Below are 115,343 nucleotides of genomic sequence, written 5' to 3'. Positions count from 1 at the left end.
GTTGCGCGGGGTGAGCCGGCGCAACTCGTCGCCGGGTCGATGCAGCAGCACCGAACGCAGCGTCCCGACCTCGGATGTCACGGAAAACGGTCGCCCGTCGGGCCCACCATCGATTTCCATGATTCGACCGTAGTAGGCCACGCCCGGCTTGGCACGGAATTGGCTGGGCGGGTGCTGCACCGGCTCATGGAGGTCACCGGAGGCGATTCCGGACCGGACACCAAAAACCTCGACTATTGTTGAGGTATGCAGCACACGACCTGGCAGGCGAAGGAGCTCACTCCCGGACAACTGTCCGAACGCAGTGGAGTCGCGGTGTCGGCGCTGCATTTCTACGAACGCGAGGGCCTGATCACCAGCCGCCGCACGAGCGGCAACCAGCGCCGATATCCACGGGAGACGTTGCGGCGGGTCGCGTTCATCCGCATCTCACAGCGAGTCGGCATACCGCTCAGCGAGATTCGCGAGGCGCTGCACACCCTACCGGAGGGCCGCACCCCCAATCGCAAGGATTGGGAAAGACTGTCCACCATCTGGCGGCAGGATCTCGATCAACGCATCGAACAGCTGATCCGCCTGCGCGACAGCGTCAGCAGCTGCATCGGCTGCGGCTGCCTGTCCCTGGCCAGCTGCCGCATCGTCAACTTCCACGACCGCCTCGGCGACCAGGGCCCCGGCGCGCGCGTCCTGGACGTCGCGCTCAACGACCAGTGCGGCCCGTCCTGCGACAAACCCGGCGCCCAGCAAACAGGAACCTGAGCGACACCGCCCCCTCAACACTCGGTTCCGCCAATCCCGTTGAACACCAACAGCAATGTTCGCGGCCCGGCGAGGCTTCGGGGGCCGCGAACCTCCCGCAGCGGAGCGGAGGCCGAAGTTACCGCTCCGAGCTGTTGATCCGCTGGTAGATCCCGTAGAAACCGTCATTCGCCTTACGCATCACGATCTCGTACGGCAGCGCGAACTTCCGCGACCACCAGTACCCGAACCGCACGTCGAACGAGGTGTGCACCAGGAAGCTGTTGCGCTCGATACCGCGCAGGATGATCTCGGCGACCTGCTCGGGCGTCTTGGCGTGCCGCTGAAACTGCTTGATATAGCGTTGAATTCGCGGATCGTCCCGATCCACCCCGGCGATCTCCACGCTGCGCACCAGCGGGGTGTCCACCGCACCGGGCACCACCAGCCGCACCGCGATCCCGTGCCGCGCCAGATCGAAACGCAGCACCTCCGACAGCCCGCGCACCCCGAACTTCGAGGCGCTGTAGGCCGCATGCCACGGGAACGCCAGCAGCCCGGCCGCCGAGGACACGTTCACCAGCGCGCCACCGCGCCCGGCCCGCACCATCGGCGGCACGAAATTCTCGATGACGTGGATCGGCCCCATCAGGTTGACGTCCACCATCCGCCGCCAGTGCCGGTGTTCGAGGTTCTCCACCGTGCCCCACGCCGAGGTCCCGGCGATGTTCATCACCACGTCGAGACTGCCGTGCCGATCGTGCACCTCGTCGGCGAACGCGGTGACCGCGTCGAAATCGGTGAGGTCCAGATCCTGCGCGACCAGCACCTTGCCGCCGTCGTCGCCGATGACCCGCACGGTGTCGGCCAGCCCGTCGGCGTCGATATCGGTCAGCACCAGTTCCGCGCCCGCCCGTGCGGCGGCCAGCGCCGTCGCCCGGCCGATACCACTGGCCGCGCCGGTGATCAGGACCTTCTTACCGCTCACGGATTTCAGGCGATCGTGCACACCGTTCCTCGAATGCTCAATGCCGTCGCCGAATCGATCCGCTGATCGGCTTTCGACGCGCCGGACCCTTTGCCGTGCTTTCCAGGGAGCATACGGGGTGGACCTGTGCGCGGCCCGGATCCGGCTCCTATGCGCCGAGCACGTGCAGCATGCGGGACACCGCCGCGGGCCAGGTGAACTGCTCGGCCCGGCTGCGCGCGGCCCGCCGCCGATCCGCCGACGGCCGCGCCAGCACCTCGGTCACCGCGCGCGCGAAATCCGCCGGATCGTTGGCCGCGACCGCGCCGCATTCGGCGGTCACGATATCGGCCAGCGCCGAGGAGCGGCTGGCCACCACCGGCGTCCCGGCCGCCAGCGCCTCGAGCGCGGCCAGGCCGAAGGTTTCGTGCGGTCCCGGCGCGAGCGAGACGTCGGCGCTGGCCAGCAGGGTCGCCAGCCGGGTGCGTTCGGCGATGAATCCGGTGAAGTGCACCGCGGACCGCCCGTCCGGCAGCGGCGTCAGCCCGCGCGCGCGGCGTTCCAGCGATTCGCGACGCGGCCCGTCCCCGGCCACGATCAACCGCGCGTCCACCCCCTCGCGACGCAGCGCGCCGATCGCCTCGATACTGCGATCCACCCGCTTCTCCACCGACAGCCGCCCGCAGTGCACCAGCAGCGGATTACCCGCCGCGGCGAAACTGGCCCGCACCGAACCGTCGTGCCGATGCGGGGCGAACATCTCCAGATCCACGCCGAGCGGAACCAGCTCGACGTTCGGCGCATCGATCCGCTCGAACTCCTGACGTGCGAATTCGGTTGTGCAGACCACGATGTCGTAATCCTGCGCGGTGCGCCGGTTGGCCACGTCGGCGGCGCGCCGGGCCATCGGGCCGGGCAGCGCCTGGCCGAGCAGCCGGTCCAGTCGTTCGTGCGAGATCATCACCCCGGCCACGTCCCGCCGACGCGCCCAGCGGCCGAAACCGCGCAGCGTCAGCCGATCCGACACCTCGAGCACGTCGGGCCGGATACCGCTCAGCACATCGGCGACCTTGCGCGGATCGACCGCCCGGTAGCCGCGCGTCCACGGAATCTGCAAGGCGGGCAAGGTGATTCGCAGTACTCCGCCGGGCAGGAGCTGCTCGTCGCGACGCGGGCCCGGCACGATCAGCACGACCTCGTGCCCGGCGGCCGCATATCCCGAACCGAGATGATGCAGCGCCGTTCGTAGTCCCCCCGACCGCGGCCCGTAGAAGTTGGCCAGCTGAACGATGCGCACGGCCCGATCGTCCAGCGGCATTCGGCCCGGCGGGGCAACACCGCGTGAACACGGGTGGAAGTATCGTCAACCGGCTGGTGCGGCCGGTCGCGCGGCTAATGTTTGGCGGTCCGCGAGACCCGGGGCAGTTCCAGATCCAGGGGGATCCGCCCGGCGGCCAGATGCGTTTCGACGGCCTCGGGCGGCAGCGGGCGCGCGATCAGGAAGCCCTGCGCCCGATAACATCCCAGCCCGACCAGGGTGCGCGCGGCGACCGCGGTCTCCACTCCCTCGCCGACCACACCCAGCCCGAACGACCCGGCCAGCCCGACGATGGATTTCACGATCGCCAGATCATCGGTGCTGACCCCGAGCCGCTGCACGAATCCGCGATCGATCTTCACCGCGTCCACCGGCAGGGCCTTGAGGTGCGAGAGCGAACTGTAGCCGGTGCCGAAATCGTCGATCGCGATCTGCACGCCCATGCGCTTGAGCCCGCGCAGGGTGAGCTGGGTGCGGGCGAGGTCCTGCACCACGACGTGTTCGGTGATCTCCAGGCAGACCGAGCTGCCGTCGATTCCGTTGCTGCGCAGCGTGTCCTCGATCGATTCCACGAAATCCAGGCTGACCAGCTGTACCGGGGAGACGTTGATCCGGATGACGACGTTGGAGGCCAAACCCTGCTGACGCCACTGCGCGAACTGCGCACACGCGGTGCGGATCACCCAGCGCCCGAGTTCCCCGGCCAGATTCGTCGCCTCGGCCACCCCGACGAACGCACCCGGCGGTAGTAGTCCGCGGGTGGGATGCTGCCAGCGCACCAGCGCCTCGAGCGCCACGATCCGCCCGGTGCGCAGATCCACCTCGGGCTGATAGTGCAGCAGCAGCGAACCGTCCGAGACCGCGCTGCGCAGATTGAGTTCGACGTCGTCCTGGAGTTCGAACTGGGCGCGCATCGCGTCGGTGAACACCGCGACCCCGTTACCGCCGCCGGATTTCGCGGACAGCAGCGCGTGATCGGCCCGCCGCAACACGTCCGCGACCGTCGCCTCGCCGGGAATCCCCACGGCCACACCCACACTCGCGGCCCGGCTGACCGACTCCTCCCCGACGGTGACCCGCCGCGCGATGAGCTGCTGCAACCGGGTGCCCTCGAGTTCGGCCTCGACCGCCTCCATGGGTTTGGCCGGGACGATGACGAACTCGTCGCCACCCAGGCGCGCGATCATGTCGGCGGGATCCAGATGTTCGCGCAGTCGCGTGGACAGCGTGCGGATGAAATTATCGCCCGCGGTGTGTCCGAGGAAATCGTTGAGCGCCTTGAGCCGATCCAGATCCAGGAAGAACGCCGCGACCGGACCCGGATTACCGGGCTGCAACCGCTCCTCCATGTATTCCAGCAGCGCCCGCCGATTCGCCAACCCGGTCAGATCGTCGTGCATCGCGATGTAGCGCAGCCGCTCCTCGGCCTCCACCCGCGCCTGCAACTGCGCGAACAGCGACGCGATCGCCTTGAGCACATTGAGTTCGCGGGTACTCCACTCCCGATCACCCAATTTGATGAAACCCAGCAGCCCGATCGGCGTGCCACGCGAGAGCAGCGGCACCGCCGCCGAGGTCAGATCGGTGATGCCCGCGGTGCGGCGGGCGATATCTCGGTAGGGCGTGAACGCCTTGCCCGGCCGCACGATGAGCGGCTCGGTGGCGTGTTCGACGGCCTTGAACGCGGGGTCCGGATCGTCGAAGTAGACGATCCCGAGCGGGTCCGGATCGGGCACCGCCTGCCGCGGCGGCCACTCGGCGACGAGGATCGTGGCGCGACGCTCGCGATCGGTCCGTCGCAGATAACAGAAGTCCACGTCGAAATGCTCGATCAGGCTTGCGAGCACACGTTCCGTCGCCGCCACCAGGGTGGTGGCGTCGACACCCATCAACTCCGAGGCGACCTGTGTCACCAGTGAGTCGAGTGTCCGCCGAGGCACCTTGTCTCCGATCGCGTCAGCTGCGGGAATTCGTACCCGGCACCGGGAACCGCCTGCTGCGGACCGTAGTGCGGGCGGCATACCTCAGACGGAACACCAACGCCATGATCTCATGGACAGGCCCCTCCGGTAGGCCCAGGAATCTGTCCCGAATCCCCGCCAGTGTATCGGCGAACTCCGGGGAAATCCCTGCGAACACGGGGTGACGGGCCGCTACGACTGTCATGAATTCCTACTCCGTTGCTGCGCGATACCGCGCCCTACCCGAGACCCTCCCGACACCGACCGGATCACGACCGGCGCCCGGGGTTGGTCGCTAAGGCAGTATCCGTCATCGGACAGGAATTGACCAGACATCCGGCAAATCTTCCGAAACCTGGGCGCGAGGTTCGAAATCGTCCCTGGTCAAGACGATGACCTCGGCGATCGGACGGAACAGAAAGACTGGTTGGTTCCAAAATGGCTATCTGATAGCTATCCGCACTGGTTACACCAGGATCGAGATGTACAGCTCGACCTTCGGGCCCCGCCAGAGCTCGATCTCCTCGCGGTAGGCGCGGGTGATCTCGGCCGAGGCGGTCGCGTCGTCGACCTGCGCCCAGACATCCTCGACCGGATCGTGGTAGTCGCCGTTCGGCTCGAATCGGGCGTAGACGCCCTTGGGCACCCGGACCAGCACGTCCCCGGGCGGAATCGCGGGCACGGCCGGATAGTCGTAGGCGACCAGGACGTTGTAGTTCCCGGCCGGGTCCGGGACGTAGACGGTGTAGAGCGCGCGGTCCGCGGCGACGTCGCGATCACGCAACCGGTCGCGCAGGAATTCGATCAGCTCACCGTTGCTGACCTTGAAACTGGGCCGCACCCGCGGCACCACCAGGCCACCGTAGATCGCCTGGTCACGCAGTACGATCGTGTAGCTCATCGGGGATCTACCGCCAGATACAGATCGATCTTGTAGGCGTGCGGGTAACACTCCAGATCCCCGGTGTGGGTGCGTTTGATCTGCTTGTGTTCCTCGGCGTACGCGATCTGCGTCCATAAGTCGGTCATGACCTGCGGGAAGTTCCCCACCGAAGAGAATCTGGCGTACACCCCACGCGGCAGCCGCGCCACGATGTGCCCGCGAGTGACCTGATCGAACGAATCGCACTGGTACCCGACGATCTGCGTGTTGAATGTGCTCATATCCGCCGAATAATCGGTATAAGCGCAGGCCAGCGGCCCACCCAGCTCCTGATGCAGCACCGCCCCCCACGCCGCGTCGAGATCCCGGTCACGCAGTTCCCCGAGCGCGCGCCTGGGACTTCGCACGGGCAGCCCCGCAACCCACGTCTCGTCCCGCTCGACGATCTCAAACTGCATGGCAGACAACTCTTTCGAAGTATTCACGCAGGCAGCCCGCATGCGCAGCCGAACCCATCCGACCAGAGCCGTCATGCTATCAACCCGCCCTGCGAGAGATATATGACACGACCCCCACCTTCCGGTCGGGTTTGCCACACCCCACCCCCTCCCCGATCGCAAATTATCGGCAATTTCACCCCCATCCCACGATGTGAACCCCGCTTCCCGCCCCGGCCCCACGCCGCCTTGTCCCGCAAACCCCTCCCGACCAGCCGATTCGGAGTCTCCCCCACCCACCTGCTACAGTTCTCCAACGTTGGTTCGGAAACGTTCCACGGGGCTATAGCGCAGTTGGTAGCGCGTCTCGTTCGCATCGAGAAGGTCAGGGGTTCGATTCCCCTTAGCTCCACCTTAGGGCGCTTACTAGAACACGGTGCCGAATCAATGCCGTGTAGTAGGACGTCAACGCCACCGCTTCGTTGTGAAGTGGTGGCGTTTTTGGTTTGTGTGGGGTGGGGCGCCGGACACCGTCAGCGGGCCAGCTCTCGATTCGCCAGCACCTCCAGCACCCTGTAGTGCCGCAGGAGGGGCGCGGCGTCGTAGGCCATGATGTCGGCGATCCGGCCGCTCCACGTCGATGCCTCGCGGACGATCGCATCGACAGCATCGCGGTCGCCGACGGCCAACGCGATGGCCAGGTCGAGCGCGGGACTCGGCCCCGGCACGGCGCGGCGGAATTCGTCGAACTCCGGTAGGAGTTCGACCGCATCTGCCGGCGCGAATGCGGCGAGCACAATCAGCCAAGGGCGAATGTGTTCGGGCGAGGCTGCCCACGACAACAACACCCGCGGCACGACGCGGGCCATCGCGGCCGCGGACCGTTCGGCAGGGCCGTGCTCGCCGGGCAGTTCCAGGGCTCCGATGCCGACCAGGGCGCTGAGCAATGTCAGCCGATACGCCGGGGTGAAGTCCGGCGCGGCCGCGAGTTCGGCGAGGTACGGCACGGCGAGCGGGGTCGCGCTGTAGCAGGTGCCCTGGTGGATGATGGCGCTGTACAAACCCTCCTGCACCGTGTCGTCGAATCCCTCGTCGTCGGCGGCGAGATCGCGGAGAATGCCTGGTACCTCTTCCGCCGATCCGTAGGCGTGTTCCAGTGTGTCCCAGGGGATATCGTCGAGCCCGATCAACTCGACCGCCGCGAAGTTCGGCCCGTCCGCAGCGGACATATCGCCGAGTTCATGGGTTGTCCGCGGTTCCGGTGCGCGCTCGGGGAACTCCGCGAACGCTGCCAGCCTCGCGGTCGCCGCTTCGTCGCGATCACGATCGATAACGATCGTCCCGGTGGCGGTGACCAGTTCCGACCGCATCTCCGACAGACCCGAACGGTGCGCTGTGAGGCCGCTCACCGTAGCACCGAATCCGCGGGCCAGGGTATCGATGAACCGTCGTTCGATGCCAGTCCACCACTCACGGTCGTCGGAGGGATACGGCCCCTCGTCGAGGCCGATCACCCGGATGCCGCGGGAATCGTCCGTCATATCGAACGTGCCGACCTGGTGCGTCACCGGTTTCGGTCCGAGGGAAACCGTCGTGTAGCCACGCTCGGCCAGGATCCCGGCCACCTCGGCGGCGTCGGTTTCCGAGAGGAGATCCAGTCTGACCAAACGGATGTAGTCGGTATGGAACATGCGGCCGAAGCTACCGTGACTATCGCATGGATGCGATGGCACAGAGGGGTCGGAGTGATCGGCGTTCCGATCGGCCATGTCACTTGCTCCCGCGATGCCAAGCGTTCACCAGTCGGCGAACTGCGGTAGCGACTTGCTCGGGTCGCTCGGCGGGGACGATGTGCTCGGAGGCGGCATCCTCGTATTGCCCGCCGACCTGTTCGGCGTATCTGTGCTGGTATTCGCGTATGAGGTCGAGATTGCGGGCCTGGTAGCCGGCGGCACGGATCGCCGAGATGACGATGACGCCGGATTTCGGCGGTGCTGGTGGGCGGCGGCGGAATTCGGCGATCGCCCCCGCCACGGCCGCTATTTCATGCCGGGTTGTGGCGAGACCGACGGGAGTGAAGTCCTCGGCCAGCATGGTCGCGTAGCTGTCGACGGGGAACTTGCGCCCATAGGAGCGGGTCAGCATCCGCATGAGCGGTGGGAAGTGGCTCAGTGCCTGCTGCGCGGCGAGGATGCGGTCGGTCTTCTTCGCGGTCGGCGCCCAATTGTCGTAGTTCGGAGCGGCTTCCGGTGTCGGGTCGACGAGGACGAGCCCCGCTGGCGACAGCGTTTCGGCGGCGCGACGAGCGATCAGCCCACCCATGCTGTGGCCTACCAGGATCACCCGCTCCGTCGTGAGCGCCTGGACCAATGCCACCAGGGTCGCCGCCATGTCGTCGATGTTCTGCGGTTCCGCGGCGCTGGCACTGCGGCCGCGACCGGCCCTGTCGTAGGCGACGGTGTGCGCGATGTCCCCGAGTAACGGAACCACTCGATCCCAGAGCGTCCGCCCGGCGCCCGCACCGGATTCGAACACCACCCAGGTGTCCCCGGTGCCGGACTCTTCGAAGTAGATCTCGGTGCCGTTCACCATCATTCGACGCCCAGGAACATCCCGCATCGCGGTCACCTTCCTTCAATACCAATTTTGGTAAAGGTACCATATGTGGGATAGTTGCGGTATGGACCCGACCGAGTTGCTGCTCCACCCGGTGCGATTGCGCATCATCCACGCACTCTCCGGCGGCCGATTACGCACCGCGGGTGAATTGTGCGACCGCATGCCCGACGTGCCCCGGACCAGCGTCTACCGGCAGCTCGGCCTGCTCACCGAGGGAGGAATGCTCGAGATCGGCGACGAGCGACGCGTACGCGGCGCGGTGGAACGCTCCTACCGATTGCGACCCGACCGTCCGACCGTCTCCCCCGAGGCGAGTAGCGCGATGACCTCGCACGATCACCGCCAAGGGTTCGCGGCCGCCATGGCTGTGCTGATCGCCGAATTCAACGCCTACCTCGATCAAGCCGACGCCGACCCCGTCGCCGACGCAGTCGGCTACCGCCAAGCCACGCTCTGGCTCAGCCCCGAGGAACTCGACACCATGCTCACCGGCTTCCGCGACCTCATCGCACCCCTGGCCGCGAACCAGCCTGGTCCGGGCCGCAGACCGTACTTGATCAGCCCGATTCTTTTCCCAGGCGAGAAACCGGCATCGCCGAGCTGACAGCAGTCGGCGCGACGATTACGACGCCAAGTTGAAGACTTATGCGGTGGCGGGTATCCCCGAGTACTTGATCATCGACCCGAAGACGGGCTTGGTGTGGGTCCACAGCGAACCGGAGAACGACGCGTATACCGACGAGGTGACCTATCCGTTCGGTGTTCGATTCACCTTGCCGTCGAGTGCAATCGACGTTGATACGTCGAGCTGGCCCCGCGACTGAACAGCCTGCGCTTCCACGATCAACTGGGCCTTGAACCTCCCCCCGATACGTGGAACTCCCCGACACCGGCCACGTCCCGATGATCGATGCCCCAGCCGCGTGCGCGGCCGTCATCCGCACCACCGCCCACCCAGCCGACTGACCGAACACGGTCACGGCGACCGCGCCTCGGAGGCGACCCGGATCATTCCCGCGCCGGGGACAAGAGGTGGTCCAGGCACAGGTTCAGGGCGGCTTCCAGGTGGTCGGCGGAGCCGGTGGACAGGAGGACGCTGACGCCGCCCTGGACGGCGGTGACGATGGCTGCGGCGGTTCGGTCGGGGTCGAGGTGGGGGGCGGCTTCGCCGGCGGATTGTGTGGCCTCGATACCGGCGCGGACGCTGTCCTGCCATCGGCGGATGAGTTGGGTTGTAACCGCTTGTGCCGCAGGGCTGTAGCGGCCGACGTCGGCGATCAGGACGCCCAGCGGGCAGTGCAGGCCCCGGGTGCGGCAGTCCGTCACGATGACGTCGCGCCAGGCCTCCCAGGCGGCGCGTGAGGTGAGTTCGTTCAGGTAGGGCTGCTGGTCGTCGAAGACTCGTGCGGCTTCGAGTTCGGTGACGGCCAGCAGCAGTTGTTCGCGGCCCTCGGGGAAGTAGTGGAACATCTGGCTCTTGCCGGTACCGCTGCGGCGGCACACGTCGTCGAGGGTGGTGGCGAGGGTGCCGCGTTCCCGGATCTCGGCCGCGGCGGCCTCGACGATGCGGTGGCGGGTCGCGGTTCCCTTCGCGGTGGTCACGATCAGATTGTACTTGCTGGTACATTTTTCACGAAATACCTTGGGCCGCATGAGAGCAATCGTGATCGAGAAACCCGGCGGGCCCGAGGTACTGCGACTGCGCGAACGACCGACGCCGACGCCGGGTCCGGGTGAGATTCTGGTGGATGTCCGGGTGGCGGGCGTGAACTTCTTCGACACCGCGATCCGCAAGCAGGGCGCGGCCGAGATTCCGGGTGCCGAGGGTGTGGGCGTGGTGCGGGAAACGGGCGAGGGCGTGCACGAATTCGCGGTCGGTGATCGCGTCGGCTGGCTGACCATCAACACCCACGGCAGTTACGCCGAGCAGATGGTGCTGCCGGTGGGCAACGTGGTCGCGCTGCCCGACGCCATCGACGACGAGACGGTCGCTGCCCTGCTGCTACAGGGCCTGACCGCCCACCACTTCACCACCGTCTCGCACGCGGTCCAGCCCGGCGACATCGCCCTCGTGCACGCCGCGGCAGGGGGCGTCGGCATGCTGATCACCCGGTTCGTGAAGGCCCGCGGCGGCACCGTGATCGGCCTCGTCTCACGCCCCGAGAAGGTGGAACTCGCCACCGCCGCGGGCGCGGATCACGTCATCGTCTCCACCGGTGACGCCTTCGCCGAACCGGTGCACACACTGACCGACGGCGCGGGCGTCCACGTGGTGTTCGACGGCGCGGGCGCGACCACCTTCACCGCATCCCTGCACGCCCTGCGCACCCACGGCACCCTGGTCTTCTACGGTCCACTCATCGGCGACGTGCCGACCATCGCCATGAACGAGATCCCCCGCAGCACCCGCCTGACCTATGGCGTCACCGAGGACCACATCCGCACCACCGAGGAATTCAGAACCCACGCCGCCGAACTGTTCACCCGGGCCGCAGCGGGCGAGTTGGTCGTCCACATCGGCGGTCGCTACGCCCTGAGCGAAGCCTCCCGCGCCCACACTGACATCGAATCCCGCAGGACCACAGGGAAACTCCTCTTGATTCCATGAAAACCCTTGGGCTGATTCACTTTTCGAGAAACCTAACCATCGAAGCCGCAAGGTAACCCGAGAGCTGCGGTGCGCACCGCTAGCACACCGCAGCCCGATTCCGGGTCATACCAAGGGATTACATCCAACGAGAATTCGGTCGATAACTTCGAATCTCATGACCACACCAGCCCTGGTTCCAGAATCGTCTCCACGATCAGCCCGGTCCGGGGGCGACGGTGATTACGCCCGTCTGTTGCGCCGGGTCTCCGACGCGGGACTGATGACCCGGCGTCCCGTCTACTACGCGGTCCGGCTCGGGCTCGTCGGGATCGCGTTCGCGGGCAGCTGGGCGGCGTTCGTCCTGGTCGGTGACTCGTGGTGGACGCTCGTGGTCGCGGCGTTCATGGCCGTGGCGTGTGCTCAGGTCGCCCTGGTCATGCACGATGTCGCGCACCGCCAGGTCTTCCGGCTGCGGCGGCCGACGGAGATCGTGGGCCGAGTCGTCGGCAACGCCGGTATCGGCCTGGGGTACGGCTGGTGGCAGGACAAGCACACCAGACATCACGCCAACCCGAACCACGAGGAACTCGACCCCGATGTCACACCCGACTTTCTCGTCTGGTCACAGCGGCAGGCGCGGGCCAGCCACGGCGTGGCTCGTCTCATCGGGAGGGCGCAGGCGTTCCTGTTCTTCCCGCTGCTGATGCTGCTGGGCTTGAACCTCCATCTGTCCAGCGTTCGCGCGCTCGCAAGCCGATCGGTCAAACATCGCTGGTTGGAAGGCGCGTTGCTGTTCGGCCACTTCGCCGCCTATCTGGCCGCACTGTTCGCGGTACTGCCCGCCGACAAGGCGTTCGCGTTCCTCGCCGTCCACCAGGCGATCTTCGGCCTGTACATGGGGTGCATCTTCGCCCCGAACCACAAGGGTATGCCAACCCTGACCGGCGACGATCGCCCCGACTACCTGCGTCGACAGGTACTGACCTCCCGCGACGTGCGGGGCGGCGTCTTGACCGACCTCGCCCTCGGCGGACTCAACTATCAGATCGAGCACCACCTGTTCCCGAACATGCCGACGCCGAACCTGCGTCACGCCCAGGTGATCGTCCGCGACTACTGCGCCGAAATCGGCGTGCCCTACCACGAGACCGGGCTGATCTCCTCCTACCGCGAGACGCTGACGCACCTGCACCACGTCGGCGCACCCCTACGCACACAGCAGGACGCCGGATGAGAATCTGTTGCCGACCTCAGCCATCCGCAGGACCATTGCCCACTATTCGAGGTAATCCCGGAGCAACTGCGCGCGCGATGGGTGACGTAGTTTCGACATCGTCTTCGACTCGATCTGCCGGATCCGCTCACGGGTGACGCCGTAGACCTTCCCGATGTCGTCCAGCGTTCGAGGCTGCCCATCGCCCAGGCCGTAACGCAGGCGCATGACGCCGGCTTCGCGCTCGCTGAGCGTGCCGAGTACCGCCCGCAACTGCTCCTGCAGCAGGGTGAACGCTACCTTCTCGACGGCCACGACAGCCTCGGAGTCTTCGATGAAATCGCCGAACTGGGTCGTGCCCTCGTCACCGAGCGGCTGGTCCAACGAGATCGGTTCCCGCGCGATCCGCCGAACCTCGAGGACCTTCGCGGGTGCGATACCCAATTCGGTGGCAAGCTCGTCGGCTGTCGCCTCGCGGCCCAGCTGCTGCAGCAGTTCGCGCTCCAGCCGCGCAAGCTTGTTGATGATCTCCACCATGTGCACGGGGATTCGTATGGTGCGGGACTGGTCGGCCATGGCGCGAGAAATCGCCTGGCGGATCCACCACGTGGCATAGGTCGAGAACTTGAATCCTCGGCTGTAGTCGAACTTTTCGACCGCCCGCACCAGACCCAGATTGCCCTCCTGGATGAGGTCGAGGAAGGCCATGCCCAGCCCGCTGTACCGTTTGGCGATCGACACCACCAGTCGCAGGTTCGCCTCGAGCAGATGATCTTTGGCCGCGACACCGTCTCGTACGAGCCAGGTCAGGTCCCGGCGACGTGCGATCGTGAGACCCTCGCGTTCGGCCTGCAGTTTGTACACCGCATACAGACCGACTTCGATCCGGACCGCGAGATCGACCTCCTCGGCCGCGGAGAGCAGGGGAACTCGCCCGATCTGTTTCAGATACGCCCGTGTCGAATCCCCACCGGCGGTGAGCTCGGCTTCCTTACGCGCCCGACGCAGCGCCGGAGACTCCTGCTCATCCCAGATGTCGTCCGCGACGTCATCTTGCTCCGCCGAGGCGCCGGAGGAATCTCGGTCATCTGCTTCGCCTGCGGTCGTAGCCACATTCGCCTCTCCGAGTGATTCGGGTGGCATCGCGATTCGAGAAACAGGACCGCAGAGAGGCCTCGAGCGGCTCGGCAATCACCGGGACCGATGACCAGCGTACTGGTCCTCGCATCGACACCGGGTCGACCGCCGAATCCCGCTGGAGCCGCGGCCGGTCGCCGGGAAGCCACCCGCGCGTGCGAGTGGCCTTTCCATTCGTCGGCGGACCGATGTCACCAGGGCAGGACGCCGTCGCGATCGGTGACCGTGCCGGTGGGGGCGTCGGGGCCGAGGGTCGCGAGGCGGACGGCGGCGTCGGTGCCTTCCTCGACGGTGTGGCCGAGATGGCCGGTGAAGTCCGTGGCGGACTGGCCGGGGTCCACGGCGTTGAATCGGATGTCGGGGATGGTTCTGGCGTACTGCATGGTGAGCATCGTGACCGCGGTCTTGGAGGAACTGTAGGCGGCGAGGGGGTATTTCGACTCGACGCGGTCGGGGTCGTGGATGAGGGTGAACGAGCCCAGGCCGCTGGTGACGTTGATGACCGACGGTGTCGCGGCCGCGCGCAGCAGGGGGAGGAAGGCGCGGGTCACCCGGACGACGCCGAGCACGTTGGTCTCGTAGACGGTGCGGAACTGTTCGACCGAGGTGTCCTCCGGAGAGACCAGGTCACCGCGTATTCCGGCATTGTTGACCAGGACGTCCAGGTGGTCGAGCTCGGCGTGCAGGGTCTTCGCGGCGGTGGCGACGGACGTGTCGTCGGTGACGTCGAGTTGCACGAACGAGGCGCCGAGTGCGGCCGCGGCGGCGCGACCGCGTTCCGCGTCGCGGGCACCGATCCAGACGGTGTGCCCGGCGTCGATGAGCCGACGTGCCGTCTCGTATCCGAGACCTTTGTTGCCGCCGGTGATGAGTGTGTTGGTCAAGATTCTTCCTTCGAGAGCGCGGCGGGTGCTATCGGGCGGGCCGGAACGGGTGCAGCAGCCGGATACCGTCCTCGATCGAGCCGTCGATCAGTTCGAGCATCTGCGGGACGAGTTCGCGCATCCGGGGTGCGCCGAGGTGGGCGTCGAGGTGTTCGCGGCTCTCCCACCGTTCGTAGATGACGAAGGTGCCGGGGCGGCCCTCGACCCGATGCGCTTCGTAGTCGATGTTGCCCGCGTCGTTGCGGGACGGGGTCACGGCCGCGGTGATGAACGCCTCGAGGTCGGCCTCCCGGCCCGGCTTCGCCTCGGCCTCCCAGAGGACGGTCACGTATCCGTTGGTCATTGTGGGTTTCCTTTCGATCGGTGGTTCGAGATTGCCTCGCGGTCCGGCACCGCAACCAGAGACGAACAGTGCTACCCACGCCGCGGAATGTGGACGGCGGTTCATGGGAAAAGCAGTACGAGGCAGCGTCGGGCGATCCGGGTCATAGTGGTGGTGATGCCTTCTGAAGTTCATTCCCTCGGTGGTCTGCTCCGCATCTGGCGCGAGCGTCTCCTCCCGGCCGATGTCGGTCTGGCGTCGTCGGGCCTGCGTCGCACGAAAGGGCTGCGGCGCGAGGAACTCGCGCAATTGGCCGGGGTCAGCGTCGACTACGTGATGCGGCTCGAACAAGGGCGGTCGCGCACGCCGTCGGCGCAGGTCGTCGCGTCGCTCGCGCGGGCCCTGCAACTGGATCGCACGGAGACCGCGCTGCTGTACCGGGCCGCCGGGCTGACGGCGCCGAGTGCCGGGATCGTGTCGCAGCACATCCCGCCCGGGGTGCAGCGGATGATCACCCGGCTGTCCGATTTTCCGCTGGCGGCGTTCGCGGCGGACTGGACCCTGGTCACCTCGACTCAGCTGTGGCAGGCGCTGTTCCAGGCGCCGTCGGTGACGGATGATCCCGGGCAGAACCTCATCGTGCAGACGTTCGTCGACGGGACCGTGGCCCGCATCGCGACACCGCACGGCGGTACGGACGGCTTCGAGCGGGCGCTGGTGGCCGACCTGCGGCGTTCGGCCGCGGAACTCGGGGGCGACGGTCGGTTCCGGGCGTTCATCGCGGATGTGCGGGCGCGCAGTCCGCGCTTCGCGGAGCTGTGGGAGCAGGGGCATGCGGCCGCGCACCGCAGCACGGTCAAGACGATTCACCACCCGGTGGTCGGGGATGTGACGCTCGATTGCGATGTTCTGACGGTGCCGGATTCGGATATCAAGCTCGTGGTCTATACGACCACCAAGAGCGGGCCCGACGCCGAGAAACTCGAGTTCCTGCGGGTCGGTGCGATACGTGCCGAATTCGCCGGGGAGAGGTGAATCCCGAGCTCGGGCCGGGGGCGTTGCGGCGCAGAGTAATTCGCTTTCGGTCGCGAGCCGGCGGACCTATCGTTGGTGGATAGCCGCGAGGAGGATCGCGATGGTTCTGGTGAGGTTGCATCGTTTCATCTCCTGGCCCGAGCCCATCCTGGCGATGACGTGGTGGCGGGGGAACGTCGACCCGCCCCGGACGACATTCGAGATGTACGCGCTGGACAAGACCTCGTACCGGGATTTCTGGCTCGAGCACGAGTGGACCACCTTCAGCCCGGAGAAGTCGACCGCCCGCGATGCCGCGCGTATCGAAGTCCGGGCGACCGCCGACGAAATCGCCTCGTGGTCCCGAGCCCAGACGACCACCCAGGACGCGCTGCGCAATGCCGAGGTACAGCTCGCCCACGACCTCGGACTCCGGATCGTCGCGGGCGACCTGTACGGCCTGCGGCACGGATACGGCTGGCACGCGGCGGTGCGGAGATTCGGCGGCTCAGCGGTGCAGCAGGCGTTCGACGAGTTCCGCGAGCGGCTCCGCGACATCGACGAAACCTACCGTCCCGTCCGGGAACTGATCGCGACGCGCGTCCAGGAGGCGGGGGTTCGGGCTCGAGAAGAAGCGGCGCGAGAACGAGCAGCCGCGAAGCGAAAAGCCCAGCAGGACATCCTGTACCGAGCCCTGGCCGCGCGAACCCGCTGGAGCTACGAGATCGACGAACCCGATCACGTCGTCCACATCTTCCGCACGGACGACTCGACCACAACCATCCCCGAACTCACCCGAGCCCTCGAAAACCTCTCCACCACAGGCAATTACACACTCACCTGGAACGAACCCAACCGCACGGAATTCACCCGTGACACCGGCATAGACTTCGAAACCTGGTGGCGCACAGTAACACCGGACTCCTGGCCCAACTCCCGAGCCCTCCCGACCCCACCCCGCCCCACCCCCTCCGCCGGCAGCCACACCAGCTACGGAGTAGGCGGCCACACCGGCATCGGCGGCCACTTCGGCATCTGAATCCTGAGCGAAAACGGACCGCGACTCGGGAACCCGTACCCGATTGGCTCGCGCAGCGATTGATCCACACCGTGGGCATGGCTCCCACCGAGGTCGCGGCGCTCAGCCTCGAACAGGCCGTCGATCGCTGGGGCGAATACACCTCGCGGCCTACGGGCTGACTCGGTCGAGGGACTGGCGCTAGGTTGTGACCGCCGTCAGCGCCGATCCGAAACCCTCCACGGCGAGATAGGGATTCAGGTGCGGGTGGCGGCTGCCGACGGCCACATCCCGCCAGAATCGCTGGAGTTCGTTGCCGGTGTCGAAGCCGCTGGCGCCGTGCAGGTCCAGCATTCGCTCGACCGCGGACCGGGCGTCGCGTGCGGCGTCGGCGAGATCCATCCGGAACCGCGAGTCCGCGGCCGCGGTGGGGTCCGGCGAATCCGCCGCTCGCGCAATCGAGAACATCGTGTTCTCGGCGCGGCCGACCAGATGGGTCGCCTCGGCCAGCCAGTGCCGGGCGCCCGGCGACTCGCCCATGCGGGTGTACGAGGTCATGTGCGGTTTGCGGGGGGAATCGAACATCGCCTCGATGCGGTCGAGCGCGCCGCGGGCGGCCCCGACGACGGGTCCGAGCGTGGTCAGCGCGTACAGCAGCTGGTCCGCCGCGCCGAAGCCGGACATCGGCGCGACTCGCGCGGACGGCACCGGGACGTCCTCGGCGACCAGGGTGTGGCTGCCCGTGCCGCGCATCCCGGCCATCCGCCAGGTCGGTTCCACGACCAGGTCGTCCAGCGGCACGACGGCGAAGGAAAACGCGCCCTCGACCATCACCGCGACGCCGGCCCAGGCCGCGTCCCGGCATCCGGACACGTTCGGCCAGCGACCGTTCAGGCGGATGCCGCCGGACACCCGCTCGGCCTGCGCGCCGGGCATTCCGGAGCCGCAGAACAGCGCGTCCGGGTCGGCGAACGGATCGAACGCATCGGGCTCCGGAAAGCTCGCGGCGACAAGGTTCTTGGCGGTGACGCAGGTGCCCGCGACCCAGGCCGTCGCGGGACACGCCCGTCCCAGCTCGGCCAGATACCGGGTGATGGTCCGCACGTCGGACCAGTTGCCGCCGCGCTCGCGCGGGGTGCGCAGGGCGAGAATTCCGCTGCGGCGCAACGCATCCAGGCTCTCGGCGGCGGGACGCAGGTCCTGCTCGGTCTTGTCGGCGTGGGCGCGCAGCACGGCGGCCGCCTCGTGCACGGTGGCGTCATCGATCATGCGATCGAGCCAACCACCGACGCATACACCCGGAACATACGCGAAACGTCCCGGTTCATACGCGGTTGTGCCCGCTGGCCGATGCGGCCGGTCATTTATCATCGGTGGAGTGGATCTGCTCAGCGAACTGATACGGACCATGCGTGTCGGCAGCGCCAATTCTCGGGTGATCCGGCATTCCGGAGGCCGTGGACTGCGATTCGCCGGGTTCGCCGGGAGCGGATTCCACATCGTGCTGCGGGGCACGTGCTGGCTGATCACCGAACATCAGCAGCCGGTCGAACTGCACCCGGGCGACGTGGTACTCGCTCCCTCCGGCGCCGAGCACGGCCTGAGCAATCGCCCCTGCGCACTGCGGGAACTCTCCGTACTGATGCCGGTACAACCGTCGCCGGAACCCGCGGACTTCGAATTCCTCTGCGGCGCTTACCGACTCACCCACGGCAACGCCCCGCAGTATCTGCGGTCGCTTCCCGGCCTGCTCACCGTCTCACTCGATTACGAACGCCACCCGCAGCTCAACGCGCTGATCGAACTCCTCGAGGCCGACGTGTCCAGCGCGGTGCCGGGAGCCGGTGCGACGGTGCCCGCGCTACTGGATCTGATCCTGGTGCACGTACTGCGCCGATGGCACGAACTCAATGCCACCGAGCACGCCGCGCCCGCGGACACGGCGATCGCGGCCGCGGTGCAGCAGATCCACGCCGCCCCGCAACACCAATGGACCGTGGCACGACTCAGCGAGGCCGCCGGACTACCACGCACCTCGTTCACCAGGCGCTTCACCGAGGCACTCGGCCAGCCCCCGATGCGCTACGTCACCGGCCTGCGCCTCAACCGGGGCGCTCAACTACTCCGCGAGTCCGACGCCCCACTGGCCACGATCGCCCGCGAGGTCGGCTACGCCACCGAGTTCGCGTTCGCAGGCGCGTTCCGCCGCGAATACGGCATCTCCCCCGGCCGCTTCCGCCGTTCCGGCGCGGCACCGGTCCGAATCGGAGGCATGAGCGAGGACCGCGCCCACACCGCCGAATGACCGAGGCGCGCACAGCAATCAACTGTCGCGGCACTACGGCTTCCGATAACGCGGTAGGTTGACCTTTCATGTTTCGCTAAATAGCATGTTTCCCCTAATGGGAAACAAGAGATTTCGGGAAACACCGCTGATCGACGATGCTCTCGAGAGCGTCGCCATGCTACTTCCCGCCTCCTGGCACATCGACAAGCGCCAGAGCGCATTCGACGACCACCGTTTCGACGCAGTCGTCGAATTGACGGGTCCAACCGACGAGAAAGCCACGTTCGTCGTGGAGGCCAGGCAATCCATGCCGGTGCCGCTGCTGATTCCAGCTCTCCGTGAACTCGAGCGTACAAGCGGGATGCCGGTGCTGTTCGTGTCGGACTACATCGGGCCGCCCCTTCGCGATGCGCTGACCTCTGCGGAGTTCAGTTTCGCCGATGCCACCGGCTGGGTTCGAATGACTTCCACGTCCCCCTTGGTCCTCCTCACCGGACAGGGCGCTGCCCGCGCACCGCGCCCTCCACGGTCGAGCGCCGTCACCCGACTCAATGGACTCGCTGCGAGCCGGACCATCCGCGTACTTGCGACCGCGGATCTCCCTATAGGGATCCGCGACCTGGCCATTCTTGCCGATGTCTCGCCAGGCTCCGTCTCCAAACTCATGACCACCCTGACCGCGGAGGGCATCGTCGACCGCGACGGAACCGGCAGGGTTCTCGCCGTCAGTCGACGGGCACTGCTCAGGCGGTGGGTGCTCGATTATTCCTTCGCGAAGACGAACTCATCGGTCGGCTACTACATAGCGCCCAGAGGCTTGGAACGGACACTCCTCAGACTCGCTGAGGAGAAAAAAGTCGCGATCACGGGATCGGCCGCCGCGCGCCGGTTGTTGCCGGAAACGATGGTACCTGTGGTGCCGCTACGGCTGCTGGCGATCTACGCAACACAACCAACCGAGTTGGCCGACAACCTCAAGTTGATCGACGGCGATCCGACGACCACGAATGTCGTCATCGCACGACCGCAAGACCCCGAGTTGCTCGCTCCACCACATGATGACCATCTCACTACGGCACCGCTTCCGCTCGTGATCGCGGATCTGCTCACTCTTCCCGGTCGGTCAGACGCAGAAGCCGAACAGCTCATGGATGCACTTGCCGACAACAACGAAGCATGGAGGGAACGACCTTGAACAACCTGGCGCCAGAGTACGTCGCCGCACGGCGGGTACTGCTCGATGCGCTCGTGGCACTCGAAGACCATCTGGACAATCTCATACTCGTCGGTGCCCAGGCCATCTACTATCACGCCGGATCGGCCGATCTGAACGTGCCGCTCATGACGACGGACGCCGATCTGACTGTCGACACTCGAGGACTCGCCGACGCCCCGGAAATCGGCGGAGTAATGCGGGCTGCGGGTTTCACCCCCGGGCCGAATCCCGGGCACTGGGTGGCGGCAAGCAACGTCGCCGTCGACCTGATGGTGGTGCCGCATCAGGCAGGTACGGTCAAAGCCTCCGCCCGCGCCGCGCGAATCACTCCTCATGACAAGCTCACCGCCCGAATCGCCCGTGGGCTCGAACCCGCGTTGGTCGACAACGAAATCGTTTCCATCGCTGCGTTCGAGCCCGATGACTCCAGGAAGCACTGCCTCCGAGTGGCTGGACCGGCGGCACTGGTGACTGCGAAAGCTATCAAGGTCGGCGAGCGCCTGGGCCAAGTTGATCGTCAGCCCGACCGGCTCAAAGAAAAGGATGCGCTCGATATATTCCGACTTCTGCAGGCGATCGAAGTCTCCGACCTCGTCAACGGATTCGAGAAGCACAGGGAAGACGAGTATGCCGCAGCCGCAACCGCTGATGCACTCGACATCCTTCGAGCGCATGGGACGACGCCGAGTAAACAGCTCGCACAACTTGCCGCAGTAGCAGCTCAGGATGACCCGATCGTCGCCCCGGCCTTCGCAGCTCTGGTCGATGAATTGCTCGACGCGTTGCAGATGCGACCGACCATGCGCACTCCCGGATCAGCCTCGGCCGGGCGGTGATTCGCGACTGACGGAGTCCGTTGTTCAGCTGGTTTGGGTGCCGGACCAGCCGAAGCTGAAGCTGTGGCCCTTCGAGGTGCAGCTGACGGCGCCGCGGCCGCCGCCGGAGCAGGTCGCTCCCGCGTAGTTGATGGTGCTGCCGTAGCCGTCGCCCGCGGGGAGGGTGAGGCTGCCTGCTCGGCCGTGTTGGCCGAGGAGTCCGAAGGTGGGGTGGGCGGGTAGGAAGGGCAGGTCGATCGACAGGTCGGTGATCGGAATGACGTTGTACCACTTGGCCATACCCGCCGGGATGTCGCAACCGACGTCACCGTTGGACTGGATCGAGCAGTTCGCGCCGTCGACGCTGAAATAGGCGGTGGCGCCGACCAGATACGGCGTCACATCGACGCTGGGCGGCGCGGCATTCGCGCCGGCGGCACCGGCCAGCGAGAGCGCGAGCGCGGCGACGGCCACACCGACGAATCTGTGTGCTTTCATGGAATCTCCTGAGAATCAACCGGCAACCGCAACGCCGGTTCCACCGAAATTTCCTGTTGCACAAGCGATGTCGTCGGTCGGCTGCGGGACGTTACCGGGACCGACCACGCACAGACCGTTCCAGGTTCCGGCCTGAGCTGCCGGGCCGTAGTTCCGGGACGGGCGTGGCGTGGGTGACCACGCCCGTCACCGGCGATGTGTCAGGCGAAGCCGCGGAAGACGCCCTTGTCGCCTGCGTTCTCCGCGGCGGCGGCGTAGTCCTGGATGGTGATGTTGCCGTTGTCGACGTTGCCTACGGCCTCGCTCAGTTCGGCGGCGACGACGCGGACGGTGGCGCCGCGCTGGTCCTCGAAGAGGTCGAGGAACAGGACGGGGTATTCGGTGCTGGAGAGGGTTTCGCCGTCGACCAGCATCACGAACGTGTGGTCGGTTTCGGCCAGGCTCTCCAGCGCGAGCAGCCGGTCGGCGGTGAGGTCGCGGTTGGCGGGGTCGTCGAGGATCTCGACGTCCTCGTCGACGCTGGTGTCGAACGCTGCCATGGCCGCGGCGTCGATCGCCGAGCGGCAGGCCTCCCATGCCTGTTGGTCGGAGAAGTCCGTGCGAATCAGGACAGCCTTCACGGTCTCGGGCAGAACAAACACTGGTGCGGTACCTCTCGAATGATCGGGGACACAGGTTCCGGGCGTCCCAACCGTACTCGGTCGCACGGACGAAGCGTCCGATTCCGGCGTACCGCGCCCACCGTCGTGCCGGATCGTTTGTCGCCGCCCACACCCGCGCGGCGGGGAAATTATCGGCCCCAACAGAATTGTCCACCGGCCGCGATTCGGCAGGGTGAAGGCAGGTCCGAGGCGCGGAGTTCGGTCTACTCTTCGAAACGTGGCCGGTATCGCAGTGCATTGAGCCGCCCGGCGTACCGCCCACACCGCAGGGAACACTCGGGGGTCGCAGCCCGCGCAGTGACCGGTGCCGTTGTCCGGCACCCGGTTTCGGCGCGCATGGCGTCCGGGACGTCGCAGCGGTCGAGTCCTTCCGAAGCAGGACTCGACCGCCGCGGCACACAGGCATCCGATGCCCGCACGTCTCGTCGTGATCATTCGAAAACACAGCTGATCCCGCGCACGGTCCGTCGTGCGCCGACACCACACCCGCCGACACCGAGTGCGCGGGAAGGGGGCGGAATGTATTCGCAGGCATCGGAATACGGCGGTAGGTGGGTTCAGTACGCCGACGGCAGCTGGGCCGCGCTCGGTGACGACGGTGTGCCGGTGCCGCTGGACGAGCTCCCGGCCGCCGAGGCCGAACCGGCCGCTCTGCCGCTCAAAGCGGTGCAGGTGATCGATGTCGAACCGATCTCCGTGCACGACAGGGAGATTCGATAACGGCATGGGGCGACCGCGCGCGGCGTCGGCGCTACTCGTGGCTCGCTACTCACCGCTCGCTACTCACGGCTCACGGCTCACGGCTCACAGCTCACAGCTCACAGCTCACAGCTCACAGCTCGAGAATGCGCCTCGGCATCCCGACGCGGGTTCAATGTCGTAACTGCGGCCTACTAGCGATCCGGACGTACGCTTTCGGCGTCTTCGTCATGATCGAAGTGCACACCGTAGACGACCTCTTTCCCGGAGACCGTGACCCGACTCGTCACATGCTCTGGAGCACCGCGAACAATGCCGGTCTCCTGATGATCGGCTGCTACAACACCTTCCGCCGCGAATGCGACCTGAGCGTGGTCGGCTCGGACAGTGGTCAGGCCCTGCTCGCCGAACGCACCGTTGTGACCTGGGGAGAGCCGACTCGACCCGAGCGATACCGGGTCACGGATATTGCCTCGCTCCGGTAACTGGGAGGCCGCTACGATCTGGCCGACGGGGTCCAGCACGGATGCGGGAGGTGCGGGAATGGCGGATGCCCAGCACGAGTCGGGTGATCAGCCGGTATCGGAGGATTCCGAAACTCTTGCGTCGGAGGATTCCGAAGCTACTGTGCGACAAGGTGATTCCGAGGTTTCCTCCGAGAGCAACGAGGCGCGGTCGGCCGTCGTGGATTCGACGGGTAATCCGGTGGACATCGCTTGCGGCACACCGTTACAAACGAGAGATGATCCGCAAATATCCGCGCACCCGGCACCTGGAGGGGTCGCGCCTGCAACCGGGCGACCACGACCTGCGTGCCGAACCGTTCGCGCGGATCGCGGGCCGGTACCTGGTCGTGGAGGAGAAACTCGACGGCGCGAACGCGGCGATCAGCTTCGATTCCGAAGGCGCACTGCGACTTCAGAGCCGCGGGCACTATCTGACCGGCGGTCCGCGCGAGCGGCAGTTCGGACCGTTCAAGGCTTGGGCCACCGCGGTGCAACACGTGCTGCGCGCCCGGCTGGGCAGCCGCTACATCATGTACGGCGAATGGCTCTACGCCAAGCACACCGTGTTCTACGACGCACTGCCACACTACTTCTGCGAGTTCGACATCCTGGATCGGGAGACCGGAATCTTCCTGTCGACCGAACGTCGCCGGGAACTGCTCGACGGCACGCCCGTGGTCTCGGTGCCGGTCCTGCACACCGGTCCGCTCGATCGGCTCGCGGATCTCACGGCGTTGATCGGACCGTCCGGCTGCCGAACGCCCCACTGGCGCAACGCACTTGCGCACGCCGCGCAGGCCGCCGGTGTCGATCCGGACCGCGCGGCACGGGAGACCGATGCCGCGGACGAGATGGAGGGCCTGTACATCAAGGTCGAATCCGGCGCGGAAACCGTCGACCGTTTCAAATGGGTGCGGGCCGAATTCCTCACCACCATCCTGGATTCCGGCACGCACTGGCAGGACCGGCCCGTCATCGCGAACGGCCTGGCCGACCCGGAGGTGCTCTATGGACGCGTATGAGGAACTGTGCCCCGGACCGCCCGACTGGACGGTGCCGTGGGCGCGGATCCGCGCACGATTCGACTGGGTCCGCGCGATGACCGGGGTGCCGCAGGACGCGGTGCACCACGCCGAGGGCGATGTCGAGATCCACACCCGGATGGCCTGCGAGGCCATGGCCGAACTGCCCGAGTGGCGCGCCCGGCCCGCCGCAGAACGCGTCCGGCTGTTCACCGCCGTGCTGATGCACGATATCGCCAAACCCTATTGCACACAGACGGATTCGGACGGCCGAAGCACCGCGCACGGACATTCGCGACGCGGTGATCTGCTGGTCCGGCACGCGCTGTGGCGCCTGGGTGTGCCGATCACCGAACGCGAGCACATCGCCGCGCTGGTGCGGCATCATCAGATCCCGTTCTGGGCGCTGGAACGCCCCGATCTCCAGCAGATCGCCTTCCGCGTCGCCCTGCTGGCCCGCAACGACGATCTGGTCCTGCTCGCCACCGCCGATCTGCTCGGGCGGATCTGCCGCGACACCGCACAGATCCTCGACCACATCGCGCTGTACCGCGAATACTGCGCCGAACAGCAATGTCTGGACCGCCCAAGGGTTTTCGCCTCTGATCACGCGCGATTCCAGTATTTCCGCACCCCCGGCCGCGATCCGGACTACGCCGCCTACGACGACACCCGCCTGACCGTGACCGTCCTGTCCGGCCTGCCCGGCGCGGGTAAAGACCACTGGATCGCCGCCCACCGCCCCGATCTGCCGGTCGTCGGCCTGGACCGGATCCGCGCCGAACTCGGCATCGCGCCCACCGCCGACCAACAGCCGGTCGTCAGCCTGGCCCGCGACCGCGCCCGCGAATACCTGCGCGCCGGAACATCATTCGTCTGGAACGCCACCAACACCACCCGCCGCCTCCGGGCCCGCACCATCGATCTCGCCGCCGCCTATCACGCCCGGACGGAGATCATCTCGCTGGAAGCACCGGCTCCGATCCTGCACGCCCGCAACCGATCCCGCCCCTCGCCGGTCCCGGCGGCGGTCATCGATCGACTCGCATCACATTGGGAGACACCGGATCCCACCGAAGCGCACAGGGTGCAGTGGATCTCCACCGCACCCTGACCCGACTGCGACCTCGCCTCGGCCGGAACCGCACGTTCGGCGGGCGTCGTGATGCAAAGCGGCGAAAAAGACACCGATAGGTATTATTCTGCCACAGTGCATCGAAGTCATCGAATCGCCGCAGTAGTGATTCCGCCGCAGTCGACCTTCGAACTGGCATGTGTCGCGGAGGTATTCGGTATCGACCACCCCGGCGTGCCGAACAGGTACACGTTCGAGGTCTGCGCGGAGGAAACCGGGGCGCTGGCGACCAGGGCCGGATATCGGATGCTGGTGGAGCAGGGACTCGACACGTTGCGGACGGCCGATTCGATCTTCGTGACCGGATGGCCGGATCGGGACGAGCGCCCCTCGGCGGAACTCACCCGGGCACTGCGCGAGGCGCATCGGCGGGGTGCGCGGATCGTCGGAATCTGTTCCGGCACTTTCGCTCTCGCGGCAACCGGGTTATTGGACGGCCGGGAGGCCACCACGCACTGGCGGATGGCCGAGGAGTTGCGCGAGCGGTATCCGCGGGTGCGGGTGCGCCCACACGCGCTGTATGTGAACCACGGCGACGTCGCGACCAGCGCGGGCACCGGCGCGGCCATCGATCTTGCCCTGGAGCTGGTCCGATGCGATTTCGGCGCGGCCTACGCGGCCGATATCGCCCGGCACATGGTGTTACCGCCGCATCGCGAGGGCGGCCAGCGGCAGTACACCCGCACTCCCCCGCGCCGCCGCACCCCGCAACCCGATTCGCTCGCGCCCGCGCTGTCCTGGATCGAGAACAATCTGGACCGCCCGATCGCCGTGGACGATCTCGCTGCCCGCTGCGCGGTCTCACCCCGGACGTTGACCCGCATGTTCGATCGCCACCTGGGCACCACACCGGGAAAGTGGTTGTTGCGCAGAAGAATTCACCATGCCTGCGCGCTCCTCGAACGCACCGACGCAACCGTGGCGGCCATCGGCGCGGCGACCGGCTTCCCCGATCCCTCCAACTTCCGGCGCCGCTTCGCCGACGAGGTCGGCACCACCCCCAGCGACTACCGCCGCACCTTCGCCCAACCCTCCCCCGAGCCCCCGGGAACACCCGGCTGAGAAGCCGACAGCCTGCGACCGTGAACGCGTTCACCCACCGCCGGTACAAGAAACCGACCCCGCCGAATCACCCTGTGCGAGTGGAATTCCGACGAGGCGGCCTCCCCGTAGTGAACGCGTTCACACACCGCCGATACACGAAACCGCCCCGCCAGAATCACTCTGTGCGAGTGGAATTCCGACGAGGCGGCCTACCTGTAGTGAACGCGTTCGCACACCAGCGATACACGAAACCGCCCCGCCGGAATCACTCTGTGCGAGTGAAGTTCCGGCGAGGCGGCCTACCTGTATCGAACTAGCGCACCGGCAGCGGCACGTCGTCGTAACCCAGTTCCAGATCGTGGTGGATACGTTCACCCTCCACCCGGACACTGCTGGCCACCGACGGATAACCGCGCGTAACCACCGCGTACCGCCCCGCGGGCAGATCCGGAACCAGATAACGCCCGCTCTCGTCGGTGCGAGCGGTGGCGACCAGTTCGCCGCTCTCGTCCAACACCGTCACCTGAGCGTCGGGCACCACACGATCCCCGGCCTGCACCGCGCCGACCAGCACCGCCGCCGCATCCAACTCGACGTCGTGCCGCAGCGCACCACTCTCGGGCACCACGACCGTGCTCGCCGCGGGACGCATCCGCTCGGCCACCACGACCACGGTGTGCGCACCCGGCGTGACGCCGCAGCTGTACGCACCGTCCGCGCCGGTCACCACGGCCCCGACCACCTCACCGTGTGCGTTGGTCAGCGTGACGGTGGCGCCGCTCACCGGCACACCACCCGGATCGCGCACCACACCGGTCAGCTCACCCGACCCCGGCAACGTGACGGTCAGCCGATGCGGCCGCGCACCCACCGCGACACTCACCGCAACCGGCCGGTGCCCGTGCGCAGAGGTGATCAGCACATAGTTACCCGGCCCGGGCGCGGCGATCCGATAACCACCGTCCGCGTCACCGGTGACCCGCGAAACCTGTTGTCCGCGTGGATCGATCAACGTCAGAGCCGCACCGCCGACCGGCTGTCCACCGGCCCGCCGCACGTATCCGACAACCGCCGACCCGACACCGGCATCCAGATCCTGTTCCGAAATCGAAAGCACCACAGCCGAACCCGAGACCGGTACACCGTTGGACAGCGGAGCGACATCGACAACCTGTTGCGCCACCACGGTTTCCGCCTCGGCCTCCGCCGAATGCGCCAACTCCACCGACCCCAGCTCACGCGGCCGCCCGGACGGAATGAACACGCTCACCACCGCCGCGGCCGCGGAGACCGCACCGAGGAACCAGAACACGTTGGCATATCCCGAATCCGCCGGAAGTCCGTGCGCCGCATGCGCACCCGAGGTCAGGATGACCGAGGAGACGGCACTGCCGATGGCACCACCGACGGTCCGCACATTGGCGTTCATACCGGTCGCGGCGCCGGTCTGCGCGGGCGGTACGGCGGCCACGATGATGGCGGGCATCGAGGAGAACGCCATCCCGATGCCGATCCCCAGCAGCCCGGCGGCCAGGTAGATCTCCCAGCTCTGATCGTGTCCGATCGCGAGCAGGAAGAAGGCGGGCGCGGTGATGATGGCGCCGATCAGCACGATCGCCTTGGAGCCCAGTCGCGCGGCCAGCGGCCCGATGGCCAGACCGATCACGAACATCGCCACCGACAGCGGCAGCAGATACAGGCCCGAGGCGGTGATGCTCGCGCTGAGCCCGTATCCGGCAACGGATTTCGGCGTCTGCAACAGCTGCGGCAGGAACGTCATCATCGCGTACATGGCCGCACCGGTCAGCACCGCGACGATGTTGGTCGTCCAGACCGCCGGAATCCGCATCGTGGTCATATCGATGAGCGGTGTCTCCGAACGCATTTCGACCACGACCCAGGCGACCGCGCACACCACCGTCAGCGCGAACAGCCCCAGCGTGGTCACCGAGGTCCAGCCCCACGACGGTCCCTTGCTCACCGCGAGCAGCAGCGCGACCAACCACGCGGACAGCAGCACCGCTGCGCCCCAATTGATCCGGCCCGGACTGCGCACCGGCGATTCGGGCACGAACAGCACCGCGGCGATCGCGGCCACCGCCGTCATGATCATCGGGATCCAGAACAGCCAGTGGTAGTTCAGGTGATCGACGATCGGACCGGCCAGCACCAGCCCGAGTCCGGAGCCGACGGCGATCAGTGAGGAGGCGATACCCACCGCGCCGTTGAGCTTGTGGCCGGGAAATTCGTCGCGAATGATGCCGAATGCCAACGGAATCACGCCACCGCCGAGCCCCTGGATGACACGGGCGACGATCATCACGCTCACCGATTCGGTGAGTGCCGCGATGAGTGAACCGACCGTGAGGCCGATCAGGGTGACCAGCAGCATCCGCTCCTTGCCGACCTTGTCACCGATCCGGCCGAGGATCGGCGTGGCCACCGAGGCGGAGAGCAGATAGCCGGTCATCAACCAGGTCGCGGTGGCCTGCGTGGTGTGCAGAGCCGGAATCAACAGCGAGAACACCGGTACGACCATCGACTGGAGCATCGCGTACGCGGCGATTCCGAGCAGCAGCACCGCGAAGACGACGTTGTAGTGCGGGCGAGTCTTCACTAGCGCCATGAGATACGGGTTTCCTCCCCGGAGAGCGATAAACGGAGGAAATCTCCGTTTAGGTAACGGTAACAGAAACCGGGGCCACCTCTCCACATGAGAATTGTGATCTTGGACTCGGCCGCCGGGTATATCTCCCGGCAGCGAACCGTCACCTCGGCCCATCACTTCAAGCGTCTTGCGCGCCTGATCAATTCCCGATATGCGCGAAATTCCCATCCACCGGGATCGCCATCCGGACCATTCGGACACGAGACATCGATCGCCGCAGGGCACGCCCCCTATCGATGGACCGCCGGCGGATCCGTAATGATCTGCGCGCCTTCGAGTTCGACTAAGAGGTCGACATCGGCACAGCGGTGCTGGTTGAATGCCCGTGTCCGCTCGTCCGAGCGTACGTCGGCGGAGTGCTGCATACTGCGACCCGAGGTCGCGACCGCGCACCTCGACCGGGCAACCGAAGAACCTCCGGGGGTTGACACATGACAGACCTGCAATCGCTCGACCGCTCCGCCCGCCGCTCCCGGCGGACCACCGTGAAAACGGTGGGCGCGGCCGTGCTGGCGGCCTCACTGCTCGGCGCGTTCGCGACGGGCTGCACCTCGAACTCCTCCAGCACCTCCAGCACCGCCGCGGCGAGCAGCTCCCCGCCCTCGCCGCCGCCCAGCCAGCTCCCCGACGGCGCGCAGCTGATCTCCGAGTCCGCCAAGACCACGCAGACGCTGCACTCGGTTCACCTGGACATCAAGGTCAGCAACCTCCAGAACCTGCCCGTCGACACCATCTCCGCCGACGTCACCAACCAGCCCTCGGGCCAGGCGATCGGTGAGGCGAGCATCCGCCTCAAGGAGGGTGACCCGTTCACCAAGACCAAGTTCCTCGCGGTGGACAAGAAGATCTACGTCTCCAGCGACGGCACCAAGTACGTGCCGGTCGGCGACACCCAGAAGGTCTACGATCCGGGCGTCATCCTGGACAAGGAGAAGGGCATCGCCAACGTCATCGCGCACGTCAAGGGCGCGAAGGCGGTCAAGCGCGAGACCGTCAACGGCGTGAACACCGTGCAGGTCACCGGCACCATCGACCCCACCGTGATCGACCCGATCGTGCCGAAGATCGGCGACAAGGTCACCGGCACCCTGCCGATCACCCTGTGGATCACCGACACCACCCCGCCGAAGTCCGCGACCGACGCCACCACCCTGCCTTCGACGGCCGCCTCCCCCGGGACCGGCCCGAACCTGGTGCAGGCACAGGTGGACAAGGACAAGGGCAACGCCACGATCGACCTGTCCAACTGGGCCAAGCCCGTCACGGTCACCAAACCGGCCGGCTGATCCCACGAACACGGTAGTTCGGACCTGCGAGCCGGTCCGGGATCGCGTACCGGCGGCACTGTGCCGCCCGACGCTCCCCGGACCGGCTCGCGTATGGTTTCGCGCCGCTTAAGGGATTGTTCAGTCGAATACAAGGCGCCGCACGGAATCTGAACTCCAACGACGCACGAACGCGACGCCTGCCGGAGAACCTGATCGGCAGCACGGCCCGAACGGCCGATCAGACATGGAGGTAGAGAGATGACGACCGACCGCCCGGATGTGCAGGAGCGGGAGGAGTTCAGCCGACCTCCCATTCCCGACGGACCTCCGCCGGTCTCGAATGTCTGGATCTACAACGGGAAAGCCTACGATCTCAGCGATTGGATTTCCAAGCATCCCGGCGGAGAATTCTTCATCGGCCGGACGAAGAATCGCGACATCACGTCCATCATCGGCTCGTACCACCGCGAACCCGAGCGGATCGCGCGGATGCTCGAGCGGTACTCGCTGGACCGCCAGGCCCTGCCCGAGGACATCCACCCCAAGAACAACGCCCCGGACTTCCTGTTCACCGAGGGTTTCGACAGCTGGACGCACACCCCGAAGTACCGCTTCGACGACGAGAACGATCTGCTGCACAAGATCAAGGCGCGGCTGAAGGAACCGAAACTCGCCGCCCGCCTGAATCGTATGGACAAGCTGTTCAACATCGTCGCGGTGCTGCTGACGATCGCCTATTTCGCGGTCGAGGGTCTGCGCTTGTTCGAACGCAGCTGGATGCCGTTGCCGGTCTTCGTGATCGCGATGGTGCTGCTGCGCAGTTCGCTGGCCGGATTCGGGCACTACGGAATCCACCGGGCCCAGAAGGGGCTCAACAAATACTTCACCAATGCCTTCGATTTCAACTACGTGGCATTGTCCTTCGTGACCGCGGACGGCCATGCGCTGCTGCATCATCCACACACCCAGAGTGAAGTCGACATCAAGAAGAACGTCTTCACGATGATGATGCGCATTCCGCGGGTGTATCGGATCCCGGTGCACACCGTCCACAAATTCGGGCACACCATCACCGGGATGACCATTCGCCTGCTGGACGTGTGCCGCCTGACCCGCAAGGTCGGCATCAAGGACATGTACGGCACCTGGGGCGGCGCGCTGCCGCACTTCATCGGATCCTTCGCGGTGCGTTTCCTGCTGCTGGGCGAATTGATCGCCTTCGTCCTCGCGGGCGATTTCTGGGCCTGGGCACTGCAATTCGTGATCACGCTGTGGATCAGCACCTTCCTGGTCGTCGCGAGTCACGACTTCGAGGAGGAGGCGGGCGAACTGCCCGAGCCCGACACCGAGGACTGGGCGGTGAACCAGCTCGAGCAGGCGTACGACCTGAAGGTGGTCGGCAACCGCTACCTGGACTGCTTCCTATCCGCGGGTCTGAGCTCGCACCGCGTCCACCACGTACTGCCGTTCCAGCGCAGCGGTTTCGCCAATATCACCACCGAGGACGTGGTGCGCGAGGAGGCCGCGAAATTCGGCGTGGAATGGATTCCGGCGAAGAGTTTCTTCACCGACCGTTTCCCGAAACAGGTCCACACCTATCTGCTGGCGCCCTCGCGCGATGCGCAGGAACGCAATTGGGGTTTCGTCCGCGAACACGTCGCACCGGACGCACTCAAGACCTGCGCGGTCTACATGGTGCAGGGATTCACCGGAATCGGAACGGTGTAAACAGATTTCGCGATCACCGCGCCTCGATTCCGGCGCGAGGATGTTGTTTCGTTGTAGAAGGGGAGAATTCGTGAGTATCACATTCGATGCGGGGGGCGCTCGCCCGGCCGGAGCCATCCGGCCCGAGGTGACCGGTGAGCACGCACTCGCCGTATTGCCGCCCGCGCCACCGACCACGGTGGGCGTCATCGAATCCATCGCCACCGGCGCGCCCGCGCGGGTCATGGACCAGGCCGCCTCCGCCGAGCAGGTGGCGGCGCTGTTCGCCGATCCCGCCCAGCGCGCGCGCATTCCGCGGATCTACGCCAAGACGATGGTGCGCACCCGGCAGCTCGCGGTCGATCCGCTCGATCCCGAATTCCTGGAATTCAGCCGCAAGCCCGCGACCATTCGCGAGCGGATGAATCTGTTCTTCCGGCACGCGGTGCCGCTCGCGGTCGACGTCGCCGCCCGCGCGGTGGCGGGGATGGACGATCCGGCCGAGGAGATCGGGCAGCTGATCTTCGCCACCAGCACCGGATTCATCGCGCCCGGCGTGGACGTCGCGGTCGTCAAGCAGCTGGGGCTGTCGCCGACCGTGGGCCGGGTGATGGTGAACTTCATGGGCTGTGCCGCCGCGATGAACGCCGTGCGCACGGCCGTGGATTACGTGCGCGCGCATCCGGACAAGAAGTCGCTGGTCATCTGCCTCGAACTGAGTTCGGTCAACGCCGTGTTCGACGACGACATCAACGACGTGATCACACACAGCCTGTTCGGCGACGGCTGCGGCGCGGTCGTCATCGGCGCGGGCCAGGTGCAGCAGCCGCTCGCGCCCGGCCGGGTGGTGATCCGGGACAGCTTCAGCCATCTGCTCGACGACGCCGAGGACGGCATCGTGCTGGGCGTCAACCATCACGGCATCACCTGCGAACTGTCCGAACAGCTCCCCGAATACATCTACACCGGGGTCGATCCGGTCATCGGAAAGATCCTGGACCGCAACGGATTACGGAAATCCGACGTGGATCTGTGGGCCATCCACCCGGGCGGCCCCAAGATCATCTCCGAATCCGCGCGGTCGCTGGGCATCTCCGCCGAACAGGCCGCGCCCAGCTGGGAGGTGCTCGCCCGCTACGGAAATATGCTCAGCGTTTCGCTGATCTTCGTCCTGGAGGAGATGGTCCGCGCCGGATCATCGACCACGAAGCCGATATCGACCGGTGTCGCCTTCTCCTTCGCGCCCGGAGTCACCCTCGAGGGAATGATCTTCGACATCATCCGCCGCTAGTGCGCCCGGCCCCACCCGAGTCGAAAGACGCAGCATCATGCAACTCATCCGATTTCTGATCTCGATCTCCTGGATGCGGATCTCCGCGGTCATCGCCGCCGGGCTGATCTGCGGCGTGGCGAACACCTACCTGGTGACACTGATCCGGGGGGTCGTGTCACCACCACCGCATCCGCCGGTCACGGTCACCAGTTTCGTGCTGGCCGGGGCCGTCATCCTGGTCAGCGGCGTGGTGTCGCAACTGCTGCTGATCCGGCTGGCGCAGGACGCGATCTACCGGCTGCGCGCCGATCTGAGCACCGGAATCGTCTCCGCCCCACTGGAACACCTCGAACGGCTCGGCACGCACCGGCTGATGGCGACGTTGACCGAGGACGTGCGGTCGCTGTCCGAGGCGGTCACCGCGATTCCGAGCATCTGCGTGGACGTGGCGACCATCGTGGGCTGCTTCGTCTTCCTCGCGATCGTGTCCGGGCCCATCTTCGCGGTCACCGTCGCGGGCACGCTGCTCGGAATCGCCTGTGTGGAACTGGTTCTCAAGCGGGTGCGGGTGCTGTACCGGGCCGCGCGCGAGCACGAGGACGGACTGCTCGGCTCGTTCCAGGCCGTCACCCTCGGCATCAAGGAACTCAAACTGCACCGGGGCCGGCGCCGCGACTTCATGGACCGGCATCTGCTCGGCTCGGCCCGCGACGTGCGGGCGCGCAATGTCGAGGCGGGATCGAAATTCTCACTGGCACAGGGCTTCGGGCAGCTGTTGCAGTTGGGCACGATGGCGGTGATCCTGTTCGGGCTGGCCTCGGCGATGCACCTGTCGCTGAACGTGATGGTCGGCTACGTGCTGGTGACGACGTTCCTGGCGATGCCGATGCAGAACTTCATGCACCGCATCCCGGATCTGGTGCGCGGCGACGTCGCGCTGGCGAAGATCCGCACCATGAACCTGTCCATGGAGACGCTGCACAACGAGGACTCACTGCCGTACACCGAGCGGCCGCCCGCCGGACAGGTGCCGCTGGTGCTGACGAACGTCGGCTACAGCTACCGGACCGAGGCGCTGCCGCCGGTGCCGCCGATTCCGGGGTCACCGCCCCCGCCGGGGATGCCGCCGATGCCCGGTGGGCGGGGTCGCGCGGGCAAGCCCGGTGCGCATCCGGGACGGCCCGGCGAGATGCCCGGACGGCCCGCGGGCGCACCGCCGCCACCGCCGCCCGGGGCGCAGCCGCCCGGCGGCGCGCGTCCGGACGTCAACGGGCACAGGCGGCTCGAGCACGGCCGCCCGGACGACCGGCCGGTGCCGATGGCGCCGCCGCCGGGTGGTCCGATCGAGACCGCCGACGACTCCGGATTCGCGCTCGGCCCACTGGATCTGGTCTTCGAACCCGGTCAGATCAGCTTCGTCATCGGCGGTAACGGCAGCGGTAAATCGACGCTGGCCAAGCTGATCACGGGCCTGTACGTGCCGCGCACCGGATCGATCTCCCTCGGTGACGAGCGGATCGATCACGAGAACATCGAATGGTTCCGGCAGAACGCCTCGGCGGTGTTCACCGACTTCCACCTGTTCGAGGATTATCTGGGCTTCGATCGTCCGGGCATCGACGACGAGGTGCGCGGCTACCTCGAGGAGTTGCAGATCGCGCACAAGGTGACCGTCCAGGACGGGCGGCTGTCCACCATCGCGCTGTCCCAGGGCCAGCGCAAACGCCTCGCCCTGCTGACCGCGCTGCTCGAGGACCGCCAGATCTACGTCTTCGACGAGTGGGCCGCCGACCAGGAACCCCGCTTCCGCGAGGTCTTCTACACCGAGATCCTGGCCGGGCTCAAGCGACGCGGCAAGACCGTCATCGTGATCACCCACGACGACCGCTACTTCGATCACGCCGATCAGATCGTCAAGCTCGACTTCGGCAAGATCGTCGAGCCGACCGCGGCCGCCAGCGAGGCCGCGCTCCGCTGAACCATCTCGTCCTACGAATCACTGTGGCCCGCACCGATATTCGGTGCGGGCCACGGCGCTTTCCAGCACAGGCAGCCAGAACCCACACGGCCCGTGGCCGAATGAGCATGGGAGCCAGGAGATTTCGCCGCCCAATGGCTCGACATAGCCCGCGACGGCCGCTACCTACAACTCCGCACACGCGAACACCTCACCATGCGCCCAGCCACCCCCGCCGACCTGTCCACCTGCTTCGCGGCCTGGATAGAACGCGCCTTCCAACGCCTCCGCGAAGACGAACCCGAACACTCGTAGTCGGCGGTGCGACCGAACACATCGTTCAACTGGCCAAGAAATAGCGGAAGGAATGCTGATCAGGATCGATCGTAGTGATCACATCGCCAGGCTCTACATTATCTGAGATAGGCTCGGAAAAAGTGATCGAGAAGTGGTTCGGGGCGACTGGGGACGTGCGAATATGCATTCCCGTCATCGCCCCACGGTAAATCCGTCCATCGCGCTTGGTGAGTTCCACTTGCTGTCCGACCGTGAACTCTCCTTGGACAAATCCGGTAACAATGGGCAGCTTTTGGAAGCTCACCCTGAATACGTCGTCCACCTCGAATTTACTCAACCTATTCACTTTCCTCCGTTGGCGGCGGGAATGCGGTTCATCGTGGGGTCGCGGGTGACGAAGGCCCCCGTCGATATGGAGTCGCATTTCCGTTGGCACGGTGGGGTTTTCAGCGACGATCAGGTCATCGACACCGTCACTCCGAAACGCGGCGCCAACGACGACAACCCGGCGGGGGTTCGCGCGGAGCCGGTCTGGGATCGCCACCGGCATCCGGGGTCGTGACGGGCGGTCTGGTCGTACTCGGCGAAACGGTATGTCCGACAACCGGACACTCAACGCGCAAAGGTTGCGGGACCTCACGCACTGAACATTGAACAAACTCAGGTCATCTGGTGTGAAATCGCGCGACCCGAACTCGACCAGTGGATCTGATGAGCCCGGCCGCGGCGACGCTCTCATCCGGTGATGTGGAGGTCGCGGACGAGCTGTTCGCAAGGGGCCGACAGCGGGTCCCATTTGCCCTCGGGGTACTGGCAGCCGATGCTTGCCTCGACGCCCGAGTCGACGAGGATCTGCCAGCGCACGGTGGTGCCGTCGCCGGGGGACTCCTCGTAGGACAGGCCGGTGTGGTCGCCGAAGACGACATTGCGGCGCAGCGTGCTGACCTGACCGGATGGGCGGCGTTTGATCTGGGTATCCAGGTCGGTGGCGACGGCGTCCAGGTCGGCACCGGAGTTCAGACTCTTCTGGACCAGCATGATGCGTTGGCGCGTACCGTCGTTCGGCGACAGGTTGACCCGGTCAGCGGTCTGCGAGGCAATCTTCCAACCGGGCGGGACCAGGAACTGGATCCGGCCCAGGGTCTGCACCGTGGAACCGTCCGCGCCGGGCTTGGGCGGACCGGAGCCGGGCGGACCGGGCTCGGCGGCCGAAGTCGTTGGCGCGGCAGAGGTTACGGGTGTCGACGAGCCTGCGGCCGTGGTCTTCGGCGACGTACTCGAGCGGGTGAGCGCGATCGTCACGCCCACGCCGATGAGCAGCAGGACGACGACCGCGGCGGCCGCGATGAGCAGCCGATTCGGACCCTGCCGCGGCGGCTGGACGGCCAGCGCGTGCTCGTGCAGCGAATCGAATTCCATCGGCTGCGACTGCGCGGGCTGCGCGTTGGGCATCGGCATGCCCGGATGCGCGCCGCGGATCAGTTCGACGCCGGTGAGCGGACGCACGTCGACCGGGAATCCGCACTGTTCGGCCAGGGTCGCGGCGAGTGCGTCGAGCAACGCCCGATCCGTCACGCCGACGGCCAGCAGATACGTCGGCGGCTGCCCGGCGAGCAGCCGGGCGATCACACCCACCACACCGGGCAGGCCGTGGCCCTCCTCGACATCGGCCAGACCGATGGCCGGTTCGAACTCGCACCCCTCGATCCAGGTGTCCTGCCCGGACCGGCCGACCAGGGTGACCGTGGTGGACAGCGGATCGAGTTCGAGCACGGCGATCCGCTGCTGCTGGGCGGTACTGCTGCCCAGCGAGGCCGCGCGCCGGGCCAGCGGCTCGAACGTCACCTCCGAGACCAGCCGCCGGGCCGCGGCCTCCAACGCCGCCCGCCGTCGCCGCCCCCAGGCCGAGGGGCCGACGATGGTGAGCCGCTCGCACGGCGTGGGCAGTTGCAGATTGGTCAGCACCGCGCCGAACGTCACCGCCCAGGCGTCGATGATCGGCGGCAGCGTCGGCGGGAAGGCAATCCGGTCGGCCGAGGCCATCCGGACCATCGACACCGCCGGATACTGCGGCCGAAGCTGTTCCCCGACAACGAAACTCCGGCCGTCGCTGGCCGGAACGATCGAGGGCGGACCATCCCAGTGGGTCGACTCGCTGCGCGCCCACAACCGCGCGTCGGTCAGTACTACATCGACGTTCGACATCAGGTCAGCGGCATCCAGCCGGTCTGGATGAGTTCCTCGCTGTTGCGGGTGACGTAGGTACCGCGGCCGGGCGGCATCGCCGACGGGCGGGCCTTACCCCACAGCACACCCTCGTCCCGGCTGCCGTTCATGATCAGCGCGTTCGAGCCCAGATCCTTGATGCGGCCGATCACCGGTTCGTACATGGCGCGGCTGGCACCACCGGCACGTCGCGCGATGACCACGTGGAAGCCGAGATCGCGTGCGTGCGGCAGACTTTCGAGCAGCGCCTGCACCGGGTTGCCGCTGGAGCTGGCGACCAGGTCGTACTCGTCGACCAGGACGTACAGTTCCGGGCCGTCCCACCAGGAGCGGTCCCGCAGCTGCTGCGGGGTGACGTCCGGGCCCGGGGTCCGCTTGGCCACGTAACCGGCCAGATCGGCCATGTTCTGCGTGAATTGCGGTGCGGTGGAACCGTATCCGGCCAGGTACTGCTGCGGGATCAGACCCAGCATGCCGCGCCGGTAGTCGCCCATGATGATGCGCGCCTGGGTGGGCGTGTTGGAGGCGACGATGCCCTCCGCGATCGAACGCAACAGCGTGGTCTTACCGGATTCGTCACCGACGATGACCAGGTGCGGGCTGGCGGCGAAGTCGATGAACACCGGCGCCAGCTCGGATTCGTTGATACCGATGGGGAACCGCATGCACTTCTGCCCCGGATCGCCCATCCAGTTCCCGGCCAGTTGCAGCAGATCCGCGCGCTCCAGGCGCTCGGGCAGCATGCGCACCCGCGGGGCCGGACGACCCGGATTCATCTGCTGCACCGCCGCGACCGCCTGGGCCACACCGGTACTGATGGTGTCCGGATTCGAATCGCCGTCGATGCGCGGCAGCGCGGTGAGCATGTGCAGGGTTTCGGCGGTCATACCGCGACCGGGACGGCCCTTGGGGACCAGGGCGGCGAACTTGCGGCCCAGGTCGGAGTCCATCGGATCACCCAGGCGCAGTTCGATACGGGTACCGATCTGGTCCTTGAGCGCCGGGCGGGCCTCGGCCCATCGGTTCAGCGCGATGATCACGTGCACGCCGTACGACAGACCCTGCACGGCCAGGTTCATGATGCCCTGTTCGAGCGAGTCGAAATCCTGGCGGATGGTGCTGAAACCATCGATGACCAGGAAGACGTCACCGAACGGGTCCTCGTGCACACCGGTCGCGGCGGTGCTGCTGGCCGGATCCGAACCGCGCAGGCGACGGAATTCCGACATGGATTCCACGCCCAGCTGCCGGAACCGCGCCTCGCGCGCCCGCACGATGCTGTGCATCTCGGACAGGGTGCGCCGCACCTTGTCCTCGTCGAGGCGGGCGGACACCGCGCCGACGTGCGGCAGCCCCTCGAGGCTGGCGAGCGTACCGCCACCGAAGTCCAGGCAGTAGAACTGCACCTGTTCGGCGGTGTGGCTCAACGCCATCGACATGATCAGGGTGCGCAGCGCGGTCGACTTACCCGACTGCGGACCACCGACCACGGCCACGTTGCCACCGACGCCGGACAGATCGACCATCATCGGATCGCGACGCTGGTGGTACGGCCGGTCGACGATGCCGATCGGCACGCGCAGCGAGGCGATCTGCGGAACGTCGCCGGTCAGGATGGAACGCGGCAGCAGCTCGTCCATGGTCGAGGCCTCGTCCAGCGGCGGCAGCCAGATCTCGTGCGCGGGCCGGCCGTGGCCGGTGATGCGGGAGACCAGCATGCCGACGTTCGAGACCTCCTCGCCGTCCTCACCCTTGACGGACTCCTGGATGACCTCCGGCTCGGCCTCGACGGTGATGTGGTCGGCGGGGCGGAAATCCACGTGACCGGCGGTGAACGCGCGGGCGTTGATATCGATCTCGCCGCCGACGATGCCCGCCTGCGTCACCTGACGTTGCGAACCGCCGCCGACATACGGGCCCGAGACGTACGACGCCTGGAAACGCCGGATCTCGCCGTCGCCGGCCTTGAGATAACCGCCACCCGGGCTGGCGGGCAGGTTGTACGCGTCCGGAACACCCAGCACCTGCCGGGATTCGTTGGCGGAGAAGGTTTTCAGACCGATCCGGTAGGACAGGTGCGATTCCAGGCCCTTGAGCTTGCCCTCCTCCAGCCGCTGCGAGGCGAGCAGCAGGTGCACCTGGAGCGAACGGCCCAGACGACCGATCATCACGAACAGCTCCGCGAAGTCCGGATGCTGTTGCAGCAGTTCGGAGAACTCGTCGAGCACCACGAACAGCGCGGGCAGCGGATCCAGATCGGCGCCCGCGGCGCGCGCCTTCTCGTACTCGCCGACGTTGGCGAAGTTGCCCGCCGTGCGCAGCAGCTCCTGGCGGCGGGTCATCTCACCGGCGAGGGCGTCGTGCATACGGCCGACCAGGTCGGCCTCCTCCTCCAGGTTGGTGATGACGGCCGCGACGTGCGGCACACCGTCCAGACCCAGGAAGGTCGCACCACCCTTGAAGTCGACCAGGACCAGGTTCAGCTGATCCGGCGAGTGCAGGGCGAGCATCGAAAGTACAAGCGTGCGAAGGAATTCCGACTTACCCGAACCGGTCGCGCCGATGCACAGGCCGTGCGGGCCCATACCGTTCTCGGCGGCCTCCTTGATGTCCAGGAAGACCGGCAGCCCGTCCGCGCCGAGGCCGAACGGCACCCGCAGCCGCTCCCGGCCGTAGCGGGGCTTCCACTGGCTCTCCGGGCTGAACGTACCGATGTCGCCCAGGCCCAGCATCTGCGCCCAGGACGTGATGACCTCGGCGTTGTCGTCCGCGACGGTTTCCGCGCCGGTCTGCGCGACCACCCGGAACGGCGCGAGCCGCCGGGCGACCTGCTCGGCCTGCTTGGCACTGATCCGGTCGATCACCGCGAAGCGTTCCATGTTGCCGGTGGCGCCGCGGCCGACGCATTCGCCGTTCTCCACGACCATCTGGATGCCGCGCGAAACCGCAAGGCGCGGAGCGTAATTGCACAGGTCGATGATGGTGACGCCCTCGTAGCCGGATTCGCGCAGCGCGTCCTCCTCGGCTTCGAGCAGACCGCCGTCGACCACGACCACGATATGGGTCAGATTCCGGTCGGCGGGCTGATTGCGCGAGTACCGGGAACGGTTGTGCACCAGCGGATTCAGGCCCGCGGTCATCTCCCGGACCGACCCGTACACCATGCGCTCCGCGCCGACGCCGTCCTGCGACTCGGGATGCTGGGTGTGCGGGAGCCATTTGGTCCACTCCCACTCGCCGATCGTGTCCGCACCGGACACCACCGCGAGCAGCACCTGATCCGGCGCCTGGAACATGCACAGCTGCAACAACATCGCGCGCGTCATGTCCCGCGCCTGGACGCGGTCGCCGTTGAGCTGGATGGTGCCGAAGCCCTTGATCGCGATGGCCGTGGCCAGATCCGGAACCGTGGAGTGGGTGCGCACGAAACGGCGCAGCGAGACCGCGGCGATCGGCTCGAGCTCCTCGACCGGCCCGGTCTCCGGCGACACCAGCCGCGTGGCCAGGCGCTGACCGCCCAGGCCGATGCGGGCGTGGCAGAAGTCCTTGTCGCCCTGGCGGCGCTCCCACATCCGGCTGGTACCGGCGAGCATCCAGATCAGACCGGGCTCGGGGTGACTCCACTCCACGGCCGCACGCTGCTGTTTCGCGGTCTCGTCGACATCCTTGCGGACCTGGTCGAGGTAGCGCAGGTAGTCCTTGCGATCCTCGTTGGCCTCGGCCGCCTTCTGGCCCTTGCCGCCGCCCTGGGTGAACATCCCGACCATCGAGAAGACCATCATCATCGGGAACATCAGCGCGGTCGGATTCGAGCCTATGCCACCACCTTTGGTGAACATGACCGCCATCATGCCGACCATGCCGACCATCATCACGACCGGCATCAGCTTGCCCATCAGGCCGCCGGGTATGGACCGCGGGATCTCCGGGGGCGGCTGCAGCGTGACCTCACCGCCGGGCGTGCGTGGCACCTCTCGGCGCGTACGGCGCTGGAAACGGACTGTGCTCATCGACTGAAGCTCCCCCTTCGGCGGCTTGGTGCGGGCCTCAGTGTAGAGGTCACGGCCGACATGTCGTACAGTTCGGGCAGCATTCTGCACGGGTCAACCGCGCGATCGCAACTCGCGCGCTTGCGGAAACACCAGGTAGAGACGGAGTTGGGGGCAGCGTGACGCACGCGCGAATGAGCCACATCGAAGATGATTCGACCCGCGGGATCGTCCGCGCGCCGGATCTTGCCCGGGTCACGATTCTGGCCAAGCACACCCAGGTCGATATGGCGATCCCGGTGGATGTGCCGGTGGCACTGGTCATTCCCAGTGTCGTGGACATGGTCGCCCAGCACAGCCGGACGAACGATTTCGATCAGCGCGGCGAGCAGTTCCAGCCCGCCGAATGGGTGCTGGCCCGGATCGGGCAGCCGCCGTTCTCCAACTCGCTGAGCCTCGGTGAGCAGGGCGTTCGCGACGGCGAACTGCTGATGCTGGAGAGCGCGGACCACGTCGCGCCGATGCCGCTGTACGACGACATCATGTACAACGTCGCGATCGCCGACGGCGACAACTTCCGCACCTGGTCCCCCCGGATGGCGCGGATCTCCGCCTCCACCATCGCCGTACTGACCATGATCGTCGGCTGCGTCGGCCTGCTGGCCGCCCCGAATGCCATGCCCGGCTGGATATCCGGCGCGGTCGCTGCCCTGCTGACCATCCTGCTCGTCGTCGCCGGAACCGTGCTGAGCCGCATGTACGGCGATATCTCGACGGCGATCGTGATCGGCGGCTCCGCGCTGCCCACCGCGTTCGCCGCGGGCATGCTGCTGGTGCCGCTGCAACATCATCAGTACGGCTGGGCGAACGTCCTGCTCGGCTCCGTACTCTTCGGCGCGACAGCGGTATTGGCGTGGCGGGTCAGCGGCGTCGGGCTGGCGCTGTTCATCGGCGCGACCACGGTGTCGCTGTTCGCGGTCGTGGCCGCGCTGGTGGGTCTGCTTGCCGGACAACCGATTCGGGCCGTCGGGGCCGGTGCGGCGGTATTGGCCCTGGGCGGGCTGTCGCTGGCGCCGCGCGCCTCGATGCTGCTGGCCAAGCTGCCGCTGCCGCCGGTCCCCTCCCCCGGCACCCCGATCGATCCGACCGAGGACGATCCGGACGATCACCGCGCGCTGCCGACCATGGACGTGCTGCGCGAGAAGGCCGAGCGGGCCCGCATGTACCTGGGTGGCATGGTCGGCGCGACCACGCTGGTCACCGTGGTCGGTTCGCTGGCGGGCTGTGATCCCGGACACCACGGCGGCCCGTTCTGGGCCGGTATCGCGTTGGCGCTGGTCTCGGCGGTGGTGCTGCTGTTCCGCAGTCGCACCTACACCAATGCCGAACTCGCGGTGGTGCTGATCGGCGGCGGCGCGGCCATCCTGCTCGCGGTCATGCTCGGCGCGGCCTTCACCCAGTCCCAGCCGCTCGCGGTGTTCGGCGCGGCGATGATCCTGCTGATCGGCGCGCTGATCTGCGGTCTGATCATCCCCAACCAGACCGCGACCCCGCCCATGCGACGCGCGGTGGAACTGCTCGAATACGGTTTCGTCGCCGCGGTCCTGCCGCTCGCGTTCTGGGTGGCCGACCTGTACTCGATCATCCGCTCCCTCTCGCTCTGAGCCGCGCGATGAACCCGAAGACATTCGGACGCAACGCAATCCGCGTCGTCGCCGCAGCCGCAGTGCTGGGGTTGAGCGTATCGGTCGGGGCCGGAACGGCTTTCGGCGACAAGACACCGGCGGCGAACTCGAGTGCGTTGCCCGCCAACGACACCCCGCATCCGGAGAAGACCACCGAGGCGAAGCCGAACACCCCCTGCGCGAGCAGCCAGCCCGCCGGCGATGTGGCCACCGTGCCCACCCCGCAGCGGGTGCTGGGCCTGGAAAAGGCCTGGCAGTTCTCCACCGGCGCCGGGCAGACCGTCGCGGTCATCGATACCGGGGTGGCCCGCAATCCGCGACTGGCCAATCTCGCCCCCGGCGGCGACTACGTCAGCACCGGCGACGGCACCCAGGACTGCGATGGACACGGCACGGCCGTGGCCGGTCTCATCGCGGCCAGCCGGGTGGACGGGCAGGGTTTCGCGGGGGTCGCGCCCGGCGCGAAGATCATCGGAATCCGCCAGACCAGCAACTACTTCGAGGTCAAGGGCACCGGCACCGACGAGCAGAAGATCGCCGACAACTCGGTCGGCAACCTGAACACCCTCGCCTCGGCGATCCGGCACGCCGCGGATCTGGGCGCCACCGTGATCAACATCTCGGAGATCTTCTGTAGCAACAGCGTCCCGCCGGACAGCAATATCGGCGCGGCCGTGCAGTACGCGGCGGTGCAGAAGGATGTCGTGGTCGTGGTGGCCGCGGGTAACAACGACGCGTGCAAGAGCGTCAACCCGGTGCTGGATCCCACCGACCCCACCGGGGATCAGTGGAGCCGGATCATCCAGTACGTCTCGCCCGCGCGCTGGGACAAGTACGTGCTCTCGGTCGGCTCGATCGACCCGGCGACCGGATCGGCGTCCAAATTCACCGTGCCCGGCCCCTGGGTCGGCGTGGCCGCACCCGGTCAGGACATCACGTCGCTGGACCTGAACTACGCCGCGAACAGCAAATACATCACGACCGGGCTCACCCATCAGGGCAAGATGGGCTCGATCGAGGGGACGAGTTTCTCCTCCCCCTACGTGGCCGGTCTCGCGGCGCTGGTCCGCGCGAAGTTCCCGCGCCTGAGCGCCGCCGAGGTGATCAAGCGCATCGAGGCCACCGCGCACGCACCGGCCGGTGGCTGGGATCCGTACGTCGGGTACGGCGCGATCGATCCGGTCGCGGCGTTGACCGCCGACGTCCCCACCCAGCTGCCCCCCAAGCAGCCGTTCGCCGCGCAGAGCTGGCGGATGCCGGTGCCGCAACCGCCGAAGGCGCCCGACAACACCGCCCGCAACGTCGCGTTGATCGGCACGGCCGTGATCGCGGTGCTGCTGATCCTGGGCTATCTGGCGTCGTTCCCGATCCGCCGCCGCCTCGGCATGCACGACTGACGGTGCGCGCCAGCTGATCCGGCCGGAGTCTCGTCCGGCCGGACAACGCGCCATCGATCAAAGCCTTCCCCAAGTTCTTCCCATCGCGCCGCAAAATTCCGTTCGGAAGGGTAACCAACGCGGCGAAGTCGGGTCCCGTAGTGCTTTCTACGTTGCAGAATGCGCTACGGCGCGGTCGAGCGGACTGATCGCGCCGTGGACCGAGAACGAGGGCGAGGGATACACATGGCCACAGCCGTACCCAAGGCACCCAGACCGAAACTGACCGCGGATCAACGCAATTCGTTCATCGCCGCCCAACTCGGGTGGACGATGGACGCCTTCGACTATTTCCTCGTGGTGTTCGTCTACGCCGACATCGCGCACACCTATCACATGAGCAAGGCCGAGGTCGCGTTCCTGACCACGGCCACGCTGATCATGCGGCCGGTGGGCGCGCTGCTGTTCGGGATGTGGGCCGACCGCGTGGGACGCCGCATCCCGCTGATGGCCAATGTCTCGATGTATTCGGTGATCGGCTTCCTGTGCGCGTTCTCGCCCAACTTCACCGTGCTGGTGGTGCTGCGCATGCTCTACGGCATCGGGATGGGCGGTGAATGGGGGCTCGGCGCGGCGCTGGCCATGGAGAAGATCCCCACCGAACGTCGCGGCTTCTTCTCCGGGCTACTCCAGGAGGGGTATTCGTTCGGCTACCTGCTCGCGTCGCTGGCCTCGCTGGTCGTCATGAACTGGGCGGGGCTGTCGTGGCGCTGGCTGTTCGCGCTGTCGATCATCCCGGCGCTGATCATCCTGCTCATCCGGACCCGCACCGAGGAATCCGAGGCGTGGGAGCGCACCCAGGAGCGAATGAAGGTGACGCAGACCAGGATTCGCGACATCATCCGCAATCCGGTGATCGTGCGACGGTTCGTCTACCTGGTCCTGCTGATGACGGCGTTCAACTGGATGAGCCACGGCACCCAGGACGTCTACCCGACGTTCCTGTCCGCACCGCACGCCCAGGGTGGTGCGGCGATCAGCGCGGTCACCGCGAAATGGATTGCCGTGGTGTACAATATCGGCGCCATCGTGGGCGGTCTGGTGTTCGGTTCGCTGTCCGAGAGATACGGCCGCCGGTACACGATCATCTTCTGCGCGGTGCTGGGTCTGCCGATCGTGCCGCTGTTCGCCTATTCGACGACCGCGGCCATGCTGTGTCTGGGCTCGTTCCTCATGCAGTTGATGGTGCAGGGCGCGTGGGGTGTGATCCCGGCGCATCTGACCGAGATGTCACCGGATTCGATCCGCGGGTTCTATCCCGGGGTCACGTATCAGCTCGGTAATCTGCTCGCCTCGCTGAATCTGCCCATCCAGGAACGTCTGGCCCAGCATCACGGGTATCCGTTCGCGTTGGCGGTGACCATCGTTCCGGTGTTGATCGTGGTGGCGATTTTGACCGCGGTCGGCAAGGAAGCCAAGGGAATTCGGTTCGGTGTGGGTGAGAATCCGCACGATCCGCTACCTGCGACCACCTGAGGGACGCGGTAAACGCAAGAGCGCACGGTCGAAGGCGACCGTGCGCTCTCTGCGGGTTACTCGGAATCCGGTGCCCCGCAGACGATTTCGATCAGTTGGACGATGCCACCGCCGAGGTCGGGGAGACCAGCGTCTTGGCGGGCTGCGAATCCGGCGCCACGCCGTCGTGCGCGACCATGGCGTCCTGCCTGGACAGGCTCGGGCCGGTGGCCAGCAGGCCGGCGATCGGCCAGGGCGCGGGCTCGTACTTCGTCTTGGACGAATCCATGCCGAGCGCCTTCGCCGCGTCGTTGTCCTTGAGCCCGTAGCGCACACCGGTGTCGGAGATGAAGAACACCGAATCCTTGCGCTGGCTGTCGGGCTCGATTCCGGTGGTCTGCACCAGGATTCCGGTGCCCGGGGTGGTGTAGAACTGGTCGGCCTTGTCGGTGCTCGAACCGTCGGCCTGGGCCAGGCGGGTCGGCTTGGCCCCGTCGGGGATGGGCAGCGCGTGACCGGTGATCACGGACAACTCGGCGTGCTTACTGCCGTCAGTGCTGTTCGCGGAGCTCAACGGCTTCCACGACAGGCACTCCACCGGCCGGTCCTTCGAATCGACCACCGTGGGCGCGGTATCCGGATAGTCCTGCACCGGAAGGCTGTTCACGATATTGGTGCTGGAGTAGTCGGACGGCGACAACTCGTCCCGGCCCGAGGTGGAGGTCCAGTGCCGGATGATGTCGGCGGTCAGCGCCGAGATCTTCTGGATGCCGTTGTTCAGCGCGACGAAGTACTCGTTGCCCGTGGTGAGCTTCATGACGTCACCGTTGCGATGCCCGGACAGCGCCGAGGGCCCACCCGGATCGGTGATGTTCGGGACCGTGATCGCCGCCACCTCCGGAATGGCGTTCAGCAGTCCGTCGCTGATCGGACGCGGCGTGACGCCGGTGATCTGCAATGCGTCGGTGACCGGGCGGGAGTTCATGTTGATCCGCGCCCGCTTGTTGTCGTAGATGAGATAGGTCGAATCGTTGCCCTGCACCAGCAGCGCGCTGCCCTTGGGCAGACTCGACGCCTTGTCACCGAGCGTCACCCCGCCGGCGATGGCCGTGGTGGTCAACGTATCGCTGCCGTCGGTCTTCAACTCGTCGCAGACCGTCCACTGCCGGCCCTTGCCGCTGGAGTCGAAGGTCAGCAGCGAGGGCGCGCCCGGAATGCCGATCAGCGCGCCCATCGGCATGCTGGAGAGCTGAGATTCCTTGACACTGGCCGGACTCGACGCGTCACCCACCGCGAGCCGGGCCGAGGCCAGGTTCAGTGCGGGGTGCACGGTGCCGTCGATGACCGCGTAGATCTGGCCGGATTCCTTGCCCATCAGGATCTTGCTGTTGCCGATCGAACCCTGCGGTTTGAGCAGCGCCAGCACCGCGCAACCGGCGAGCGCGACGACGCCGAGGATGAGTCCGACGCTGTAGGCGCGCGACTGAGAGCGCATGGGGTCGTGCAACATTCGCACATCCCGACGCACCAGGGCGTGCTCCATGCGGCGTACGAGGAAGCGGTAACCGCTTACCTGCCACCGAGTAGTGGGTCTTGAAGGCATGATTCCTCCCCCGAACAGTGCTCGCGTTCGTGGAACACAGTACAGTTCACGGGGACTTCAGTTCAGCTCGGCCATCGAAACTGGCCGACACCGGGTACTTGGGGGATCACGATGGCCGAACCCAGCGGGACGAAAAGGCGTCCGCTTCTCGGACGGATCACGCTGACGAATCTGCTCGCCGCACAGTTGCTCGGCCTCGTGGTCGCCATGGCGGTGCTGGCCGTGCGGCGGCTGCCGGGCTGGTACGCGCTGGGCGCGGCGGTGGTGGCGGGTCTGTTGCTGCTGATCCCGTTCGGCAAGCGCACGATCGCCTCCTGGATCGCCACCATCTGGCGCTTCTCGACCAACCGGGGATACGAGATCGGTGACACGATCGACTTCCGCGGTCCGGACGGGCGTTCGCTCGGTCTGTTCTGGGAGGGCAGCCGGGTGGTCGCCGTGGTCGAGGTGCTGCCGCCGCGCGGCGGGCTGACCCGGATCGACCGCAGCACCGTGCACGCCTCGCACCTGCTGCCGATGCCGGAGCTGGCGCAGTGCCTGAATCAGCACGACATCCTGCTCAGCGGCATCGACATCATCAGCCACGGGCACCGCAGCCGCTCGGGCACCCCGGCCGGGCCGATCTACGAGACGCTGCTGGGCCCGCTGCCCGCGACCGCGCACCGCACGGTCTGGCTCGCCATCAGTTTCGACGCCGTGGCCTGCCCGGATGCCGCGGATCGACGTGGTGGCGGCAGCGAGGGCGCGTGCCGCGCGGTGACCGTCGCGACGCAGCGCATCGTGCGCGCGCTCGAGGACGCGGACTGCTATTCGCGCGTGCTGACCGCGCCGGAGATCCGGCAGGCGGTGTTGCAGATCAGCGCCGGAATCGACCCGCGCACGCTGACCCACCGCTGGCGGTACGCCGAGCTCGGCAACGGCGTGAACATCGGCGCCGCAGTCGATCCCAAGCGTTTGGGGTCGGATCTGCTGGCCCAGTTGTGGGTGCCGCCGTCGCGCGGCACCACGGTCGCGGTGCGGCTGCGGCCGGGTAGTTCGGCCGAGTCGGTCAACATCGGCGCGGCGTGGCGGCTGACCGCCCGCGAGATGCCCGAGAAGATCAAGCGCAGGCATATGGTCTCGATGAGCGGGCGGCATCGGCAGAATCTGTTGGCGCACTTCCCGATCGGGATTCCGGACGCCGACGACACGGTGCCGCTGGCGGAGTTCCCGATCGATGTGATCGACGCGCTGCACCTGCCCTCCTCCGGCTGCGGTCAGCTGATCGGCTCCGACTCCGAGGGTAACGGTGTCGCGATTCGCCTTGTCGGACAGGGTATTTCGACGGTGTACGTGGCCGGTGAGCTGTATCTGGCGCAGCAGTTGGTGTTCCGCGCGCTGGCGGTCGGCGAGCGCATCCTGATCCGCACCGATCGTCCGGGCGCGTGGGAGCAGCTGGTCGGCACCATCGGCAATCCGGAGCGGCTCACCATCGCGGTGGAGACGCACCAGAGCGACGCGGCGTTCACCGCGGCGGTCGTGGACGGCGTGCTCGCGCCCGCCCCGCACGCCGGTGTCACCACCATCTACGTCACGGGCGACCCGATGGGCTGGCCCGCCACCAAGCCCGACCTGCAGATCCACCAGCCCGGCGCGATCGGCAACCACGTGCTGCTGCGCACCGGCACCACCCAGGTCGACCTCAGCCTCGTCTCCATCCCCCGCGAGTCCACCTACATCGGCAACCCGCGCAGCCAGCAGCAACAGCAACGCCGGGCGATGTCCCGCTAGCTGTTTCAGCTCCGACCGCCAGTGGCTTCCGGCCGCTGGCGGCTTCGAGCTTCATCAGCACCCCGCAGTCGGCAACAACAGCAACGACGGACCATGTCCCGCTAGTTGTTCTTCAGCTCCGACCGCCAGTGGCTTCCGGCCGCTGGCGGCTTCGAGCTTCATCAGCACCCCGCAGTCGGCAACAACAGCAACGACGGACCATGTCCCGCTAGTTGTTCTTCAGCTCCGACCGCCAGTGGCTTCCGGCCGCTGGCGGCTTCGAGCTTCATCAGCACCCCGCAGTCGGCAACAACAGCAACGACGGACCATGTCCCGCTAGTTGTTCTTGAGCTCCGACCGCCAGTGGCTTCCGGCTACTGGCGGCTTCGAGCTTCGTCGGAAAGCATTCCCGGCAGCGAGAATTCAGCCCTGCGGGTCGGCGGCATCGGTCCTGCCGCCAGCGATTTCAGCCCTGTCGGGTGGGGCGGATGGTGATGTCGCCGATCTCCACGTCGTCGGGTTGTTCGATGGCGAAGGCGATGGCGCGGGCCACGGCGTCCGGGCTGATGCCCAGGGCGGCCATCGCCTGTTGGGCCGGGTCGTCGAGGTGGTCGAGGAGTTCGGTGCGCACGTAGCCGGGCGAGACCGAGGTCGTGCGCACGACGCCGTCGGTGGATTCCTGGCGCAGGGCTTCCAGGAGGGTGCGTACGGCGTTCTTGGTTCCCGCGTAGACCGCCTGGGTCGGGACGATCTTCAGTCCGGATGTGGAGACCGTGGTGACGAAGTGGCCGCGGCCCTGGCTGCGGAAAACCGGTAGGGCAGCGGCGATTCCGTGCAGCACACCGCGCACGTTGACGTCGATCATCGCGTCCCAGTCGTCCAGGTCCAGGGATTCCACCGGCGCGGTGCGGGCCACGCCCGCATTGCTCACCAGCACGTCCAGGCGGCCGAAACGCTCGACCGCCAGCGCGACCAGTGCCAACAGATCCGCACGTCGGGTGACGTCGACCGCGAGCAGCTCCGCGCGGCCGCCCGCTTCCCGGATGCTCGCCGCCAGGTCCTCGAGCCGATCGGTCCGCCGGGCGCCGAGGACGACGGCCGCCCCGCGCGCGGCCAGTTCGACGGCGGTCGCCGCGCCGATGCCGCTGCTGGCTCCGGTGATGGCGACGATCTTGCCGTCCAGTCCGCTCATCGGGATGCCTCCCGGTCCGCGATTCGTTCGATCATGATCATCAGTTTACCGGACGGACCCTCCGCTTACCGGTGGCAGCCACCATGCCCGCCTGCTCGGCTACTGCGCGTGCACGTCTCGAATCGAGTGCGCGGAAGCGGCAGCCAGGTCAGCCGGGTCAGCCGGGTCAGCCGGGTCAGCCGGGTCAGCCGGGTCAGCCGGGTCAGCCGGGTCAGCCGGGATAGGGGTCGGCGCTGCGGGCGGTGCGCAAATGCGTTGCCCACCAGGCGAGTTGGCGCAGCAGACGTTGGGCGGCGTCGACGGCCGCGCCGTCACGGGTTTCGCCGTCGGCGTCGAAGGCGCGCTTGGCCTGGTGGAAGCTGACCGATTCGCGGATCGAGACCATGTGCACCTCGGCGACCACCTGACGCAGCTGTTCGATGGCGCGCAGCCCGCCGGACAGGCCGCCGTAGCCGACGAAGGCGATGGGTTTGGCCCGCCACTCGTGTTTGGCGGTGTCCAGGGCGGTCTTGAGCGCGGCCGGGTAGCCGTGGTTGTATTCCGAGGTGATCACGACGAAAGCGTCTGCGGCGGAAAGGCGTTCGCGGTAGGCGGCGACCTCGGGCGTGTCGGCCAGATCCACCGGCAGCGGGGTCTGCAACAGATCGATGACGCCGATGTCGAACCGATCGTCGGCCCGCGCGGTGCGCAGGAACCAGTCGGCGACGACCGGCGCGAACCGCCCCGGCCGCACACTGGCGACGATCACCTCGAGCCGCAGCGGAGTTTCCATGTCAGCGAGCCTAACCGCCCGCGACATCCGGACCGGACACCATCCACACCCGCACCGCTACCGCCCGCCCCGGCGCACCCCCTCCGCAACGAGCCCGCCAACAGCGAGTCCACCGGCCGAGCGGATCCCGCCCCCGACCAGCAAAGCCGCAGCGATTTGAATAATCCACGGGCAGAGCCGATTCTGTACCGGGCGCAGTGGGGGCCGGAATCACAGCCCCGGCGTAGCGAAGCGGAGGCCGAGAACACCAGGAGGCCAAATGACGGATTGGCTGTTGATCGAGACTCTCGGGGCACCCGAGAGCTGGTCCCTGGTTGCCGTCGGTACCGCGCCCCGGCAGTGGAAGTCGTTGGCGCGCACCGTACCCGGTCCCGCCATGCCGATCATCGCGGCGGCGCGGGCGAGTGGTGAGCCGATCGAGCACCCGCTACCCCGATCCCGGCACACCTGGTCGCAGCAGCGGGTGCGGGCCGTTCCCGTCGTCGGGCCGGACGATCGGTTGTACGCGGTGCACGTTCTGGTGGGTGAGGGCGATACCGCGCCGACACCGGCCGCGCCGTATCTGTACACCAACGACGATCGGCGGCTCGAGGTCGCCTCCGCCGGACTCGGCCCGGATTTCGACCGCGGCCGCTCGGTGTGGACGGGCACCGAAACCTTCGAGCACGTGGAACGTTTCGACGATGCGCTGGACTGGGTCGCCACCATGGCCCGTGCGACGCCCGGCGCACGCTGGCTGGGCGAGATGACCATCCGCATCCCCGACGGCCTGCGCACCCTGCTGACCGCGGCCCGCTGCGACGACACCGACCCGCGCCGCTGGCGCGGCCTGCTGGTGGACATCACCGAAAGCGTTCCGCCGCAACCCAAGTCGGTCGAGGCCGCCACGGTCGACACCCTCATCACCGCCAATCCGGGACTGTATCTGGCGGTCGTGGACACCGAGCAGGTCCGCGTGCTGCGCTGGATCAGCGGACCGATCCCCGGCCTGCGGTGGTCCGCCGACATCGAGGAACGCACACTCCCGCACCCCGCCGATCTGGACCGGATTCGCGCTGCCCGCAACGATATTCGAGCGGGCAAACTCGAACAGAGCCTGCCCGGACTACGTCTGGCCGCCACCGACGGCGGCTGGCTGCGGGTCGACGCGGAGATCAGTCCGCTGCCGCACGGCGACCCCGACGACGGTCCGCCCCGTTTCGCGTTGGTCCGCTTCGAAATATCCTGAGGCCCAGGCAATCCCGGGAGTCAGGACCGCACCCCGGTCGCGGCGTACTCGGCCAATCCCTGCGCCGGAGCCACGGCGGCGGTGAAATCCACCGTGCGCCGGGCACGTTGCGGGTCGGCGACGATATGCCGCGCGTCGGTGATCCGATACTGGCCGCTCACAACGGGATTCGGACCGTCCAGGGCGCGGGACATGATGGATGCCATCTCCCACAACGTGATCGGATGCCCCGAGGCGATATTGAGCGGCACGAATCCGGACAGCGGCCGCTGCACGACCGCGGCCGTGGCGGCGGCGACATCCCGCACGTGCACGAAATCCCGCACCTGCCCGCCGTCCTCGAACACGTACGGCGAACGCCCGGCCACCAGTTCCGCCCGGAACCGCGCCGCGACACCGGAATGCGCACGCAGCGCGGCATTCTCGCGGACCGGATCGCCGTACACATGGTGATACCGCAGCACCGTCACCCCCGCACCGGTGGCCGCGCCCCACGCCATCGCGTAATTCTCCTGCGCCGCCTTACTCGCCGCATACCCCGTACGCGGCCGCAACGGCGCGTCCTCCCCGACCGGCTCCCAGGTCAGAATCTCCCCCGACCGCGGCGCACGATGATCGAACATCCCCCGATCCAGATCGGCCCGACGCCGCACCCCCGGAAAGAACGGCCCACTACGCAACCCCCGATACCGCCCCTCCCCATACACCGACACCGACGACGCCAACACCAGCCGCCGCACCCCCGCCCGCTCCATCGCCGCCAACAACACCGCGGTCCCGAAGTCGTTGTGCGCAGCGAACACCGGCCCCCGCTGCACATTCGGCCCACCCGGCCGGATGGCACCAATCCCACCCGTGCCCCGCTCTACCGCACCACTGCCACGCGCTGCACCCATCTCACCAGCGCCCGGCCCCGCGCCAACCGCACCGCCGCCGCGCCCCGAACGCATCTCGCCCGTGCCCGGCCCCGCATTCATCTCACCCGTCCCAGACGACGCACCTGTCGCACCGCGACCCCGCACCGCATTCATCCCACCCGTGCCAGGCATCGCACCCACCGCACCATTGCCCCGTACCGCTCTCATTCCACCTGTACCGGGCGACGCACCTGTCGCACCGCGACCCCGCACCGCATTCATCTCACCCGTACCCGGCAGCGCACCCGTCGCCCCGCGGCCGGGCACCGCCCCCATCGCGCCCGTTCGCGGCCCAGGACCAGCGTCACGCGGCGGCAGTCCGGGAGGCCCCTGCACTCCCATGGACGAGCCGTTCCCACCACCGGCCGAGGACCCGGGCGGGATCGCGGCGGCCAGGTGCACGACGACGTCGATGCCGCGCAGCAGCGGATCGAGGGCGTCCGGATCGCGGATGTCCGCGCGGATGATGCCGTCGGGGGGCACCGGGTCGGGGCCGTGCACGGATTCCAGTAGCGCGTCCAGCGCGACCACCTCGTGCTCGGCATCGGTGAGGGTGCTCAGTACGTGCCGGCCGATGAAACCCGCAGCGCCGGTCAGCAATACCCGCATATCGTCTCCGTCGGTCCGCGAATCCCCCGCCTGACGAACGGCGCGCCCGTCGCCCGAGCCGAAGCCTGCGACGGTGCACCCATGCGCATCAGGGTAGTTCGAACGGCAGGTTCACACCGGTATGAACACGGCACCGGGCACAGGTGTCGGTGCCCTCGACCGCGGCCACGGCCCGGCGCACGAGTCCCGCGAACGGCACCAGATTCTGCTCGAACGCGGCGAAAACGGCAGCGGCGCTGACACCTTCGCCCGCCTCCAGCCCGGCGTCCAGATCGGTCACCAGAGCGATTGCGGCGTAACACATTTCCAGTTCGCGGGCCAGCACGGCCTCCGGGAATCCGGTCATGTTCACCAGCTCCCAGCCCTGCGCGGCGAACCAGCGGCTCTCCGCGCGGGTGGAGAATCGCGGGCCCTGCACCACGACCATCGTCCCGGACGACTTCATCGGCAGTTCCGGCACCGCGGATCGTATTGCCGCACCGCGCAGTTCGTCGCAGTAGGGGTCGGCGAACGAGACGTGGATGCCGCCGTTGTCGAAGAACGTCTGCGGCCGCCCGGACGTGCGGTCGACCAGCTGATCGGGCACCGCGACCGTGCCCGGCCCCCAGTCCGCGCGCAGGCTGCCCACCGCGCAGGGCGCGAGGATCCGCCGCACCCCGATCGACCGCAGCGCCCACAGATTCGCCTGATAGGGCACGGTGTGCGGGGAGAATTCGTGTTTGCGGCCGTGCCGCGGCAGGAACGCCACCTGCCGCCCCTCGACCTGCCCGACGGTGATCGGCGCACTCGGCGCACCGTAGGGCGTGTCGATCTCGAGACGCACCGCGTCGTCGCCGAAGAAATCGTAGAAACCGCTACCGCCGATGATGGCCAGCGCGGGCCGGGGAACCGAACTCATGCGCCGATTCTCGCGCACCCCCGCGCACCGGGCCGAAACCGGGGCGCGACCACTCCCACCAGCCTGTACCCTGGTGGGGTATCACAGACGGCAGGCTCGACGGGCTGGGAGAAGAGGGCGATCCGGTGACCGAGGACGACACCACCACGGCGGAAACCGCGCCATGCCACGATCACGCCGCCCACGGCTACATCACCGCCAAGGACGACTACCTCAAACGTCTGCGCCGCATCGAGGGCCAGTCCCGCGGCCTGCAACGCATGGTCGAGGAAGAGCAGTACTGCATCGATATCCTCACCCAGGTCTCCGCCATGACCAAGGCCCTGCAAGCGGTCGCGATGGGCCTGCTCGAGGATCACATCAGCCACTGCGTCGTCGACGCGGCCGTCCGCGGCGGCCCCGAGGCCGAGGCGAAGATCAAGGAAGCCACCGACGCCATCGCCCGCCTCGTCCGCTCCTGAGCGCGTCGGGAATCCCACTCGCACAGCCCATCTCGTCGCGGACCCATTCCGCGGCTACACCGGCCGCAGCCCCGACACCCGATGGCATACGACCGAACCGGACGACACCCGCGGCCCGGCGAACGACAAGACCTGGCAACAGTCGATACCGCCCCGGACATCTCGCTCAGGTCGGCAGCGCACGCATACTCCCGAGTCACAAGGCAGATACCAGCCGCCGGATGACCGGACCACGTCGCGGCAACCGACGCCGACACGATCGTCCCCGAGCCGGGCGATATCGCCCGCCCTCGCATCCGCTGACCGGACCAGGTCGCGGCAACCGACGCCGACACGATCGTCCCCGAGTCGGGCGATGTCGCCCACCCTCGCATCCGCACTCGCCGACATTGCGACAGGTGCGGATGCGAGCGAGCGCGGATCAGCCGAGTACGGCGGCCAGGGTGCGCAGCGTGCCCATGTAGTCGCTGCCCAGCGGCTGGATCGCGACGGTGTCGGCACCGGCGGTGAGATGTTCGGTCAGACCCGTGGCGATCTGTTCGGCGGTGCCGTGCAGGGCCAGGGCATCGATCAGGGCGTCGCTGCCGGGGGCGGCGAGATCCTCGTCGCTGAAGCCGAGGCGGCGCAGGTTGGCGACGTAGTTGCGCAGGCCGAGGTAGAACTTCACCACGTCCCGGCCGGTCGGGCGCGCGGTGGCCGGATCGGTGTCCAGGACGATCTTGTGCTCGGCGACCAGCAGCGCGTCCGGGCCCAGGATCTCGCGGGCCTCGCGGGTGTGCTGCGGGACGGTCAGGTACGGGAGGGCTCCGGCGGTGCGGTCACCGGAGAGTTTCAGCACCCGCGGGCCGAGCGCGGCCAGGGCGATCTGCTGCTTGGGCACACCGGCCTTGTCCAGCACGTCGATGTACTCGACCAGGACGTCGTAGGGCTTGCGGTAGTCGTTGTCGTGCTCGGGATGCCCGATCCCGATGCCGAGGATGAAACGCCCCGGAAAACGCTTGTCGATGCGATGGAACGACTCCGCGACCTCCGCCGCGGGCGCACTCCACACGTTCACGATGCTGGTGCCGACGACGAGGTTCTCCGTCGCCTCCAGCAGCGACTCCACCACCGGCAGCTCGGCGGCGGGCGATCCACCCAGCCATATCGAGCCGTAGCCCAGCCCTTCCAACTCCTTCGCCTCGTCCGGAGTCACCGCCGCGTAGTAGCGCCACACCCCGAACCGGCCGAGTCCACGAATCGTCATATCGGTTGTGAACCCTGCCACCGCGGCAGCTATTCCGCCCGAACGAGATCCGCTCAGACCAACCCCGCCTCGAACTCCGGATGCACGTGGATCGGCAGCGGTTTCGCCGCGACGGGCAGAATCCGCAGCCGGGCCCGTGCGACCACCTCGGCGACCTCGTGCGGAATCGCGTCGTCCTCCTCGGGTTCCTCCCACTCCACGCCCGCATCCCGCGCACCGCGATCGTGCACCATGCGCGCGTCCAGCGCGGCCTGCACCTGCCAGCGGAATTCACCGGCGGTGACGGGCTCCTCGTCGGCGGGCTCCTGCTCGTCGGTCAAGCGCCGCGACTCGATCAGCCCCTCCCCGACGAACGGGGCCAGATCGTATGCGGCACCGCAGTTCTCGTCGTCCACGAAGATCAGGAAACCGTCCGTGCGGCCCGCCCGCGCGAAACTGCCGAACAGCGTCGCACCCGTCCCGTCGGTATCGGGCCAGCGCACGAATTCACCCGCGGTGAGCGGTTCGTCCAGCTCGGGCACCCAGGCGGGCGGGACGACACCCGCCGCGGCCAACCGATCGGCGGCCTCGCGGGCGACCGTGCGCACCGGCTCGGCGGTCAGCGACGTGACGCAGCGCAGGAATGCCAGCGCGCCCGGCGTCGCCAATTCCTCGGCCCGATCCGCGAACATCCGCACGAACGCCTCGAGGTAGTCCGCACTCTCCCCGTATCCGACCGCGAGCAGTCCGGCCGCCAGGTACTCCCCGTCCACCGGCTCGTCCACCTGCTCGAATTCCGTTATCCGCGTGACGACCTCGGCCATCATCTCCGCCACGCCGAGTTCGTCGTAGTCGATCTCCTCCACCCCGTCGACGCCCCCTGCCATCGCCTCTCCTCTCTCGTACTCCTCACGTTCGCGACCACGGCTCACCGGACTCATGGGCCCCGAGTCTGCCATCTCGACCCGACGACGCACGACCACCCCGCGACGTGAGTCGATCCGGATTCCGCCCCACCCCGGGCCCGGCGGCGGCATAGGCTTGCGGCGAACGGCGCACCACCGCGGTCGCCTCCGGAGGGCACCGAGAGTCCCCATGACAACGCTGATCTGGCTGATCGTCCCCTACCTGGCCTTCGCCTCCTTCGTGCTGGGCCACTGGTGGCGTTGGCGGCACGATCGGTTCCGCTCCGGCGTCATCACCAATCGCACCGATGTGTCGCGCACCGGACTGTGGTTGTTCCGTGCCGGGGTGCTGGTCGTGGTGCTGCCGCGCATCGCCCAGATCGTGCTCACCCGAACGCATTTCGGCTCCCCGCTCACCATCGCGCAGGTCGTGGTGGCCAGTGAGACCATCGCCGCGCCCATCGCGCTCACCGGTGCGGCGCTGCTGCTGATTCCGGCGATGGTGGACGGTTCGGCCCGTCCGGTCACCGTCGTCGACCGGATCACGCTGCCGGTGCTCGGGGCCGCGCTGCTGTCCGGGGTGCTGGTCATCTTCGATCCGAAATCCACTGGCTCCCGGGATATCGCGGCGCACACGCTGTTCACCTGGTTCCCCTCGCTGTTCAGCACGCATCCGGATCCGGCCGCGATGGCCGACGCGCCGCTGCTGCACCGCATTCGGGCCCTCACCGTCGTCGTGGCGATCGCGCTGTGGCCGTACACGCGGCTCGCGGGCCTGTTCTTCTGCCCGATCGAACGCACGGTCCGCAGGTTGGTCACCGCGCTGACATCGGTTGTCCGCCAAGCGGATTGACCGACGCGCGACGGCCGTTCGCCGCGAGTCGGACCGCCCGGCTATCGTTCATGGATTCGCCGCCGCGAATACGACGAGCAGATGTGACCGAGACGAGGAGCGATCTGGTGGACGCAACGGTGGATACGACCGGGCTGGTCGGATATCGCTATCGTGCCGACGACTACTACGAGGTCGGCCGGGAGAAGATCCGCGAATACGCCCGCGCCGTGCAGGATTTCCACCCGGCGCACTGGAGTGAGGACGCCGCGCGCGAACTCGACTACCGCGGGCTGATCGCGCCCACCACATTCCTGTCCGCGGCCGCGATGCTGGCCAACCGCAGGCTCTTCGACACCGTGATCACCGGCTACGACGTCTTCGTGCAGACCGATCAGGTCTTCGAGATGCACGCCCCGGTGCTCACCGGCGACCGGCTGGTCAGCGATGTCGAGGTGTCGTCGGTGCGCCGCATCGCGGGCAAGGATCTGATCACCATCACCAACACCTTCATCGATGCCGCCGGTGAGATCGTGCAGATCATGCACACCACCGTCGTCGGCATCACGAGGGAGGACCTCGCCACCGAGGTCGACATCACCGCCGCGGTCGAGCGCGTCATCATGAGCGGCCTGAACCCGCCCTCGCGCACCGGAACCACGGACCCGTCGAGCCTGGACCCCGAAGCCGCCGCACACCTGTCCCAGCTCACCCGCACCCGCGCCCCGCACACCGCGCCGCGTTTCGAGGACATCGCCGTCGGCACCGAACTCCCCCTCCGCGAGGCCCGCCTGACCCGCGGCGATCTGGTCAACTACGCCGGCGTCTCCGGCGACGCCAACCCCATCCACTGGCACGACAGCCTCGCCGCCCTCGCGGGCCTGCCCGACGTCATCGCCCACGGCATGCTCACCATGGGCCTGGGCGCGGGCTTCGTCACCGGCTGGCTCGGCGATCCGGGCGCGATCACCCGCTACAGCGTCCGCCTCTCCAACTACACCATCGTCGAACCCACCGCCCCCGGCGCCGTCGAATTCACCGGCCGCGTCAAATCCGTCGACCCCACCACCCGCTCCGCGGTGGTCGTCATAGTCGCGAAATCCGCGGGCCGCAAGATCTTCGGCCTCGCCACCGCCGAGGTCCGGCTCACCTAGCCGCCGCCGAGCGGGCGGCCATGCCCCGCTCTCGGCAGCAGACCGAGTCGCCCGTCGCCGCCCGCGCAAACCGACCCGAGCCTCATCCACACACTCGATCGGCAGCGCAGTCGAAACCATCACAGCGGTGTATTCCGTTGCGGCTCAGAAGTTTCGAATGAGTGCACGCGGGTGGTGTTGATCGCTGTCACTCGCCGCAGCAGCCGCCCGGGCTCGGGACCGTGCGCATTTCGCGGGTTTGGGCGTTGCGGGTGGCGAGGTCTTCGTCGGCCGGGTAGTCGACGGCGGTGAGGCTCAGGCCGTGGGCGGGGGCGACGGTGATCATGCTGGAGCGGTTGCGTTCGTCCAGGAGGGTGGGGAGCCATTCGGGGGTGCGGCGGCCTTCGCCTACCGACAGGGCCGCGCCGACGAGGCTGCGGACCATGGACCAGCAGAAGGCGTCGGCGGAGACGTGGGCGGTGAGCAGGTCGCCGTCCCGGGTCCAGTCGAAGCGCTGGAGTTCGCGGACCGTGGTCGCGCCCTCGCGGCGGCGGCAGAAGGCGGCGAAATCGTGCAGGCCCAACAGGTTTCGCGAGGCTTCGCGCATGACGTCCAGACGCACCGGGCGGCACGGGACCACGCTGCGGGCCTGGAGTGGCGACGCGCCGTAGGGGGCGGTGGTCAGGCGGTAGATGTAGTGCCGCCGGATCGCGGAGAAGCGCGCGTCGAAATCGGCGGGGGCGGGACGGATTCCGGTGACCCGCACGTCTTTCGGCAGGAAACGCGCCAGACGGTACAGCAACTTGTCGGCATCGAGTTCGGCCGTGGTGTCGAAGTGCGCGACCTGGCCCTCGGCATGCACACCGGCGTCGGTGCGGCCCGCGACGGTCAGCTGGATCGGCTCCCGCAGCACCTTGCTCAGCGACTCCTCCAGCACCCCCTGGACCGTGCGCAAACCGGGCTGACGTGCCCATCCGACGAAATCGGTGCCGTCGTAGGAGATATCCAGCCGTACCCGAATTGCAACGGTTCGCCCGGACGATTCGGACATGGTCACAGCGATCTCCTGGTTAACATGAGCGAAGCCCGCCGACCCGGAGGGGACGGCGGGCTCGCACATGGGTCCGACGCAGTATCAGGCGTCTTCTTTGGCAGCCTCTTCGGCAGCGGCCTCGGCCGGAGCCTCGGTCTCGGCAGCCTCGTCGGCCTTGGGGGCCTCCTCGGTCGCCTGCTGCGACGCGGCGACCCGACGGGCACGATCGGCCTCGTTGGTCACGGTCTTCTCCCGGACCAGCTCGATGATCGCCATCGGAGCGTTGTCACCCTTGCGGGGGACGGTCTTGATGATCCGGGTGTAACCACCCTCGCGACCCTCGAACGACGGTCCGATGTTCGCGAAGAGCTCGTGCAGGACATCCTTGTTGCGGATGACCTTGAGCACCTCACGGCGGTCGGCCAGCGTGCCGGCCTTGGCCTTGGTGACGAGCTTCTCGGCGTACGGGCGCAGCGCCTTGGCCTTGGCCTCGGTGGTCGTGATCCGACCGTGCTCGAAGAGCGCCGTGGCCAGATTGGCGAAGATCGCCTTCTGGTGCGACGCCGACCCGCCGAAGCGAGCACCCTTCTTGGGCTTGGGCATTGGTGTTCTCCTTTTGGGAAGGCTTCCGGGGCTGCGGCCCCGAAGACCTAGAGCTGTTCGGTTTCGGCGTAGTCCTGCTCGCCGTTGTCGGTGTCACTGAACGTGCCGCTGTCGCTCCAGGTACCCGTGGCGGCGTCGTAACCGACGACGCTGGAGGGATCGAAGGAGGCCGGGCTGTCCTTGAGCGACAGGCCCAGCGAATGCAGCTTCACCTTCACCTCGTCGATGGACTTCTGCCCGAAGTTGCGGATGTCCAGCAGATCCGACTCGGTGCGCGCGACCAGCTCACCCACGGTGTGCACACCCTCGCGCTTGAGGCAGTTGTACGACCGCACGGTCAGGTCCAGGTCCTCGATCGGCAGCGCGAACGAGGCGATGTGATCCGCCTCGGCCGGGCTGGGCCCGATCTCGATGCCCTCGGCCTCGACATTGAGCTCACGCGCCAGACCGAACAGCTCGACCAGGGTCTTACCGGCAGAGGCCAGCGCATCCCGCGGGGAGATCGAGTTCTTGGTCTCGACGTCCAGGATGAGCCGGTCGAAGTCGGTACGCTGCTCGACACGGGTCGCCTCGACCTTGTAGGTCACCTTCAGCACCGGAGAGTAGATCGAGTCGACCGGAATCCGGCCGATCTCCGCACCCGAGGCCTTGTTCTGCACGGCCGGGACGTAACCGCGACCGCGCTCGACCACGAGCTCGATCTCCAGCTTGCCCTTGTCGTTCAGGGTCGCGATGTGCATATCCGGGTTGTGCACGGTGACGCCCGCCGGGGGAACGATGTCACCGGCGATGACCGCGCCGGGACCCGACTTGCGCACGTACATGGTGACCGGCTCGTCCTCCTCGGACGACACGACCAGACCCTTGAGGTTCAGGATGATGTCGGTGACATCCTCCTTCACGCCCGGGACGGTGGTGAACTCGTGCAGCACGCCGTCGATGCGGATGCTGGTGACCGCGGCGCCCGGGATGCTCGAGAGCAGGGTGCGGCGCAGCGAGTTGCCGAGGGTGTAACCGAAGCCCGGCTCGAGCGGTTCGATGGTGAACTTCGAGCGGTTCTCGGCGATGACCTCTTCGGTCAGCGTCGGTCGCTGTGAAATCAGCATTGTTTTCCTCCTTCTGAACGCCCACTATTTGACGTTCACGACTGGAATATGTGGAACCGAAACCCCATCCCGGACAAGAACTCCGGTTTCGGCCTCCCTTGTCGAGAGGCCGAAACCCTTGTTCTCGAAGGGGTTCGGCGGCATGGCCCCCGAAATCCCTTCCGGGTGAAGCGGTTCCACCAGCGGCGAGTAACGCCTTCGTCTACTTCGAGTAGTACTCGACGATGAGCTGCTCGTTCAGCGGAACATCGATCTGCGCACGCTCGGGCAGCTGGTGCACCAGGATCCGCAGCCGGTTCGGCACGACCTGCAGCCAGCCGGCGTTCGGCCGGTCGCCGATGGTCTCGCGCGCCACCTGGAACGGCAGCGTCGGCAGCGACTTCTCCTTGACATCGATGATGTCGTACTGGCTGACCTGGAAGCTGGGCACATCGACCTTCGTGCCGTTCACCAGGAAGTGGCCGTGCGAGACGAGCTGACGGGCCTGACGACGGGTGCGGGCCAGACCGGCGCGGTACACGACGTTGTCCAGACGCGACTCCAGCAGGCGCAGCAGGTTGTCACCCGTCTTGCCCTTCTGGCGGTTCGCCTCTTCGTAGTACCGGCGGAACTGCTTCTCCATGACGCCGTAGGAGAAGCGAGCCTTCTGCTTCTCCTGCAACTGCATCAGGTACTCGGACTCCTTGATCCGCGCGCGGCCGTGCTGGCCGGGCGGGTAAGGACGACGCTCGAACGCCTGGTCGCCTCCGACGAGGTCGACGCGCAGACGACGCGACTTGCGGGTGATGGGGCCTGTATAACGAGCCATTTTTCGCTAAATCCTTTCCCGCTAGACGCGACGCCGCTTGGGCGGACGGCAGCCGTTGTGGGGCTGCGGGGTGACGTCGGAGATCGTGCCCACCTCGAGGCCCGCCGCCTGCAGCGAGCGGATCGCGGTCTCACGGCCCGAACCCGGGCCCTTGACGAACACGTCGACCTTCTTGACGCCGTTCTCCTGCGCCTTGCGGGCAGCGTTCTCGGCGGCGAGCTGCGCGGCGAACGGGGTCGACTTGCGCGAACCCTTGAAGCCGACGTGGCCCGAGGACGCCCACGAGATGACGTTGCCCTCGGGGTCGGTGATCGACACGATGGTGTTGTTGAACGTGGACTTGATGTGCGCGTGGCCGTGCGGGACGTTCTTCTTGTCCCTGCGCCGCGACTTCTGGGTCTTCTTGGGGCCGGAGGTCCGGCTCTTCGGAGGCATCTGTTGTTATCCCCTACTTCTTCTTGCCGGCGACGGTCTTCTTCGGACCCTTGCGCGTGCGCGCATTGGTCTTGGTCCGCTGGCCGTGCACCGGCAGGTGGCGGCGGTGGCGGATGCCCTGGTAGCAGCCGATCTCGATCTTGCGGCGGATGTCGGCCTGCACCTCACGGCGCAGGTCGCCCTCGACCTTGATCTGGTCCGACGCCTCGATGTAATCGCGCAACCGGGTGACGTCATCGTCGGTGAGGTCCTTCGAACGCAGGTCAGGGCTGATGCCCGTGCCTGCGAGGATCTCCTTGGAGCGGGTACGACCGATACCGAAAATGTAGGTCAGTGCGATCTCCATGCGCTTGTCGCGCGGGAGGTCGACGCCCATCAGACGTGCCATGTGGCATGTTCCTTCTGTTGCGGAGGTCTGCTCCCTGGCCGTCCCTCTCCTCTGTTGCGGATGTTCCGCAGGTATTCGAGGGCCCCGGCCTCCGTTCCGGGGGTGGTTCCGACATCCGCCCGCCTGGCCCCGAGGGGCTGTGCGGGCTCGCCGATGTCGTATGGCTCCGGGAGTTCTACATATGTGCCAATCCGAACCGCGTTCGGTGCTTGGCTGGTGGTGCGAACCGCCTGGGACTAGCCCTGACGCTGCTTGTGCCGCAGGTTGTCGCAGATCACCATGACCCGTCCGTTACGGCGGATCACCTTGCACTTCTCGCAGATCTTCTTGACGCTGGGGTTGACCTTCACGTCAAATCCAATCCGAGTCGGTGTTCACAGGCTGTGAACACAGATGTTCCCCGGCCAGGTGACCGGGGTGATTCCCCGAGGCTCGGGGCCTCGGGAGTCTTCGGGGTTCGAGGGGCCGCGGCCCGCTCGATCACTTGTAGCGGTAGACGATGCGACCGCGGGTCAGGTCGTACGGCGAAAGCTCCACGACCACACGATCCTCGGGGAGGATGCGGATGTAGTGCTGCCGCATCTTGCCGCTGATGTGGGCGAGAACCTTGTGGCCATTCTCCAGTTCGATCCGGAACATCGCGTTGGGCAGCGGCTCGATGACCCGGCCCTCGACCTCGATGGCCCCTTCCTTCTTCGCCATATCCTCCGCGATCCCTTTGCGCTGAAACCCTGGCTGGTCGCAGCTCGTCGGCGGATTTCTCCGCCGTCACCGTCTGTTCTGTGGCCGATGCTCGTGCACTTTCACCGGCCGGGTGCCATACTCACCGGACAGCGACATGCAAGCATGGACGGACCGGCGGATAGGTGCACCGCCGACCAAGCTTACCTGCGCGTAGTTCCGGGGGCCAAACCGGCCCGTTTCGCCGTGTGCGAACTCTCCGACCAGGCGTACGAACTTCTCAGGCCACCGGGCCGCGTCCGGTGCGCGGGCCCCAGACGCCGATCAGCGCGAACATGATCAGCAGCGCGGCGGTGATGATCGTGAAGACCGCGCCCGGCCCGCGGCTGTCCAGCAGCGGGAGCAGCAGGAACGGCAGGAACGCGGTGCTGAGTTTGGACAGCGAGTAGGTCATCCCCGAGGCGGTGCCGCGCACGCTGGTCGGGAACGATTCGGGCAGGTAGGTGTGGATCGCGTCGGAGAACACGTTGCTGGACAGGGTGAACAGCCCGCCCGAGATCAGGATCAGCGGCACGCTCACGGCGAATCCGAAGATCAGCCCGAAGATCGCCATCGCGGCGGTGGAGGCCAGCACCAGATATTTGCGTTCCATCCGCTCGATCAGCGGGATGGTCAGCAGCGAGCCGATCGGATAGCCCAGATAGGTGATCGCCAGGTAGCCCAGCGAGTTGACCACCGGAAATCCCTTGTGCTGCAACACCAGTACGGCCAGCGTGCCGAAGCCGTAGTAGCCGAAGACCTGCAGGATCATCGCCGCCGAGAACAGCAGGGTGCGGGTGCGCAGTGGGGCGGTGAGGATCTCGGCGAAGCGGACGCGTTCGACGGAGCGCTCCCGATGTTCGCGCCAGCGCGGGGATTCGGGCATGAACCGGCGCGCGAAGAACACCAGCGCCGCGCCCAGGCCGCCGATCACGAACAGCCAGCGCCAGCCGTCCAGGCCCAGCGGTTTCAACGGGACCAGCCAGCGCGCGAGGAAGCCGACCGTGGGGACGGCGCAGAAACCGATCGTGTAGGCGATGGCGATCATCCGGCCGCGCACCTGCGGCGGCATCACCTCCGACAGGTAGGTGTCCGAGAGGGTCATCTCCGCGCCGATGCCCAGACCGGCGAGCATGCGCGTCACCATCAGGAACCAGACGTTCGGGCTGAACGCGCCCAGCAGGGTGAATCCGGCGTAGAGGCCGATATTGATCATGAACATCCGGCGGCGGCCGAACACGTCGGACAACCGGCCCAGCACCAGCGCGCCGAGGAACTGGCCGACGAAGGCCGAGGCCAGGATGCCGCTGAGTTCGTACGTCGACAGGTGCAACTGCTGTTTGAAGACGCCGGTGATCGTCCCGGCCAGGAACAGTTCGTACAGATCGAAGAACAGTCCCATCCCGATTAGGGCGACGAGCCTGCGATGAATCGGCCGGATCGGCAGCTGGTCCAGGCGCGTGAGGTCCTGGTGATCGACCGGTGATGCCATCGCGCCCTGCTCTCGAATCCGGAAATTCCCGGCGAAAGCGCACGCCGAGCCCGGCCGAAGACTACACCGCGCACCGGTCCCGCACCCGGCTCGTGCGATGCGGCAGCGGATCACTCGCCATTGGTTCCGCTCGCGTAAACTGCGCACTATCCAGGTAATCGGCCGAGCAGATCCCAGGGGGACAACAGTGAGCGAGCGCAGCGACTACGTCGGCGACGCAGCGCACGCAGTCGTGGCGAGCACCTGCGAGGTGGCGCTGTGAGCAACAACGAACTCCCCATGCTGCCGCCATGGCTGTCCGAGAGCGAGGACACCCAGTCCGGCTACGAGGCCCCGGTCGAGAATCTGCCGCAGCGGGATCTGATCTCGGAGAAGTCCAAACGCCCCAGGTTCGGCCGCAAGGGCGACAACGCCGAGCCCGACAACGGTCTGAAGGGCCGTAAGAAGAAGCCCGGCAAGTCGAAACCCGATGCGCCCGAGCCCAAGCCGTGGGGCGAACCGCAGTCCGAGCCGCAGGCGTGGGGACGGCCGCAGGATCAGGCCGTCGACGTGCCGCCGAGCACGATGGCGATGCCCGCCACGCCGCGCGAGATGCCGCCGAGCCCGCAGCCGCCCGAGAGTCCGTCCTCGGGTGGATTCGGCCAGTCCGGCAACGGATTCGAGCATCGGCCCGAGGGTGGTCCGCAGCAGCTGGGGCAGGGTTTCCCGGGGCAGCAGCAGCCCGGCCCCGGCCCGATGCAGGCCGAATTCGTACAGCCGCAACAGAATCAGCCGCCGCAGCAGCAGATGCCGCCCGGACCGATGCCGCAGCAGCAGTTTCCGGCGCGGCAGTCCGGTTCGTTCCCGCAGGTGCCGCCGGCGCGGCCGGACGGGCCGCCCGCCGACCGGCCGCCGATTCCCGATGCGCCGCAAGGATATTCTCCGCAGTCCGGTGATTCCGATGGTATGACGGTGCGGGTCGATGGCCGGCCGGATCTGCCGCCGCCTCCGCAGCAGCCGCCGGGGCGGCCGCCGCTGCCCGACGCTCCCGGGCCGAACGAGGTTCCGCAGCCCGCTGCCGACGAGGGTGCGCCCGCGTGGGCGAGTGGGACGGAATCGGCCGCGCCGCAGGCGAGTTCGGAGCTACCGGTCTCGGAGGCGCCGCAGCGGCTGCCGGATTCCCCTGTCGCGCAACCGAATATGGCCATACCGCCGGGTCCCGACAGCGGGCGGCATCAGGCGTTCGACGCGCCCGCGCCCACCCACCCCGGGCCGGACGAGCAGTCGCAGCAGGCTCCGTATCCGCCTGCCGCGCAAGGGTATTCCGGGGATCGGCCACCCTCCGGCGGGTATCAGCAGGTGCCGCCGCCGGACGCGCAGCAGTTCAATGGGCAACCGCCGCAGCGCGAGCAGTATCAGGCACAGGGTCCGGCACAGGCCGATCCGCGGTTCGCGGGTCAGGGTCAGCCGCCGGTGCAGGGCAACCAGTGGCAGTCCCCGCCGCCGCAGCAGGGTGGTCAGGGTTATCCACAGCAGTACCAGCAGGGGCAGTATCAGCAGCCGCCGCAGCAGTATCAGCAGCAGCAGTTCCAGGGGCATCCCGGGCAGCAGTTCCAGGGTCCGCCCGGACAGCAGCCCTCGCTGGACAACGTTCCGGTGCGCAAGGCCAAGAAGGCGCCGGGCACCGGGTGGCGGCGCACCGTGCACCACATCTCCGGTGGTGCGATCAACCCCGGTATGTCGGCCGAGGAACGTCGTCTCCAGGAGTTGGTCGTCCGCATCCGGCAGCCGGTCCGCGGTGACTACCGGATCGCGGTGCTGTCGCTGAAGGGTGGCGTCGGCAAGACCACGACGACCATGGGTATCGGCTCGATCTTCTCCTCGATCCGCGGTGACCGCGTGATCGCGGTGGACGCCAATCCGGATTTCGGCACGCTGTCCCAGCGCGTGCAGTTGCAGACCCGTTCCACGGTGCGCGATCTGCTGCTGGACCCGTCGATCAACTCGTACTCCGACGTCCGGCGGCACACCTCCCAGGGCACCAGCCGACTGGAAGTGCTTGCCAGCGAACGTGATCCGGCCGCCTCGGAATCGTTCAGCGAGGACGAGTACCGCAAGGTCGCCCGCATCCTGCAACGCTTCTACAACATCATCCTCACCGACTGCGGTACCGGTCTGATGCATTCGGCGATGGCCGGTGTGCTGGAGTTGGCGCATTCGCTGGTGCTGATCTCCTCCTCGGCGATCGACGGCGCCCGCAGCGCCGCAGCCACCCTGGACTGGTTGTCCCTGCACGGCCACGACCACCTGGTCCGCAACGCCGTCGTGGTGATCAACCTGCCCCGCCCCGGCTCCCCCAACGTCGGTATCCAGCAACTGCGCGAATACTTCCTGTCCCGCTGCCGCGCCGTCCACATCATCCCCTACGACCCACACCTGTCCGAGGGCGCGGAGATCGAACTGGCCCGCCTCCACAAAACCACCAAGCGGGCCCTGGTCGAACTCGCCGCCACCGTCGCCGACGATTTCGCCACCGAACATCAGAGGTTCAGTTACTGATCGTTCGAAAGCGAAGGCCACCAACCGAATTCGCGCCCGTCTCCCCTGCGGAGACGGGCGCGAATCGTCGGCCCGTGCTACCTCGAGTCCGGGCGACGGTGGTGCCGGGGAGTCAGCGCCCGCGGTCCTGACGTAGTCGTTCGATCGCCTTTCGAATCCAGGTGTCGCGGTTCGCACCAGGGAGCAACCGCGCACCGACCGAGCTGTCGTTCCGGATGCTCGACAGGCGTTGCGCCCCGGTGCGTACCGAACCGCACCCGCACCGACCGAACTCGCGTTCCGGATGCTCGACAGGCGTTGCGATTCGGTGTGTACCGAACCGAAACACGCACCCGCACAGCGGTTCTCAGTACGGAGTGACCGATCGGATGGTGTCCTCGGGCTGGCGGGGGCGGCTGGGGATGACGGCGGGGAGCCAGGAGTCGGCTCGGCGTTCGAACAGGGCGGTGGAGGGGCCGGAGGCTTCGGGGCCCGCGAGGCGGGCGAGGCGGAAACCGGCGCGGCGGTAGTAGTCGTGCAGGTCGGTGTTGGTGGTCCAGGCGTCGAGGCGGACCCAGGTGCGGCGGCGGGCTCGGGCGAGGGTGGCGGCGTGGGCGAGCAGGTGGGAGCCGATGCGATTTCCGGCGAAACGCAGGTCGACGATCATGTAGTGGACGATCGCGGACTCGGCGGTTTCGCAGGGGGTCCACAGGCCCTCGTCGGCGCGGTCGTTCACGGTGATGGTGCCTGCGGGCTCGCCATCGACCTCGGCCATCCAGGTTTCGCCTCCGTGCACGGCACGATTCACCACCTTGGCAAATATCTCGATGGGCAGGCCCCTAGCCTGTGGTGTCCACTGATCGGACCCGCGCGCGGCAAGCCAGGCCGTTCGTTGGAGCCGCAGTCGGCAGATGGTGCCGATGTCGGCCAGCGCGGCCTTTCGGATGTGAACTGTCATGAGGAACCGGGTACCAGCGAGTTAACGAAGGAATGAGATTTGCCCGGCGGCTGCTGCGCGCCCAGGGTCTTACGGATGAGTTCGATCCCGGCGTCGTCGCCGAGTTCGTAGGCCAGACGGTTGCGCGCAGCGATGGAAAGATGCCTGGTCACGCGGGTGATCCGGTCGGCGCTGGCACCGATGCGCAGATGTTCCAGCAGCAGAGTGCCCGTTCCTACCCCCAGCACGGCTGCCTCCTCGGCGGTCGCGGGACGGGCCACGACGGTGTCACGATGCGCGGATTCACGATAGCCGCGCTCGGCGAGGCGGCGCGTGGTGCCTTCGGGGATGTCGTGCGGGGAGTCCACGCCGGTGTCCTCGGCGAGGTCGCGTGGATAGAAGCTGACCTCCCAAGACCACGGCTCGTTATCCAGGTACTCCACCACGGAACGCGCGACCACCCAGGAATCCTCGGGAACACCCAGCCACAATGCCACATCCCGACTGGCTGGTTCCATCCGAGCGGTGAAATGCTTGGCCGGTTCGCGACCGGCCGCCCGCGCGATCTCGGAGAAGATGTCCTGCGAGGACTTGGGCCGATCGGGCCGAAGCGAGCCGGTGACAACCGATTCCAGCACTTCCCGGCTGCGCACGATGGTGCCGCGCGAAGTCGCTGTGTAGAGCAGGTTTTCGGCGACCAGGACTTGAATCGCGTTGCGCGCGGTGGTGATCGAGACCTGCATCTGTTCGGCCAGCTCGTTGTGACTGGGGAGCCTATCGCCCGGCTGCCATCTGCCGTTGCGGATCTCCTCACGCAGGAGGTCGGCGATCCGCTGATATCTCGGACCGGCCGCCATCTCGCTCCTACGGGGTTGTTACTGCAAGGTAAAGCAGTTTACCCCGCCAGTTGATTGCGCGTGACCCTTGACACCCGGATTCAGAGGTTTATTGTAATGAACGTCCTGAACGGGTGCTGTACTGCGATGACGGCGAGGCAACGTGGCGGGTTCGGAGACATCTCAGACGGTGGTCGTGGCAGCTGTGCCCGACGCATCTCAGAGGGTGACCGGGGTCAAAACCTACGTGAGTGGCATCCTGCCGAGTTCGGACCTACTCCTACGCGCGTGCCGAGGCCATCGCGTGGTCGGCGATCCGCTGATGTGGTTCACCCGCGATCTCGCGGTGCTGCATGAGCGCAGGCTGATCGGGCGGGGCGGCTCGGAACCGACGCGCGATCCGGCCACCCTGACCGAGATCGAGCGTCGCCGAAGCGAATTGGTGATGGCGATCGACGACTGGGTCTCCCGGTCCATCCCCCAGCACCGGCTCGGCGCGACCCTGCACACCGAAACCATCGGCTCGGTCATCGACCGCATCGCCGAGGCCTCGGTCCGCGCCCACCACGCCCTGATGACCCTGGACGCCGGCGACGAGGTCCTGCACGGCGCCTGGCACCACCTCGCCGAACTGGCCGACGCCTACGACGATCTGGTGACCGACGTGCTCGCTGGGCGTCGGCGGCTGCCCGCCTGGTAACCCCGGCCCGCCGCCCACCCCCGATCACGCCAACTCCCGCCCCGGGCCTGGACTGACCGGAGCGGAGGAGCGAAGCGGGGGAGCGTAGGAGGGAAGGACCGGGGTTGATAGGGCCCCGGCCCGCCGGAGCGAAGCGGAGGCCGAAGTTACAGCGGTGGGAGGTTGGCGATCTGGACCATTTCCTGGCCGTGGGTGCGGGAGATGAGGATGCCGCGGCCGGGCGGGAGTTTGGAGGGGCGGACATCGCCGATGATCTTGCCCTCGTCGCGGGGGCCGCTCATGATCAGGGCCTGAACGGACATGTTCTTCATACCGCCGAGGACCGGGTCGAACAGGGCGCGGGACACACCACCGGTGCGGCGGGTGACGATCAGGTGCATGCCGATGTCGCGGGCCTGCGGCAGGTACTCCAGCAGCGGCATCAGCGGGTTGTTCGAGCCCTGCACCACCATGTCGTAGTCGTCCACCAGGATGTAGATCTCCGGGCCGCTCCACCAGCTGCGTTCGCGCAACTCCTTCGGGGTGATGTCGGAACCGGGGATGCGCTCGGCCATGAACGCGACGATGTCCTTGACCATCGAACTACAGGTCTGCGAGGAGGTCGAGTACCCGGCCAGCTGATCACCCTCGACGACGCCGAGCATGGTGCGGCGGTAGTCGATCATGATGATGCGGGCCTGTTCGGGCGTCGAACTCTCGATGATGCCCATCGCGATGTTGCGCAACAGCGTGGTCTTGCCGGACTCCACGTCGGCGAACGCCATAAGATGCGGTTCGGCGCCGAAATCCAGGACCAGCGGCTCCAATTCGTTCTCGCCGAGACCGACCACCAGGCGGGTCGAGCTCTGTTCGATACCGCGTTCGGCCGCCATCGTCAGCAGCTCGTCGCGGCCGAACTGCATCGGCAGCATGCGCACCTCGGGGGCGCGGCGCTGGCCCCACAGCTGTGCGAGGCCCTCGCGGGAGGCCGCGACGCCCTCGGACAGGTTGCCCGGCTCGGTCTGGGTGTCCAAGCGCGGCAACGCGATCAGCATGTGCAGCTGTTCGGCGGTCAGACCGCGACCGGGACGACCGACCGGCACCAGGGCCGCCGCCCGCCGGTTCATCTCCGAATCCGTCGGATCACCCAGCCGCAGTTCCAGGCGGGTACCGATCTGGTCCTTGACCACCGGGCGGATCTCGGCCCAGCGGGACGCACCCACCATCAGGTGGATGCCGAGCGAAAGGCCCTGTCCGGCAATGGCCTGGATCTGCGCCTCGATCGGTTCGAACTCCTCGCGGATGGTCGCCCACCCGTCGATCACCAGGAATACGTCACCGAACCGGTCCGCCGCCAGCGGATCCCCCTCCGGCATGGTGCCGTCGGTGTTGATCACCGAGAACTTGCGTCGCCGGAACTCGGCCATGGATTCGATGCCCAGTTCGCTGAACCGCTCCTCGCGCTGACGCATCAGCGAGGTCAACTCCGCGATGGTGCGCCGGACCCGGTCCACGTCGAGGCGACCGGCCACCGAACCGACGTGCGGCAACCCGACCAGACCGGCCATACTGCCGCCACCGAAGTCCAGGCAGTAGAACTGCACCTGTTCGGGGGTGTGCGTCGCGGCCGCGGACATGATGATGGTGCGCAGCGCGGTCGACTTACCCGACTGCGGACCGCCGACCACCGCGACATGTCCACGCGCGCCGGACAATTGGATGGTGAGCACGTCACGACGCTGCTCGTACGGCTTGTCGATGATGCCGATCGGCATCCACAGCTGACCGTGCCGGTTGGCGGGCGAACGCCAATCCGGATCGGGTAGCAGCATATCCACCGACGGGGACTCCTCCAGCGGCGGCAACCAGACCTCGTGCGCGGGGCGGCCGTGTCCGGTCAGCCGCTTGACCACCACGGTCAACAGCGAATCCGGGATGCCGTCCTCGACCGAGGGCGGTTCGGGCAGCTCCAGCGGATCGAAGGCGGGTTCGGGCTCCGGCGGCAGTTCGGGCATCTCCACGTGCGCGGCGGTGAAGACCGTGGGCGAACCGCCGATCGTGCGGCCGCCGATGACGACCGGACCCGACGTGGTCGGGGCGACGTACGGTCCGGAGACGTAGGTCGCGTTGAACCGCAACGGATCCGCGGCGTCGGTCTTGAGGTATCCCGCGCCGGGCACGCTCGGCAGGTGGTAGGCGTCGGTGATACCCAGCACGGCGCGGGATTCGTTGGCGGAGAAGGTGCGCAGACCGATGCGGTAGGACAGGTGCGAGTCCAGGCCGCGCAGCTTGTTCTCCTCGAGGCGCTGCGAGGCCAGCAGCAGGTGCACGTGCAGCGACCGGCCCAGGCGGCCGATCATCACGAACAGATCCGCGAAATCCGGCTTCTGCGAGAGCAGTTCGGAGAACTCGTCGACCACGACGAACAGCGCGGGCAGCGGATCCAGCGCCGCGCCCGCGGCACGGGCCTTCTCGTACTCGGTGACGTTGGCGAAGTTGCCCGAGGACCGCAGCAGCTCCTGGCGGCGGTTCATCTCACCGGCCAGGGCGTCCTTCATACGGTCGACCATGGACAGTTCGGCCTCGAGGTTGGTGATGACCGCCGCGACGTGCGGCAGCGGATCCAGACCCAGGAAGGTCGCGCCACCCTTGAAGTCGACCAGGATGAGGTTCAGCGCGTCCGGGGAGTGCGAGGTCACCATGGACAGCACCAGCGTGCGCAGGAACTCGGATTTACCCGAACCCGTTGCGCCGATGCACAATCCGTGCGGGCCCATGCCGTTCTCGGCGGATTCCTTGATGTCGAGTTCGACCGGGGTGCCGTCCGGGGTGACGCCGATCGGCACCCGCAGCCGCTCGCGCGGGGTGCGCGGACGCCACACCTTGGCCGGTTCGATCTGCGCGGCGTCCGGAATCTTCAGCAGCGCCATCAGACCCGGATCGGTGCGGGTCTCCTCCCCCAGGCTGACGATCTGCGCGGCGGTGGCGATCCGATAGCGGGCCAGGGCACGCGCGAAGGTCTCGGCCTGGGCGACGCTGACCTCGTCGACCGTGGCGAAGCGCTCCACCCCGGCGGCGCTGCGGGCGCTGACCGCGCCGTCGCCGACGACGAGTTGCAGACCGCGGCGCGCGGCCAGGCCGTTCTCGGGGGCGGTCAGGTCCAGTACGGTCACCGAGTCCAGACCGGATTCGCTGACCAGTCGTTCGGTGCCGTTGACGAAACCGTCGTCGATGACCACGAGCAGATGCGTACGGCCCTGTGTCGGTTGCGGATTGCGCATGAACCGGCCGCGCTCCATCAGCTCCGCGCCCAGCGCGGTCTCGAGTTCGCCGAGCGAGCCGTACATCATCCGGGCCGAGCCCATTCCGTCGCGATGGGTCGGATGTTGCAGGTGCGGAAGCCATTTCGCCCAGGACCACGCCTCGCCGTCGGGATCCGCGCAGACGATCGCGACCGCGACGTGATCCGGGCCGTGGAAGGCGGCGAACTCCATCAGCATGGCGCGCATGAACATTCGGGAGTCCTCGACGGGCCCCTCGATGTTCACCGCCGGGAACGCGCGCAGCGAGACCGCGGTGGGCAGCTGGTGCACGACCGAGTGGGTGCGCACGAAACGACGCAGCGCGACCGTCGCGACCGGTTCGAGATCCTCGAGCGGGCCGGTCTCCGGACGGGCGAGTTTGGTGGCCAGGCGGTGGCTGCCCACCCCGACGCGCACATGGCCGAAGTCGGGGTCGTTGGGGCGGCGCTCCCACATCCGGCGGCTGCCCACCAGCGATTCCAGATCCACCGGTTCGGGATGCGACCAGCGCAGCGAATCCAGCTGCCGGACACCGGTTTTGCGCACGTCCCGGCGGATCTGGTCCAGGTACCGGAAGTAGTCCTTGCGTTCCTCGTTGAGCTCACCGGCGGACTTGCCGCCACCACCGCCGCGGCCCATCATCATGCCGACCATCGACATCAGCATCATCATCGGGAACATCATCATCATGGGGTTGCTCAGCAGCGAGCGCCCCATCATCACGAACATGCCGAGCATGCCGACGACCGCGACGACCATGACCACCGGCATCAGCTTGGCGATCAGCGGACCGGGCACCGGACGGCTGACCTCGGGCGGCGGGCTCAGCGTCACCTCACCGCCGGGCGCGCGCGGCGGCGCGATCCGGGGACGGCGAACGAAACCTTCGGTAATCATGGGGCCTACCGATCGGGGTCGAGGGTATCGGCGCCGGGGCGGCGGCGCAGCGGAATCGCCAGCGCCAGACCGATTCCCAGGACGGACAGGCAGACGATCGAGCCGATCGTGGCGAAGGTGCGCGGCCGGGTGTCCGCGGGCGGCGGCGAGTAGGGCGTCGGAATCGCCCGGGGCACAGCGGCGCCCGCGGACACCGGCTCGTCCGGCAGCACCGCGGTGAGGGCGGCGACGGGGTCGATCATGCCGTAGCCGACCGAGTCGTCCCGGGTGGCGCCCGGATGATGGGCGGTGCGCTCGATCCGCTCGATCACCTGTCCGGCGGTGAGCTTCGGGAATCGCGAACGCACCAGTGCCGCAAGGCCGGAGACGTAGGGCGCGGCGAAACTGGTGCCCTCGATGTTCCGGACGCCGTCGGTGCCGGACACGGCGTTCACCAGGCCGTTGCCACCGGGTTTGCTGTCCAGCGAGACGATCTGGCGGCCCACCGCCGCGACACCGATCCACGGCCCCCGCAACGTCAGTTCCGACGGGATGCCGTTGGGATCCACCGAACCTACCGACAGCACGTATTTATCGAACCACGCCGGGCTCGGAATCGTCTGCACCTCATCCCAACCCGAGCCGCTGTTCTGCGTCTTGCACGGTCCGTCGGACTGCATGTTCCCGGCCGCGGCGACCACGACGACGTTGTGGTCGTACGCGTATTTCACCGCCGCGCCGAGCGCGCCGTCGGCGGTGTCGTAACCCGCTGCGGTGCAGGCCACCTCGGAGATGTTGATCACCGTGGCGCCCATGTCGGTCGCGCGCACCACCGCCGCGGACAACGTGAGCACATTGCCGTAGCCGGAGTCGGAGATCGTGCCCGGCTGTCCGTTGGACTGGCTGTTCTTGGCCGAGAACGCCAGGCTCAGCTGGCGGATGCTCAGGATCTGCGCCTGCGGTGCGACACCGGAGAATCCGTCACCGGTACTGGGCTGTCCGGCGATGATGCCCGCGACGATGGTGCCGTGGCCGTCGCAGTCGCTGGTGCCGTCGGAGTTCGAGACGTAGTCGCCGCCGGCCTGCAGATTCGGCAACCGCGGATGCCGGTTCACGCCGGTGTCGACGACCGCGACCTTCTGTCCCGCGCCCTGCGAGAACTGCCATGCCGCAGGCAGATTCAGCACCCGCTGCGCGATCGGGGCGTCGGCGGGCACGGCGCCGCTGAGCAGCGGGGTGGCGCAGACCTCGCGCTGCTGGGTCGGTTCGAGCGGTGCCGGGCGACCGCTCAGCGCCTGGGCCGCACCCAGCGCCCCGGGATTCACCGTGGGCGGCCGGACGGCGTTCGCGGGTCCGGGTACGGCGAAGATCGCCGCACCGAGAAACGTTGCCGCGCACATCATCCGAAGCACGCGGCGACCCCGGCCGACACCTTCCCCGCCCGACGGGCCCACACCGGTCATATGTCGCGGGCCATCGAGTACACGTCCATGATCCACAGCACCAGCGGGATCACCAGCACGATCAGCAGGTATTCGAACAGCTCGTTCATCCGGCGCATCACCGGGGTGATCTCGATGTGCGGGCCGATGACGCCGAAGCCGACCACGGCCGCCGCGAAGAACAGCAGCAGTCCGGCCGAGATCAACACCGCGCGCGAATCACCCAGGGCCGCACCGGCAGCCGTGCCGACGAAGATCACCCCGCCGCCCGCGATCAGCGAACCCGCCTGGGTCAGATCGGCGAAGGAACGGCCACGCAGGGCCAGGATGATCGAGGTCACCACCGCCAGCGCGATCCCCGGCCAGCTCAACGGGCCGAACGGATCCGCGGCCGCGATGGTGCCGACGACCGCCGCCAGCGTGCAGCCCGCCATGATGCCGGTCTGATATGCGTTGGCCGCCTTGGCCCGTCGGCCCAGACCGACCGCCGAGGGCAGCGCCGTGGCGCCGATCGCGCCGATCCCCTCGATGGTCGGACGCGGTTCGTGGTCGGCCGGATCGATCGCCGCGCCGGCCGTCGGCACGTGCGGCACGGGCAGCCGGGCCAGCACCGCGGACAGGCGGGGCACCGAGGAGATCACGATCAGCCCGCCGACCAGCAGGCCCGCGCCGATCCCGGCCAGCGCGACGTCCCAGATCATCCGGACCGCCGCGCCGATCCCGCCGAACAGCGCGACGGTGATCGCCATGGGGTACAACGTCATTCCGATACCGGTCGCGCGGTAGCCCACCGCGGCGGCCACCAGCAGCACCGAAAAGCCCAGCAGCAGATGGGGACTGCCCAGGCTGCCCGGTACGAAGAACACTCCGGCGGAGAACAGCAGCACCATCGAGGACAGCGACAGCCAGGTGCCCGCGAGCGGATCGCTGTAGCGCCGCACCGCAATCGCGGCCGCGACCATCGCCGCCACGCCGACTCCGGCCGCGATGAAACCCTCGGCCAGCGCGTTGACGTGCGCGCGTCCGGCGGCCAGCAGCAGCATCGCCACCACCGTGGTCAGCACCGACGCGACCAGGCCGGTCCAGCGCGCGGCCTGCGGCGACCACCCGCGGAAGGTGTCCGCGGTCAGCCGGGACACCGCGTCGATGACGTCGTCGAACAGCGCGGGAGTCTCTTTCGCGCCCACCGCGCGCAGCACCAGCAGATCGCCGTCGTGCACCTCGGCCTCGACCAGGGTCCGGCTCGGCGGGATCGGGTCGCGCCCCAGGCGCGCCAGGGTCCAGTGCTGGGTCACCATCGGGGCGTTGTCGTCCTCGCCGTCCCCGACGTCCGGATTGCGGGATTCGATGAGCGAGACCAGATCACCGATGAACGAGGCGACCGGGATCGCCGTGGGCAGACCCACGTCCAACTGGGTGTTTCCCCCGATGACCGAGACCCTGCAGAGCTCGGGTTCCGCGGCGGTGCGCCCGCCCGGCGATGGTGCCGTCATGAGGTCGCCGATCCCGCGACGACGGTAACCAACGGTGTTTCACACGACGATCTGTCAGCTGGCCGAACCACTTTCACCCCGTCAATTGCCTTCGCGTTGCGACCTTTGTGCAGCGAACCCTAATGTATCGGACAGTTGGGTAGTGCGCGATCGGTAGGCTGGTCAGGAGAGATACGGAATGGGCCTTCACAAAAGAAAATTCGGGGTTCGAGTGTTATGACCGGCAACCGCCAAGCTCAACGCGCCTTCGACGCCGGCGTCCTGTCGCTGGGTCTGACCATCGATGGCCAGGAGGCCACGCGCGATCTGGAGTACGCCAAGCTCGCGTTCCAACGTGCCACCGAGTGGGATCCCACCATGTGCGACGCCTGGCTGGGCCTGGCCGTCGCGGGTGAGATGACTCCCGAGGTCCTCACGCAATTGCAGAAGACCAGCGGCTCGACGCTCTACCGCGAGCAACGCCGCCTGGGGCTGCGCCCGCGTGAGCTGGCCGGACGCTTCGTCACCGGTCTGTACATCGACTACCCGCTGTCCAACTACGCCGAGATCTGGGTCGCCCAGGCCGCGCAGCTGATCTCGGACAAGAAGTACGACGAGGCCGAGCAGGTGCTCGACGAGCTCGCCGAGTTCCGTCGCGGCCAGGCGCACGCACCGGAAACCGAGCCGGACAACCGGATCAGTGCCTACGTGCGCGGCGTCATGCACTACAACACGCAGCGCTGGCCCGACGTGATGACCGTGCTGGCCGGTTCGGCCGAGTGGGACGATCCGTTCATGGCCGCGGGCGCGCACGTCATGGTCGGCTCGGCCTGCGCGCAGCTGGGCCTGTTCGGTGAGGCCATCCGCCGCATGGAGATGGCCGAGCACGGCCCGATTCCGGCCGCGCGCACCACCGCCATGTTCTGTCGCGGACTGTGCCTGCGCGAGAACGGAAACGAGGAGGAGGCCCAGCGCCTCTTCGAGAAGGTGTATTCGCAGGCGCCGGATTTCGCCGCGAACACCGAGGCGATGCGGGATCGCACCTACCGGATCACCATCACCTCCAAGGAGACCATCGCCGCCCGCACCGACCGCTGGGATTCGGACTCGGCGCCCTCGATGCAGGAGCAGCAGGAGGCGGATTTCCAGGATCGCGCGAAGAAGATCCTGGACGAGGCTCGCGCGGAGCTCAACCGTCAGATTGGTCTGGCCTCGGTGAAAACCCAGGTCGCGCGGTTGCAGTCGAGCGCACAGCTGGCCAAGATCCGCGCCGAGAAGGGCCTGTCGGCCAAATCGCGCGGCAATCACCTGGCGTTCACCGGTCCGCCCGGTACCGGTAAAACCACGATCGCGCGCGTGGTCGCCAAGATCTATTGCGGCCTCGGCATTCTGAAAACCGACAAGGTCGTCGAAGCGAAGCGAATGGATCTGGTCGGTGAACATTTGGGTAGCACCGCGATAAAAACCGATAAATTGATCGATAGCGCAATGGACGGTGTGCTTTTCATCGACGAGGCGTACACCCTGATCCAGAGCGGCTTGTCCGGCGGTGACGCCTTCGGTCGCGAGGCCGTGGACACCCTGCTGGCCCGCATGGAGAACGACCGCGATCGGCTCGTGGTCATCATCGCGGGATACGACGGTGAGATCAACCGCCTGCTGGCCGCCAACGACGGTCTGGCCTCGCGTTTCGCCAAGCGCCTGCAGTTCCCCTCGTACACCGCGGAGGAGCTGGGCCAGATCGGCGGGGTGATCGCCAAATCCCGTGACTCGGAACTGGCCGAGGGCGCCGTCGAACAGCTCGTCGCGGCCTGTGGGCGGCTGTACGCGATGGAGAGCACCGATCAGAGCGGGCAGCCGCGGCGCGGGGTCGACCTCGCCGGTAACGGTCGTTTCATCCGTAACGTCATCGAAGCGGCCGAGGAGGAGCGGGAATTCCGTCTCGCCAACGATGATTCGCTGGATCTGAGCGAGATCGACGAGTCGGTGCTGATGCGCATCGAGGCGGCGGACATGCAGGCCGCGCTCGCCACGATCCTGGCCTCGCTCGGCTTGGGCTGAGCGTCTGGACCGAATACCACTGCGGCCCTGCTGCTTTCGAATTCACTCGAAAGCAGCAGGGCCGCAGGCGTTTCCGCTGTGGGACGCGGTTCAGTGCGACGCGGTGGTGGTCTTCGAGTCGTCCGAGGTCGCCGCGGACGGGCCGGTGGGCACACTGTCGTAACTCACCAACGCCGACGTCCGCGACAGCGTCGGCCCCGGCACCAGCTGCCCCACGATCGCCCACGGCGCCAGATGCGGCGTCTTACCCAGGCCCAGCATCTCCGCGGTGGCCAGATCCGGTATGCCGTACCGGATTCCATCGTCGGTGATGTAGAACAGGCTGTCCCGGCGCAGGCTGCCCGAATCCATACCGGTGGTCTGCACGAACTCACCCGTCATCGGCTTCACGAACACCTGATCGACGTGGTCGCCGGTGCCCGAGGAGGTGGCCAGCTTCACCGGATGATCCGAATTCCCCAGCGGCAGTTTGGTACCCAGCACCAGCGAGACCCACGCTCGATCGGTCGGATTGCTCGACTCGGGCTGGTCGGTGGCCATGCCCGAACTCTTGTTCCAGCGCACGCAGGTCACCGGATCATCCTCGGCGCCGATGATTTTCGGCACCTGGGTGGGGAACTGCTCCAGCGGCAGGGTGTCCAGTACGGTGATGCCGTCGAGCACATCCGGCGGTACCGACTTGATCTCGCTCATGCCGTGCGAATCCGCGTTGCGGATCAGTTGCGCGACGAACGGGCCGATGCGCTGCACGCCCTTCTCCAGCACCACGTACAGATCCGAGGTACCGCTGCCGTCCGCCGAGGCCACCGAGATCACCCCGCCCACAGGCACATTCGACAACTTGCCCGGACCGGGATGCCCGGCGTCCGGGATGGTCGGCGGCGCCAGCGGCGGTACCGGGACCGCGACGTCGAGCAGGCCGGTGCCGGTCGCACGCGCCGGATGTACGACCAGGTTCAGCGTGCGGGCCATGACCGTGTTGGTCGGATCGATCTCCGCGCGTTTACCGTCGTAGATCAGATACGTCTTGTCGTCGTGACTCACCAGCACCGCCTCGTCCTGGCTCGCGGTCCGCGCTTGCGCGCCCAGTTCCGGCGGCCCGGCGATCACGGTCGTGGTGACCGCCGCGGCGCTGGCCACATTGCCGCTCGCGGTCAACGTGACCGACTCGCACAGCGACCAGTCGGAATGATCACCCTGCGAGGTCCCCGGCAACGCGTTCGGCGCCCCCGGAATCCCCAGCAGCGGACCGCGCGGATAGCTCGACAGCTTGGAATCCTTGACCGAGGTGGGTGTTTCGGCGGTACCGCTGATCAACCGGGCCGAGGCCAGATTCAGTGCGGGATGCAGGGTTTGGTTCCCGGACTTGTCCTTCACCATCACGAACAGCGCGGCGCTGTCCTTGCCGACGATGATCGACGCCTTGCCCACCGAACCCTGCGGATGGATGAACGACAGGATCACGCAACCGGCCACGCCCAGCATGCCCAGGATGCCGCCGATGATCAGCGAACGGGACTGCGACCGCATCGGATCGTGCAGCATGCGCACATCGCGCCGGACCATCGCGTGGTCCAGGCGGCGCAACAGGAAGCGATAGCCATTGACCTGTGCCCGAGTTGTCAGCTGTGCCGGCACTGGATCTCCCTCGAACGGTAGGGCATCGGTCGAACGCGCGAGGGTGACCGCCCACCGGTGGAAACTCCCCGCACGAAAAGACTAGGCGGTTACGCGGGCAGCACGCCACTCGCAGCCGGAACAGGTAACGTAATCCGCGAAACCGGCCATTCGGACCGTGCTTCCGGCCGTGCTGGCCGGACTCCACAGCAGCGGGCGCGAACAGATATGGAAAACGATGGTCGAAGAAGCGATCGTTTACACCGGACCCGAGGAGCAGGAATCCGAGTCATCGGAGGGTCGCTCGGGGCAGACCGGCGGCGGGGGGCGTACCGTCCGGCCGCCGATCGCGCTGCACGATCAGGACTTCTGGCTGTTCCGGGATCTCCCACTGCGCCATGTGGTTCCGGTGTTGCTGCTGGTCGCGATCGCGGTGTGGGTCGCGATCGCCTTCCACTTGCGGTGGTACGTGATCGTCCCGATCGGTGTCGTGGTGGCGCTGATCGGACTGGTCCCGCTGCGCCGCCGCCACCCGCGCTCGCTGGCCGGAATCATCGGCGGCGCGGTGTCGTTCCGCTGGAACCGGTGGCGGCACGATCCCGGCGCCGAACCGCCGGAAGCGTTCGACGTGCCGCTGCCCGAGGGCGGTAGCTACGGGGTGCGCTGGGAGGCCGACCGGCTGATCAGCATGCTGCGGATCGAACCGCCGCCGGACTCGATGACCTGGCTGCGTCCGGGTTCGCTCGGCTCGACCCAGGAACTGCCGCTGCGCGAAATCGCCGACTGCCTGGGACAATTCGACATCACGCTGGATTCCATCGACGTCATCAGCACCGGTGCGCGCACCGCGAGCAACGGCGCGGTGGCCTGGCTCTACGACCGCATCCTGGGCCCGCTGCCCGCGATCGCGCGCCGCACGGTGTGGCTGGTGCTGCGGTTCGATCCGCTGGCCAACGCCCAGGCGGTGGACAATCGCGGCGGCGGCGGGGCCGGTGCGCTGCGCGCGGCGATCATCGCCACCCGCCGGGTCGCCAACCGGCTGGCCGCGCGCGACATCACCGTCTCGGTGCTGACCGCGGGCGAGATCAACAGCGCGGTACGGCAACTCACGCACGGCATCACCCCGGACCAGTTCACCGAATCCCCGAACACGCTCGAATACGAGGGCCTGCACCTGACCAGTTACGCGATCGGGCGGGATCTGATCGCCTCCCCCGGTTTCGCGGATCTGTGGGCCGCACAGAGCCTTTCGACGACCATCACCGTGCGGCTGCGGCCGCAGGCGGTGCGCGCCGCGACGGACGAGATCCGGCCAGGTATCTCGCTGCACGCGCTGGTCCGGTTCGACACCCTCAGCGATCCGGCCGATCCGCCGGTGCCGGGGCTGCGGCGACTGCCCGGACAGCAGCTGCGCGCCTTCCTGGACAGCCTGCCCATCGCGGTGGCGCCCGGTGATACCCCGGAGGATTTTCGCGGCCCACTGGACGCGCTGGACGGGCTTGCGGTCCCCACCGCGGGCTGCGGTCAGCTGATCGGCGCGGATCTGAGCGGACAGGGCATCGCGGTGCCGCTGATCGGCGAGGGCACCAGGCATCTGGAGGTCATCGGCAAGCTCGATCTGGCCCAGCAGGTGGTGCTGCGGGCGATCGCGCTGGGCGCGCACACGGTGGTGCACACCGCGCGTCCGGACGCCTGGACCGCCATGGTCGCGAGTGTGGCCGCGCCGCACTCGCTTTCGCTGGCGCCGCGCTCGGCGGGCGCCAGTCACCATCTGGCCGCACCCCCGCGACAGCCCGGAAGTTCTTATCCCACAACGACCGTCGTCGTCTTCGACGGCATCGCCCCGACCGCGCTGCCGGGTGGGGCGACGATTCTGCACGTGCGCGAGGACGACGGTCCGGAGAGTCCGTTCGACGCCGATGTCACGTTGCTCCAGGATCCGGCGTCGCCGAACATGATCACCGTCCGCACCCCGACCGATTCGGCGACGGTGCACATGGTCACCACGCCGGACGAGATGCAGTACATCGGGGAATCACTCGCCACGCGCTGAGGCCGTAACGTTCCCGGGACACAACAGCATTCGGACATACAACAGCCGACCGAGCATTCCGCTCGGTCGGCTGTTGTGAAATCCGCGGGGACGGATCAGAAGCTGACGTCGAAACCCTGGCCGACGGCGGAGTCCGCTGCCAGCGCGCGGTGCAGCGCGTCCTCGACCGACTGCTGCAGCTGGTCGAGCACCTGCAGGTGGTTGTCGAATTCGTCGGCCCATTTGGTGTACGTGGCGTGGAAGCCCTGGTTCGCGTTGTCACCCTGCAGGGCCGAGTTGAAGGCCTTCGCCTGATCCTCCAGGTTCGAGCCCTCGCTGCGCAGCTGGGAACCCGAGTGGTTCAGATCGTCGTACAGGGTGTTCATCGTCGCGGGGTCGTAGAGAATGTCGCTCATCGCGTCCTCGTTTCTGTGGGAATGATTCGGTCAGGTTGGCCGGAATGTCCGTAGGACAGCGGCAATCAGCCCTGCTGGTCCATCGAGATCAGCTTGTTCTTGCCGTCCACGACGGCCTGCTGCAGCGACGCCAGATTCGCCTTCAGCGTCTCGGCCTCGGAGTGCCACGAGTCCGCGGCCTTCACGAACGAGGCGTTCGCGTCACCGTGCCAGCCGGCCTTCGCGGCATCCGCGGCATCCTCGATGCTCTGGATGTGGGTGCGAATAGCGTTGATGGAGGTGTCCATGTTGTTGGCCAGAGTATTGATCTGATCAAGACTAAGGCCAACTGCTCCTGCGCCTGCCATTTTATTGCCTTTCCCTCATGGTGCTGGATTGCTGGGTGGCGAATTGCTCGGAGATCCGAGGACAATCGCATTCAGAATAGACGACTTTCGTGGGGCTTTCAGAACTTATTGCCGCAGCCACCTTTCCCCGGGAAGCATCTCGATCAAGGCCGAAATCGCTTGTGCGATACGGTGGTCGGTGCCCGGTGTGACCGTCGACCATGCTTGTAGATCGGGCGCCGTCGCGGGAATGGCGATAATCCGGCCGCGGCCGGTGTCGTACATCGCGACGGCGCCCGACGTCCGGGTGGCTATACCGTCCTCGTGCGCATAGGCGACGATTTCGGCATAGGCGGAACAGGATTCGAAGGCCAGCCCGAGAATGGTGGCCTCCCGATCGGGTATACCCAGCGCGTAACAGGCATCGGCGTACTCGGTGGCGGTATTCGCCGCGCTGAGCCGCTCGCTCAGATCCTGTGACAGCACACTGAAATCGGGAATCTGCGCCGGCGCGCAGGCGCCCAGCGCGGTGAGCAGCGGCCGGGCCAACGACGCACCCGAACCGTCGGACCAGAAGGTCTCCAGCCGGAAATCGTCGCCGGAACGGATCGCGATGGCGTGGTCTTCTCCCCTGCGCGCCAAGCACACTCGCACCACGTCGGCGGGCGCGGGCGGCTCGCCGGGGTGGCTCGGGGCGACGCGGTAGATCCGCGCCACCAGTTCGCTCTCGGGCTGGGACAGCACGAACATCGCCTGTGCCAGTTCCGAACTCACCTCGCCGTAGGAGTCGAACACCCCGGCCTCGGTCAGCCCGGCGACCGCGCTCTCCTGCGCGTCCTGCCACGCGTCGTACGAATCATGGTGCGGCGCGACGGCGAGCACCAACGGCAGGGTCTGTACGCCGAGGCGTTCGGCCACCGCGAACAGGCCGTCGTTGGTGAGCGTCGTCATCAGGCCGCCCCGGGTCGGGCGGCGCCGGGCACGGTCCGCGTCGGCACGGGCTGCCCCGGCGCGGCCTGGGTCGGGACCGGCGGCTGCGCACCGGCCGCCGGACCGCCGAGAACCGCTGGCGCACTGACGATTCCGTTCTCGACGTCCATCGTGTCCGCACCCTCGACCGCGATACCGGCACGATGTTCCTCGTTGTGCAACGCCGCGGCCGCTGCCGCCGGTGCGACCGCCGCCGGAATACCGCTGGCGGGAATCGGACTGGCGGAACCGGTCGAGGACGCCGGCACCACCTCGGCCGTCTCGGCCTCGGTCGTCGACTGCACCATGCGCGGGGCGCGATAGGCGGTCTTGATCGGCGGCGTCGCGAGCGCGGCGAACGCCGCGGGGTCGAAGTTCGTCGGCAACACCGGAACACCCTCGGGCGCGGCCGGTTTCGGCGTCTGCGCGGCGGCCTGCTCGGATGCCAGCGCGGCGCCGGAGCTCATTTCCGGCGGATGCTCCTGCACCCACGGGGTGGCCAGCGGTTCGGTGGCCGCCTCGTAGACGCGCATCACCCGGGACGCGGTCGCCTTGGCCAGATCCGAATTGGTGTCGGTGATCGCCGCGATCGCCTGGATCGGCGCGCCGAGCGAGATGCCGATCTGCTGCAACATCTGCTGGGCTTCCAGGATCGCCTTGATGTCGATCATGTTCGGCATCGTCAGGCGGGCGAGCTCGTTGGCCGCGGCGTGCTGCTCGGCCTTGAGGGCATTGCCGGCCGCCGCCTGGGCGGCACCGGCCAGCCAGTCACGTAGCACCGAAACGCTGTCGTGCACACCGGTACTGGTCGCCGACTGCCACGCACCGCGCAGGCTCACCAGCACCGCCTCGAACTCGGCCGCCGCAGTCCCGAAGCTGGCGGCCAGGCGGGCCCACGCGGCACCGGCCTCGGCCATCGGAATCGGACCGGGGCCGGTGTCGAGATCGCGTGCGAGCCGGTCGGACTCGCGCGCCTCCCAGACGACCCCGGTGAAGCCGGGCTGCGGTGGTTCGATCATCTAGACCGACCGCGCCTGCTCGATTCCGGCGGCGTTCGCGCTCTCGACCCGGCCGAAGTGCGAGACCTGGGCGCGCAGCGAGGCGGCCAGCTTCTGCAATTCCAGAATGCTCGCCTCGGCGCTGGTCGTGAACGAACCCGCGACGTGGTTCATGGTGTCGGCCGCGCGCACCGAGACCTCGTCGGCGCCGGCCGCCGGAACGGTCAGCGCGAGCTTGTTGTCCTGCAGGTCCTGCTGCAGACGCAGGGCCACCGCGTCCAAGCGGCCCGCGGCGTCGGTCGCGGCCGCCGGGCTGAAGTACACTCCGCCGAAGTTGTTGTCTGTCATGACGATCCCTCCAGAATCAGTTGTCGCTGCACCATCACAACGTCAGTTCCTTGTCGGGCGGCGCTTCGACGCCTCGGTTGTAGGCGCCGACCACCGGCAGGGTCGCGCCCTCGACGGCGCCGATGACCTCGTCCCCGTTGGTGCCGGTGACCAGATTGCCGTTCGCGTCGGCCGCGCCCGCCGCGGCGGCGCCCTTGGCCGCTGCCGCCGCCGTGCCCGCACTGCTCATCGGCATCATTCCGGGGCTGGTGCTGGACAGCGGCGACGAGGTCGCCGACGCCGGTTGGACCATCGCACCGGCCGCGCTGGGACCGAAGGTGCTGCCGCCGGCCACCTGGGTGCCGATGTACGGGGTGAGCGGCGTCGCGGGCACCGCCGCGATTCCGGTGACTCCACCGCCACCGCCGCCGCCGACCGATGCGCCGCCCTTCGAATCCTTGGCATCCGCGGCCTTCTCGGACGCCGACAGGGCCTTGTCGGCCGGCACCCGCGCGGCCGCGGCCGTGGCGGACCCACCGGGGAACAGCGACTTGGCCGCCTCCCCCAGCTGACTCGCCGATTGCACTCCGGTGGTGAGCAATTGGCTCATCGGGGAGATCAGCTGCATGAGCTGTTGCATCTGGCTACTGGACGAGGACGCCGTCGAGGAGGCGGTCGTCGCGGCGGTATCGGCCGCGGTCGCCGCCTGGGTGCCCGCGTCGACACCCGTCGGCGCGGAGCTGACCTCGACCTTGGTACCGGCCTCGGTCATATTGGCGGAGTGGATGGTGAGTTCCACGCGCGTCTTGGTGATCACCGCGAGCGCCTCGGCGATGGCGTCGGCGGTCTCGGCGACCATGAACGCCGCACCGCCGGGCACCGACAGCGCGGGCGCGGTGAGCGCCATCGTGGTCAGGTACTTGCCCACCACCGTGGACATCAGCGCGCCGCCGGTGAACACCGAGCTCGCGCCCGAGACCAGAATCCCCTTCTGGTTGGCGCCCTGGGTCGCCAGCTGGCTGCCCGAGGCCGCCGCCTGGGTACCCGTCGAGGCCGCCTGCGTCGCACCCTGGCCCTGCCACATCTGCATCACCACTTGCAGCGCGGAGGTGCCGAGCTGCATGGCGACCTGCAGACCGCTGGTGATCGCCGAAAGCACCTGGGTGGGATCGACATTCGGCATCGCGGGCAGCGGGATGCCCGCCACGTTGTTGCCCGCGGGCGCGGCCGGTTGCGGCGCGGCGGCCTGCGGCTTGCTCTCCTGCGGTGCGGGCGAATTCTGCTGTGTCGCAGGGTGATTCGTGGCGTTATTGGCCGCGGGCGCGGCATCCGGCGCGACGCCGAGCGCGTGATGCACTGCGCCGCCGCCGAATTGGCCGCTGCCGAAGCTGGCGGCCATATCCGTCATCGGCTTCACGATCGCCGTCAGGTCGATCACCGGCATCGGCGGCAGGCCCGGCAGCGGTGGCAGCGGCGGAATGGTCGGCAGCTGCGGCAATCCCATGCTGTGCAGGATGTGGCCCACCGGCTGATCCATCATGGGTGCCAGCGAGCTACCCCGCAGCAGATCCGAAATGCTGGGGTCCAGTGGCGCGTTCATCGCGGCTATACCGACCGGAAGTGCGCGGCCGAGTCGTCGTCGGAGGCCTGATAGTGGTCCGCGGCCGTGAAGGCGGCCAGTGCGGTACCCGCGTGCACCGCGGCGAGCTCGTTGACCGACGAGACGTGGTTGGCCTGCGCATAGGCGAACGCCGCCAGGAAATCCTGGCCGATCAACCCGAACACCGGCACCGCCGCACCGACCGTGGCGACCTGGTCGACGTTACCGACCGTGGCGATGGTGGTCGCCATGGCCGCTGAGGACGCACCGTATCCGCGGATCGCATCCGGCACTGTGACAAAAGGCTCCATCGTAAATCCTCTATCCCGGTGGCAAAAATCCTCACTTGCCATCAATGGTAAGCGGATCCGCGCCGATCGCGCTACGCAATTGCTGCCCCCGAACCCCGGGGCCGCCCGTATCCGGCCAGAAGTTCACCAGCTCGAAACTTCGTCATTGAAGGTATTAACCAGATCGGCACGTTCGGCGAAGGCTTGGCGCGCAGCGGAATACGAGGTCGCGACGAGCGTACTCTCGAACTGCTCCGGGGTCATCCGCGAAATCGACTCGGACAGTTGCAGATCCACGATCGCGCCGTTGCCGTCCACCTCGACGGTCATCGATTCGTCCGGCGAGGTCTCGCGGGCGCGCACGCCCGCCATCTGATCACCGAGGTCACGCAGCCGGTACAGGCGACTGCGCACGCTGGCCTCGAGCTCGTCCATCGATTCGTACATGACGCTCCTCACAAGGGTTTTCGAGCCGAACCGGCTAGACGGACCGCAGCCAGCTCTCCGGCTCGGTCTCGTATTCGTCCTCCTCCACGAGTTCGCTCTGCGCGACCTCCGCGGGGGTGGGCAAACCCATCCGGTGCAGGGCCGCCGAATCGACCCCGGCCGCCTCGAACTCCGCGCGCCGCGCCAGCGCCGCACGGTTCGCCGCCTGTTTGCACAACCGCAGCACCTCGGCCGCCAAAGCTCCCGGGTCCCTGCGCAATTCGGCCTTGTCCACCGAAATCCCCAGGGGCAGACCCTGTTCCGTGGTCCGCACCGAGATCGATCCGGTCCGGTTGGCCGCGGTCCACTCCACCAGCACCGGCTGCTGGGCCTGCTCGACGACCGGACTCTCCGGTGCCGCGGACTCCTCGACCGGTTCCGCGCCCGCCTCGCCCACGACCGGACCGATACCCGACCCGCCGCTCTCGGTACTCACCACAGCACCCCCGTTCGCTCGGCCCGGCGATACCGCACCGGGATCCAACTCCGTAATACCCACCGCACGATCAGATACTCAGATCGGCCGCCGCACCCGTCTGCCGCTGCTGGAAACGCTCCTCGAAACCGGCGACGTAGACCGACGGAGCCGTCGAGGAGGACGACTGCTCGATCACGCCGTCGTCGGCGATGTAGAAGATCGCGCGGCCGATGGCGATCTCGCCCTCGGGGACCGGGACGAAAACCATCCAGCCCACGTTCAGCCGTTCGGCCACCAGATCGCTCACCGGATAGTCGGTGGTGTCGATGCCCAGGTTCAGGATGTGTTCGCGCACCAGGGCGATGGCCCGATCCTCGGACAGCGCGACGGCGTCGTCGGTCACCAGGCCCGCCAGCGAGAGCTGGTAGAGGGCGCCGTCGATATCGTCGGCCGGATCGTCGAACAGGGCGGTGAGGGTGTCGCGGGTGACCACGCCGGCCTCGGCCGCGGACACCAGGTTCATCGCCGCGGCCCGCTGGGTGCTGCTCGGATCGTTGCTCACCACACCGCACACCACGTCGGCGACGGTATCGGCGGACCAGGCGCCGGGAATCGCGGCGCTGATCTTGTCGGAGGTCGGCGACTCGCCGCGGTACCAGCTGTCCCGATCCCACCAGTAGCAGAACGACATCAGGCCGCGGGCCGCGCGCGGATTCAGGACCTGGTTCGCAACCCATTCCGGCGCACCGGAATACAGATCCGGCATCGGCTCGCCGTCGTTGTAGGCCGCGTCCAGCGCCGGGGCGTCCCAGACACCGCCGGAGAGCACCGCGCGCCCGCCCGGCAGGATGTACAACGTCGAGCCGCTGCGCGAGGAACCCTCGAAGACGCCCAGCGCGGGCAGCACCCGCGGACCCCAGTCCGAACCGATCGCGACGAAGGCCGCGGCGATGGTGGCCCAGCGCGCCCAGAACACCGGCAGCACCGGGAAGTCGTCGTAGGACGGCACCGGCACCACACCGGCCTCCCGCTCGGCGCGCACCGTCTGCGCGGCCTGCTGCGGTGAGCGCCACTGCCGGTTGTCGTGGCCGACGTACGCGGCCAGCCACACCGGCACCCGCTCGCGCGGAAAGGCTTGCAGGTCGGCCAGATACGCGTCGGGGACGAGCATCTGGTCGTCGGGGAACGGCTCGTCGCCGTAGTCGTAATCGGCCTCGACGTGGCCGGACACGTCCAGGCGGATCTCCATCCGCCACCACGGGCCGTCACCCAGTTGCGCGGACACCTCGCGCTGCATCTGCACCAGATCGATGATCTCCGGGGACGGTTCGCGCCGGGCCACCCGATCGGCGTCGTCGTAGTACAGGGTGTAGGTCACCCCGCCCGCGACGGTGATCGCGAAGTACGCCTCGAGCCGCCGCCAGCCCTCCGGCCCGGCGACCGCCAGCTCGCGCGCGATGGTGTGCGCGAGCTGGGTGGCCTGCTGTTCGATCGAGGAGGCTTCCTCGGCGGCCGGATCCGACGCGTCGGGATCCGCGGGCGTCTCCTCATCCACGAGCGAGATGTCCAACGGCGCTTGCGCGCCCGCCTCCGGCGTGGGTTCGGCACTCACACCCGCCGCGGGGCTCGCACCCGCCTCGACGGACGGTCCCGCGGCCGGGCCGGGGGCGTCCCCGGCCGGAAGACCGCCCAGGCTGAAGGTGACGTCCGGGGCGTCCTGGCCCTTCGGCGCATCCTGGTGCGGATCGGTCATGTACTCGAACCCTCCTCGGTGCCGCGACGGCCTGCCGCATCACGGACACCGGCAATCATGCCGTGTCACCAGCCGTCACGCTATTCAACGGTATCGCCGATCGACGTGAACGACGAGCCAATATCTCGAAAACGGCCGCAGCCGAATCCATTCCGGACCGACGCCGGACCATCGCGAACTAGTGGTCCATATCGTCCATCTTCTGCGCGGCATCGTTCATGCCGGTGCCGAACTGGCCGAGCGAGACGACCAGGTTGTCCGCACCCTGCACCAGATTCTTGCTGGAGTTGGTGTAGCCGCTCTCACCCTCGGTGAACTTGTTCCCGTAGTGATCGTGACCCCAGGGGTAGCCCTTGGCGTTCAGATGGTTCTTCAGGTTGTTCACGATGGTGGTGACCCGGCCGGTCACATCGGTCATCGTGCCCGCCGCCTGCCGCAATTTCGCGGTGTCGACCTCGACTCTGGTCATCGAACTCTCCTTTTCCGGTCGTCCTCGGTGATCGCGTTACCAGCGGTCCTCGGGACGTCCACTCTCCCAATGGGTATCGAGCCGCTCCATCAGATTGTCGATCTGGTCCTGGAGTTTTCCGGCGAGCCCGTTGCGGCTGATGCCCACGGCCACCGGGGCATCGTCCATGTTCATCAGATAGCGGCCGTCGTCGATCACATCGCGCCAGAGCATCTTGGTCTCCTGGATGCCGCGCGGACCGTATTTCGACCGGCCCTGCAACACGCGCAACGTCCCGGTCCGGCTGGCGGGCAGGTTGAAGAACTTCGTGGAGGCGACGGCGGGCGGATCCTCGTCGTCGTCCCGGAAGAAACTGCTGCCGCCGTACCCGACGTGGTCGGCCGGATCGATGATGATCGGGGTGCTCCCCAGCCTGCCCGCCTCGACGTTGGGCATGGACCGGACCACCTCGGCCGCCAGACTCCGCGGATCGATTTCGGTGATGATGAATCCGTCGGTGTGCCAGTAGGACTTTCCGGGCAGCTGCTCGAATTTGTACGCCTGCGCGCCGCTGCGCGCGAAATGGATGTACGTGGAACTCTTGCCGTCCGGCTCCTTGCCGTCCGCCATGTCGCTCTCGTCCCAGGCGTGCAGCCGGATGCAGATCTCCGGCGCGCACATGACGTCGATCACCGAATCCCAGGACGGATCCCATTTCGCCCGAAGTTCCTGCCAGACATCGGCTCTGAGCGCGCGGCCCGCGTCCAGGGACATGTGTTCCTCGAGCGTCCAGAACAGCGGGTCCGGCAATTCCCCGCCTCGGTACTTCTCACAGAGCACCTGGAATTCGATGCCGGTGAAGGTCCACGACAGCGTCACGGCTCGATCACCGGCCTCACCTTGTCGATCGGGTCGAGGATCTCATCGAGGTTCGACGCGCCGTCCAGGAATTTCGCCCGCTTGTGTTCCTTGTTGCTGTTGGCCTGCTGACTACCACCCATGGGTCCGGGCATACCCGGCATGCTCGGCCCGTTGGTGGCGTTCGAGGTGTCCAGCGTGTGATCGGTCGAGACCGGCAGGTCGGAGCCGGCCGCGCGAGGGAACAGTTTCGACACGTCGGGCGAACTGTTCGGATCCAGCGCCGCGCCGACGGCGTTCGAAATGTCCTGTCCCGCACCGCCGAGCGCGTTCCCGGCCTCGGTCAGACCGTGACCGAGACTGCTGAGCGCGTTGTTGAGCATGTCCGGCATCCCGGCCAGGCCGGAGGTCGCCGCCCCCAGCAGCGTCGGCAGCAGGCCCGAGAGCGCGCCGCCGAGGGTGTTGCCCAGGCCCTCCAGGCCGGACAGCGCGCTGAACGGGGATGCGCCCGACAGGCCGAGCGCGTTCTCGGCGGCCAGGTAGCCCGCCGAATAACCCGCCTCGTAACCGGCCGCGTAGCCCGAACCGCTGAGGCCGTACGAACCGTAGGCGCCGCTGCCGTAGCCGTACGAACCGTAGCCACTGCCGTACCCGCTGCCGTAGCCGAAGGAACCGTAGCCACTGCCGAATGCGCCACTGCCGTAACCGATTCCGGAGTACGCGCCGAGTCCGGAGTAGGCGCTCATACCGGACAGGGCCGCGAGACCCGCGGAGTAACCGGCCATGTACGCCGACCCCATCGCGCCGGTGTAGCCACCGGTGACCGAGGAGCCGCCGCCGCCCGCGGTGGTACCGCCACCGCCCGCGGTACCGCCGTAGGTACCGGCACCGCCGGCGCCACCGGTACCGCTGGCAGCCGCCCCGGCACCGCTGTAGGCGCTGCCGACACTGATGCCGCCGTAACTACCAGCGCCGTAGCCGCCGCCGGTACCGCCACCCGTACCGCCACCGGTGCCACCCGCGCTACCACTGCTGGCGCCGTAGGCACTGCCGTAGCTGCCCGCGCCGGCGCCGTAGCTGCCCGCGCCGGCGCCGTAGCTGCCCGCGCCGGCGCCGTAGCCGCCGCCCGTGCCGCCACCGGTGCCGCCGGTCGAACCGCCGCCGTAGCCACCGCCGGTGCCGCTGCCCGCCGCGGCCTGCGCCGCGGCGTAACCCGCGGAGTACCCCGCGCCGTAACCGGCCGAATAGCCCGCGCCGTAACCGGCGGAATAGCCCGCGTTGTAACCGGAATCGGCGCCGCTGCCGTAGCCGCTGGCGTAGGTGCTGCCACTGGCGTAGCCGCTGGCATAGGTGCTGCCACTGGCGTAGCCGCTGGCATAGGTGCTACTACTCGCGTAGGCGCTCGCGCTGGTGCTCGCGGTCGCGCTGCCGCTGGTGCTCCCACCGGCGCTGCTGCTGTTCGAGCCGCTCGAGCTCGTATTGCCGGTCCCCGCACCGAGAACGGTGATGTAGGGCAGCGCCTTCATCGCGTTCTGGATACCGACGGTGTAGTCGTTCTTGTACGCGTCCAGCGCCTTGTTGCGCCACTTCTTGATGGTGCACGGGCCGACCCACTTACGCCAGTTCCCCTCGGTGTCGGTGGGCATCTGATCGAAGGTGGCCTTGAGGAAGCCGCTGGTGTACTTCAGCACCGTGGACAGCTCGCTGATGCTGTTGCTGAACGCCATCGCGTTGTTCTCGAAACGCGTCACCGCGGCCATGGCCGCGGTCGCGCCCGTACCCGTCCACATGTCGGCAGTGATCTTCGACAACTGCTGGGTCACCTTGCCGACGTCTGTGGACAGCTGGGTGGCCAGCCATCCGTACCGCACGCTCGCGGCTTCGGTGTTCCAGTCGCTGCCGATCATCGACCGGTCGAAGTAGTAGAAGTCGTCGTAGGTCCACGAGCTGGCGTCGTTGATCTGCACCGTCTGACCGGTGTCGTGGTTCAGCGGGGTGGTGGGCGCGTCGGGCATGTCGCCGCTCACCGAGAACGTCGAGGCGTCCGGCGGGGGGTTCACCTTCGTCGGGTCGGCGGTGATCGCGGCGTTCCGCACGCTGTCGAAGGTGTCGACCGTCTGGCCCTCGGCCTTCTGGTACGCCTTCAGCGCCGCGATGAACGTGTCCTGCATATTCGTCAGGATGGACTTCAGGCCGTCGATCCCCGCCAGGATCGACTCGCCCTTCTGGTTGTAGATGTTCGTCAGCTGCGGGCCGGCCGGGTCCAGCGCGTAGTTGGTGATCGGCTTGAGGCCGTTGAGGTTGTTGTCGGTGACGTACTTGCGAAAGACGTCCAGTTGCAGGATCAGTTCGTGGACTGCGGCGGCACTGTCCTTGAACACCTGGAAATCGGCCTTCATCCCCTCGGCCGTGTTCAGGGTGAGGCTCGGCGGGTCGCTGCTGGCCCAGGTGTGGAGATTGTTCCAGTCCGACGTGTCCTGTGGCGTCGTATCCGTAGGGCCACCGGTCGTCGTACCGCTGGTGCCGGTACCGTCAGCCATCTCTTTCCTACTCCCTCATCAAATTCACTAGGTGTCTACCGAGCGTGCTGCCCTAATCGGAATCCCGGGTGCTCGTCCCCGGGGCCCTCGGTTCGCTGTCGGTGGTCTTGGACCCGCCCTCGGCGACCGTCGTCTCGACGCTCACCTTCGGCTTCTGCTTGGCAGGATCGCGGGAGCCGGCCTGCGGCGTCAACGGCGCGCCCAGCGTGAAACTGACGTCCACGTCGGCGGTCGGCTCCTCGCCTCCGATCTCCTCGTCCGGCGAGGGCATCAGAACCGCCTTGGGCGGCTTGCGCTTTCGCTTGTCGTCCTTTTTCCGGTCCTTCTTGTTGCGGTCCTTGGGTCCCTTGGACTCGGCCGTCGCGCCGGGACCGCCCGCGCCGCCGGCGCCGCCCGAACCGCCCATGCCCGAACCGCCCGGCAGGCCCTGGCCGTCGGATCCGTCCTGGGCGAACGGATTCCGGTCGGCCGGGGTGTGCTGGTTCGTCGGATCCTGTATACCCGTACCGCCGTCCAGGGACCCGAGGTGACCGTTGCGCGAGGCGCCGTTGGTGCCGTCGTCGTTGGTGACGTCGGCCATGGACTTGTTCGCCTCGGGACCGTACTGCGACTGCTGATCGCCGGAGGCGCCGGTGCCGTCGGTACCGGAACCCGTTCCGTCCGTGGATGATCCGGTGCCGTCTGTGCCCGAACCTGTGCCGTCTGTGCCGGATCCGGTGCCGTTGGCGCCCGAATGTGTTCCGTCCGTGGACGATCCGGTGCCGTCCGTGCCGGAACCCGTGCCGTCGGTGCCCGAACCCGTGCCGTCCGTGGACGATCCCGTGCCGTCCGTGGACGATCCCGTGCCGTCCGTGGACGATCCCGTGCCGTCCGTGGACGATCCCGTGCCGTCGGTGCCCGAACCGGTGCCGTTCGTACCCGATCCGGCGCCGTCGCCACCGGTACCCGCGGACGATCCGCCCGCACCCGAGGTGCCCTGGGCTCCGGACGGGTTCTGCGCCAACGCATTCAGCAGTCCGGGGGCCGACAGGGACGGCAGCCCGTTCTGCCCGGTGAGCGCCTTCAGCAGCGAGTCCAGGGCGGGGCTGGCCGCGTTCAGCAGATTCGACAGGCCCTGCGCTCCCTGGTTCGCGAGACTCGACAGATCGCCGAGACCCGACAGGCCGTTGTTCCCGGTCAGCCCGTTGAGCCCGTTGAGCATGTTGTTCAACCCCGACAGCCCGTTGGCCCCGGTCGGTCCGGACAGCAGATTCGACAGCCCGAGCGGGTTCCCGGCCGAACCGAGCAGATCCGACAGGGCCGAGGGCGACAGATGCGACAGGCCCGCCAGATTCGACAGCTGCGACGGCGAAAGTCCAGCCAGCCCACCGAGACTCGACAGACCCGGCAGATTCGACAGGCCCGACAGGCCCGCGAGCTGCGCGGAGTTCAATCCGTGCAGACCGGCCAGCTGGTTCGACAATCCCGTTGCCAGATCCGCCGCGTGCCGGGCAGCGGCGGCGGCCTGCTGGGCCTGGGCCATGCGGGCCGCGGCCTGCTGCGCGGCGGCCGACTGACCACCGACACCGGCCAACTCCTGTGCAGCGCGACGCGCGGCGCTGTGCAGCGCCGACAGATCCGGACCGGAGTGGTTGCCGCCGCCGTATCCACCGCCGCCGTAACCACCGCCACCCCAGTTGCTCGTCCACGGCGGGTTCCAGTGGAACGGTGGCGGTTCGTAGATGATGATCGGCGGCGGTGGCGGCAGTTCCAGCGGCGGTGGCGGCGGCAGGTCCGGCACCAGATCCTGCGCCGGGATGAACTCGATGCTCGACGGCCCCAGCGGCGCCATGTACTCCATCGGATCGGGCGGCGGCGCGGGCAGCACCTCGCGCGAACGGAACCGAGTGGTCAGATCGCCGCCCAGCACGTACTGGCTGTCCCGGTCCCGCGGCGGCTGCTTGGCGCCGTCGGCATCGTTGACATGCACCTTGCCGTGTTCGTCGACGGTCCAGGTGGTGCCGTCGGGGCGGCTGCCGGTGGAGTTGCCGTCCTTGTCGGTGACGCGCACCGAACCGTCCGAACGGACCTCCCGGATCGACCCGTCCGGATTCTTGATCCCGATCATGCCGTCGGTCCGGGTCTCACGCGAAATCCCTTGCAGGTCGGTGAATTTCACTCCACCCTTACCGACCTCGGACACCGAGTCGCCGTGGAACACCTTGAAACCGCCCGGGGTGTTCTCCAGCGTCGAGTCGTTGGACAGTTTGACGGTCCCGTGCGTCGAATCGACCGACGAGCCGCCCTTGACCGCCTCCCCGTCCGGGCCGGTGACGGTGACCTTGCCCTTGGCGTCCTTCTCGAAGGTGGTGCCGTTCGGGTCGGTGACCTTGATCGTGCCCTTCGAATCCACTTGCAACCCGGTGCCGTCCGGGCGGTCCAGCCGCACCGGCGGCCGCTGCGGGCCGGTCATCCGCTCCATGATTCCCGACGGTTCGGGCGCCTTGGGCGAGGACGTGGTCGAACCGTCCGGGAACGTGGTCCGGCGCTGGCCGAACGGATTCGAGCTGTCCGCGATGACGTGCGTGGCGCCGTCGGCGTCCTTGACCGTGACCGCGCCGTCGCCGTGCAGGGTCTGCTCGGTGCCGTCGTGCACCGAGACCACGGTCGGGGCGTCCGGGCCCCGCTGCACCACCGTGCCGTCCGGCTTGGACAGCGTGGTGTTGCCGTTCGTCTCCTCGAAAAGCGTTGTGCCGTCGGTCTTTACGGTGCTGACCGTACCGTCGGGGGTTTCCGTGCGCACGGTGCCGTCCGGGGTGACCGCGTGGGTCGTGGTGTCCGGGCGGTCGACCGTGATGGTGCGATCGGGGTCGACGGTGATGGTGCGATCGGGATCACCGGGATGCCCGACAATGACGTTCTTGTTCTTGTCGACCGTGACGTGCATGCCGTCCGGCGTGGTGATGTGGACGTCATCGCCGCTCTTGTTCCACGCGGCGCCGCTGCCCTGCCATCCCGACTTGGAGCCCGATTCCCTTCCGCTGGAACCGAATCCGGTCTTGGTGCCGTCCTCGGCGACGAAGTCCGCGGAACCGTTGCGCTTGATCGTGACCGTCGCGCCGTCCGAGGTGGTGGCCTTGACCGACCCGTTGGGCAGCGCCTCGACGGTGACCGATTTCCCGTTCTGCCCGACGAATTCGACGCTGTGGTCGCTGGTCTTGGGCGTCGAGGCGCCCGGGGTGATCCGGCTGAGGAATCCGGGCTTCTCCGCGGGCGCGGGCGGGTGGATGGTGAACCGGTGCGGATCGTTTCCGCCGCGCCCCACCTGGATCGGGCCGCCGTCGGACTTCATCAGGTGCGCGGTGCCGTCCGGCGAGCTGATCAGCAGATCGCCGTCGGAGTTCTTGTTCCAGCTCGCGCGGTCGGTCTGCACGACGTGCGTGCTGCCGTCCTCGTGCGTGACGATCGTCGGGCGGTCCGGTCCGAATTCGACCTTGCCGCCGTTCGGGCCGTGGATCGTGGTGTGCCCGTTCGGGGAGGCGAATTCCGTTGTGCCGTCCGGCTTCACGGTGGTGGTCGTGCCGTCCGGGCCGGTGGTGCGCACCCCGCCGCCGGGCAGCGTGGTGTGCGTGGTGCGGTCCGGGCGGCCGAAGGTCTGCTCCTCGAACTGGCCCGCGCCCTTGCCGGGTTTGCCTGCGGGAGTGCCGGTTTCGTGGCCGTCCGCGCCCACGAAGCGCACCGTCTTGCCGTCCGCGGACACCGAGATCCCGTGCTCCTCGCCGGGACGGGTGATGGTGATGTTGCCCTCGGAGTCGACGGTGTGCCGGGTGCCGTCCGGGGAGACCACGGTGGTGTTGCCGTCGGCGTCCTTGGACCAGCTCTGCTTGTCGGTCGAGACGGTGTGCTGGGTGCCGTCCGGGGTGGTGACGATGGTGGGCTTGCCCGGCTCGGTCTCGATCTTGGTGCCGTCCGGGCGGTAGGTGGTCTTCTTCCCGCCTGTGGAGCTGACCTCGGTTTCGCCGTTCGGCTTCACGGTGACGTTCGGGAACCGCACCGAACCGTCCTTGCCGAAGCTGTGCGAGCCCGCGGATCCGCCGCCGTCGACGCCGCCGTGCACGCCGACGAAGACGAAACCGTCCTGCACCTGGACCTCGGTGCCGTCGGGCAGGCGGACGGTGAACGTGCCGTCCTTGTTCCGCCGCCAGGTCGGGTTGTCCGGATCGGTGGAGCCGCCGCGGTTGTTCCCCGGGGTGGCATCGGAGTGCGAGCCGCCGTCGGATTCGCTCCGGGATCCGTAGGGGGACAACGGAGTCTGATCGGACCGGCCGCCGCCGACCCCGGCACGCGGGCCGTTGCCGGAGGTGCCGGAGTCCTCGTTCGAACCGCGCAGGGGGGTCGAGTTGCCGTCGCCGAGCGGGCGGCCGCCGCCGGTGTTGCCGGTCGAGGAACCTGTGCTCGGCGTCGCGCCGACCCGCGTCGGGGTGGAGGTGCCGTCGCCGGTGACGCCGACCGACGGGCGCGGACCGCTCTGCAACGGTGTGCCGCCGCCCGTGGTCTTGATCGAGGACGCGATCGGATTGCGGGTCCCGGTGCCGCCGTTCTCGGTACTCGAACCCAGCGAACTCGACGCCCGGATGGGGGTGCTCGTCGAATTCGTATCGGACGAAAGTGGCCGTATCGCACTGGAATTCGTCGACAGATCCGATCCGAGCTGCGAGGTGCTCGGGAACGCCGGGGTGGCCTTGGGCGTGATCGGGCTGACCGGCGACAGGTCCTCGGACTTCCACGGCGAGGTGTCCGACAGCGGGCTGACGTCGCCGTCGCCCTCGCGGGACAGCGAGAAGCCGGACACCGAGGTGTCCACCTTCAGCGTCGGGCGCGCCCGGGTGCCGTCGCCGGTGCCCGCGATCGACGAGGACGAGGACGACGAGGAGGATTTGATCGGCGAGGACTGCGAGGTGCTGCTGGTGGACGAGGACTGCGACGCGGCGCGCTGCGGGGTCTGACTGCTGTTGTTGGTCGTGACGTCGGTCTTCTGCGTCACCGGGGTCTCGGTGACCGACGCCTTCTGATTCGACTGTACGACAGGGCCTTCGGTGACCTCGGACTTCGGATTCGTCTGTACCGCGGGGCCGTCGGTGATGTTCGACTTCTGGTTCGACTGCACGACGGAGTTGTCGGCCCCGCCGGACTTCTGATTCGACTGCGCGAGCGGATCTTCCGAGGGGTTCTTCTTGCCGCCACCGCCGACGCCACCGGACTCGTTCACCGGTGGATCCGACTTCTGTTGTCCACCGGTCGAATTCGACCCCGGACGCTGATCGCTCTGATTCGATCCGGTCGGGGTGGTCGACTTCTGGTTGGCCGGTTGGTTCTGCGTCACCGACTCGTTCGAACCACCGCGCCCGTTGGTGATCGGGGTCTGGTTGCCCGGATGCTCCTCGCCGAAACCACCGCGCGAGTTGCCACCCGGCATGAAATCCGAACTGCCGCCGCGGAATTCGTTCGACGACGGCGGCGGGGTCTCCGAACCCCCGCGGAATCCGGTCGGGATGGTCGACGGGGAGTCCTCGCCCCCGCCGCGGGTGAACGAATTCTCGAAACCGCCCTTGGGCGTGAAGGATTCGATCTCGAAGCTCTTGGATCCCGGCGCTCCGATGATGCCGCGGTAACCGCCGATACCGCCGCCGATGGCCCCGCGGATCGCACCACCGGCCCAGCCCGCCCCGCTGCCGAAGGTCTCGTTCCAGTCACCGGTGATCGCCGCGGCCACCACGTTGGTCACCGCGTTGCCGAAGACACCGCCTGTCGCGCCGATCACCATGCTGTTACCGGTGCGCACCCACGGATTGGCCAGCTTGTTGCCGAGGAACTTCTCGGACTGCTTGCCCAGGAAGTTGCCGAAGCCCTTGCCCACCGCGCCCATCGCGGCGCCACCGGCCAGCGCGGTGCCGAATTCGGTGGCGTTGAAGTTCTTTCGCTTACCGTCGGCCATCTGCCCCAGCTGCACGGCGGCGTCGACACCGCCGGAGATGAGCGCGGACTCCAGGATGCGCGCGACCCAGCCCTTGGCCAGATTCGCGAACTTCTCGCCGAAGATCCGCAGCACGCGCGCGACGATCTGATCCTCGAGCATCCGGGCCAGGAACCGGACCACCGCGCGGGTCGCGCCGATCGCCGCGGCCTCCTCTGCGGGCGCGGTCGGCGGGAACAGCCACGCCCAGGCGATCTCGATGGCGAGCATGATCAGCGAGATGATCACCATGAGCTTGGCGGCCTGCACCTGGGTGCCCATGTCGAAGGCGGCGTCGCCGACCGAATCCATATATTTCGCAAGGGTTTCCACCGACGAGTCACCCTGCAGCATCTGGTCGAACATGGCCGCGATGTTCTCGCCGCCGGTGCCCTGCGGATAGGCCGAGACCGCTACGCCCTTGGCGCCCTGGATCTCCGAGACCACACCGCGCAGCGCCTCCGCGGTGTCCTTCCAGATCTGTGAGACCGCCCAGATGGCGTCCTCGTCACCATCGGGCCATTCGGTGCCCGCGACATAGCCGAGCCAACGAAGCTCGGGCGGCAGATAAAGACTCATGCTGAGACACTCCGGCACGAGCGGGGCGCTACGTGGTTACGCTCCGCTACCGCCTCCGCGCCTGACCGCGCGCGCCCGCGCAACCCGCACCTACCGGTCCGTGTCGCTGACGATCGAGCGCGGCCGGACATCCTCGACGTCACCGAAGACCATCGTGGGCTCCTCCTCGCGCCGACGTTCGGCGGCATCGGGCGGCGCGATCGACGCGGGCGGAGCGAGCGGCATCATCTCGCCGAGATCCGGTGCGCCATCGAGTAATTCGGACAGCCGGGGCAGGCGCTCCTTGCGCTCGCGCAGCGGCTGCATGAGATCGCGGGCCTGCTTGTGCACCTTCGCGGACGCGGCCTGAACCGACTGGGTCATCGCCAGGGCGATCTCCTCGTAGCTCAGATCCTTGATGTCGTCGGCGAATTTGGTTTCGATCAGAATGCCGTCGGCGTTGACGGTGACCGAGATACGTTTGTCGCAGGCGGTGACGGTGGCCGTGAGCTGGGACCGGTTGCGCTGGATCTCGGCGATGCCGGACATCTGCTCGGCGAACGCCTCCATCATCATCGCGGCATCGGCCTGCAGTCGCTCATTGCTCATCGGCAACCTCCACGGATCAATGCTACGGCCGAACCCGTTGAGCCGCACGTCGAGACGTTGCCCCGGCGCACGTTCAGCTATATCCGGACGGTCCGGACCGTTGCTGTCGTCGAGGTTCATCATGGCCGTTCCACGCCGCATTCCGCACCGCAATGCCGAAGTTGCCCAGCCGATCCGGAGTCACGTGACGAGCACCCCAACGGTAGGCGTAATGCCGGGGAAATCTCCAGACAACTTCGGACGAATCATCGGTGGCGACGAGATGTACTGAACGCCAACAGTTCTCGACGTGAGGTCGGACACATCACTGCGCCCGCGGAGCCGTCCGGCACACCGGAGCGGCCGGGTGCGGCGACGCGCGCGATCCGAGACCGGCATCACGGGCGACGGCCACGAGCAGGCCGGAGGGGACGATGTAATACTGGCGCGGTGCGACGCAACCTTGTCATTGTCCGAGCCGGCGACACGTCGATGCACGAGAAGTGGCTGGCCGGGCCGGTGGATCGGAACTGGGACCTGATCGTCAGTTACTTCGGTGACGACCCGGACCGCTACCGGGTGCCCGACGTGGTGCGCATCGACGCGAAAGGCCCGAAGTGGCCGCCGCTGGGTCGGCTGATCGCGAGCCTGGCCACCCTGATCGACCAGTACGACTACATCTGGCTGCCGGACGACGACATCGACGCGGACACCGCCGCGGTCAATCTGATGTTCGACTACTGCGCCGAATACCAGCTCTCGCTCGCCCAGCCCGCGCTGACCCCGGACAGTTCCATCGTCCACCCGATCACCCGGCTCGACGCGCGATACACGTTGCGCTTCACCAACTTCGCGGAAGTGATGGCCCCCTGCCTGAGCCGGGAATTCCTGCGCCGCACGCTCGGGGAGTTCACCGAGACCCAGTCCGGCTGGGGTATGGACTACGTGTGGACGAGCATGCTCGGCGAGGGCGACACCGCCATTCTCGACGCGGTACCGATGCGGCACAGCCGCGCCCAGGGCAGCGGTCCGCTGTACGAGGCGGTGCGCGAGGCCGGGGTGGAGGATCCGCGCGAGGAGTACGACGCCTACATGACCCGCAAGGGCCTGGTCCGGCAGCAGCAGGTGGTGTATCGCGGCATTCCGGCCGGATTCCCGGAACCGGCGAGCCTGGTCCGCCGCCGCCTGACCTGGCAGGCCCCGTCCCGGGCGGTGCTGGATCCGGCGCGCTGCGTGGTACTTGTCCCGGTCGCGGACAAGATCGAACCCGATTGCGCGCGTGGACTTTTCGAACTCGAACGGCAGGGCTACACGGTCTGGCGACTGTACGGGGCCTCGGCGATCGATCAGGCCCGCAGCCAGATGGCCACCGACGCGCTGGCGGCCGGGTTCGAGGAGTTGATGTGGATCGACGCCGACATCGACTTCCCACCCGACGCGGTGAACCGGTTGCGTGCCCTGGATCTGCCCGTGGTGTGCGGCGTCTACGCCAAGAAGGGCCGCCGCGAGTTGGTGGTGCACTTCCTGCCGGGTACCGAACAGCTGGTGTTCGGCGGGGCGGGCGGCGTGCTGGAGATCAAGTACGCCGCCACCGGATTCCTGCTCACCAAGCGCTCGGTGTACGAGAAAATCCAAGCGGCGGAACAACTTCCGATCTGCAACCGGCAGTTCGGCACCCCGACCGTGCCGTACTTCCTGCCGATGGTCGTCGACGATGGCGAGAATCCCTGGTATCTGGGTGAGGACTTCGCCTTCTGCGAGCGGGCCCGGCGCAACGGCTTCCCGATCATGGCCGACACCCGAATTCGCCTGGGGCACATCGGCCGTAACTCCTACAGCTGGGAGGAGGCCGGTACCGACGCGCCCCGCTACCACACCTACACCTATCACCTGCACCCGCCGAAGCAGGAGCAGGCCGAGCCGGAGAATGCCGCACCCCCGGCCGAGAAGGTCGCGCTGCCCCCGATCCCGGACAGCCCGACCCCGGAGGATCTGATCGGACCGGACAGCACCCCGAAAGATGCTGCCGCACAGGACGATTCGGAATCTCCGACGCCGATCGAATCCGATACCGACACACCACCCGATACCGACGCACCCGATACCGTCACCGACCCCGAAGCGGCCCCCGACTGGGCACTGCCGCGGCCGGACGACGCACAGCCCGTATCCGGACGGAAATCGTGACCGAATTCGTGGACAACTTTCCTCTCGGCCCCGCCCTCGCACGCGCACAGGCGGACTCCGGCGACCGATGCGATACTGACGTTGTGCGACGTAACCTTGTCATCGTCCGGGCCACCGAAATATCGCAGCACGAGTCCTGGCTGACCGGTCCGGGCGATCGGAATTGGGATCTGATCGTCAGTTTCACCGGTTCCGATACGAAACGTTTCCGGACCCCGCACGCGGTACGGATGGATTTCGAGGGCTCGAAATGGGATGTGCTGCGCGAGGTGGCGCGGGCCTCGGGCGATACCTTCGAACAGTACGAATATGTCTGGCTTCCGGACGATGATCTGCAAACCGATACCGCATCGATCAACAGGCTGTTCGAAATCTGTGCCGAATACTCGTTGGCACTCGCGCAACCCGCACTCACCGCCGACAGTTATGTCGATCACGAGATCAGCCGGATCGTTCCCGATCAGGTGCTGCGATACACGAATTACATCGGTCCGATGGCCCCCTGCTTCGGCCGGGAATTCCTGAATCGTTGTCTGCCGGAATTCCAGGGCGCGATCTCCGAACCCGGCCTGGCCGCACTGTGGCCGACCATGCTCGGCGAGCACGATATCGCCGTCGTGGACCGCGCGTCGGTGCGCAACGTCCGTTCGCGCCCGATTCCGCGGCCCGCCACCGACGAGGAACTCGAACAGTTCGCCCGGCTCATCGAGCTCGAGGACACCGACGACTACGACGACCTGCCCGATGTGAATCCGACGATCGTCGCCTACCGGCACTACCTGGACGCGCACGACCTGACGCCGATCGAACCGCGGGTGCGCGGCGAGGTGGCCGCCGATCCGGACGCACCGCCCGCGACGCCGCCGAAACTGGACCCCTTCTGGGTCGCCTCCGATACCCGCGAACGCCTGGATCCGGCGCGCTGCGTGATCCTGGTCCCGGTCGGTGACAGCATCGAACCCGATTGCGCCAGTGCGCTTTTCAAGCTCGAGCAGCTGGGCTATCCGGTGTGGCGGCTGTACGGCGCGTCCGGTATCGACCAGGTCCGCAGCCAGATGGCCACCGACGCGCTGGCGGCCGGGTTCGAGGAACTGATGTGGATCGACGCGGATATGTCCTTCCCGGTCGAGGCCGTGATGCAGCTGCGCACCCTGGACCTGCCGATCTCCTGCGGCGTCTACACCAAGAAGGGCCAGCGCGAACTGGTGGTGCACCTCGAACCGGGCACCGAGCGGTTGACCTTCGGCGAGGGCGGCGGCCTGGCCAAGATCAAATACGGCGCGACCGGCTTCCTGCACACCCGCCGGCGCCTCTACGACGAGATCCAGGAACACGAGCAATTGCCCACCTGCAACAAGCATTTCGGGCGTCCGGTGGTGCCGTACTTCCTGCCGATGGCGGTGCCGGTGGGCGAGGACTTCTGGTATCTCGGTGAGGATTTCGCGTTCTGCGAGCGCGCCCGCCGCTGTGGATACGACATCATCGCCGACACCAAGATCCGGCTGGGCCACATCGGGCGGCGGACCTACGGGTGGGAGGACGCGGGCAGCTCCCAGGAGCGGTTCGCCAGCTTCACCTTCAACTTCTGATCCGCGCGCACATCTCGACGAGGAAGTGAACTTCGATGGACCCGTCCCGCTGCGTCGTCATAGTTCCGATCGGCGGCTACCTGGAGCCCGAATGTGCCAGGGGCCTGGCACAATTGGAGGCGCGCGGCTATCCCGTGCGCGCCGTGCCGCGGTACGCCGCGATCGATCAGGGCCGCAGTCAGCTGGCCACCGACGCGCTGATGGACGACTACGAGGCGCTGATGTGGATCGATTCGGACATCGGTTTCGACGCGAACGCGGTGGACATGTTGCGCGAGCACGATCTTCCGGTGGTGACCGGGATCTATCCGCGCAAGGCGCGGCGCGAGCTCGCCTGCAAACTGCTGCCCGACACCCCGAAGATCATCTTCGGCGAGGGCGGCGGCCTGCTGGAGATCCGGTACGCGTCGATGGGCTTCTGCTACACCCAGCGCACGGTCTACGAGCAGATGATCGTGCACGAGGAACTTCCGGTGTGCAACAAGCAGTTCGATCGCATCACGGTGCCGTACTTCCTGCCGATGGTGCTGCCCGAGGGCACCGAGCACTGGTACATGAGCGCGGAGTACGCGTTCTGTGAACGCGCCCGCCGCAGCGGATTCCGGATCATGGCCGACACCCGGATCCGCCTGGGCCACATCGGGCGGCACACCTTCCAGTGGGAGGACGCGGGCACCGACCAACCCCGTTACGCCACTTACGAGTTCAATCTTCACTGAGCTCCCGTGGCGAATACACGGTAAACTCGGAGGAGTTTCCGTGCGCGGAGATCTCGCCGTCGGTGCACCAGGAGAAGGGCTGTCGTGAGCAACGAGAGAGCCAAGGCCGATCTCGCCGATCTGCTGGATACGGTCAACACCCACATGCGCTCGATCGCCGACGCCCAGCGCCAGCGCACCGAACTCGTCGCCAGCGCCACCGCCTCGGAGAACCGGGTCGAGGTGACCTGCAACGCCGACGGGGTGCCCATCGACATCGTCTTCGCCGACGACATCGATGATCTGGACTACGACGAGATCGCCACGGCGGTGCTGGAGGCCGCGCAGGACGCCGCGGCCGCGGTCGCCAAGAAGGCCGACGAACTGATCGCGCCGATCCGCAAGACCCGCTCCCGGCTGCCGAGCCTGTCCTCGATCGTCGCGGACCTGCCGGATCTGTCGGCCAAGGTGCCCGAACCCGAACGCGCGTCGTTCGATTCGCCCGCGGTGCGCAAGCAGGAGCGGCCGGACCGGGCCCAGCCCTGGTCGGTATCCGACGACGACTGATCGAGACCACTGATCGAGAAGTGAAGGTGAGGACCCCATGGCCGAATCGGTAGAGCTGAATCCCGAGGGACTGCGCAAGTCAGCCACGGAGTTCGAGGGCGTCTCCGCCACCACCAAGGCGATTCTGGACAAGTTGCAGGGCGCCAGCGCCGCGAAGGGCGCACCCTGGGGCGACGACAAGAACGGCAAGAAGTTCGCCGAGGGCGAGAAGGGTTACATCACCAATCGCGACGGGATGTTCAACACCCTCTCGCAGTTGGTGACCGTCTTCGCCGACAACGCGAACAACCTGCGGGACTCGGCGAACACCTTCGAGCAGAACGAGAAGAACTCGTCCCAGTAGCGGTTCGTGCCTCGCGTGCAGTTCGATCGCGCGGCTCACACGTCGTTGTGCGGGGCGCGGCGCGGTTCACATCCCGTCGGGCAGGATGTCGCCCAGCTCCCGGGTGATGTGCTCCAGATATCGGGCCACGTACTGCCCGATCAGATCCCCCGCGACCCGGCCGGGCATCGAGCGCGTCATCGACAGGTGCCCGACCAGTTCGGCGACGTCCTGGGACTTGCGATCCGAGCGCCGGAAATCGCGCACCGCGGTCCGCTCGAACATGTCCACGAACTGCCGGGCGATGTGGTCGCAATCGTCCCGCAAACGCTCGATCTCGTCGAGCACCCGGGTCGGCGGCACGCCCGCGCTCATCAGCTGGGCGGCGATGTCGACCAGGTGCGGATCCTTCACCCGGTAGGTGGTGGCGTCCAGCGGCTCGTACAGTCCGGTGGCCACCACGCGGGCCAGGCCGTTCGGGATCTCGCTGTAGCGTTCGGCGAGTTCGGTTGCGGCAACGGTGGTTTCGGCCGCGACTGGCACCGGTTTGGCGGGTGCGGGCGCCGGGGCGGTGGACGCGCTGACCCCGAGCACCGCGGCCAGATCGTCGCCGCGATCCCACGCCTCGAGCAGATCACGCACCCCGTTCAGCTTGATGCCGCGATCGAGCAACCGGCTGATGATCCGGACCCGGTTCAGATGCTCCTCGCTGTAGAAGCCGGTGCGGCCCTTCAGCTGTGGCGGAGGCAGCAAACCGCGCTCGTTGTACACGCGCAGGGTGCGCACGGTCATCCCCGCCTCGCGCGCCAACTCGTCGATCGTGAACTCCGATTCCACAGCCATACCTCCAGGAAACCATATGGAAACCCGTGTCCACAGTGCGCGTAACCACCGGGTTTCGGTGAGAGCCTTGGGTTTCCATGACGTTACATATGAACTTACCTCTTGCATGTGCCATTTATCAGCGGTACGTTACACCACACAGCGGTATGATTGGCATCACAGGAAAGGTCCGACATGACCACCGTTCAACCTCCTCCGGAGACGCAGGCGCACTCCCTGCACGCCGAGGACGAGGGCTATCACAAGGCCCTTCGCCCACGTCAGTTGCAGATGATCGCGATCGGCGGCGCCATCGGCACGGGCCTGTTCCTGGGTGCCAGCTCACGCCTGCACTCGGCCGGCGCCGGCCTGTTCATCGCGTACGCGGTCTGTGGCATCTTCGTATTCTTCATACTTCGCGCCCTCGGCGAGCTGGTGCTGCACCGCCCGTCCTCCGGCTCGTTCGTCTCCTACGCCCGCGAGTTCTACGGCGAGAAGCTGGCCTTCGGCGTCGGCTGGATGTACTTCTTCCACTGGTGCATGACCGGCATCGCCGACATCACCGCCATTGCAACCTATGTCCACTACTGGGGAGCCACCAAGGTCATCCCGCAGTGGTTGATCGCGTTGATCGCGCTGGCCATCGTGCTGAGCATCAACATGATCTCGGTGAAGTGGTTCGGTGAGATGGAGTTCTGGGCCGCGATCATCAAGGTCGTCGCGCTCGTCGGATTCCTGGTGCTGGGCGTGGTGTTCCTCGCCGGGCGGTTCAAGCTGGACGGCGACACCACCGGCTGGACGGTCATCAGTCACAGCGGCGGCCTGTTCCCGAACGGCACCTGGCCACTCGCGTTGTCCGTCACCGGCGTCGTATTCTCCTACGCCGCAGTCGAATTGGTGGGTACCGCAGCCGGTGAGGCCGAGAACCCCGAGAAGATCATGCCCCGCGCGATCAACTCGGTCATCGCCCGCATCGCCCTGTTCTACGTCGGCTCGCTGGTGCTGCTGTCGTTGCTGATCCCGTTCAAGGCGTTCGATCCGCACGTCAGCCCGTTCGTGACCTTCTTCTCCAAGCTGGGCATCGACGGCGCCGGTACGGCGATGAACCTGGTCGTGCTCACGGCGGCGTTCTCCAGCCTCAACGCGGGTCTGTACTCGACCGGTCGCATCATCCGGTCGATGTCGATGAACGGCAGCGCGCCGAAGATCGGTTCGAAGATGTCCTCGCGGGGCGTGCCCTACGTCGGCATCCTGGCCACCGGCTGTGTCGCGCTGATCGGTGTCGGGCTCAACGCGGTCGTCCCGGAGAAGGCGTTCTCCATCGTGATGAACGTGTCCGCGCTGGGCACCATGTTCGCCTGGACCGCGATCCTGCTGTGCCAGTTGCAGCTGTGGCGGTGGGCCAAGGCGGGCAAGGCCTCGCGGCCGTCGTTCCGGCTGTTCGGCGCTCCGTACACCAGCATCTCCGCGCTGATCTTCCTCGCGGTGGTCGTGATCATCATGCTGTGCAGCGGCGATGTCACGCAGTGGGGTGCGGTGCTGGCCATGGTCGTGATCGTGGCGCCGCTGCTGATCGGCGGCTGGTTCCTGACCCGCAAGCGGGTCCTGGAGCTGGCGAACGCACGGGTCGGTTACACCGGGCAGTTCCCGGTGCTGGCCGAGCGTCCGCTCGAGCACCGGGAGGACAAGCTCTCCACTCCCAGCGCGAGCTCGGATGATGAGGCACAATCGCACTGATACCCGTCGGTTCCGGTGATCACCGGAACACCGCCGGGACCGGTCCCCGCCGCTCCGCAGTACGGATCACTCCGGCTGCGGAGCGGTGGGGTTTCCGGGTCAGTGCGAGGTCCTAGGTTCCGAAGAAGGCGAATGGCCGAGAATTCCAGCCCGACCGGCCGACCGGGTCCACCCCCGTGGTTGACGCGCCAGCTCCGCGAGGCCGCCGATACGTCGTCCTATCGGTGGGCGACCCGGCGCGCGGTGGTCACCCAGCCCAGTTCCTGGGAGGGACAGGAGGATTCGGTTCCGGTCGAGTCCGATACCGAACAGCGTTCGCGGCCCGGGGTGCGGCGGGTGGGGGTCGGGCTGGTGAGCCTGCCGCGGGTGAATCCGGTCGATCCGACCGCCGCGGTGCTGCGCGATCCGCAGGTGCCCGAGGACAAGCGGTTCTGTTGGAAATGTCAGCAGCCGGTCGGGCGCTCGGAGGAGAGCGCGGCCGAACCGACCTCGGATTCCGGGCCGCCCGACGCGTCCGCCGGGAATTGCGCGCACTGCGGGTCCCCGTTCAACTTCCGGCCCATGCTCGCGTCCGGCGAACTGGTCGCCGATCAGTACGAGGTGCGCGGCTGTCTGGCCTACGGGGGGATGGGGTGGATCTTCCTGGCCCGCGACCGAAATGTCAGCGGGCGCTGGGTGGTGCTGAAAGGTTTGCAGAATCCGCTGGACATCGAGGCGCACGTGGTGGCGCTGGCCGAACGGCAGTTCCTGTCCGAGATGGCGCATCCGGCGATCGTGAAGATCTACAACTTCGTCAAACATCGTGGCGCGGACGGGATTCCGTGCGGCTACATCGTGATGGAGTACGTCGGCGGGCGCTCGCTCAAGACCGAACTGGACGAGCGGGCCCCGGAGTTCCTGCCGGTCGCCGAGGCCGTGGCCTACATGCTCGAAGTGCTTCCGGCGCTGGACTATCTGCATTCTTTCGGGCTGGCCTACAACGATCTCAAACCCGACAACATCATGGTCAGCGAGGACGAGGTCAAGCTGATCGATCTCGGTGCGGTGGCCGCGCGGCAGTCCGGCGGGAGTCTGTACGGCACGCCCGGATACCAGGCGCCCGAATTCACCCGCACCGGGCCGACGGTGGCCTCGGACATCTACACGGTCGGGCGCACCCTGGCCGCGCTGACCATGCGGATGCCCAAGGACGCGCACGGGCACAAGCTGCCCGGAATTCCTGCCGCCGCAGACGAATCGGTGCTCACCCGGTATCCGGCGTTCGCGCGGCTGATCCACCGGGCCACCGATCCCGATCCGGCGCAGCGCTTTCCGTCCGCCTACGCGCTGTACCGGCAGTTGCTCGGGGTGTTGCGCGCGGTGCTGGCCGCGGACACCGGGCGGGAATATCCCCAGGTGTCCACCGTATTCAGTGCTCCGCGTGGGGATTTCGGCACCGACACACTGCTGCGGCAGACCGACGTGATCGTCGACGGGGTGCGTCGCACGCCCGATCTGGATGCGACGAAAGTGGCTGCGGCACTTCCTATTCCGCTGATAGACGGCGAGGATCCCAGTGCGGATCTGCTCTCGCCGCTGCTGTACGGGGATCCGCATCGGGCGTTGGACACGCTGCGGCAGGGCCGGGAGAACATGCGCACCGGCAAGATCGCCATGCCGGACACCTTCGAGCTGGAGGGCGCGTTGACCGAGGTCCGCGCCTATCTGGATCTCGGCGAGGTGCAATACGCGCGGTCGAAACTGGACGGGCTGCGCGCCGGATACCTGGTCGACTGGCGCATCGAATGGTACGGCGCGGTCGCCGAACTCATCGACGCGGACTACGAGAAGGCCTACACCCGTTTCGATCTCGTCGCCGATATGCTGCCCGGCGAATCCGCGCCGCTGCTGGCGCTGGCCGCGACCGCCGAACTGCTGCTCGAATCCGAGCACGCGGATTCCGATCGCTGGGCGCGCGCCGCGACCGACCACTATCGCGCCGTCTGGCGGACCAATCACGGAATCGCCAGTGCCGCTTTCGGATTGGCGCGCTGCCTGGCCGAGGCGAAGGATCATCCCGCCGCCGTGGACACGTTGCGGCAGATGCCCGAATCCTCGCGCCACCACGACGTGGCCCGGATGACCGCATGCCTGCTGCTGGTGACGCAACCGGCCGACGAGCTGACCCGCGAGGACCTCGACGAAGCCGCCGCCCAACTGCGCGGACTGCCCGACGAGCCGCGCCTGCAACAGATGCGGGTGCTGGTGATGAGCGCCGCGCTGGACTGGTTGCGACGCGGCGGACCGCCTCCCGAACCGGATGCGACGATCCTGGGGCTGCGGTATTCCGACGAGGCGTTGCGCGTGGGAATCGAACTGGCCCTTCGTCAAATCGCCCACGCCACCCCGCGCCGGTTGCAGCGGTACGCGCTGATCGATCTGGCCAACCGGCTGCGCCCGCGATCGTGGTGGTAGGCGCTGCCCGCGCGCGACTCCGCACTCATCGCGCGAAGATCTGACCGCGCCGGTCCGGATCGGCCAGCACGTCACGGATGAGCAGCCCCAGATCCGTCTCGTCCGGTGCGGACGGATAGTACAGATCGCAGACCACGACGCCGCCCACCGCGACCGCGAACCGGGTCCGGAGCGAATCGATGCGCTGCCAGTGCGTGGCGACATCCGGCGAGTCGAGATCGATACCGCGCGTGTTCACGTGCAGGGCGAGCCCGTTTCCGTTGCGGTAGAACACGATCGGCGTGCCACCGAGGTCGCCGTAGACACCCGCGAGACCGCCCAGCGCCAGCTCGACCGGCCGCAGCACACCCGTGGCCGGATCGAACGCCGCGCTCTCCCCCCACCCCGTGTGCGACCGGACGTAGATCTCGGTGCCGTTCCCGTGCCCGTTGCCCGGACCGATGCCGCTGCCGACGCGGGGGATGTAGTTCTTGCGTTTGCGCGAGGAGTCCGAGCCGCGCGGGGCTGCGCCCGGCAGGCCGGGGAGGCCTGGCGGTCCCGGGTACTGGGCGCCGTTCGAATCACCTTGCTGGGAAGGTGAATTCGGGCCGTCGAGGCCGTTTGCGCCGTTGTGGATGCCGGATCGGTCGGGCAGTGACATGTCCGGGGGGCCGAAACTGCCCGTCCCCGGCAGGCTCGGATACTCGGGCCGATCGCCGACCCCCGGGGCGCCCTTGCCACCCGGCATCTCGGATCCCGGTCGCGGAAGTCCCTGCGGCACAGCGCCTTCCGACGGCTGCGAGCCACCGCCCGAACCCGGAACATCCGGCATGCCAGGCAGATTCGGCGAGCTCGGTAGCGACGGCAGGAACGGCACATCCGGAGACCCCGTCCCCTGCGCCGGACACTCCGGACACGGCTTCGAATCATGCGGACAGTGGTCGTGCTGACAATGCTCGTGCTCGCCATGCTCGTGCTGACAATGCTCATGCTTGCCGTGCTCGTGCCGACAATCATCGTGCTCGCCGTGCTCGTGCTGGCAATCATCGTGCTCGCCGTGCTCGTGCTGGCAATCATCGTGCTCGCCGTGCTCGCATGAACAATGACCATGCACACCGTGCTCGTGTGGGCAATGACCGTGCTTGCAACGCTCACACGAACAATCGTCATGGCCGCCCGAACAATGGTCACGGTCGCAATGCTCATGCGAGCAGTGGTCGTGCTTGCCATGCCCACACGAACAATCGTCATGCTTGCAGTGCTCGTGCTGATCACACCCCGGCCCGGACGCACCCGGATGATGCGGCGGCGGTGTCGGCGGCTCAGGCGGCTTGGGTGGCACAGGAGGTTTGGGCGGTTTGGGCGGCACCGGCGGCTTGGGTGGCTTGGGCGGCACCGGCGGCTCGGGTGGCACCGGCGTGAGATCCGCCCCCGGAATATGCGGAGGCACACCAGGTTTCTCCGGCCACCGAAAGTTGTGCCGAATCGGAATATGCGGCGTCCGCGGCCCGTAATACGGCCAAGGCTCCCCCCGCTTCCCCCCGAGCCCCCCACCACCCGGCTCTCGTCGTGCGGGTCGACGTCGAAGCCGAGCA

At 67.5% G+C, this 115,343-nt stretch carries 95 protein-coding genes, 1 tRNA gene and 3 pseudogenes (1 of these 99 running past the window's edge); 41 read left to right on the top strand and 58 right to left on the bottom strand.

Translation table 11 applies throughout. From position 1 onward, the window contains the following. On the bottom strand, positions 1-120 hold the 5' portion of the coding sequence (gene arcA, locus NRB20_RS13375; protein ID WP_153410448.1) for an arginine deiminase. Its footprint begins 1,110 nt before the window's first position; the window shows 120 of its 1,230 coding nt (coding positions 1-120); it begins with the start codon at positions 118-120; its stop codon lies beyond the left edge, outside the window. Positions 121-246: 126 nt separating this feature from the next. On the opposite strand from arcA, the gene soxR reads away from it, so the two are divergent. Then, positions 247-759, top strand: coding sequence for a redox-sensitive transcriptional activator SoxR (gene soxR, locus NRB20_RS13370; protein ID WP_153410447.1), 513 nt, complete (start codon positions 247-249; stop codon positions 757-759). 118 nt (positions 760-877) lie between these two features. On the opposite strand, the gene NRB20_RS13365 is transcribed toward soxR, so the two are convergent. The 5 genes from NRB20_RS13365 to NRB20_RS13345 all read right to left on the bottom strand — a co-directional run bounded on the left by NRB20_RS13365 (position 878) and on the right by NRB20_RS13345 (position 6,325). Further along, complete coding sequence (locus NRB20_RS13365) at positions 878-1,747, bottom strand: SDR family oxidoreductase (protein ID WP_319944853.1); 870 nt, start codon at positions 1,745-1,747, stop codon at positions 878-880. A 127-nt stretch (positions 1,748-1,874) separates the two neighbouring features. Continuing rightward, positions 1,875-3,002, bottom strand: coding sequence for a glycosyltransferase (locus NRB20_RS13360; protein ID WP_319944852.1), 1,128 nt, complete (start codon positions 3,000-3,002; stop codon positions 1,875-1,877). A gap of 95 nt (positions 3,003-3,097) precedes the next feature. Next, on the bottom strand, positions 3,098-4,912 hold the full coding sequence (locus tag NRB20_RS13355) for a putative bifunctional diguanylate cyclase/phosphodiesterase (protein ID WP_227833509.1): 1,815 nt from the start codon (positions 4,910-4,912) through the stop codon (positions 3,098-3,100). A gap of 538 nt (positions 4,913-5,450) precedes the next feature. Then, positions 5,451-5,885 carry an effector binding domain-containing protein gene (locus NRB20_RS13350; RefSeq protein ID WP_153410444.1) on the bottom strand — a complete coding sequence of 145 codons (435 nt, stop codon included), beginning with the start codon at positions 5,883-5,885 and terminating at the stop codon, positions 5,451-5,453. Then, entirely contained in the window at positions 5,882-6,325 is a 444-nt protein-coding gene (locus NRB20_RS13345; RefSeq protein WP_153410443.1) for a GyrI-like domain-containing protein, read from the bottom strand. The genes NRB20_RS13350 and NRB20_RS13345 overlap by 4 nt, the downstream gene beginning before the upstream one ends. Positions 6,326-6,643: 318 nt before the next feature. Between NRB20_RS13345 and NRB20_RS13340 the strand changes: the two genes are divergently transcribed. After that, positions 6,644-6,716, top strand: a tRNA-Ala gene (locus NRB20_RS13340). 121 nt (positions 6,717-6,837) lie between these two features. Here NRB20_RS13340 and NRB20_RS13335 read toward each other — a convergent pair. Beyond that, the gene (locus tag NRB20_RS13335; RefSeq protein WP_153410442.1) at positions 6,838-7,995 is read right to left on the bottom strand and encodes a hypothetical protein; all 1,158 of its coding nucleotides are present in this window, start codon (positions 7,993-7,995) and stop codon (positions 6,838-6,840) included. A 79-nt stretch (positions 7,996-8,074) separates the two neighbouring features. Next, on the bottom strand, positions 8,075-8,923 hold the full coding sequence (locus tag NRB20_RS13330) for an alpha/beta fold hydrolase (protein WP_153410441.1): 849 nt from the start codon (positions 8,921-8,923) through the stop codon (positions 8,075-8,077). 61 nt (positions 8,924-8,984) lie between these two features. Here NRB20_RS13330 and NRB20_RS13325 point away from each other — a divergent pair, with 61 nt between their 5' ends. Then, entirely contained in the window at positions 8,985-9,527 is a 543-nt protein-coding gene (locus NRB20_RS13325; protein ID WP_153410440.1) for a helix-turn-helix domain-containing protein, read from the top strand. A gap of 10 nt (positions 9,528-9,537) precedes the next feature. Beyond that, a pseudogene (locus NRB20_RS13320) lies at positions 9,538-9,747 on the top strand (Uma2 family endonuclease); the annotation flags it as partial. A gap of 184 nt (positions 9,748-9,931) precedes the next feature. Here NRB20_RS13320 and NRB20_RS13315 read toward each other — a convergent pair. Further along, the gene (locus tag NRB20_RS13315; protein WP_406603820.1) at positions 9,932-10,525 is read right to left on the bottom strand and encodes a TetR/AcrR family transcriptional regulator; all 594 of its coding nucleotides are present in this window, start codon (positions 10,523-10,525) and stop codon (positions 9,932-9,934) included. 49 nt (positions 10,526-10,574) lie between these two features. On the opposite strand from NRB20_RS13315, the gene NRB20_RS13310 reads away from it, so the two are divergent. Continuing rightward, positions 10,575-11,531 carry a quinone oxidoreductase family protein gene (locus NRB20_RS13310; protein WP_153410437.1) on the top strand — a complete coding sequence of 319 codons (957 nt, stop codon included), beginning with the start codon at positions 10,575-10,577 and terminating at the stop codon, positions 11,529-11,531. A gap of 157 nt (positions 11,532-11,688) precedes the next feature. Continuing rightward, entirely contained in the window at positions 11,689-12,747 is a 1,059-nt protein-coding gene (locus NRB20_RS13305) for a fatty acid desaturase family protein (RefSeq protein WP_153410436.1), read from the top strand. 42 nt (positions 12,748-12,789) lie between these two features. On the opposite strand, the pseudogene rpoD reads toward NRB20_RS13305, so the two are convergent. From rpoD to NRB20_RS13290, 3 genes and pseudogenes are all read right to left on the bottom strand, one after another. Further along, positions 12,790-13,767: pseudogene (gene rpoD, locus NRB20_RS13300) on the bottom strand (RNA polymerase sigma factor RpoD); the annotation flags it as partial. Between the two features lie 287 nt (positions 13,768-14,054). Further along, positions 14,055-14,747: an SDR family NAD(P)-dependent oxidoreductase gene (locus NRB20_RS13295; RefSeq protein WP_153410435.1), complete on the bottom strand. Its 693-nt coding sequence runs from the start codon at positions 14,745-14,747 to the stop codon at positions 14,055-14,057. Positions 14,748-14,775: 28 nt separating this feature from the next. Further along, on the bottom strand, positions 14,776-15,090 hold the full coding sequence (locus tag NRB20_RS13290; RefSeq protein ID WP_153410434.1) for a putative quinol monooxygenase: 315 nt from the start codon (positions 15,088-15,090) through the stop codon (positions 14,776-14,778). A gap of 156 nt (positions 15,091-15,246) precedes the next feature. Between NRB20_RS13290 and NRB20_RS13285 the strand changes: the two genes are divergently transcribed. Continuing rightward, positions 15,247-16,104 (top strand): helix-turn-helix transcriptional regulator, encoded by an 858-nt coding sequence (locus NRB20_RS13285; RefSeq protein ID WP_153410433.1) that lies wholly within the window; start codon positions 15,247-15,249, stop codon positions 16,102-16,104. 100 nt (positions 16,105-16,204) lie between these two features. Continuing rightward, positions 16,205-17,122, top strand: a complete 918-nt coding sequence (locus tag NRB20_RS13280; protein ID WP_153410432.1) for a hypothetical protein — start codon at positions 16,205-16,207, stop codon at positions 17,120-17,122. Positions 17,123-17,302: 180 nt separating this feature from the next. Here the strand turns inward: NRB20_RS13280 and NRB20_RS13275 are convergent, their stop codons facing one another. Next, positions 17,303-18,370 (bottom strand): acyl-CoA dehydrogenase family protein, encoded by a 1,068-nt coding sequence (locus NRB20_RS13275; RefSeq protein ID WP_153410431.1) that lies wholly within the window; start codon positions 18,368-18,370, stop codon positions 17,303-17,305. A gap of 109 nt (positions 18,371-18,479) precedes the next feature. Here NRB20_RS13275 and NRB20_RS13270 point away from each other — a divergent pair, with 109 nt between their 5' ends. The 3 genes from NRB20_RS13270 (at position 18,480) to NRB20_RS13260 (ending at position 21,440) form a co-directional block, all read left to right on the top strand. After that, positions 18,480-19,406, top strand: coding sequence for an AraC family transcriptional regulator (locus NRB20_RS13270; protein ID WP_319944850.1), 927 nt, complete (start codon positions 18,480-18,482; stop codon positions 19,404-19,406). Positions 19,407-19,503: 97 nt separating this feature from the next. Then, positions 19,504-20,583, top strand: a complete 1,080-nt coding sequence (locus tag NRB20_RS13265) for a helix-turn-helix domain-containing protein (RefSeq protein ID WP_153410429.1) — start codon at positions 19,504-19,506, stop codon at positions 20,581-20,583. Continuing rightward, the gene (locus NRB20_RS13260; protein ID WP_153410428.1) at positions 20,580-21,440 is read left to right on the top strand and encodes a hypothetical protein; all 861 of its coding nucleotides are present in this window, start codon (positions 20,580-20,582) and stop codon (positions 21,438-21,440) included. Before NRB20_RS13265 ends, NRB20_RS13260 begins: the two co-directional genes overlap by 4 nt. 24 nt (positions 21,441-21,464) lie before the next feature. Here NRB20_RS13260 and NRB20_RS13255 read toward each other — a convergent pair whose 3' ends face one another. Both NRB20_RS13255 and NRB20_RS13250 read right to left on the bottom strand, forming a co-directional pair. Beyond that, positions 21,465-21,917: a hypothetical protein gene (locus NRB20_RS13255; RefSeq protein WP_153410427.1), complete on the bottom strand. Its 453-nt coding sequence runs from the start codon at positions 21,915-21,917 to the stop codon at positions 21,465-21,467. Positions 21,918-22,117: 200 nt separating this feature from the next. Next, positions 22,118-22,558, bottom strand: coding sequence for a DUF6924 domain-containing protein (locus NRB20_RS13250; RefSeq protein WP_153410426.1), 441 nt, complete (start codon positions 22,556-22,558; stop codon positions 22,118-22,120). 540 nt (positions 22,559-23,098) lie between these two features. On the opposite strand from NRB20_RS13250, the gene NRB20_RS13245 reads away from it, so the two are divergent. The 5 genes from NRB20_RS13245 to NRB20_RS13225 all read left to right on the top strand — a co-directional run bounded on the left by NRB20_RS13245 (position 23,099) and on the right by NRB20_RS13225 (position 27,003). Then, on the top strand, positions 23,099-23,299 hold the full coding sequence (locus NRB20_RS13245; protein ID WP_153410425.1) for a hypothetical protein: 201 nt from the start codon (positions 23,099-23,101) through the stop codon (positions 23,297-23,299). A 209-nt stretch (positions 23,300-23,508) separates the two neighbouring features. After that, a complete protein-coding gene (locus NRB20_RS13240; RefSeq protein ID WP_153410424.1) occupies positions 23,509-23,763 on the top strand; it encodes a hypothetical protein in 255 nt (84 codons plus the stop codon). A gap of 257 nt (positions 23,764-24,020) precedes the next feature. Beyond that, positions 24,021-24,806 carry an RNA ligase family protein gene (locus NRB20_RS13235; protein WP_153410423.1) on the top strand — a complete coding sequence of 262 codons (786 nt, stop codon included), beginning with the start codon at positions 24,021-24,023 and terminating at the stop codon, positions 24,804-24,806. Further along, on the top strand, positions 24,793-25,920 hold the full coding sequence (locus NRB20_RS13230; protein ID WP_153410422.1) for an AAA family ATPase: 1,128 nt from the start codon (positions 24,793-24,795) through the stop codon (positions 25,918-25,920). The genes NRB20_RS13235 and NRB20_RS13230 overlap by 14 nt, the downstream gene beginning before the upstream one ends. A gap of 96 nt (positions 25,921-26,016) precedes the next feature. Continuing rightward, entirely contained in the window at positions 26,017-27,003 is a 987-nt protein-coding gene (locus NRB20_RS13225; protein ID WP_319944849.1) for a GlxA family transcriptional regulator, read from the top strand. 295 nt (positions 27,004-27,298) lie between these two features. Here NRB20_RS13225 and NRB20_RS13220 read toward each other — a convergent pair whose 3' ends face one another. After that, complete coding sequence (locus tag NRB20_RS13220; RefSeq protein WP_153410420.1) at positions 27,299-29,611, bottom strand: MFS transporter; 2,313 nt, start codon at positions 29,609-29,611, stop codon at positions 27,299-27,301. Between the two features lie 473 nt (positions 29,612-30,084). Between NRB20_RS13220 and NRB20_RS13215 the strand changes: the two genes are divergently transcribed. The 4 genes from NRB20_RS13215 (at position 30,085) to NRB20_RS13200 (ending at position 35,879) form a co-directional block, all read left to right on the top strand. Then, positions 30,085-30,939, top strand: coding sequence for an LppX_LprAFG lipoprotein (locus tag NRB20_RS13215; RefSeq protein WP_153410419.1), 855 nt, complete (start codon positions 30,085-30,087; stop codon positions 30,937-30,939). A 240-nt stretch (positions 30,940-31,179) separates the two neighbouring features. Continuing rightward, positions 31,180-32,649, top strand: coding sequence for a fatty acid desaturase (locus tag NRB20_RS13210; RefSeq protein ID WP_153410418.1), 1,470 nt, complete (start codon positions 31,180-31,182; stop codon positions 32,647-32,649). A gap of 70 nt (positions 32,650-32,719) precedes the next feature. Then, on the top strand, positions 32,720-33,919 hold the full coding sequence (locus tag NRB20_RS13205; RefSeq protein ID WP_319944848.1) for a type III polyketide synthase: 1,200 nt from the start codon (positions 32,720-32,722) through the stop codon (positions 33,917-33,919). Positions 33,920-33,956: 37 nt separating this feature from the next. Continuing rightward, complete coding sequence (locus NRB20_RS13200; RefSeq protein ID WP_153410416.1) at positions 33,957-35,879, top strand: ATP-binding cassette domain-containing protein; 1,923 nt, start codon at positions 33,957-33,959, stop codon at positions 35,877-35,879. 319 nt (positions 35,880-36,198) lie between these two features. Here the strand turns inward: NRB20_RS13200 and NRB20_RS13195 are convergent, their stop codons facing one another. Continuing rightward, positions 36,199-36,492: a hypothetical protein gene (locus NRB20_RS13195; RefSeq protein ID WP_153410415.1), complete on the bottom strand. Its 294-nt coding sequence runs from the start codon at positions 36,490-36,492 to the stop codon at positions 36,199-36,201. 24 nt (positions 36,493-36,516) lie between these two features. Here NRB20_RS13195 and NRB20_RS39765 point away from each other — a divergent pair. After that, positions 36,517-36,787 (top strand): annotated as a pseudogene (locus NRB20_RS39765) (IS1634 family transposase); the annotation flags it as partial. 103 nt (positions 36,788-36,890) lie between these two features. On the opposite strand, the gene NRB20_RS13185 reads toward NRB20_RS39765, so the two are convergent. Further along, on the bottom strand, positions 36,891-38,360 hold the full coding sequence (locus NRB20_RS13185) for a type VII secretion-associated protein (protein ID WP_153410413.1): 1,470 nt from the start codon (positions 38,358-38,360) through the stop codon (positions 36,891-36,893). After that, positions 38,360-42,391 (bottom strand): type VII secretion protein EccCa, encoded by a 4,032-nt coding sequence (eccCa, locus tag NRB20_RS13180; protein ID WP_153410412.1) that lies wholly within the window; start codon positions 42,389-42,391, stop codon positions 38,360-38,362. The genes NRB20_RS13185 and eccCa (NRB20_RS13180) overlap by 1 nt, the downstream gene beginning before the upstream one ends. 173 nt (positions 42,392-42,564) lie before the next feature. On the opposite strand from eccCa (NRB20_RS13180), the gene eccD (NRB20_RS13175) reads away from it, so the two are divergent. The 3 genes from eccD (NRB20_RS13175) (at position 42,565) to NRB20_RS13165 (ending at position 46,967) form a co-directional block, all read left to right on the top strand. Continuing rightward, positions 42,565-44,034, top strand: a complete 1,470-nt coding sequence (eccD, locus tag NRB20_RS13175) for a type VII secretion integral membrane protein EccD (protein WP_153410411.1) — start codon at positions 42,565-42,567, stop codon at positions 44,032-44,034. An 8-nt stretch (positions 44,035-44,042) separates the two neighbouring features. Further along, positions 44,043-45,452, top strand: coding sequence for a type VII secretion-associated serine protease mycosin (mycP, locus tag NRB20_RS13170; RefSeq protein ID WP_153410410.1), 1,410 nt, complete (start codon positions 44,043-44,045; stop codon positions 45,450-45,452). A gap of 225 nt (positions 45,453-45,677) precedes the next feature. Continuing rightward, positions 45,678-46,967 (top strand): MFS transporter, encoded by a 1,290-nt coding sequence (locus tag NRB20_RS13165; RefSeq protein ID WP_153410409.1) that lies wholly within the window; start codon positions 45,678-45,680, stop codon positions 46,965-46,967. Between the two features lie 91 nt (positions 46,968-47,058). On the opposite strand, the gene eccB (NRB20_RS13160) is transcribed toward NRB20_RS13165, so the two are convergent. After that, positions 47,059-48,549: a type VII secretion protein EccB gene (eccB, locus tag NRB20_RS13160; RefSeq protein ID WP_153410408.1), complete on the bottom strand. Its 1,491-nt coding sequence runs from the start codon at positions 48,547-48,549 to the stop codon at positions 47,059-47,061. Between the two features lie 111 nt (positions 48,550-48,660). Between eccB (NRB20_RS13160) and eccE (NRB20_RS13155) the strand changes: the two genes are divergently transcribed. After that, positions 48,661-50,319 (top strand): type VII secretion protein EccE, encoded by a 1,659-nt coding sequence (gene eccE / locus NRB20_RS13155; RefSeq protein ID WP_153410407.1) that lies wholly within the window; start codon positions 48,661-48,663, stop codon positions 50,317-50,319. Between the two features lie 445 nt (positions 50,320-50,764). Here eccE (NRB20_RS13155) and NRB20_RS13150 read toward each other — a convergent pair whose 3' ends face one another. Then, on the bottom strand, positions 50,765-51,490 hold the full coding sequence (locus NRB20_RS13150; RefSeq protein WP_153410406.1) for an SDR family oxidoreductase: 726 nt from the start codon (positions 51,488-51,490) through the stop codon (positions 50,765-50,767). A gap of 211 nt (positions 51,491-51,701) precedes the next feature. Further along, complete coding sequence (locus NRB20_RS13145; protein ID WP_153410405.1) at positions 51,702-52,262, bottom strand: NADPH-dependent FMN reductase; 561 nt, start codon at positions 52,260-52,262, stop codon at positions 51,702-51,704. A 259-nt stretch (positions 52,263-52,521) separates the two neighbouring features. Here NRB20_RS13145 and NRB20_RS13140 point away from each other — a divergent pair, with 259 nt between their 5' ends. Then, complete coding sequence (locus NRB20_RS13140) at positions 52,522-53,490, top strand: GAF domain-containing protein (RefSeq protein WP_153410404.1); 969 nt, start codon at positions 52,522-52,524, stop codon at positions 53,488-53,490. Positions 53,491-53,510: 20 nt separating this feature from the next. Here the strand turns inward: NRB20_RS13140 and NRB20_RS39565 are convergent, their stop codons facing one another. Both NRB20_RS39565 and NRB20_RS13130 read right to left on the bottom strand, forming a co-directional pair. Then, positions 53,511-55,016, bottom strand: a complete 1,506-nt coding sequence (locus NRB20_RS39565; RefSeq protein WP_153410403.1) for an NAD-dependent epimerase/dehydratase family protein — start codon at positions 55,014-55,016, stop codon at positions 53,511-53,513. Between the two features lie 88 nt (positions 55,017-55,104). Further along, entirely contained in the window at positions 55,105-55,914 is an 810-nt protein-coding gene (locus tag NRB20_RS13130) for an S-methyl-5'-thioadenosine phosphorylase (RefSeq protein ID WP_153410402.1), read from the bottom strand. Between the two features lie 125 nt (positions 55,915-56,039). Between NRB20_RS13130 and NRB20_RS13125 the strand changes: the two genes are divergently transcribed. After that, complete coding sequence (locus NRB20_RS13125) at positions 56,040-56,375, top strand: metal-sensitive transcriptional regulator (protein ID WP_319944847.1); 336 nt, start codon at positions 56,040-56,042, stop codon at positions 56,373-56,375. A gap of 421 nt (positions 56,376-56,796) precedes the next feature. On the opposite strand, the gene NRB20_RS13120 is transcribed toward NRB20_RS13125, so the two are convergent. Beyond that, positions 56,797-57,621: an LLM class F420-dependent oxidoreductase gene (locus tag NRB20_RS13120; RefSeq protein ID WP_153410401.1), complete on the bottom strand. Its 825-nt coding sequence runs from the start codon at positions 57,619-57,621 to the stop codon at positions 56,797-56,799. 53 nt (positions 57,622-57,674) lie between these two features. Next, complete coding sequence (locus tag NRB20_RS13115; RefSeq protein ID WP_153410400.1) at positions 57,675-58,487, bottom strand: hypothetical protein; 813 nt, start codon at positions 58,485-58,487, stop codon at positions 57,675-57,677. 208 nt (positions 58,488-58,695) lie between these two features. Here NRB20_RS13115 and NRB20_RS13110 point away from each other — a divergent pair, with 208 nt between their 5' ends. After that, positions 58,696-59,358, top strand: coding sequence for a respiratory nitrate reductase subunit gamma (locus NRB20_RS13110; RefSeq protein ID WP_194289834.1), 663 nt, complete (start codon positions 58,696-58,698; stop codon positions 59,356-59,358). A gap of 83 nt (positions 59,359-59,441) precedes the next feature. Then, positions 59,442-60,491 (top strand): fused (3R)-hydroxyacyl-ACP dehydratase subunits HadA/HadB, encoded by a 1,050-nt coding sequence (locus NRB20_RS13105; RefSeq protein WP_319944846.1) that lies wholly within the window; start codon positions 59,442-59,444, stop codon positions 60,489-60,491. A 187-nt stretch (positions 60,492-60,678) separates the two neighbouring features. Here NRB20_RS13105 and truA read toward each other — a convergent pair whose 3' ends face one another. The 9 genes from truA to NRB20_RS13060 form a co-directional block, all read right to left on the bottom strand. Next, on the bottom strand, positions 60,679-61,521 hold the full coding sequence (gene truA, locus NRB20_RS13100) for a tRNA pseudouridine(38-40) synthase TruA (RefSeq protein ID WP_153410754.1): 843 nt from the start codon (positions 61,519-61,521) through the stop codon (positions 60,679-60,681). An 84-nt stretch (positions 61,522-61,605) separates the two neighbouring features. Next, positions 61,606-62,106 (bottom strand): 50S ribosomal protein L17, encoded by a 501-nt coding sequence (gene rplQ / locus NRB20_RS13095; RefSeq protein ID WP_153410397.1) that lies wholly within the window; start codon positions 62,104-62,106, stop codon positions 61,606-61,608. 47 nt (positions 62,107-62,153) lie between these two features. Then, entirely contained in the window at positions 62,154-63,212 is a 1,059-nt protein-coding gene (locus NRB20_RS13090; RefSeq protein WP_040818611.1) for a DNA-directed RNA polymerase subunit alpha, read from the bottom strand. A 202-nt stretch (positions 63,213-63,414) separates the two neighbouring features. After that, positions 63,415-64,020: a 30S ribosomal protein S4 gene (gene rpsD, locus NRB20_RS13085; RefSeq protein WP_153410396.1), complete on the bottom strand. Its 606-nt coding sequence runs from the start codon at positions 64,018-64,020 to the stop codon at positions 63,415-63,417. 21 nt (positions 64,021-64,041) lie between these two features. Beyond that, positions 64,042-64,455, bottom strand: coding sequence for a 30S ribosomal protein S11 (gene rpsK / locus NRB20_RS13080; protein ID WP_040818607.1), 414 nt, complete (start codon positions 64,453-64,455; stop codon positions 64,042-64,044). 13 nt (positions 64,456-64,468) lie between these two features. Then, positions 64,469-64,843 (bottom strand): 30S ribosomal protein S13, encoded by a 375-nt coding sequence (gene rpsM, locus NRB20_RS13075; RefSeq protein ID WP_153410395.1) that lies wholly within the window; start codon positions 64,841-64,843, stop codon positions 64,469-64,471. Positions 64,844-65,079: 236 nt separating this feature from the next. Beyond that, complete coding sequence (gene rpmJ, locus NRB20_RS13070) at positions 65,080-65,193, bottom strand: 50S ribosomal protein L36 (protein WP_040818798.1); 114 nt, start codon at positions 65,191-65,193, stop codon at positions 65,080-65,082. A gap of 130 nt (positions 65,194-65,323) precedes the next feature. Further along, positions 65,324-65,545: a translation initiation factor IF-1 gene (infA, locus tag NRB20_RS13065; RefSeq protein ID WP_040804562.1), complete on the bottom strand. Its 222-nt coding sequence runs from the start codon at positions 65,543-65,545 to the stop codon at positions 65,324-65,326. A 259-nt stretch (positions 65,546-65,804) separates the two neighbouring features. Then, the gene (locus tag NRB20_RS13060) at positions 65,805-67,055 is read right to left on the bottom strand and encodes an MFS transporter (RefSeq protein ID WP_153410394.1); all 1,251 of its coding nucleotides are present in this window, start codon (positions 67,053-67,055) and stop codon (positions 65,805-65,807) included. Positions 67,056-67,856: 801 nt separating this feature from the next. Between NRB20_RS13060 and NRB20_RS39270 the strand changes: the two genes are divergently transcribed. Continuing rightward, positions 67,857-69,593 carry a nucleotide-binding protein gene (locus NRB20_RS39270; RefSeq protein WP_406603828.1) on the top strand — a complete coding sequence of 579 codons (1,737 nt, stop codon included), beginning with the start codon at positions 67,857-67,859 and terminating at the stop codon, positions 69,591-69,593. 346 nt (positions 69,594-69,939) lie between these two features. Here NRB20_RS39270 and NRB20_RS13050 read toward each other — a convergent pair whose 3' ends face one another. Continuing rightward, on the bottom strand, positions 69,940-70,530 hold the full coding sequence (locus tag NRB20_RS13050) for a GNAT family N-acetyltransferase (protein ID WP_153410393.1): 591 nt from the start codon (positions 70,528-70,530) through the stop codon (positions 69,940-69,942). Further along, positions 70,527-71,366 (bottom strand): GntR family transcriptional regulator, encoded by an 840-nt coding sequence (locus NRB20_RS13045; protein ID WP_153410392.1) that lies wholly within the window; start codon positions 71,364-71,366, stop codon positions 70,527-70,529. Before NRB20_RS13045 ends, NRB20_RS13050 begins: the two co-directional genes overlap by 4 nt. Before the next feature lie 205 nt (positions 71,367-71,571). Between NRB20_RS13045 and NRB20_RS13040 the strand changes: the two genes are divergently transcribed. Beyond that, positions 71,572-72,045 (top strand): DUF4254 domain-containing protein, encoded by a 474-nt coding sequence (locus NRB20_RS13040; protein ID WP_319944844.1) that lies wholly within the window; start codon positions 71,572-71,574, stop codon positions 72,043-72,045. Positions 72,046-72,191: 146 nt separating this feature from the next. Here NRB20_RS13040 and eccCa (NRB20_RS13035) read toward each other — a convergent pair whose 3' ends face one another. The 3 genes from eccCa (NRB20_RS13035) to eccD (NRB20_RS13025) are packed head-to-tail and all read right to left on the bottom strand — an operon-like array spanning position 72,192 to position 79,137. Then, on the bottom strand, positions 72,192-76,223 hold the full coding sequence (gene eccCa, locus NRB20_RS13035) for a type VII secretion protein EccCa (RefSeq protein WP_153410391.1): 4,032 nt from the start codon (positions 76,221-76,223) through the stop codon (positions 72,192-72,194). Between the two features lie 5 nt (positions 76,224-76,228). Then, positions 76,229-77,605: a type VII secretion-associated serine protease mycosin gene (mycP, locus tag NRB20_RS13030; protein WP_153410751.1), complete on the bottom strand. Its 1,377-nt coding sequence runs from the start codon at positions 77,603-77,605 to the stop codon at positions 76,229-76,231. A gap of 56 nt (positions 77,606-77,661) precedes the next feature. Further along, positions 77,662-79,137, bottom strand: coding sequence for a type VII secretion integral membrane protein EccD (gene eccD, locus NRB20_RS13025; RefSeq protein ID WP_153410390.1), 1,476 nt, complete (start codon positions 79,135-79,137; stop codon positions 77,662-77,664). 216 nt (positions 79,138-79,353) lie between these two features. Between eccD (NRB20_RS13025) and eccA the strand changes: the two genes are divergently transcribed. Continuing rightward, positions 79,354-81,177 carry a type VII secretion AAA-ATPase EccA gene (gene eccA, locus NRB20_RS13020; RefSeq protein WP_153410389.1) on the top strand — a complete coding sequence of 608 codons (1,824 nt, stop codon included), beginning with the start codon at positions 79,354-79,356 and terminating at the stop codon, positions 81,175-81,177. A 90-nt stretch (positions 81,178-81,267) separates the two neighbouring features. Here eccA and eccB (NRB20_RS13015) read toward each other — a convergent pair whose 3' ends face one another. Then, positions 81,268-82,815 carry a type VII secretion protein EccB gene (eccB, locus tag NRB20_RS13015; protein ID WP_319944843.1) on the bottom strand — a complete coding sequence of 516 codons (1,548 nt, stop codon included), beginning with the start codon at positions 82,813-82,815 and terminating at the stop codon, positions 81,268-81,270. Between the two features lie 217 nt (positions 82,816-83,032). On the opposite strand from eccB (NRB20_RS13015), the gene eccE (NRB20_RS13010) reads away from it, so the two are divergent. Next, on the top strand, positions 83,033-84,847 hold the full coding sequence (gene eccE, locus NRB20_RS13010) for a type VII secretion protein EccE (RefSeq protein ID WP_153410388.1): 1,815 nt from the start codon (positions 83,033-83,035) through the stop codon (positions 84,845-84,847). A 95-nt stretch (positions 84,848-84,942) separates the two neighbouring features. Here the strand turns inward: eccE (NRB20_RS13010) and NRB20_RS13005 are convergent, their stop codons facing one another. The 15 genes from NRB20_RS13005 to NRB20_RS12935 form a co-directional block, all read right to left on the bottom strand. Further along, entirely contained in the window at positions 84,943-85,242 is a 300-nt protein-coding gene (locus tag NRB20_RS13005; RefSeq protein ID WP_153410387.1) for a WXG100 family type VII secretion target, read from the bottom strand. 65 nt (positions 85,243-85,307) lie between these two features. Next, complete coding sequence (locus NRB20_RS13000) at positions 85,308-85,589, bottom strand: WXG100 family type VII secretion target (protein ID WP_153410386.1); 282 nt, start codon at positions 85,587-85,589, stop codon at positions 85,308-85,310. A gap of 105 nt (positions 85,590-85,694) precedes the next feature. Further along, the gene (locus NRB20_RS12995) at positions 85,695-86,519 is read right to left on the bottom strand and encodes an ESX secretion-associated protein EspG (RefSeq protein ID WP_153410385.1); all 825 of its coding nucleotides are present in this window, start codon (positions 86,517-86,519) and stop codon (positions 85,695-85,697) included. Beyond that, the gene (locus NRB20_RS12990) at positions 86,519-87,556 is read right to left on the bottom strand and encodes a PPE domain-containing protein (protein WP_153410384.1); all 1,038 of its coding nucleotides are present in this window, start codon (positions 87,554-87,556) and stop codon (positions 86,519-86,521) included. Before NRB20_RS12990 ends, NRB20_RS12995 begins: the two co-directional genes overlap by 1 nt. Next, entirely contained in the window at positions 87,557-87,883 is a 327-nt protein-coding gene (locus NRB20_RS12985; RefSeq protein ID WP_153410383.1) for a PE family protein, read from the bottom strand. A 34-nt stretch (positions 87,884-87,917) separates the two neighbouring features. Continuing rightward, complete coding sequence (locus NRB20_RS12980; protein WP_153410382.1) at positions 87,918-89,462, bottom strand: hypothetical protein; 1,545 nt, start codon at positions 89,460-89,462, stop codon at positions 87,918-87,920. Between the two features lie 5 nt (positions 89,463-89,467). Further along, entirely contained in the window at positions 89,468-89,773 is a 306-nt protein-coding gene (locus tag NRB20_RS12975) for a type VII secretion target (protein ID WP_153410381.1), read from the bottom strand. Positions 89,774-89,896: 123 nt separating this feature from the next. Beyond that, positions 89,897-90,199, bottom strand: a complete 303-nt coding sequence (locus NRB20_RS12970) for a YbaB/EbfC family nucleoid-associated protein (protein WP_153410380.1) — start codon at positions 90,197-90,199, stop codon at positions 89,897-89,899. A gap of 34 nt (positions 90,200-90,233) precedes the next feature. Continuing rightward, positions 90,234-90,674: a hypothetical protein gene (locus tag NRB20_RS12965; RefSeq protein WP_319944842.1), complete on the bottom strand. Its 441-nt coding sequence runs from the start codon at positions 90,672-90,674 to the stop codon at positions 90,234-90,236. A gap of 70 nt (positions 90,675-90,744) precedes the next feature. Further along, entirely contained in the window at positions 90,745-92,409 is a 1,665-nt protein-coding gene (locus NRB20_RS12960; RefSeq protein WP_153410379.1) for an ICP22 family protein, read from the bottom strand. Between the two features lie 178 nt (positions 92,410-92,587). Further along, positions 92,588-92,878, bottom strand: a complete 291-nt coding sequence (locus NRB20_RS12955; protein WP_153410378.1) for a WXG100 family type VII secretion target — start codon at positions 92,876-92,878, stop codon at positions 92,588-92,590. Between the two features lie 36 nt (positions 92,879-92,914). Beyond that, positions 92,915-93,736 (bottom strand): ESX secretion-associated protein EspG, encoded by an 822-nt coding sequence (locus tag NRB20_RS12950; protein WP_153410377.1) that lies wholly within the window; start codon positions 93,734-93,736, stop codon positions 92,915-92,917. Continuing rightward, complete coding sequence (locus NRB20_RS12945) at positions 93,733-96,255, bottom strand: hypothetical protein (protein WP_153410376.1); 2,523 nt, start codon at positions 96,253-96,255, stop codon at positions 93,733-93,735. The genes NRB20_RS12950 and NRB20_RS12945 overlap by 4 nt, the downstream gene beginning before the upstream one ends. 52 nt (positions 96,256-96,307) lie before the next feature. Beyond that, the gene (locus NRB20_RS12940) at positions 96,308-102,826 is read right to left on the bottom strand and encodes a WXG100-like domain-containing protein (protein WP_153410375.1); all 6,519 of its coding nucleotides are present in this window, start codon (positions 102,824-102,826) and stop codon (positions 96,308-96,310) included. A 90-nt stretch (positions 102,827-102,916) separates the two neighbouring features. Next, entirely contained in the window at positions 102,917-103,414 is a 498-nt protein-coding gene (locus tag NRB20_RS12935) for a YbaB/EbfC family nucleoid-associated protein (RefSeq protein WP_194289832.1), read from the bottom strand. A gap of 429 nt (positions 103,415-103,843) precedes the next feature. Between NRB20_RS12935 and NRB20_RS37535 the strand changes: the two genes are divergently transcribed. The 5 genes from NRB20_RS37535 (at position 103,844) to NRB20_RS12910 (ending at position 108,777) form a co-directional block, all read left to right on the top strand. Then, complete coding sequence (locus tag NRB20_RS37535; protein ID WP_194289831.1) at positions 103,844-105,580, top strand: hypothetical protein; 1,737 nt, start codon at positions 103,844-103,846, stop codon at positions 105,578-105,580. Between the two features lie 83 nt (positions 105,581-105,663). Beyond that, positions 105,664-107,169: a glycosyltransferase family 2 protein gene (locus NRB20_RS38050; protein WP_227833480.1), complete on the top strand. Its 1,506-nt coding sequence runs from the start codon at positions 105,664-105,666 to the stop codon at positions 107,167-107,169. Between the two features lie 35 nt (positions 107,170-107,204). After that, the gene (locus NRB20_RS12920; protein WP_153410373.1) at positions 107,205-107,888 is read left to right on the top strand and encodes a hypothetical protein; all 684 of its coding nucleotides are present in this window, start codon (positions 107,205-107,207) and stop codon (positions 107,886-107,888) included. A gap of 84 nt (positions 107,889-107,972) precedes the next feature. Beyond that, positions 107,973-108,434: a YbaB/EbfC family nucleoid-associated protein gene (locus tag NRB20_RS12915; RefSeq protein WP_319944841.1), complete on the top strand. Its 462-nt coding sequence runs from the start codon at positions 107,973-107,975 to the stop codon at positions 108,432-108,434. 37 nt (positions 108,435-108,471) lie between these two features. Continuing rightward, on the top strand, positions 108,472-108,777 hold the full coding sequence (locus NRB20_RS12910) for a hypothetical protein (RefSeq protein WP_153410372.1): 306 nt from the start codon (positions 108,472-108,474) through the stop codon (positions 108,775-108,777). 66 nt (positions 108,778-108,843) lie between these two features. Here NRB20_RS12910 and NRB20_RS12905 read toward each other — a convergent pair whose 3' ends face one another. Next, positions 108,844-109,599 carry a MerR family transcriptional regulator gene (locus NRB20_RS12905; RefSeq protein ID WP_153410371.1) on the bottom strand — a complete coding sequence of 252 codons (756 nt, stop codon included), beginning with the start codon at positions 109,597-109,599 and terminating at the stop codon, positions 108,844-108,846. 174 nt (positions 109,600-109,773) lie between these two features. Here NRB20_RS12905 and NRB20_RS12900 point away from each other — a divergent pair, with 174 nt between their 5' ends. Together NRB20_RS12900 and NRB20_RS12895 are read left to right on the top strand one after the other, a co-directional pair. After that, positions 109,774-111,315: an amino acid permease gene (locus tag NRB20_RS12900; RefSeq protein ID WP_153410370.1), complete on the top strand. Its 1,542-nt coding sequence runs from the start codon at positions 109,774-109,776 to the stop codon at positions 111,313-111,315. Positions 111,316-111,447: 132 nt separating this feature from the next. Then, the gene (locus tag NRB20_RS12895) at positions 111,448-113,769 is read left to right on the top strand and encodes a serine/threonine-protein kinase (RefSeq protein WP_153410369.1); all 2,322 of its coding nucleotides are present in this window, start codon (positions 111,448-111,450) and stop codon (positions 113,767-113,769) included. Between the two features lie 25 nt (positions 113,770-113,794). On the opposite strand, the gene NRB20_RS12890 is transcribed toward NRB20_RS12895, so the two are convergent. After that, the gene (locus NRB20_RS12890; protein WP_194289830.1) at positions 113,795-114,580 is read right to left on the bottom strand and encodes a hypothetical protein; all 786 of its coding nucleotides are present in this window, start codon (positions 114,578-114,580) and stop codon (positions 113,795-113,797) included. Positions 114,581-114,685: 105 nt separating this feature from the next. Here NRB20_RS12890 and NRB20_RS12885 point away from each other — a divergent pair, with 105 nt between their 5' ends. Continuing rightward, positions 114,686-114,847, top strand: a complete 162-nt coding sequence (locus NRB20_RS12885) for a hypothetical protein (RefSeq protein WP_153410367.1) — start codon at positions 114,686-114,688, stop codon at positions 114,845-114,847. The last annotated feature ends 496 nt before the right edge of the window (positions 114,848-115,343 follow it).

The sequence above is a fragment of the Nocardia macrotermitis genome (assembly GCF_009604405.1).
GTDB classification, from domain to species: Bacteria; Actinomycetota; Actinomycetes; order Mycobacteriales; family Mycobacteriaceae; genus Nocardia; species Nocardia macrotermitis.
Note: the sequence above shows the minus strand (reverse complement) of the source record. Positions and strands in the feature narration are given on the sequence as shown.

Excerpts from the sequence above, each read along its gene's own strand:
- NRB20_RS13130 (WP_153410402.1), bottom strand. The coding sequence starts at position 55,914 with ATGAGTTCGGTTCCCCGGCCCGCGCTGGCCATCATCGGCGGTAGCGGT.
- NRB20_RS12970 (WP_153410380.1), bottom strand. The coding sequence starts at position 90,199 with ATGTACGAATCGATGGACGAGCTCGAGGCCAGCGTGCGCAGTCGCCTG.
- NRB20_RS12935 (WP_194289832.1), bottom strand. The coding sequence starts at position 103,414 with ATGAGCAATGAGCGACTGCAGGCCGATGCCGCGATGATGATGGAGGCG.
- truA (WP_153410754.1), bottom strand. The coding sequence starts at position 61,521 with ATGTCCGAATCGTCCGGGCGAACCGTTGCAATTCGGGTACGGCTGGAT.
- NRB20_RS13145 (WP_153410405.1), bottom strand. The coding sequence starts at position 52,262 with ATGGAAACTCCGCTGCGGCTCGAGGTGATCGTCGCCAGTGTGCGGCCG.
- NRB20_RS12905 (WP_153410371.1), bottom strand. The coding sequence starts at position 109,599 with ATGGCTGTGGAATCGGAGTTCACGATCGACGAGTTGGCGCGCGAGGCG.
- NRB20_RS12995 (WP_153410385.1), bottom strand. The coding sequence starts at position 86,519 with ATGACGACGCTCACCAACGACGGCCTGTTCGCGGTGGCCGAACGCCTC.
- NRB20_RS39270 (WP_406603828.1), top strand. The coding sequence starts at position 67,857 with ATGCCGCAGCAGCAGTTTCCGGCGCGGCAGTCCGGTTCGTTCCCGCAG.
- NRB20_RS13335 (WP_153410442.1), bottom strand. The coding sequence starts at position 7,995 with ATGTTCCATACCGACTACATCCGTTTGGTCAGACTGGATCTCCTCTCG.
- NRB20_RS13255 (WP_153410427.1), bottom strand. The coding sequence starts at position 21,917 with ATGAAAGCACACAGATTCGTCGGTGTGGCCGTCGCCGCGCTCGCGCTC.
- eccA (WP_153410389.1), top strand. The coding sequence starts at position 79,354 with ATGACCGGCAACCGCCAAGCTCAACGCGCCTTCGACGCCGGCGTCCTG.
- NRB20_RS12955 (WP_153410378.1), bottom strand. The coding sequence starts at position 92,878 with ATGACCAGAGTCGAGGTCGACACCGCGAAATTGCGGCAGGCGGCGGGC.
- NRB20_RS13005 (WP_153410387.1), bottom strand. The coding sequence starts at position 85,242 with ATGAGCGACATTCTCTACGACCCCGCGACGATGAACACCCTGTACGAC.
- NRB20_RS13350 (WP_153410444.1), bottom strand. The coding sequence starts at position 5,885 with ATGAGCTACACGATCGTACTGCGTGACCAGGCGATCTACGGTGGCCTG.
- NRB20_RS13000 (WP_153410386.1), bottom strand. The coding sequence starts at position 85,589 with ATGGCAGGCGCAGGAGCAGTTGGCCTTAGTCTTGATCAGATCAATACT.
- NRB20_RS13235 (WP_153410423.1), top strand. The coding sequence starts at position 24,021 with ATGATCCGCAAATATCCGCGCACCCGGCACCTGGAGGGGTCGCGCCTG.
- NRB20_RS13265 (WP_153410429.1), top strand. The coding sequence starts at position 19,504 with ATGGGAAACAAGAGATTTCGGGAAACACCGCTGATCGACGATGCTCTC.
- NRB20_RS13165 (WP_153410409.1), top strand. The coding sequence starts at position 45,678 with ATGGCCACAGCCGTACCCAAGGCACCCAGACCGAAACTGACCGCGGAT.
- NRB20_RS13150 (WP_153410406.1), bottom strand. The coding sequence starts at position 51,490 with ATGAGCGGACTGGACGGCAAGATCGTCGCCATCACCGGAGCCAGCAGC.
- NRB20_RS13045 (WP_153410392.1), bottom strand. The coding sequence starts at position 71,366 with ATGGCGGCCGGTCCGAGATATCAGCGGATCGCCGACCTCCTGCGTGAG.
- eccE (WP_153410388.1), top strand. The coding sequence starts at position 83,033 with ATGGTCGAAGAAGCGATCGTTTACACCGGACCCGAGGAGCAGGAATCC.
- soxR (WP_153410447.1), top strand. The coding sequence starts at position 247 with ATGCAGCACACGACCTGGCAGGCGAAGGAGCTCACTCCCGGACAACTG.
- NRB20_RS12985 (WP_153410383.1), bottom strand. The coding sequence starts at position 87,883 with ATGACAGACAACAACTTCGGCGGAGTGTACTTCAGCCCGGCGGCCGCG.
- NRB20_RS12900 (WP_153410370.1), top strand. The coding sequence starts at position 109,774 with ATGACCACCGTTCAACCTCCTCCGGAGACGCAGGCGCACTCCCTGCAC.
- NRB20_RS13305 (WP_153410436.1), top strand. The coding sequence starts at position 11,689 with ATGACCACACCAGCCCTGGTTCCAGAATCGTCTCCACGATCAGCCCGG.
- NRB20_RS13245 (WP_153410425.1), top strand. The coding sequence starts at position 23,099 with ATGTATTCGCAGGCATCGGAATACGGCGGTAGGTGGGTTCAGTACGCC.
- eccCa (WP_153410412.1), bottom strand. The coding sequence starts at position 42,391 with ATGAGCACAGTCCGTTTCCAGCGCCGTACGCGCCGAGAGGTGCCACGC.
- rpsD (WP_153410396.1), bottom strand. The coding sequence starts at position 64,020 with ATGGCTCGTTATACAGGCCCCATCACCCGCAAGTCGCGTCGTCTGCGC.
- NRB20_RS12980 (WP_153410382.1), bottom strand. The coding sequence starts at position 89,462 with ATGAACGCGCCACTGGACCCCAGCATTTCGGATCTGCTGCGGGGTAGC.
- NRB20_RS12960 (WP_153410379.1), bottom strand. The coding sequence starts at position 92,409 with ATGACCGATCCGCACCAGGATGCGCCGAAGGGCCAGGACGCCCCGGAC.
- NRB20_RS13185 (WP_153410413.1), bottom strand. The coding sequence starts at position 38,360 with ATGTCGAACGTCGATGTAGTACTGACCGACGCGCGGTTGTGGGCGCGC.
- NRB20_RS13290 (WP_153410434.1), bottom strand. The coding sequence starts at position 15,090 with ATGACCAACGGATACGTGACCGTCCTCTGGGAGGCCGAGGCGAAGCCG.
- eccD (WP_153410390.1), bottom strand. The coding sequence starts at position 79,137 with ATGACGGCACCATCGCCGGGCGGGCGCACCGCCGCGGAACCCGAGCTC.
- eccD (WP_153410411.1), top strand. The coding sequence starts at position 42,565 with ATGAGCCACATCGAAGATGATTCGACCCGCGGGATCGTCCGCGCGCCG.
- NRB20_RS13330 (WP_153410441.1), bottom strand. The coding sequence starts at position 8,923 with ATGCGGGATGTTCCTGGGCGTCGAATGATGGTGAACGGCACCGAGATC.
- NRB20_RS13310 (WP_153410437.1), top strand. The coding sequence starts at position 10,575 with ATGAGAGCAATCGTGATCGAGAAACCCGGCGGGCCCGAGGTACTGCGA.
- NRB20_RS12920 (WP_153410373.1), top strand. The coding sequence starts at position 107,205 with ATGGACCCGTCCCGCTGCGTCGTCATAGTTCCGATCGGCGGCTACCTG.
- mycP (WP_153410410.1), top strand. The coding sequence starts at position 44,043 with ATGAACCCGAAGACATTCGGACGCAACGCAATCCGCGTCGTCGCCGCA.
- NRB20_RS12990 (WP_153410384.1), bottom strand. The coding sequence starts at position 87,556 with ATGATCGAACCACCGCAGCCCGGCTTCACCGGGGTCGTCTGGGAGGCG.
- NRB20_RS13220 (WP_153410420.1), bottom strand. The coding sequence starts at position 29,611 with ATGGCGCTAGTGAAGACTCGCCCGCACTACAACGTCGTCTTCGCGGTG.
- NRB20_RS12975 (WP_153410381.1), bottom strand. The coding sequence starts at position 89,773 with ATGGAGCCTTTTGTCACAGTGCCGGATGCGATCCGCGGATACGGTGCG.
- eccB (WP_153410408.1), bottom strand. The coding sequence starts at position 48,549 with ATGCCTTCAAGACCCACTACTCGGTGGCAGGTAAGCGGTTACCGCTTC.
- NRB20_RS12910 (WP_153410372.1), top strand. The coding sequence starts at position 108,472 with ATGGCCGAATCGGTAGAGCTGAATCCCGAGGGACTGCGCAAGTCAGCC.
- NRB20_RS13345 (WP_153410443.1), bottom strand. The coding sequence starts at position 6,325 with ATGCAGTTTGAGATCGTCGAGCGGGACGAGACGTGGGTTGCGGGGCTG.
- NRB20_RS13240 (WP_153410424.1), top strand. The coding sequence starts at position 23,509 with ATGATCGAAGTGCACACCGTAGACGACCTCTTTCCCGGAGACCGTGAC.
- NRB20_RS13210 (WP_153410418.1), top strand. The coding sequence starts at position 31,180 with ATGACGACCGACCGCCCGGATGTGCAGGAGCGGGAGGAGTTCAGCCGA.
- NRB20_RS13285 (WP_153410433.1), top strand. The coding sequence starts at position 15,247 with ATGCCTTCTGAAGTTCATTCCCTCGGTGGTCTGCTCCGCATCTGGCGC.
- NRB20_RS13325 (WP_153410440.1), top strand. The coding sequence starts at position 8,985 with ATGGACCCGACCGAGTTGCTGCTCCACCCGGTGCGATTGCGCATCATC.
- NRB20_RS13275 (WP_153410431.1), bottom strand. The coding sequence starts at position 18,370 with ATGATCGATGACGCCACCGTGCACGAGGCGGCCGCCGTGCTGCGCGCC.
- NRB20_RS13090 (WP_040818611.1), bottom strand. The coding sequence starts at position 63,212 with ATGCTGATTTCACAGCGACCGACGCTGACCGAAGAGGTCATCGCCGAG.
- NRB20_RS13280 (WP_153410432.1), top strand. The coding sequence starts at position 16,205 with ATGGTTCTGGTGAGGTTGCATCGTTTCATCTCCTGGCCCGAGCCCATC.
- NRB20_RS13060 (WP_153410394.1), bottom strand. The coding sequence starts at position 67,055 with ATGGCATCACCGGTCGATCACCAGGACCTCACGCGCCTGGACCAGCTG.
- infA (WP_040804562.1), bottom strand. The coding sequence starts at position 65,545 with ATGGCGAAGAAGGAAGGGGCCATCGAGGTCGAGGGCCGGGTCATCGAG.
- NRB20_RS39565 (WP_153410403.1), bottom strand. The coding sequence starts at position 55,016 with ATGCGGGTATTGCTGACCGGCGCTGCGGGTTTCATCGGCCGGCACGTA.
- NRB20_RS13115 (WP_153410400.1), bottom strand. The coding sequence starts at position 58,487 with ATGGCAGGGGGCGTCGACGGGGTGGAGGAGATCGACTACGACGAACTC.
- eccE (WP_153410407.1), top strand. The coding sequence starts at position 48,661 with ATGGCCGAACCCAGCGGGACGAAAAGGCGTCCGCTTCTCGGACGGATC.
- NRB20_RS12940 (WP_153410375.1), bottom strand. The coding sequence starts at position 102,826 with ATGAGTCTTTATCTGCCGCCCGAGCTTCGTTGGCTCGGCTATGTCGCG.
- NRB20_RS12945 (WP_153410376.1), bottom strand. The coding sequence starts at position 96,255 with ATGGCTGACGGTACCGGCACCAGCGGTACGACGACCGGTGGCCCTACG.
- mycP (WP_153410751.1), bottom strand. The coding sequence starts at position 77,605 with ATGATGTGCGCGGCAACGTTTCTCGGTGCGGCGATCTTCGCCGTACCC.
- NRB20_RS13120 (WP_153410401.1), bottom strand. The coding sequence starts at position 57,621 with ATGACGATTCGTGGACTCGGCCGGTTCGGGGTGTGGCGCTACTACGCG.
- rplQ (WP_153410397.1), bottom strand. The coding sequence starts at position 62,106 with ATGCCCAAGCCCAAGAAGGGTGCTCGCTTCGGCGGGTCGGCGTCGCAC.
- NRB20_RS12890 (WP_194289830.1), bottom strand. The coding sequence starts at position 114,580 with ATGCCGGATGTTCCGGGTTCGGGCGGTGGCTCGCAGCCGTCGGAAGGC.
- NRB20_RS13230 (WP_153410422.1), top strand. The coding sequence starts at position 24,793 with ATGGACGCGTATGAGGAACTGTGCCCCGGACCGCCCGACTGGACGGTG.
- eccCa (WP_153410391.1), bottom strand. The coding sequence starts at position 76,223 with ATGATTACCGAAGGTTTCGTTCGCCGTCCCCGGATCGCGCCGCCGCGC.
- NRB20_RS13215 (WP_153410419.1), top strand. The coding sequence starts at position 30,085 with ATGACAGACCTGCAATCGCTCGACCGCTCCGCCCGCCGCTCCCGGCGG.
- rpsM (WP_153410395.1), bottom strand. The coding sequence starts at position 64,843 with ATGGCACGTCTGATGGGCGTCGACCTCCCGCGCGACAAGCGCATGGAG.
- NRB20_RS13140 (WP_153410404.1), top strand. The coding sequence starts at position 52,522 with ATGACGGATTGGCTGTTGATCGAGACTCTCGGGGCACCCGAGAGCTGG.
- NRB20_RS13200 (WP_153410416.1), top strand. The coding sequence starts at position 33,957 with ATGCAACTCATCCGATTTCTGATCTCGATCTCCTGGATGCGGATCTCC.
- rpsK (WP_040818607.1), bottom strand. The coding sequence starts at position 64,455 with ATGCCTCCGAAGAGCCGGACCTCCGGCCCCAAGAAGACCCAGAAGTCG.
- NRB20_RS12895 (WP_153410369.1), top strand. The coding sequence starts at position 111,448 with ATGGCCGAGAATTCCAGCCCGACCGGCCGACCGGGTCCACCCCCGTGG.
- NRB20_RS13050 (WP_153410393.1), bottom strand. The coding sequence starts at position 70,530 with ATGACAGTTCACATCCGAAAGGCCGCGCTGGCCGACATCGGCACCATC.
- NRB20_RS13355 (WP_227833509.1), bottom strand. The coding sequence starts at position 4,912 with ATGGGTGTCGACGCCACCACCCTGGTGGCGGCGACGGAACGTGTGCTC.
- NRB20_RS13110 (WP_194289834.1), top strand. The coding sequence starts at position 58,696 with ATGACAACGCTGATCTGGCTGATCGTCCCCTACCTGGCCTTCGCCTCC.